The sequence below is a fragment of the Rhodobacter sp. TJ_12 genome, from assembly GCF_020023995.1.
Lineage (GTDB): Bacteria > Pseudomonadota > Alphaproteobacteria > Rhodobacterales > Rhodobacteraceae > Rhodobacter.
Window position 1 is genome coordinate 54703 of record NZ_NRRD01000002.1, and the last position, 114178, is coordinate 168880.

The 114178-nt window shown below is 62.8% G+C and carries 107 protein-coding genes (2 of these 107 running past the window's edge); 64 read left to right on the forward strand and 43 right to left on the reverse strand.

The window, feature by feature from the left end; translation table 11 throughout:
- On the reverse strand, nt 1-607 hold the 5' portion of the coding sequence (locus tag CKO11_RS02450) for an anti-sigma factor domain-containing protein (RefSeq protein ID WP_223632484.1). The gene continues 71 nt to the left of window position 1, outside the view; 607 of the gene's 678 nt are visible here — the first part of the coding sequence; the start codon lies at nt 605-607; its stop codon lies off the left edge, out of view.
- The gene (locus CKO11_RS02455; RefSeq protein WP_223632486.1) at nt 600-1148 is read right to left on the reverse strand and encodes a sigma-70 family RNA polymerase sigma factor; all 549 of its coding nucleotides are present in this window, start codon (nt 1146-1148) and stop codon (nt 600-602) included. Before CKO11_RS02455 ends, CKO11_RS02450 begins: the two co-directional genes overlap by 8 nt.
- A gap of 124 nt (nt 1149-1272) precedes the next feature.
- Here CKO11_RS02455 and CKO11_RS02460 point away from each other — a divergent pair, with 124 nt between their 5' ends.
- From CKO11_RS02460 to CKO11_RS02480, 5 genes are read left to right on the forward strand one after another with little or no spacing between them, the layout of a single operon-like run.
- Nucleotides 1273-2568, forward strand: coding sequence for an NAD(P)/FAD-dependent oxidoreductase (locus CKO11_RS02460; RefSeq protein WP_223632488.1), 1296 nt, complete (start codon nt 1273-1275; stop codon nt 2566-2568).
- On the forward strand, nt 2565-3269 hold the full coding sequence (locus CKO11_RS02465; RefSeq protein ID WP_223632490.1) for a hypothetical protein: 705 nt from the start codon (nt 2565-2567) through the stop codon (nt 3267-3269). Before CKO11_RS02460 ends, CKO11_RS02465 begins: the two co-directional genes overlap by 4 nt.
- Nucleotides 3266-3817, forward strand: a complete 552-nt coding sequence (locus tag CKO11_RS02470) for a glutathione peroxidase (RefSeq protein ID WP_223632492.1) — start codon at nt 3266-3268, stop codon at nt 3815-3817. Before CKO11_RS02465 ends, CKO11_RS02470 begins: the two co-directional genes overlap by 4 nt.
- Nucleotides 3818-3829: 12 nt before the next feature.
- On the forward strand, nt 3830-3970 hold the full coding sequence (locus CKO11_RS02475) for a DUF2256 domain-containing protein (protein ID WP_263298380.1): 141 nt from the start codon (nt 3830-3832) through the stop codon (nt 3968-3970).
- Nucleotides 3967-5538, forward strand: a complete 1572-nt coding sequence (locus CKO11_RS02480; protein WP_223632496.1) for a cryptochrome/photolyase family protein — start codon at nt 3967-3969, stop codon at nt 5536-5538. Before CKO11_RS02475 ends, CKO11_RS02480 begins: the two co-directional genes overlap by 4 nt.
- Before the next feature lie 3 nt (nt 5539-5541).
- Here the strand turns inward: CKO11_RS02480 and CKO11_RS02485 are convergent, their stop codons facing one another.
- The 5 genes from CKO11_RS02485 to CKO11_RS02505 all read right to left on the reverse strand — a co-directional run bounded on the left by CKO11_RS02485 (nt 5542) and on the right by CKO11_RS02505 (nt 11384).
- Entirely contained in the window at nt 5542-6447 is a 906-nt protein-coding gene (locus CKO11_RS02485) for an ABC transporter permease (RefSeq protein WP_223632498.1), read from the reverse strand.
- Nucleotides 6440-7447 carry an ABC transporter permease gene (locus CKO11_RS02490; RefSeq protein WP_223632501.1) on the reverse strand — a complete coding sequence of 336 codons (1008 nt, stop codon included), beginning with the start codon at nt 7445-7447 and terminating at the stop codon, nt 6440-6442. The genes CKO11_RS02485 and CKO11_RS02490 overlap by 8 nt, the downstream gene beginning before the upstream one ends.
- Before the next feature lie 119 nt (nt 7448-7566).
- Entirely contained in the window at nt 7567-9270 is a 1704-nt protein-coding gene (locus tag CKO11_RS02495; protein ID WP_223632504.1) for a peptide ABC transporter substrate-binding protein, read from the reverse strand.
- Nucleotide 9271: 1 nt separating this feature from the next.
- Nucleotides 9272-10351 (reverse strand): ABC transporter ATP-binding protein, encoded by a 1080-nt coding sequence (locus tag CKO11_RS02500; RefSeq protein WP_223632506.1) that lies wholly within the window; start codon nt 10349-10351, stop codon nt 9272-9274.
- Complete coding sequence (locus CKO11_RS02505) at nt 10344-11384, reverse strand: ABC transporter ATP-binding protein (RefSeq protein WP_223632509.1); 1041 nt, start codon at nt 11382-11384, stop codon at nt 10344-10346. The genes CKO11_RS02500 and CKO11_RS02505 overlap by 8 nt, the downstream gene beginning before the upstream one ends.
- A gap of 247 nt (nt 11385-11631) precedes the next feature.
- Here CKO11_RS02505 and CKO11_RS02510 point away from each other — a divergent pair, with 247 nt between their 5' ends.
- Together CKO11_RS02510 and CKO11_RS02515 are read left to right on the forward strand one after the other, a co-directional pair.
- Nucleotides 11632-12972, forward strand: a complete 1341-nt coding sequence (locus CKO11_RS02510; protein ID WP_223632510.1) for an NAD(P)/FAD-dependent oxidoreductase — start codon at nt 11632-11634, stop codon at nt 12970-12972.
- A 79-nt stretch (nt 12973-13051) separates the two neighbouring features.
- Nucleotides 13052-14218 carry a M20 aminoacylase family protein gene (locus tag CKO11_RS02515; protein ID WP_223632511.1) on the forward strand — a complete coding sequence of 389 codons (1167 nt, stop codon included), beginning with the start codon at nt 13052-13054 and terminating at the stop codon, nt 14216-14218.
- 58 nt (nt 14219-14276) lie between these two features.
- Here CKO11_RS02515 and CKO11_RS02520 read toward each other — a convergent pair whose 3' ends face one another.
- From CKO11_RS02520 to kynU, 3 genes are all read right to left on the reverse strand, one after another.
- Nucleotides 14277-14684, reverse strand: a complete 408-nt coding sequence (locus tag CKO11_RS02520) for a universal stress protein (RefSeq protein ID WP_223632512.1) — start codon at nt 14682-14684, stop codon at nt 14277-14279.
- A gap of 97 nt (nt 14685-14781) precedes the next feature.
- Complete coding sequence (gene moaA, locus CKO11_RS02525) at nt 14782-15789, reverse strand: GTP 3',8-cyclase MoaA (protein ID WP_223632513.1); 1008 nt, start codon at nt 15787-15789, stop codon at nt 14782-14784.
- 96 nt (nt 15790-15885) lie between these two features.
- Entirely contained in the window at nt 15886-17082 is a 1197-nt protein-coding gene (gene kynU / locus CKO11_RS02530) for a kynureninase (protein ID WP_223632514.1), read from the reverse strand.
- Nucleotides 17083-17213: 131 nt separating this feature from the next.
- Here kynU and CKO11_RS02535 point away from each other — a divergent pair, with 131 nt between their 5' ends.
- The 3 genes from CKO11_RS02535 (at nt 17214) to CKO11_RS02545 (ending at nt 21000) form a co-directional block, all read left to right on the forward strand.
- Entirely contained in the window at nt 17214-17681 is a 468-nt protein-coding gene (locus CKO11_RS02535) for a methyltransferase family protein (RefSeq protein ID WP_223632517.1), read from the forward strand.
- A gap of 292 nt (nt 17682-17973) precedes the next feature.
- Entirely contained in the window at nt 17974-19548 is a 1575-nt protein-coding gene (locus CKO11_RS02540; protein WP_223632521.1) for a Re/Si-specific NAD(P)(+) transhydrogenase subunit alpha, read from the forward strand.
- Nucleotides 19549-19563: 15 nt separating this feature from the next.
- Nucleotides 19564-21000 carry an NAD(P)(+) transhydrogenase (Re/Si-specific) subunit beta gene (locus tag CKO11_RS02545; RefSeq protein ID WP_223632524.1) on the forward strand — a complete coding sequence of 479 codons (1437 nt, stop codon included), beginning with the start codon at nt 19564-19566 and terminating at the stop codon, nt 20998-21000.
- Nucleotides 21001-21377: 377 nt separating this feature from the next.
- Here CKO11_RS02545 and CKO11_RS02550 read toward each other — a convergent pair whose 3' ends face one another.
- The 4 genes from CKO11_RS02550 to CKO11_RS02565 all read right to left on the reverse strand — a co-directional run bounded on the left by CKO11_RS02550 (nt 21378) and on the right by CKO11_RS02565 (nt 25109).
- Nucleotides 21378-22895, reverse strand: coding sequence for a tripartite tricarboxylate transporter permease (locus CKO11_RS02550; RefSeq protein WP_317851789.1), 1518 nt, complete (start codon nt 22893-22895; stop codon nt 21378-21380).
- Complete coding sequence (locus tag CKO11_RS02555) at nt 22895-23404, reverse strand: tripartite tricarboxylate transporter TctB family protein (RefSeq protein WP_223632529.1); 510 nt, start codon at nt 23402-23404, stop codon at nt 22895-22897. Before CKO11_RS02555 ends, CKO11_RS02550 begins: the two co-directional genes overlap by 1 nt.
- Nucleotides 23405-23471: 67 nt before the next feature.
- Entirely contained in the window at nt 23472-24470 is a 999-nt protein-coding gene (locus tag CKO11_RS02560; RefSeq protein ID WP_223632534.1) for a tripartite tricarboxylate transporter substrate binding protein, read from the reverse strand.
- Nucleotides 24471-24644: 174 nt separating this feature from the next.
- Nucleotides 24645-25109, reverse strand: coding sequence for an Lrp/AsnC family transcriptional regulator (locus CKO11_RS02565; protein ID WP_223632536.1), 465 nt, complete (start codon nt 25107-25109; stop codon nt 24645-24647).
- A 137-nt stretch (nt 25110-25246) separates the two neighbouring features.
- Between CKO11_RS02565 and putA the strand changes: the two genes are divergently transcribed.
- The 7 genes from putA (at nt 25247) to CKO11_RS02600 (ending at nt 33581) form a co-directional block, all read left to right on the forward strand.
- Complete coding sequence (putA, locus tag CKO11_RS02570) at nt 25247-28597, forward strand: bifunctional proline dehydrogenase/L-glutamate gamma-semialdehyde dehydrogenase PutA (RefSeq protein ID WP_223632538.1); 3351 nt, start codon at nt 25247-25249, stop codon at nt 28595-28597.
- A gap of 128 nt (nt 28598-28725) precedes the next feature.
- The gene (locus CKO11_RS02575; protein ID WP_223632540.1) at nt 28726-29874 is read left to right on the forward strand and encodes a CaiB/BaiF CoA transferase family protein; all 1149 of its coding nucleotides are present in this window, start codon (nt 28726-28728) and stop codon (nt 29872-29874) included.
- Between the two features lie 57 nt (nt 29875-29931).
- Nucleotides 29932-31065, forward strand: a complete 1134-nt coding sequence (locus CKO11_RS02580; RefSeq protein ID WP_223632542.1) for an aminodeoxychorismate synthase component I — start codon at nt 29932-29934, stop codon at nt 31063-31065.
- Nucleotides 31005-31655 carry an aminotransferase class IV family protein gene (locus tag CKO11_RS02585; protein ID WP_223632543.1) on the forward strand — a complete coding sequence of 217 codons (651 nt, stop codon included), beginning with the start codon at nt 31005-31007 and terminating at the stop codon, nt 31653-31655. The genes CKO11_RS02580 and CKO11_RS02585 overlap by 61 nt, the downstream gene beginning before the upstream one ends.
- A 60-nt stretch (nt 31656-31715) precedes the next feature.
- A complete protein-coding gene (locus tag CKO11_RS02590) occupies nt 31716-32762 on the forward strand; it encodes an aldo/keto reductase (protein WP_223632545.1) in 1047 nt (348 codons plus the stop codon).
- Nucleotides 32740-33087 carry a hypothetical protein gene (locus tag CKO11_RS02595; protein ID WP_223632549.1) on the forward strand — a complete coding sequence of 116 codons (348 nt, stop codon included), beginning with the start codon at nt 32740-32742 and terminating at the stop codon, nt 33085-33087. The genes CKO11_RS02590 and CKO11_RS02595 overlap by 23 nt, the downstream gene beginning before the upstream one ends.
- Nucleotides 33075-33581, forward strand: coding sequence for a lipocalin (locus CKO11_RS02600; protein WP_223632551.1), 507 nt, complete (start codon nt 33075-33077; stop codon nt 33579-33581). Before CKO11_RS02595 ends, CKO11_RS02600 begins: the two co-directional genes overlap by 13 nt.
- Before the next feature lie 4 nt (nt 33582-33585).
- Here the strand turns inward: CKO11_RS02600 and CKO11_RS02605 are convergent, their stop codons facing one another.
- Nucleotides 33586-34263: an NUDIX hydrolase gene (locus tag CKO11_RS02605; protein ID WP_223632553.1), complete on the reverse strand. Its 678-nt coding sequence runs from the start codon at nt 34261-34263 to the stop codon at nt 33586-33588.
- A gap of 161 nt (nt 34264-34424) precedes the next feature.
- On the opposite strand from CKO11_RS02605, the gene CKO11_RS02610 reads away from it, so the two are divergent.
- The 4 genes from CKO11_RS02610 (at nt 34425) to CKO11_RS02625 (ending at nt 36706) form a co-directional block, all read left to right on the forward strand.
- Nucleotides 34425-35042 (forward strand): EF-hand domain-containing protein, encoded by a 618-nt coding sequence (locus CKO11_RS02610; RefSeq protein WP_223632555.1) that lies wholly within the window; start codon nt 34425-34427, stop codon nt 35040-35042.
- An 82-nt stretch (nt 35043-35124) separates the two neighbouring features.
- Nucleotides 35125-35709, forward strand: a complete 585-nt coding sequence (locus CKO11_RS02615) for an RNA polymerase sigma factor (protein WP_223632557.1) — start codon at nt 35125-35127, stop codon at nt 35707-35709.
- Entirely contained in the window at nt 35696-36133 is a 438-nt protein-coding gene (locus tag CKO11_RS02620) for a hypothetical protein (RefSeq protein ID WP_223632559.1), read from the forward strand. The genes CKO11_RS02615 and CKO11_RS02620 overlap by 14 nt, the downstream gene beginning before the upstream one ends.
- Nucleotides 36134-36142: 9 nt before the next feature.
- Nucleotides 36143-36706: a periplasmic heavy metal sensor gene (locus CKO11_RS02625; protein WP_223632560.1), complete on the forward strand. Its 564-nt coding sequence runs from the start codon at nt 36143-36145 to the stop codon at nt 36704-36706.
- 100 nt (nt 36707-36806) lie between these two features.
- Here CKO11_RS02625 and CKO11_RS02630 read toward each other — a convergent pair whose 3' ends face one another.
- The gene (locus CKO11_RS02630; RefSeq protein ID WP_223632561.1) at nt 36807-38207 is read right to left on the reverse strand and encodes a diguanylate cyclase; all 1401 of its coding nucleotides are present in this window, start codon (nt 38205-38207) and stop codon (nt 36807-36809) included.
- Nucleotides 38208-38294: 87 nt separating this feature from the next.
- Between CKO11_RS02630 and CKO11_RS02635 the strand changes: the two genes are divergently transcribed.
- The 8 genes from CKO11_RS02635 (at nt 38295) to CKO11_RS02670 (ending at nt 45830) form a co-directional block, all read left to right on the forward strand.
- Nucleotides 38295-38579 carry a DUF3572 domain-containing protein gene (locus tag CKO11_RS02635; protein ID WP_223632563.1) on the forward strand — a complete coding sequence of 95 codons (285 nt, stop codon included), beginning with the start codon at nt 38295-38297 and terminating at the stop codon, nt 38577-38579.
- Nucleotides 38576-39307 (forward strand): HAD family hydrolase, encoded by a 732-nt coding sequence (locus CKO11_RS02640; RefSeq protein ID WP_223632566.1) that lies wholly within the window; start codon nt 38576-38578, stop codon nt 39305-39307. The genes CKO11_RS02635 and CKO11_RS02640 overlap by 4 nt, the downstream gene beginning before the upstream one ends.
- A gap of 65 nt (nt 39308-39372) precedes the next feature.
- The gene (locus tag CKO11_RS02645) at nt 39373-41145 is read left to right on the forward strand and encodes a DUF4153 domain-containing protein (protein ID WP_223632568.1); all 1773 of its coding nucleotides are present in this window, start codon (nt 39373-39375) and stop codon (nt 41143-41145) included.
- A gap of 107 nt (nt 41146-41252) precedes the next feature.
- On the forward strand, nt 41253-41855 hold the full coding sequence (locus CKO11_RS02650; protein WP_223632569.1) for a heme NO-binding domain-containing protein: 603 nt from the start codon (nt 41253-41255) through the stop codon (nt 41853-41855).
- Nucleotides 41856-41893: 38 nt separating this feature from the next.
- Nucleotides 41894-42904, forward strand: coding sequence for a GGDEF domain-containing protein (locus CKO11_RS02655; protein ID WP_223632571.1), 1011 nt, complete (start codon nt 41894-41896; stop codon nt 42902-42904).
- A 135-nt stretch (nt 42905-43039) separates the two neighbouring features.
- Entirely contained in the window at nt 43040-43657 is a 618-nt protein-coding gene (locus tag CKO11_RS02660; protein WP_223632573.1) for a nicotinate-nucleotide adenylyltransferase, read from the forward strand.
- Between the two features lie 38 nt (nt 43658-43695).
- Nucleotides 43696-45132: a D-alanyl-D-alanine carboxypeptidase/D-alanyl-D-alanine-endopeptidase gene (gene dacB, locus CKO11_RS02665; RefSeq protein ID WP_223632575.1), complete on the forward strand. Its 1437-nt coding sequence runs from the start codon at nt 43696-43698 to the stop codon at nt 45130-45132.
- Nucleotides 45133-45134: 2 nt separating this feature from the next.
- Complete coding sequence (locus CKO11_RS02670) at nt 45135-45830, forward strand: SOS response-associated peptidase (RefSeq protein ID WP_223632577.1); 696 nt, start codon at nt 45135-45137, stop codon at nt 45828-45830.
- Between the two features lie 2 nt (nt 45831-45832).
- Here CKO11_RS02670 and CKO11_RS02675 read toward each other — a convergent pair whose 3' ends face one another.
- The 14 genes from CKO11_RS02675 to bchF form a co-directional block, all read right to left on the reverse strand.
- Entirely contained in the window at nt 45833-47155 is a 1323-nt protein-coding gene (locus CKO11_RS02675; RefSeq protein WP_223633055.1) for an ABC1 kinase family protein, read from the reverse strand.
- Nucleotides 47156-47201: 46 nt separating this feature from the next.
- Nucleotides 47202-47705 carry a NifB/NifX family molybdenum-iron cluster-binding protein gene (locus CKO11_RS02680; RefSeq protein ID WP_223632579.1) on the reverse strand — a complete coding sequence of 168 codons (504 nt, stop codon included), beginning with the start codon at nt 47703-47705 and terminating at the stop codon, nt 47202-47204.
- A gap of 23 nt (nt 47706-47728) precedes the next feature.
- The gene (locus tag CKO11_RS02685) at nt 47729-48235 is read right to left on the reverse strand and encodes a hypothetical protein (RefSeq protein ID WP_223632582.1); all 507 of its coding nucleotides are present in this window, start codon (nt 48233-48235) and stop codon (nt 47729-47731) included.
- Nucleotides 48236-48485: 250 nt separating this feature from the next.
- Nucleotides 48486-49382: a putative photosynthetic complex assembly protein PuhE gene (gene puhE, locus CKO11_RS02690; protein ID WP_223632586.1), complete on the reverse strand. Its 897-nt coding sequence runs from the start codon at nt 49380-49382 to the stop codon at nt 48486-48488.
- 165 nt (nt 49383-49547) lie between these two features.
- Nucleotides 49548-50021 (reverse strand): photosynthetic complex assembly protein PuhC, encoded by a 474-nt coding sequence (gene puhC / locus CKO11_RS02695; RefSeq protein WP_223632589.1) that lies wholly within the window; start codon nt 50019-50021, stop codon nt 49548-49550.
- A gap of 12 nt (nt 50022-50033) precedes the next feature.
- On the reverse strand, nt 50034-50684 hold the full coding sequence (puhB, locus tag CKO11_RS02700) for a photosynthetic complex putative assembly protein PuhB (RefSeq protein WP_223632592.1): 651 nt from the start codon (nt 50682-50684) through the stop codon (nt 50034-50036).
- Nucleotides 50685-50752: 68 nt separating this feature from the next.
- Entirely contained in the window at nt 50753-51520 is a 768-nt protein-coding gene (puhA, locus tag CKO11_RS02705) for a photosynthetic reaction center subunit H (RefSeq protein ID WP_223632595.1), read from the reverse strand.
- Between the two features lie 15 nt (nt 51521-51535).
- A complete protein-coding gene (locus CKO11_RS02710) occupies nt 51536-52969 on the reverse strand; it encodes a PucC family protein (protein ID WP_223632598.1) in 1434 nt (477 codons plus the stop codon).
- Nucleotides 52966-53640, reverse strand: coding sequence for a magnesium protoporphyrin IX methyltransferase (bchM, locus tag CKO11_RS02715; protein WP_223632601.1), 675 nt, complete (start codon nt 53638-53640; stop codon nt 52966-52968). Before bchM ends, CKO11_RS02710 begins: the two co-directional genes overlap by 4 nt.
- Before the next feature lies 1 nt (nt 53641).
- A complete protein-coding gene (gene bchL, locus CKO11_RS02720; protein ID WP_223632603.1) occupies nt 53642-54544 on the reverse strand; it encodes a ferredoxin:protochlorophyllide reductase (ATP-dependent) iron-sulfur ATP-binding protein in 903 nt (300 codons plus the stop codon).
- Nucleotides 54545-54572: 28 nt separating this feature from the next.
- Entirely contained in the window at nt 54573-58142 is a 3570-nt protein-coding gene (locus tag CKO11_RS02725) for a magnesium chelatase subunit H (RefSeq protein WP_223632604.1), read from the reverse strand.
- Nucleotides 58143-58146: 4 nt separating this feature from the next.
- Nucleotides 58147-59712, reverse strand: a complete 1566-nt coding sequence (gene bchB / locus CKO11_RS02730) for a ferredoxin:protochlorophyllide reductase (ATP-dependent) subunit B (RefSeq protein WP_223632606.1) — start codon at nt 59710-59712, stop codon at nt 58147-58149.
- The gene (locus CKO11_RS02735) at nt 59709-60986 is read right to left on the reverse strand and encodes a ferredoxin:protochlorophyllide reductase (ATP-dependent) subunit N (RefSeq protein ID WP_223632608.1); all 1278 of its coding nucleotides are present in this window, start codon (nt 60984-60986) and stop codon (nt 59709-59711) included. Before CKO11_RS02735 ends, bchB begins: the two co-directional genes overlap by 4 nt.
- A complete protein-coding gene (gene bchF, locus CKO11_RS02740; RefSeq protein WP_223632610.1) occupies nt 60983-61510 on the reverse strand; it encodes a 2-vinyl bacteriochlorophyllide hydratase in 528 nt (175 codons plus the stop codon). Before bchF ends, CKO11_RS02735 begins: the two co-directional genes overlap by 4 nt.
- Before the next feature lie 428 nt (nt 61511-61938).
- On the opposite strand from bchF, the gene CKO11_RS02745 reads away from it, so the two are divergent.
- From CKO11_RS02745 to idi, 8 genes are all read left to right on the forward strand, one after another.
- Complete coding sequence (locus CKO11_RS02745; protein ID WP_223632611.1) at nt 61939-62691, forward strand: B12-binding domain-containing protein; 753 nt, start codon at nt 61939-61941, stop codon at nt 62689-62691.
- Nucleotides 62692-62764: 73 nt separating this feature from the next.
- Nucleotides 62765-64174 carry a transcriptional regulator PpsR gene (ppsR, locus tag CKO11_RS02750; protein ID WP_223632612.1) on the forward strand — a complete coding sequence of 470 codons (1410 nt, stop codon included), beginning with the start codon at nt 62765-62767 and terminating at the stop codon, nt 64172-64174.
- A gap of 375 nt (nt 64175-64549) precedes the next feature.
- Nucleotides 64550-66292, forward strand: a complete 1743-nt coding sequence (gene bchE / locus CKO11_RS02755) for a magnesium-protoporphyrin IX monomethyl ester anaerobic oxidative cyclase (protein ID WP_223632614.1) — start codon at nt 64550-64552, stop codon at nt 66290-66292.
- A gap of 12 nt (nt 66293-66304) precedes the next feature.
- On the forward strand, nt 66305-66943 hold the full coding sequence (gene bchJ / locus CKO11_RS02760) for a bacteriochlorophyll 4-vinyl reductase (protein WP_223632616.1): 639 nt from the start codon (nt 66305-66307) through the stop codon (nt 66941-66943).
- 36 nt (nt 66944-66979) lie between these two features.
- Entirely contained in the window at nt 66980-67894 is a 915-nt protein-coding gene (chlG, locus tag CKO11_RS02765) for a chlorophyll synthase ChlG (RefSeq protein ID WP_223632618.1), read from the forward strand.
- Nucleotides 67891-69177, forward strand: a complete 1287-nt coding sequence (locus CKO11_RS02770) for a BCD family MFS transporter (RefSeq protein ID WP_223632619.1) — start codon at nt 67891-67893, stop codon at nt 69175-69177. Before chlG ends, CKO11_RS02770 begins: the two co-directional genes overlap by 4 nt.
- Nucleotide 69178: 1 nt before the next feature.
- Nucleotides 69179-70354 (forward strand): geranylgeranyl diphosphate reductase, encoded by a 1176-nt coding sequence (locus CKO11_RS02775; protein WP_223632623.1) that lies wholly within the window; start codon nt 69179-69181, stop codon nt 70352-70354.
- Nucleotides 70355-70356: 2 nt separating this feature from the next.
- Nucleotides 70357-70887 carry an isopentenyl-diphosphate Delta-isomerase gene (idi, locus tag CKO11_RS02780; protein WP_223632625.1) on the forward strand — a complete coding sequence of 177 codons (531 nt, stop codon included), beginning with the start codon at nt 70357-70359 and terminating at the stop codon, nt 70885-70887.
- A gap of 80 nt (nt 70888-70967) precedes the next feature.
- Here the strand turns inward: idi and CKO11_RS02785 are convergent, their stop codons facing one another.
- Entirely contained in the window at nt 70968-71390 is a 423-nt protein-coding gene (locus CKO11_RS02785) for a tellurite resistance TerB family protein (RefSeq protein WP_223632627.1), read from the reverse strand.
- A gap of 103 nt (nt 71391-71493) precedes the next feature.
- Here CKO11_RS02785 and CKO11_RS02790 point away from each other — a divergent pair, with 103 nt between their 5' ends.
- A complete protein-coding gene (locus tag CKO11_RS02790) occupies nt 71494-73101 on the forward strand; it encodes a lysine--tRNA ligase (protein ID WP_223632629.1) in 1608 nt (535 codons plus the stop codon).
- A gap of 6 nt (nt 73102-73107) precedes the next feature.
- On the opposite strand, the gene CKO11_RS02795 is transcribed toward CKO11_RS02790, so the two are convergent.
- Nucleotides 73108-73986, reverse strand: a complete 879-nt coding sequence (locus CKO11_RS02795; protein ID WP_223632631.1) for a CHAD domain-containing protein — start codon at nt 73984-73986, stop codon at nt 73108-73110.
- 291 nt (nt 73987-74277) lie between these two features.
- Between CKO11_RS02795 and CKO11_RS02800 the strand changes: the two genes are divergently transcribed.
- The 10 genes from CKO11_RS02800 (at nt 74278) to CKO11_RS02845 (ending at nt 88363) form a co-directional block, all read left to right on the forward strand.
- A complete protein-coding gene (locus tag CKO11_RS02800) occupies nt 74278-76569 on the forward strand; it encodes a glycosyl hydrolase family 28-related protein (RefSeq protein WP_223632633.1) in 2292 nt (763 codons plus the stop codon).
- 95 nt (nt 76570-76664) lie between these two features.
- On the forward strand, nt 76665-78311 hold the full coding sequence (locus CKO11_RS02805; protein WP_223632634.1) for a SulP family inorganic anion transporter: 1647 nt from the start codon (nt 76665-76667) through the stop codon (nt 78309-78311).
- Nucleotides 78312-78676: 365 nt separating this feature from the next.
- Nucleotides 78677-80647 (forward strand): acetate--CoA ligase, encoded by a 1971-nt coding sequence (acs, locus tag CKO11_RS02810; protein WP_411741982.1) that lies wholly within the window; start codon nt 78677-78679, stop codon nt 80645-80647.
- Nucleotides 80648-80651: 4 nt separating this feature from the next.
- Nucleotides 80652-81335: an adenylate kinase gene (locus CKO11_RS02815; protein WP_223632635.1), complete on the forward strand. Its 684-nt coding sequence runs from the start codon at nt 80652-80654 to the stop codon at nt 81333-81335.
- A 60-nt stretch (nt 81336-81395) separates the two neighbouring features.
- Complete coding sequence (locus CKO11_RS02820; RefSeq protein ID WP_223632636.1) at nt 81396-81653, forward strand: DUF4212 domain-containing protein; 258 nt, start codon at nt 81396-81398, stop codon at nt 81651-81653.
- Between the two features lie 15 nt (nt 81654-81668).
- Nucleotides 81669-83426: a sodium:solute symporter family protein gene (locus tag CKO11_RS02825; RefSeq protein ID WP_223632637.1), complete on the forward strand. Its 1758-nt coding sequence runs from the start codon at nt 81669-81671 to the stop codon at nt 83424-83426.
- Between the two features lie 84 nt (nt 83427-83510).
- A complete protein-coding gene (locus CKO11_RS02830; RefSeq protein ID WP_223632638.1) occupies nt 83511-85337 on the forward strand; it encodes a DUF294 nucleotidyltransferase-like domain-containing protein in 1827 nt (608 codons plus the stop codon).
- A gap of 1 nt (nt 85338) precedes the next feature.
- On the forward strand, nt 85339-85866 hold the full coding sequence (locus tag CKO11_RS02835; RefSeq protein ID WP_223632639.1) for a hypothetical protein: 528 nt from the start codon (nt 85339-85341) through the stop codon (nt 85864-85866).
- Between the two features lies 1 nt (nt 85867).
- Nucleotides 85868-86260, forward strand: coding sequence for a response regulator transcription factor (locus CKO11_RS02840; RefSeq protein ID WP_223632640.1), 393 nt, complete (start codon nt 85868-85870; stop codon nt 86258-86260).
- Nucleotides 86261-88363, forward strand: coding sequence for an exonuclease domain-containing protein (locus tag CKO11_RS02845; protein WP_223632641.1), 2103 nt, complete (start codon nt 86261-86263; stop codon nt 88361-88363).
- A 25-nt stretch (nt 88364-88388) separates the two neighbouring features.
- Here CKO11_RS02845 and CKO11_RS02850 read toward each other — a convergent pair whose 3' ends face one another.
- Both CKO11_RS02850 and CKO11_RS02855 read right to left on the reverse strand, forming a co-directional pair.
- Nucleotides 88389-89447, reverse strand: coding sequence for a quinone-dependent dihydroorotate dehydrogenase (locus tag CKO11_RS02850; protein ID WP_223632642.1), 1059 nt, complete (start codon nt 89445-89447; stop codon nt 88389-88391).
- On the reverse strand, nt 89444-89782 hold the full coding sequence (locus tag CKO11_RS02855) for a DUF952 domain-containing protein (protein WP_223632643.1): 339 nt from the start codon (nt 89780-89782) through the stop codon (nt 89444-89446). Before CKO11_RS02855 ends, CKO11_RS02850 begins: the two co-directional genes overlap by 4 nt.
- 137 nt (nt 89783-89919) lie before the next feature.
- Between CKO11_RS02855 and CKO11_RS02860 the strand changes: the two genes are divergently transcribed.
- Both CKO11_RS02860 and CKO11_RS02865 read left to right on the forward strand, forming a co-directional pair.
- Nucleotides 89920-91488, forward strand: coding sequence for a bifunctional metallophosphatase/5'-nucleotidase (locus tag CKO11_RS02860; protein ID WP_223632645.1), 1569 nt, complete (start codon nt 89920-89922; stop codon nt 91486-91488).
- Nucleotides 91489-91582: 94 nt separating this feature from the next.
- Nucleotides 91583-92269 carry a D-lyxose/D-mannose family sugar isomerase gene (locus CKO11_RS02865; protein WP_223632648.1) on the forward strand — a complete coding sequence of 229 codons (687 nt, stop codon included), beginning with the start codon at nt 91583-91585 and terminating at the stop codon, nt 92267-92269.
- A 39-nt stretch (nt 92270-92308) separates the two neighbouring features.
- Here the strand turns inward: CKO11_RS02865 and CKO11_RS02870 are convergent, their stop codons facing one another.
- Both CKO11_RS02870 and puuE read right to left on the reverse strand, forming a co-directional pair.
- Nucleotides 92309-93139 (reverse strand): bifunctional allantoicase/(S)-ureidoglycine aminohydrolase, encoded by an 831-nt coding sequence (locus CKO11_RS02870; RefSeq protein WP_223632651.1) that lies wholly within the window; start codon nt 93137-93139, stop codon nt 92309-92311.
- The gene (puuE, locus tag CKO11_RS02875; RefSeq protein WP_223632654.1) at nt 93136-94551 is read right to left on the reverse strand and encodes an allantoinase PuuE; all 1416 of its coding nucleotides are present in this window, start codon (nt 94549-94551) and stop codon (nt 93136-93138) included. Before puuE ends, CKO11_RS02870 begins: the two co-directional genes overlap by 4 nt.
- 101 nt (nt 94552-94652) lie before the next feature.
- Between puuE and uraH the strand changes: the two genes are divergently transcribed.
- Nucleotides 94653-95009 (forward strand): hydroxyisourate hydrolase, encoded by a 357-nt coding sequence (uraH, locus tag CKO11_RS02880; protein WP_223632657.1) that lies wholly within the window; start codon nt 94653-94655, stop codon nt 95007-95009.
- A gap of 6 nt (nt 95010-95015) precedes the next feature.
- On the opposite strand, the gene CKO11_RS02885 is transcribed toward uraH, so the two are convergent.
- Together CKO11_RS02885 and CKO11_RS02890 are read right to left on the reverse strand one after the other, a co-directional pair.
- Nucleotides 95016-97655 carry a methyl-accepting chemotaxis protein gene (locus CKO11_RS02885; RefSeq protein WP_223632660.1) on the reverse strand — a complete coding sequence of 880 codons (2640 nt, stop codon included), beginning with the start codon at nt 97653-97655 and terminating at the stop codon, nt 95016-95018.
- A 19-nt stretch (nt 97656-97674) separates the two neighbouring features.
- Nucleotides 97675-98244, reverse strand: a complete 570-nt coding sequence (locus CKO11_RS02890) for a hypothetical protein (RefSeq protein ID WP_223632663.1) — start codon at nt 98242-98244, stop codon at nt 97675-97677.
- Nucleotides 98245-98462: 218 nt separating this feature from the next.
- On the opposite strand from CKO11_RS02890, the gene CKO11_RS02895 reads away from it, so the two are divergent.
- From CKO11_RS02895 to CKO11_RS02915, 5 genes are all read left to right on the forward strand, one after another.
- Entirely contained in the window at nt 98463-99092 is a 630-nt protein-coding gene (locus CKO11_RS02895) for an ATP-dependent Clp protease proteolytic subunit (protein ID WP_223632665.1), read from the forward strand.
- Nucleotides 99093-99227: 135 nt separating this feature from the next.
- Complete coding sequence (clpX, locus tag CKO11_RS02900) at nt 99228-100499, forward strand: ATP-dependent Clp protease ATP-binding subunit ClpX (RefSeq protein WP_223632667.1); 1272 nt, start codon at nt 99228-99230, stop codon at nt 100497-100499.
- 118 nt (nt 100500-100617) lie between these two features.
- A complete protein-coding gene (locus CKO11_RS02905) occupies nt 100618-100992 on the forward strand; it encodes an NADH:ubiquinone oxidoreductase subunit NDUFA12 (RefSeq protein ID WP_223632671.1) in 375 nt (124 codons plus the stop codon).
- 21 nt (nt 100993-101013) lie between these two features.
- Nucleotides 101014-101469 (forward strand): outer membrane lipid asymmetry maintenance protein MlaD, encoded by a 456-nt coding sequence (locus CKO11_RS02910; protein WP_223632675.1) that lies wholly within the window; start codon nt 101014-101016, stop codon nt 101467-101469.
- Nucleotides 101466-101834, forward strand: a complete 369-nt coding sequence (locus tag CKO11_RS02915; protein WP_223632678.1) for a DUF2155 domain-containing protein — start codon at nt 101466-101468, stop codon at nt 101832-101834. Before CKO11_RS02910 ends, CKO11_RS02915 begins: the two co-directional genes overlap by 4 nt.
- On the opposite strand, the gene aat is transcribed toward CKO11_RS02915, so the two are convergent.
- The gene (aat, locus tag CKO11_RS02920; protein ID WP_223633061.1) at nt 101798-102436 is read right to left on the reverse strand and encodes a leucyl/phenylalanyl-tRNA--protein transferase; all 639 of its coding nucleotides are present in this window, start codon (nt 102434-102436) and stop codon (nt 101798-101800) included. The genes CKO11_RS02915 and aat overlap by 37 nt on opposite strands.
- A gap of 64 nt (nt 102437-102500) precedes the next feature.
- On the opposite strand from aat, the gene CKO11_RS02925 reads away from it, so the two are divergent.
- Nucleotides 102501-103208, forward strand: a complete 708-nt coding sequence (locus tag CKO11_RS02925) for a class I SAM-dependent methyltransferase (protein ID WP_223632680.1) — start codon at nt 102501-102503, stop codon at nt 103206-103208.
- Nucleotides 103209-103251: 43 nt separating this feature from the next.
- Here CKO11_RS02925 and accC read toward each other — a convergent pair whose 3' ends face one another.
- The 4 genes from accC to CKO11_RS02945 all read right to left on the reverse strand — a co-directional run bounded on the left by accC (nt 103252) and on the right by CKO11_RS02945 (nt 107020).
- Entirely contained in the window at nt 103252-104598 is a 1347-nt protein-coding gene (gene accC, locus CKO11_RS02930; protein ID WP_223632682.1) for an acetyl-CoA carboxylase biotin carboxylase subunit, read from the reverse strand.
- A gap of 7 nt (nt 104599-104605) precedes the next feature.
- The gene (gene accB, locus CKO11_RS02935; RefSeq protein ID WP_223632683.1) at nt 104606-105103 is read right to left on the reverse strand and encodes an acetyl-CoA carboxylase biotin carboxyl carrier protein; all 498 of its coding nucleotides are present in this window, start codon (nt 105101-105103) and stop codon (nt 104606-104608) included.
- Between the two features lie 314 nt (nt 105104-105417).
- Entirely contained in the window at nt 105418-105963 is a 546-nt protein-coding gene (locus tag CKO11_RS02940; RefSeq protein WP_223632686.1) for a hypothetical protein, read from the reverse strand.
- Between the two features lie 217 nt (nt 105964-106180).
- Nucleotides 106181-107020 (reverse strand): universal stress protein, encoded by an 840-nt coding sequence (locus tag CKO11_RS02945; protein ID WP_223632689.1) that lies wholly within the window; start codon nt 107018-107020, stop codon nt 106181-106183.
- Nucleotides 107021-107280: 260 nt separating this feature from the next.
- On the opposite strand from CKO11_RS02945, the gene ccoN reads away from it, so the two are divergent.
- From ccoN to CKO11_RS02980, 7 genes are all read left to right on the forward strand, one after another.
- The gene (ccoN, locus tag CKO11_RS02950; RefSeq protein ID WP_223632692.1) at nt 107281-108879 is read left to right on the forward strand and encodes a cytochrome-c oxidase, cbb3-type subunit I; all 1599 of its coding nucleotides are present in this window, start codon (nt 107281-107283) and stop codon (nt 108877-108879) included.
- Nucleotides 108880-108891: 12 nt separating this feature from the next.
- Nucleotides 108892-109620, forward strand: coding sequence for a cytochrome-c oxidase, cbb3-type subunit II (gene ccoO / locus CKO11_RS02955; protein WP_223632694.1), 729 nt, complete (start codon nt 108892-108894; stop codon nt 109618-109620).
- Between the two features lie 11 nt (nt 109621-109631).
- Nucleotides 109632-109841 (forward strand): cbb3-type cytochrome c oxidase subunit 3, encoded by a 210-nt coding sequence (locus CKO11_RS02960; protein WP_223632696.1) that lies wholly within the window; start codon nt 109632-109634, stop codon nt 109839-109841.
- 12 nt (nt 109842-109853) lie between these two features.
- Nucleotides 109854-110747 (forward strand): cytochrome-c oxidase, cbb3-type subunit III, encoded by an 894-nt coding sequence (ccoP, locus tag CKO11_RS02965; RefSeq protein ID WP_223632698.1) that lies wholly within the window; start codon nt 109854-109856, stop codon nt 110745-110747.
- A gap of 296 nt (nt 110748-111043) precedes the next feature.
- Nucleotides 111044-112495, forward strand: coding sequence for a cytochrome c oxidase accessory protein CcoG (gene ccoG, locus CKO11_RS02970; protein ID WP_223632699.1), 1452 nt, complete (start codon nt 111044-111046; stop codon nt 112493-112495).
- 4 nt (nt 112496-112499) lie between these two features.
- Entirely contained in the window at nt 112500-112955 is a 456-nt protein-coding gene (locus CKO11_RS02975; RefSeq protein WP_223632700.1) for a FixH family protein, read from the forward strand.
- A 123-nt stretch (nt 112956-113078) separates the two neighbouring features.
- Nucleotides 113079-114178 carry the 5' portion of a cation-translocating P-type ATPase gene (locus tag CKO11_RS02980; RefSeq protein WP_223633064.1) on the forward strand. The gene runs 1021 nt beyond the window's last position, so the window shows 1100 of its 2121 coding nt (coding positions 1-1100); its start codon is at nt 113079-113081; its stop codon lies beyond the right edge, outside the window.

The following is a 114178-nucleotide window of genomic DNA, read 5'->3' on the forward strand; positions in this document are numbered from 1 at the left end:
GTTCTTCGGTGATGGCAAGGGTCGCATTGGCGATCACGTCGCGCAGATCCGCCGGGATCGGCATCGCCGCCTGACCACGCCGGGGCATCACGCCCAGCGACACGGGCGGGTCTTCCCCGGCAATCAGCCACAATTCGAAATCGCGGCCCTGCGCGGGGGCCTTGCCGCCCATCGAGACGCGCATTTCTCCGGTCTTTTCGTTGTAAAGCGCGGCCAGCCGCACCGCGCCATCATCGGACACCATGTCAGAGACCCACATCTGCCCCTGTGCAGGCATCAAGGGCTCGCCCAGCCACAAGATCGCGCCCAAAAACACCGCCGACACCGCCGAGGCACCGGCGAGCCAACGCCACAGCCCAGACGCCGCGCGCGCGGGGGGGGCGCCGTAAGCGCGGGTTTCGATCCCCTCCCAGACCCGGCGCGGCGGCGAGACCGGCGTCACCTCTGCCGCAAGCGGGTCGAGATGCGCTTCCCAACGCGCCACCTCGCGCGCGAAATCGGCATCGATGGCGATGCGCCGCGCCGCCGCTTGTCGTTCGTTCAGTGGCAGCGTGCCCAGCACATATTCGCCCGCCAGCGCGATATCATCAGGGGGAAGATCACGCATCGCCCAAACACTCCCGCAGCGAGATCAGCGACCGGCGCAGCCAAGACCGCATCGTATTCAGTGGCACCTCGAACCGTTCGGCCAGTTCCAGATAGCTTTCGCCCTCGACATAGGCGCGCCGCACCGCCTCGGCGCGCACGCCCTCAAGCTTGCCCATGCAATCGTCGATCCGTCGCCCTTCCGAGGCCCGGATCGCCTCGGCCTCGGGGGTGGGCTCAAGGCTGGGCAGCGCCTCCAGCACCTCGGCCTCCACCCCGCCGCCTTTGCGCGCGCGCAGCCGGTCGATGCACAGATTGCGCGCCACGGTATTCAGCCAAGCGGCGGGGCTCGCCACTTCGGGCACATAACGGTCGGCATTCATCCAGATCTTCACGAAAACATCCTGCAAAGCGTCTTCCGCCTCGGTGCGGTCTTGCAAGAGACGCAGACAGATGCCGAAAAGTTTCGCCCCATGCGCAGAATAAAGCGCAGAAAACGCCGCGCGCTCTTTCAGCGCGACGCGCGCAAGCAATGCGCCCAGATCTTCGCCCTGTGCCGACATGCCCTCCGGCCCCTTTGCGGGAAAATTTCCATCAAACGATGCAACCTTTAGGCTCCCTCGCGCGTATTGCAAGTATGGACAGGTCTAGACCGGCGTGGTCAGGTTGTGACGAAAAGGGCGAAACATGCGGATTGCGGTCATCGGTGCGGGCATTTCGGGGCTGGGTGCGGCTTGGCTTTTGCGCGGCCATGAGGTGGTGATCTTTGAGGCGGGCAAGCGCATCGGCGGCCATGCCCGCACGATCGAGGTGCAAGGCACGCGGGTCGATACCGGCTTTTTGGTGTGCAACCGCAAGACCTACCCCCTTTTTACCGGGCTGATGGATACGCTGGGCGTGGCGCTGCAACCCGCGCCGATGAGCTTTTCGGCCAGTTTCGGCAAGGGGGCTTATGAATATGGCACCGGGCGCCTGACCGATCTTTTTGGCCAGCGGCAGCGGCTTTGGGATCGTTCGCATTGGCGGATGATCCGCGACATCCGCCGCTTCATGACCGAGGCGCCGGCGATGATGGGCCAAGGCGGCGTGATCGGGGAAGTGATTGCCGAGCTTGGCCTTGGGCGCGAATTCCGCGACCGGTTCTTGATGCCGATGTCTGGTGCGATCTGGTCGACCCCGCCCCGCTTCATGCTGGATTTTCCGGCGGATCGGTTCTTGCGGTTTTTCGAAAGCCACGGGCTGATGGGGGCAGGCCCGCGCCCCGAATGGCTGACGGTGAAGGGCGGCGCCTCGATCTATGTCGCGGCTTTGGCGCGCGCGACCATGGCCGAATTGCGCAAATCCTGCCCGGTCAAGTCCGTGCGCCGTGTGCCGGGCGGCGTGATGGTCACCAGCAGCGCGGGCGAAGAACGTTTCGATCAGGTGATCATGGCCGCCCATGCGCCGCAAACGCTGGATATGCTGGCCGCGCCCGACGCGGATGAAGCCGATATTCTGGGCGCGTTCCAAGTGGAGCCGAACCGGATGGTGCTGCATTCGGATGAAAGCTTCATGCCGCGCAGGCGCAACCTTTGGGCGTCGTGGAACCATGTCACGGCGGCCCCGCCCGGCGGGTTGCGCAACCGCCCGATTTCGATGAGCTATTGGATCAACCGGCTGCAAGGCGTGCGAAGCGATCAGCCCTTGATCATGACGCTGAACCCGGAATGGGAGCCGCATTCCGCGCATCACGAGGTGACCTTCTCGCATCCGCAATTTGACACGGCGGCGCTGGCAGCGCTTGATCGTCTGGGCGAAATTCAGGGGCGCGGCGGCATCTGGTATGCAGGCGCTTGGACGCGCTACGGCTTTCATGAAGATGGGCTTTTGTCGGCTTTGCGTGTGGCGCAGGCCTTGGGCCGCGATTGGCCCCTAGGGGAAGACCCATGGGCCGCAGAGCGCCCCGATTGGGCGCACCCGCGAGCCGAGGGGTTGGCGGCATGACCTTTCTTCTCGCCCCCATGACGCTGGTTCTGGCGCTGGCCTTTGCCGCCGCGCCGATCCTGACCGAAGGCTTTCGTGGGTTCACGCCGGGGCAATTTCCGGTGCCTGCGGACCGCTGGCCGGTGGCGCCGGTGGGCTGGGCCTTTTCGATCTGGGGGGTGATCTATCTTTGGTTGGTGGCCGGGGCCACCTGGGGGTTGGTGTGCGCCCGCACCGCCCCCGCCTGGCAGGCGATGCGCGGCCCGCTCGCGCTGAGCCTTGCCATTGGCGTGCCCTGGATCTGGGTGGCGAACTGGCAACCCGCTGCGGCCGCCGTGATGCTGGTCTTCATGGCCGCCACGGCTTTGGCCGCGCTTTTGCGGGCGCCGCGCGGGCCATGGTCGGCGGGTCCCGTGGGGCTTTATGCGGGCTGGCTTTGTGCGGCGACGGCGGTGGCCTTTGGCATCGTCTTGGCGGGGCAGGGGGTGTTGGCTGCGCAGACCGCGTCTTTGCTGGCGCTGGCGGGGCTGTTGGCGGTGGGGCTTGGCGTCGTGTGGCGCCGCCCCGATGTGCCAAGCTACGCCTTTGCGGTGGGCTGGGCGCTGATGGGCGTCATCGTCGCCAATCTTAAAGCAGAGAATATGCCCGTGGTGGCGCTGTGCGCGGCGGGGCTTGCCGCGCTGGCGGGCCTGTGGCGACTACGGATAAGGGAGATAAGATGAAACTGAAAACCATGGCTTTGGCGCTTTTCACCGGGTTTGGCACCTTGGGCGCGGCGGGCAATGCGACCGCCCAGGCCGAGGCGCCCAGCTTCACCTTTGCCTCGATCGAAGGCGATACAATTGACACCGCCGCCTTTCGGGGGCAGCCGGTCTTGGTGGTCAACACCGCCTCGCTTTGCGGCTTTGCCCCGCAGTTAGAGGGGCTGCAAAAGCTGCATGAAGACTATGGCCCCAAAGGGCTGGTGGTGCTCGCGGTGCCCTCTGATGATTTCGCGCAGGAACTCGACAGCGCCAAGGAAGTCTCTGAGTTCTGCACCCTGACCTATGGGATCACCCTGCCGATGACCGATATCACCCCGGTGACGGGCGAGAACGCGCATCCGTTTTACAAATGGGTGAAGGAGCAGACGGGCTTTGCCCCGCGCTGGAACTTCAACAAGGTGCTGATCGACGGCGCGGGCAATGTGGTCGAGACTTGGGGCAGCTTCACCAAACCCGGGTCCGGGGCGATCCGCCGCGCGTTCGAGCCGCTTTTGCCGGGCGCGTGATCGGTGGCGAAGATGCGCCGCAAGGGGGATCTGCCGCAAAAGATCTGTGCCGCTTGCGGGCGCCCTTTCGCGTGGCGCAAGAAATGGGCGCGGGATTGGGACGCGGTGCGCTTTTGCTCTGAGCGGTGCCGGGGCGGGACGAAGCGCGCATGACCGGGCGTTTGATCTTTGTGCTGGGCGATCAGCTTTCGCGCGGTCTGTCGGCGCTGGCCGATATCGACCCCAGCCAAGATGTGGTGCTGATGGTGGAGGTGCGCGAAGAGGGCACTTATGTCCCCCATCACAAGCAAAAGATCGCGTTCCTCCTGTCCGCGATGCGCCACTTTGCCGATGATCTGCGCGCCGAGGGGCTGCGGGTCGATTATGTGCGCCTGGATGACCCCGATAACACCCATAGCTTTACCGGGGAACTGGCGCGCGCTGTGGCCCGCCATAAGCCGCAATCGGTTATTGTGACCAGACCGGGCGAATGGCGCGTGGGTGTGATGGTTGCAACCTGGTCAGAGCTGTTGGGCGTGTCGGTCGCGATGCGCGAAGACACCCGTTTCTTCTGTTCGGTGGAGGATTTCGCGGCGCTGACCGCGCGCGGCAAAACCAAGCGGATGGAAAATTTCTACCGCGAAATGCGCAGGCGCACGGGCTTTTTGATGGCGGCGGGCAAGCCCATCGGCGGCAAATGGAATTACGATGCAGAGAACCGCAAGGCGCTGCCCAAAGGGCATAAATTGCCCAAGCGCAAGCGGTTTGCCCCCGATGCCATCACGCGCGACGTGATGGCCTTGGTCGAGGCGCAATTTCCCGATCATTTTGGCGATCTGGCCCGTTTCGGCTGGCCCGTCACCCGGGCCGAGGCGCTGCAAGCGCTTGACGATTTCATCACCCATGCCCTGCCGCAGTTTGGCGATTGGCAAGATGCGATGAAAACCGGCGAAAATTTTCTTTACCACGCGCTGTTGTCGCCCGCCTTGAACGTGGGGCTTTTAACGGCCGCCGAGGTTTGCGAGGCGGCAGAGGCGGCCTATGAGGCAGGCCATGTCCCGCTCAACGCGGCCGAAGGGTTCATTCGTCAAATCCTTGGTTGGCGCGAATTCGTGCGCGGGCTTTATTGGACCGAAATGCCCGCCTATGGGCAAACCAATGCGCTGAAGGCCACGCGGCCCTTGCCGGAGTTTTACTGGAGCGGCCAAACCAAGATGCACTGCATCGCCGAGGTGGTGCGGGGCACGCGCCAAAACGCCTATGCCCACCATATTCAGCGGCTGATGGTGACGGGCAATTTCGCGCTTTTGGCAGGTATTGCGCCCGCCGAGATCGAGGCTTGGTATCTGGCGGTTTATGCCGATGCCTTTGACTGGGTCGAATTGCCCAACACGCATGGCATGGTCGCCCATGCCGATGGCGGTCGGCTTGGCTCCAAACCCTATGCGGCCTCGGCCGCCTATATCGGGCGCATGTCGGATTATTGCCGGGGCTGCCGCTATGATGCCAAGGCCCGCACGGGCGCCAATGCCTGCCCGTTCAACTATCTTTATTGGAATTTCCTTATCGCGCACCGCGACACTTTCGGGGCAAACCCGCGCATGGCGCTGCCCTATAAGGCGCTCGACCGGTTCGATAAGGCCGAGCAAGCCGCGATCCGCGCCGCTGCCGAAGACTTCCTTGCCAAAATGCACACGCCGGAGGGCGTGCCTCCGGCGCAGATGTCTTTGGGCGATTGGTAGGCCTTAGCGGCCCCGGATCCGCGGGTCGAGCGCGTCGCGCAGACCATCGCCAATATAATTGACCGACAGCACCGTGAGCGAGATCGCGATGCCCGGCAGCACCACCCGCATCGGGTAAAGCTGGATCTGGTCCACCGCATCAAACAACAGCCGCCCCCAGGTTGGGAAATCCGGCGGGAAGCCAAGACCAAGGAACGACAGCGCCGATTCCGTGATGATTGCCGTGGCGATGCCAAGCGTCGCTGACACCATGATGGGCGACATCACATTGGGCAGGATGTGGCGCAGCACCATGCGCCGCGCGGGCGTGCCGATGGAGCGCGCCGCCAGAACGAATTCCCGTTCTTTCAGCGCCAGCACCTCGCCGCGCACGATCCGGGCGGTTTGCATCCATGAGGTTGCGCCAATCGCGGTGACGATCAGCAAGAAAATCCCGCCCTCGGGGCCAAACCGCTGCGACAGCGGCTCGCGAAACAGCGTCACCATCAGCAAAAGCAGCGGCAACAGCGGCAGTGCCAGAAACAGGTCGGTCAGCCGCATCAACGGCCCTTCCAGCCGTTTGAAATAGCCTGCCAGAACCCCGATCGTGGTGCCCAATGACACGGCCAGAGCCATCGCCGTCAGCCCCACCGACAACGACACCTTGCCCCCTGCCATCATCCGCGCCAACAGATCGCGGCCCAATTGGTCTGTGCCCAGTGGATGGGCAAGCGAGAACCCCTGATTGCGCGCGCGCAAATCCACATAGGTCGGCGCCAGATCCCACAGGAACGGGCCAATGGTGATGCCCAGCAAGATGGTTAGGAAGATCGTCAGCCCGACCAGCGCGCCCTTGTGGGTTTTGAACTGGTCCCAGACATCCCACCATTGGTTGCGGGGCGGGCGGATGGCGGTTGTGGTCTCAGTCATAGCGGATCCGCGGGTCAAGGATGCCGTAAAGCAGATCGGCAATCAGGTTGAAGGTCACGATCAGCGTGGCAAAGATGAAGGTCAGCGTCATCACCATCGGCAGGTCATTGGCATGGATCGACAAGATCAGCTGTTGGCCGAGCCCGTTCACCTTGAACACCTGTTCGGTAATGATCGCCCCGCCAAAGATTTGCGGCACACCCAGCGCGATGACCGTGATGACGGGGATCAGCGAGTTGCGCAGCACATGCACCAGCACCACGACCTTTTCGGTCAGCCCCTTGGCGCGGGCGGTGCGCACGTAATCTTGCCCAAGGTTATCGAGCATAGACGAGCGCATGAACCGCGAGATTTGCGCGGCATTGTAAAGTGCAAGCACCGTGACCGGCATCACCATCTGGCGGATTTGTTCCTTGAAGCTGGCCCAATCGGTCACCTGAAGCGTGGTGTCATAGACCGAGGGGAACCATTTCAATTGCACGGCAAAGATGATGATCAGCGCGACCCCGGTGAAAAACGTCGGCACCGAGAACCCCACCATCGAGATAAAGGTGCCCAGATTGTCGAACCACGAATATTGCCGATAGGCCGATATAATGCCGATTGGCACCGCGATCAGCACGCCGACCACATAGGCCGAGCCCACAACGGTCAGCGTCTGCGGCAGACGTTCGGCGATGATATCCATCACCGGCTGACGCGATTGGAAGGAAATCACCCGCTGCGCGCCCTCGGCCATGTGCGTGCCAAACAGCGTGTCGATCAGATGCATGGGCTCGACCACGAACATCTGTTTGAGCCATAGGAAATAGCGCACATACCACGCCGCATCGAGCCCAAGCGCGGTGCGCATCTTGGCTTTTACCTCGGGGGGCACGGTCAGCGGCACTTGGCCCAGCGGGTCGCCGGGCGCGGCCTCCAGCAGCAAAAAGATCACCAAAGAGATGATCAGAAGCGTCGGGATCGCGATCAGCAATCGTCGCAGGGTATACTGGAACATCGGCGCCTCGGGGCTTCTCTCTTGATCGGGGGGTGGCGGGGGCGCCGGGCCAACGGCCCGGCGCCCCCGCCCGGGTCGGACCGGCCTTGCCGGTCCGACGCCGCTTTCAGCGGTGGCTCTTACTTGATGCGATACCAGTCAGAGGCGTTCCAAAGCTCGCTGTCCCACGTGTTCAGGATCACCCCGCCCAGCGTGTTGGAATGCGCCGACAGACGGCCACGGTCGACGATCGGCACGATCACATAGCTGTCTTTGGTCAGCATGTCGTTGAGCCGTTTGGCGAGCGCCGCGCGCGCCTCCATATCGCCCGTCGCGCTCAGTTCCTTGATCAGCGCGTCATATTCCGGATCGCAGAAGCGGTTGATGTTTTCGCCCTGCCATTGGCTTTCCGGGGTCGGGGCTTTGTCGCAGGTATATTGCGCCAGATAGGGCTCCGGATCGGTGCCATCGAAGTTGTTGGCATACATTTCGACATCGGCATAGAATTTCTGGAACGTGTCGGGCGAGCCCGCATCGCCGCCAAAGAACACCGACGGATCGACCGTTTTCAGCTCAACCTCGACGCCGATTTCGTTCCACCATTGCTTGATGATGGCTTGGAAATCCTGCCGGATCGCATTGACCGAGGTTTGGTAAAGCAGGCTCAGCTTTTCACCATCCTTGTCGCGGATGCCGTCGCCATCGGTGTCGGTCCAGCCGGCCTCTTCCAAAAGCGCTTTCGCGCCTTCCATATCTTGCACCAGACAATCGGTGTTGTCAGAGGCATACATCTCGGGCGCGGGCACGAGGTTGCAGGTCGGGCGGCCCGCTTCACCATAGCCAATATCGACAAGGATCTGCCGGTCGATCGCCATCGACAGCGCCTTGCGCACGCGCATATCCGACAGGATCGGGTGCGGGTGTTTGGGGGTGGAACGCTCGCCCTCGGGCAGGCTCGGCGAGGGATCGGTCATATTCATCTCGATCCGCTCGACCAGCGTGCCGAAAGCGTTGACGAATTGGCCCTTGCCCGCGCTGGCCAGTTCGGCTTGCAACTCGGGCGAGATTTGCGTGTTCCAAGCATAGTCGAATTCGCCGGTTTCCATCACCGCGCGCGCCGCCGCCGTGGCATCGCCGCCGCCTTTGACCAGCGCAGTGGCAAAGGCCGGTTTCGCCGGGTCGCGATAATAAGGGTTGGCTTCCAGCATCACCGTGTCATTGGTGCGGAATTCGGTGACGCGGAACGGGCCGGTGCCGATCGGCTTGAAGTTCTGATCGGTGCAGCTGGAGGCATTGGCGCCCAAGCAACCGGCGAATTGCGCGGCTTGCAAGATCGGCGATTGCGATCCGACAAAGGCCATGAACGGGTTGGGCTTGGGCTCATGGAAGGTGATCTTCACCGTCAGATCATCCAAAGCCTCGACCTTGTCGATGCCTTCGTAACGGGCAAGCTGCGCGCAGCCGCCAGCCGGGTCCATGCAATATTGTGCGGTGAACACCGCGTCATGCGCGGTGAAATCGGTGCCATCGGACCATTTCAGCCCCGGTTTGATCTTCCAGGTGATGGAGGTCATGTCTTCGGTGAGCCCGCCGTTTTCAAGGCTCGGGATCTCGGTCACTAGGCGCGGGATGACCTCGCCCTTCTCGTTGAAGCCCGCCAGCGGTTCCAGCACAAGGCTGCCCACTTCAACGTCTTTCGTGCCCGACGACAGATAGGCGTTCATCGTCGAAACGGCTTGCGAATAGAGAATGCGCACTTCGCCATCGCTGCCGCGTTCGGCAAAGGCGGCGGGCGCGACCATCAGACAGGCGGCGGCGCCGAGAAGGGCGGTTTTCAACTTCATGTCAAGTTTCTCCTTGTTGGAAGTTGGGATCTTGCGGGCTCGCAGATTGCTCCGGGTTGGCCCCGGAGGGTGCCGCGCCGACGGCGGCTTCTTGATACAGGTGGCAGGCCAGAAAATGTCCGGGCGTGACCTCTTCGAAACGCGGTTCCACCTTGCGGCAGATATCCATCACTTTCGGGCAGCGGGTGCAAAAGTTGCAGCCTTGCGGCGGGTTCGCGGGCGAGGGCACATCGCCCTTCAAAATGATCCGGTTGCGATCGATTTCGGCATTCGGATCGGGTTCGGGCACCGCCGACAAAAGCGCTTGCGTATAGGGGTGCATCGGCGCGTCATAAAGCGCGTCGCGGCTGGCCAGTTCGACGATCCGGCCCAGATACATCACCGCCACCCGGTCCGCGATATGGCGCACCATGGACAAATCGTGGCTGATGAACAGATAGGTCAGCCCGAGGCTGTCTTGCAATTCTTCAAGCAGGTTCACGACCTGCGCCTGAATCGAAACATCCAGCGCGGCAATCGGCTCGTCACAGACGATGAATTTCGGGTTCAGCGCCAGCGCGCGGGCAATGCCGATCCGCTGGCGCTGCCCGCCCGAAAATTCATGCGGGTAGCGGTTGGCAAAGTCGCGGTTCAGCCCGACCTTGTCCATCAACTCGTAAATGCGGGCCAGTTTTTGCGCACGGGTGAGCGTGGTATGTTCGTCCAAGGGCTCGCCAATGATCCCCGCCACCGTCATGCGCGGGTTCAGGCTGGCTTGCGGGTCTTGAAACACCATCTGCATGCGCGGGCGCATGGCGCGCAATTCGCTTGGCGGTGCGGCCAGAACATCTTCGCCCGCCAGCACCACGCGCCCCGCGGTGGGTTCGTAAAGGCGCAAGATCGCGCGGCCACAGGTGGATTTCCCGCAGCCCGATTCCCCCACAAGGCCCAGCGTCTCACCCTCGTAGATCGTGAAAGACACGTCATCGACCGCCTTCACATCGCCGACTTTCTTGCGAAACAGCCCCGCAGTGATCGGGAAATACATTTTGAGCCCATCCACCTCGAGCAGTGGCAGGCGGGTCTGGGGGCCGTCAGCCATGCGCGGCCTCCTTCACTGGTGTCTCCGCTGCATCCGCACGCGCGGCATTGGTGTCGAAATCCCAAAAACAGGCCGCATCATGGCCGGGGCCCACCGCATGGCGGGCGGGGTTGGCCGCATCGCAGGGGCCAAACCGATGCGGGCAACGATCACGGAAAGAACAGGCGCTGGGGGCGGCGCGCAGGATCGGCGGCTGGCCTTCGATCACATTGAGCTTTTCGGCCCGTTCGCCGCGCACCGAAGGCACGGTTTGCAACAGCGCGCGGGTGTAGGGATGGCGCGGATGGGCGAAGACCTCTTTCACCGGACCCTGTTCGGCGATCTGGCCGCCATACATCACCATCACCCGATCTGCGATGCCCGCAATCACGCCAAGGTCATGGGTGATCCAGATGATCGCCATGCCCAGCTTCTGGCGCAGGTCTTTGACAAGTTCGAGGATTTGCGCCTGAATTGTCACATCCAAGGCGGTGGTCGGCTCATCCGCGATCAGCACTTTCGGATCGCAGGCAAGCGCAATAGCAATCATCACGCGCTGCCGCATCCCGCCCGAAAACTGGTGCGGATAGTCCTTTAACCGCCGCGCGGCATCGGGAATGCCCACCAGTTCCAGCAGTTCCTTGGCACGCACATTCGCTTGCGCCTTGGTCATGCCCATATGTTTCAAAAGCGGCTCGCGCAATTGATAGCCCACGGTGAACACCGGGTTGAGAGAGGTCATCGGGTCTTGAAAGATGAACCCCACGCCGGGCCCGCGCACGGCGCGCAATTGATCGGGCGTGCATTTGAGCAGATCAAGCCCATCAAACATCACCGAGCCGTCACGCACCTCGGCGGGCGGGCTGGGCAAAAGGCCAATCAGCGACATCATGGTGACCGATTTTCCCGACCCCGATTCGCCGACCACGCCCAGCAACTCTCCGGGCTTGAGATCAAAGGAAACCGCATTGACGGCATGCACCTCGCCGCCGCGGGTGCGAAAGATCGTCTTGAGGTTATTCACCTCTAGAACAGGCTGCGCCCCTTCGCGCATCGCGATCCCCCAGTCTTTTGTTTTTACACCGTTTTTCGGAGATTTTTCTAGCGTGTCATCACCGAAAGGTGAGTATATTTGACCGATTGTTAGAGATTTTTCGGCATCGTGCAAGCGCTAACGGCGGGGCAGCTTTGCATTGGCTGCATGGCGCCTGCCCACCGTTCTTGGGTTGACCGCGCCTTTCGCGGGCGCAAGCCTGTGGCCATTCGCGCAGCACTCTGCACCCCTTCCGAAAGATAGCCCGATGCGCTTCCCGATCCAGGCCGATGATCCCATCCGCTTTTCTGGCCCATTGCCAAAGGCTTGCGATGTCGTGGTCATCGGGGCGGGCATCGCCGGGGTGATGGCCGCCTATTACCTTGCGAAAGCGGGGCGACAGGTCGTGTTGCTTGAAAAGGGGCGTGTGGGCGGCGAACAATCAAGCCGCAACTGGGGCTGGATTCGCCAACAGGGGCGCGACCCTGATGAACTGCCGATCATGGTCGAATCGATGCGCCTGTGGGAAGGGCTGGCCGGGCGCCTTGGCCCCGAACTGGGCTTCAAACGCTGCGGCATCGCCTATGTCAGCGACAAGCCCGCCGCGATGGAGAATTACGCCCAATGGGTTGATCTGGCCCGCGCGCACGGGGTGGACAGCCACCTTTTGGACCGAGCGCAGCTTGCCGCCTTGGTGCCGCATCGCGCGCGTTGGATCGGTGGGGTCGTCACGCCCTCAGATGCGCGGGCCGAGCCGTTTGTTGCCGTGTCGATGCTGGCGGGGCTCGCCGCGCAGGCCGGGGTGACGATCTTGGAAAATTGTGCCGTGCGCAGCCTTGATCTGGCGGCGGGGCAGGTGGCGGGCGTGATCACCGAACAAGGGCGGGTGCGCGCGGCGCAGGTGCTGGTTGCGGCGGGCGCGTGGTCATCGCTTTTCTTGCGTCATCACGGACTGGGGCTGCCGCAACTTGCGGTGCGGGCCTCGGTCGCGCAGACCTTGCCCATGCCCGATATGCCGCAAACCTCGGGCGTCGATGATGTCTTTGCATGGCGGCGTCGGGCGGATGGCGGCTTTACCCTTGCCCCCGGTGCCACGCATGATTTCTTTTGCGGCCCCGATGCGTTGCGCCATTTTGCCAAATACATCCCGCAGATGCGCCGCGACTTGTCGCAAACGAATATTCATGCGCGTGCGCCCACGCCCGGTTTTCCCGATGGTTGGATGACCCAGCGCCGTTGGGCGGCGGATCAAGAAACCCCGTTCGAGCGGATGCGCATCCTTGACCCCGCGCCGAACCGTGTGCTGCTGCGCCGGGTGCAAATGGCCTTTGAGCGGGCCTTCCCAGACCTTGGGGCGACGCGTATCCTGCGCGCTTGGGCGGGGATGATCGATGTCATGCCCGATACCGTGCCGGTGCTGGATGCCGCTCCGATCGCGGGGCTTTATGTGGCCACGGGGCTTTCGGGCCATGGCTTTGGCATTGGCCCCGGGGTGGGCCGGGTGATGGCCGCGCTGATCTGTGGTGACGCGCCGGGCCATGATTTGACGCGGTTTCGCTGGTCGCGTTTTACCGATGGATCAAAAATTATCGTCGGCCCCACCTTCTAAGCTTGCGAGGAACAGGGGAATGAGGAAACCTGTTCCTGAAACGTATCTTTGACGTTCCTCACCAGAAAGAAGAGACCCCATGCCCGTTAAGAACCGCTTTGCCGAACTGCTGCCCGAGATCACCGAATGGCGACGCGATTTCCACGAAAACCCCGAACTGCTGTTCGATCTGCCGCGCACCTCGGCCAAGGTGGCGGCGCTGTTGCGCGATTTCGGCTGTGACGAGGTGGTGGAGGGCATCGCCAAAACCGGTGTTGTGGGCGTGATAAGGGGCAAGACCGACACGTCTGGCCGGGTGATCGGCCTGCGTGCCGATATGGATGCGCTGCCGATCTATGAGGCCACGGGGCTTGACTATGCCTCTAAAACGCCGGGCAAAATGCATGCTTGCGGGCATGACGGGCATACCGCGATGCTGTTGGGGGCAGCAAAATATCTGGCGGAGACCCGCAATTTCGACGGCACTGCCGTGGTGCTGTTCCAGCCCGCCGAAGAGGGCGGCGGCGGTGGCCGGGTGATGGTCGATGAAGGGGTAATGGAACGGTTCGGCATCCAAGAAGTCTATGGCATGCACAATACGCCCGGTGTTCCGCTGGGCACCTTTGCCATTCGTCCGGGGCCGATCATGGCCGCCGCCGATCAGTTCGAAGTGGTTGTGACTGGGCAGGGGGGCCATGCGGCCAAACCGCATGAGGGCATCGATACCACGCTGGTTGCGTCGCATATTGTGGTGGCCTTGCAGCAGATTTCGTCGCGCAATGTCGATCCGCTCAAACAGGTGGTGGTCTCGGTCTGCACTTTCCGCACCGAAAGCGAGGCCCATAACGTGATCCCGCAAACGGTGCTGTTGCGCGGCACCGTGCGCACGCTGGAACCCGAGGTGCGCGATTATGTCGAGGGCCGCTTCAAGGCGGTGGTGGATGGCATCGCCGCCGCGCATGGCGCCAGCGCCCAGATCAAATATGAACGCGGCTATCCGGTGACGATGAACGCGCCGGAAAATACCGATTACGCGGTGGCGGTGGCCGAAGCAGTTTCGGGTTCGGTCGATACGACCGTGGCGCCGCTGATGGGCGGCGAGGATTTTTCCTACATGCTCAACGCGCGCCCGGGGGCCTATATCTTCTTGGGCAATGGCGACACGGCCGCGCTGCACCACCCGGCCTATAATTTCGACGATAACGCGATCCCGTTCGGGTCAAGCTGGTATGCAGGCATGATCGAAAGCAGGATGCCGGCGGCCTAAGCCGGCCCGCACCAACCGCCTTGGGAAAAGGGGGCCTTGCGGCCCCCTTTTTCAGATCTTAGCGCAGCACCATCACCGAGCAGGGCGCATGGCGCACCACCCGCGCGGCGGTGGAGCCGATCAGGTAATCGCCAAAGCCGGGGCGGTGGCCCGCGATCACGATGCAATCCGCCCCGATCTCGTCGGCCAGATCCAGAATTTCGTTCGCGGCATGGCCTTGGCGGATCACGCCTGCGCCGTTCTCAAAACTGTTGCCCAGTTGGTCGAGCTGGTTTTGCAGCGTGTTGCGCAATTCGGTGTCATAGCCGTCGGGCATGTAGGAAATGGCATAGCCGGGCACATCGGCCATCACATGCACCAGCGTGACGCGGGCCCCGGGCGCGGCCAGCGCGCGGGCAATGTCGATGGCGGCATCGGGGTTGTGGCTTTCATCGAAAGCCACGGGAACGATGATATTGGAATACATGACGAACTCCTCCCTCTGGAGACCGGTTTCAGGATTAATTTCTCTTGTTCGGGGGGCGCGCGCCTTGATGCAAATCACGTCCATGTGCTTGCATCGCTTAGCCCCCTGTGCGGTTCATTTGCCGCGCCACCTGCCCCGAAACGCCGGTTTCGCTATAAAGGAAATCATGCGCTTGCGGTTTGTGGGCAAGCCCGTGACGGATCGCGGCGATCAGTGGGGCATCGGTTTCGCTGGCGCGCAGCGGTTGGCGCAGATCGATCTTTCCGGCTTGGCCAAGGCAGGGGTAAAGCGTGCCCGTCGCGCTGACCCGCACCCGGTTACAGCTTGCACAGAAGTTATGGCTCAGCGGTGTGATGAAGCCAATTTTCTGGCCGGTCTCGCGCAGCCGCGTATAGCGCGCGGGCCCGCCCGTTGTCTCGGCCAGGTCTTCAAGCGTGAACCGTGCGGCAAGCCGGGCGCGCAGATCGGACAACGCCCAAAATTGGCCCAGCCGGTCAGGGCCAAGCGCTTCGCCCAACGGCATCACCTCGATAAAGCTCAGGTCATGGCCCTCATCGCCCGCCCAGCCGATAAGGTCGAAAAGCTCATCCTCATTCCCGCCCTTCAGCGCGACGGTGTTGATCTTGACCTGCAGCCCGGCGGCTTTGGCCGCCTTGATCCCGGCCAGAACCTGCCCCAGATCGCCGCGCCGGGTGATCGCGGCAAACCGATCCGCGCGCAGACTATCGAGCGAAACATTGACCCGCGCCACCCCGCAATCGGCCAGTTCGGTGGCAAAACGCGCCAGTTGCGCGCCATTGGTGGTCAGCGTCAAATCGTGCAACGCGCCCGAGATGCGGTGGCGCGCCAAGGACCGAAACAGGGTCATCACATCGCGCCGCACCAAAGGCTCGCCCCCGGTGAGGCGCAGCTTCGTCACCCCAAGCCCGATGAAGGCGCTGGCAAGACGGTCCAACTCTTCCAGACTCAGCACATCGCGGCGCGGCAGAAATTGTGTGTCTTCCGCCATGCAATAGGTGCAGCGGAAATCGCACCGATCTGTCACCGAAACCCGCAGGTAGGTGATCTTGCGCGCAAAAGCATCTGTGAGGGGCGGGCCTGTCATAACGAAAGGCTAGAGCGCGGCCCCGGCAACGGCAAGGGGGATCGCGCCGGGGTGCGCGCCGGTTGCGGCACCCCAAGCGCCGCCTAAGTGACCCGCCTAAGTGACCCGGGCCCGCGCGTGATATTCGGGGCGGTCCCAAGCGCGGGTGGCCATGATCTCGGCCAAGATTGCGGCGGCTTGGTCCACCTCGGCCGGGCCGATGTAAAGCGGCGTCAGGCCAAAGCGCAAAATATCGGGGGCGCGGAAGTCGCCAATGACGCCGCGCGCGATCAGCGCTTGCATGATCGCATAGCCTTCGGGATGGGCGAAGCTTGCCTGACTGCCCCGGCTGGCGTGGTCGCGCGGGGTGACAAGGCGCAGATCGGGGCAGGCCGCCTCGACCGCCGCGATAAAGCGATCTGTCAGCGCCAGGGATTGTGCGCGCAGATCGGCCATATCGACGCCCTGCCAGACATCAAGCGCGGCCTCAAGCGCAGCCAGTTGCAAAACCGGCGGCGTGCCCACCCGCATCCGCGCGGTGCCCGGCGCGGGGCGATAGTCGGGGTCAAAGGCAAAGGGCGCCTCGTGGCCCAGCCAGCCCGCCAGCGCGGGCCGCACGGTGTCGGCATGGCGTGGCGCCACATAAATAAAGGCGGGCGCGCCCGGCCCGGCATTGAGGTATTTATAGGTGCAGCCCGCCGCGAAATCGGCGCCGCATCCGGCCAGATCGACCGGCACCGCGCCCGCCGAATGCGCCAGATCCCAAAAGGCCAACGCGCCTGCCGCATGCGCCTTGGCGGTCAGCCGTTTCATGTCATGCTTGCGGCCCGTGCGATAATCCACCTCGGTCAGCAGGGTGACGGCCACGGTGTCATCGATTGCGGCCTCGACCTCTTCAGGGGCGAGCACGCGCAGTTCATGCCCGGCGGCCAGCAGATCGGCGAGCCCTTGGGCGATGTAAAGATCGGTCGGGAAATTGCCGCTGTCGGACAAGATCACCTTGCGCGCGGGGCGGGCCTGCAAGGCGGCGGAAAGCGCCTGAAACACCTTGATGGACAGCGTATCACCCAAGGTCACCGTGCCCGGTTCGGCCCCGATCAACTGCCCCACCCGGTCGCCCAGCCGTTCGGGCAGGCCCATCCAACCCGCCTTATTCCACGCGGTGATGAGCATCTGCCCCCATTCGTCGGTCATCGCTTGGGCGACGCGCGCGGGCACGGCGCGCGGCAGCGGGCCGAGCGAATTGCCATCAAGGTAGATCACGCCTTCGGGCAGATCGAACAGGGCGCGGGTAGCGGTGAAATCGGTTTGCATCGGGGCCTCCAGTCGCGCGGAGACTGCGCCGATCATCGGCTGCGCGCAAGTGCCCCGGCACCGGGGGGTTGCCACCTCACGCCGCAGACCCAAAATTGAGACAAGGTCAATTGGTTGCGGGTGAGGGGTGGATGAATCTGGGCACGAAACTGAGGCTGGCCCTCAAGGAAATTGAACTGCCGCCGATGTGGCTGGCGCTGTTTGCCGCTGTGGGCTGGGGCGTGGGGCAGGTGGTCCCGCTGCCGATCCCCTATGCACATTGGGTCGGCTACGGGCTTGTGGCGCTTGGGCTGGTCATTTCGGGGCTGGCGGCGGCACAGATGGTGCTGGCGCGCACCACCTTTATTCCGCGCCGTCAGCCGCAGCGGTTGGTGACCTCGGGCGTTTTTGCGCTGAGCCGGAACCCGATCTATCTGGCCGATGCGCTGATCCTGTCGGGTTTGCTGCTGATCTGGAACGCGATTCTGGCCGCGCCCCTGGTGCCGGCCTTCATGGTCTGGATCACGCGGCGCTACATTCGCGGCGAAGAGGCATGGATCGCCAGTGCACATGCCGAGGAATATGCCGCCTATCGCGCCCGCACCCGCCGCTGGCTGTAACGCACTTGCTGCGGTGCAGAAAAATCGTCGCACCCCGGTTTGGACCGGCTGTTCAAGCAAACCGGGCCAAGTATTGAAAACGAAAGCCAAACCCTTGAAACCCCGCGGCAAATGGGATCGCTAACATCGCTGGTGACGGTATGCGGATGTATACCCGCGACCTTCGGTCCGATTTCCAACTCTTTCCAATGATCATTGGCTTGTGAAACTTTCTTACGCGGTGTTAAAGGGCTGTCGCCACGTTATGTCCCACGGCTGAAATCGTCCGTGGGCAGCAATGGGAGAGATAGAAGTGAAAATCGGCGCTCCGAAGGAGATTTTCGAGGGGGAAGCGCGTGTCGCCCTGACCCCCGACTCTGCGGTCCAGCTGCAAAAGCTCGGCCATGAATGCTATGTCGAGGCCGGGGCCGGCCACGCGGCGGGCTTTGCCGACAGCGCCTATGAGGCGGTTGGCGTGACCGTTGTTCAAGGCGCGGCCGCGCTTTATGACGCGGTCGATTTCATCGCCAAGGTGCGTCCGCCGGTGGATGCCGAAGTGGCGATGCTTAAACCGGGCAAAACCCTGATTTCCTTCTTCTATCCGGCGCAAAACGAAGCGCTGCTGGAAGCCGCGAAAGACACCGGCGCAAATGTCATCGCGATGGATATGGTTCCGCGGATTTCGCGCGCGCAGAAAATGGATGCTTTGTCGTCCATGGCCAATATCGCGGGCTATCGCGCGGTGATCGAGGCGGGCAACAACTTTGGCCGGTTCTTCACCGGTCAGGTGACCGCCGCCGGCAAAGTGCCCCCGGCGAAAGTGCTGGTTGTGGGCGCGGGTGTGGCCGGTCTGGCGGCGATTGGCGCCTCCACCTCGCTTGGGGCGATCACCTATGCCTTCGACGTGCGTCCCGAAGTGGCCGAACAGATCGAATCGATGGGCGCGGAATTCGTCTATCTCGATTTCGAAGAACAAGCGCAGGATGGCGCGGCCACGGGGGGCTATGCCGCCCCGTCGAGCCCCGAATTCCGTGAAGCGCAGCTGAAGAAATTCCGCGAATTGGCGCCCGATGTCGATATCGTCATCACCACCGCGCTGATCCCGGGCCGCGATGCGCCGGTCCTGTGGACCAAAGACATGGTCGAGGCGATGAAGCGCGGCTCGGTGATCGTGGACTTGGCCGCGGAACGTGGCGGCAACTGCGAACTGACCAAGAAAGACGAGAAGGTTGTCACCGAAAACGGTGTGACGATCGTCGGCTATACCGACTTCCCGAGCCGGATGGCGCAGCAGTCGAGCCAGCTTTATTCGACCAACATCCGCCATATGATGGCCGACCTCACGCCGGGCAAAGACGGTGTGGTTGTCCACAATATGGAAGATGACGTGATCCGCGGCGCGACCGTGGCGCATCAGGGCGAGATCACCTTCCCGCCGCCGCCGCCGAAAGTGGCCGCGATTGCGGCGCAAAAGCCCAAGGAAAAGGTCAAGGAACCGACGCCCGAAGAACGCAAGGCCGCCGAGGCCGCCGCGTTCCGCAAGCAGACCCGCGATCAGATCCTGATGCTGGGCATCGGGGGCGCGATTTTGCTGGCGGTGGGGCTTGTTGCCCCGGCCAGCTTCATGTCGCACTTCATCGTCTTCGCGCTAAGCTGCTTTGTCGGCTTCCAAGTGATCTGGAACGTGTCGCATTCGCTGCACACGCCCTTGATGGCGGTCACCAACGCGATCTCGTCGATCATCATTCTGGGCGCGCTGATGCAGGTGGGCTCCACCTCGTATCTGGTCGTGCTGCTTTCGGCGGTGTCGGTCTTTATGGCGGGCATCAACATCTTCGGCGGCTTCATGGTCACCCGGCGCATGCTGGCGATGTTCCAGAAATCGTAAGCGGAGGGAAACACAATGGATTTCGGTTTCACTACGGCCGCTTACGTCGTTGCAGCGGTTTTGTTCATCCTCTCGCTGGGGGGCCTTTCGGGGCAGGAAAGCGCGAAACGTGCCGTGTGGTATGGCATTGTCGGCATGGCGCTGGCGGTGGTCGCCACGCTCTTTGGCCCGGGCCAAGGCTACTGGCTCTTGTCGATCATCTTGCTCGCTTGGGGCGGTTTCTATGGCATGAAAGTCGCCAAGAAGGTGCAGATGACCGAGATGCCGCAGCTTGTGGCGGCGATGCACTCGCTTGTTGGTCTGGCTGCCGTTTTGGTGGGCTACAACGCCTATATCGAGTCGGTCCGCGTCCCGGCGATGGATTCGGTCGATCTTGAATCTCTGCGCGGCTTTGCGGCGATTGTGGCGCACAAGACCGCGACCGAACTGACGATCTTGCGCGTCGAGCTGTTCTTGGGCGTGTTCATCGGGGCGGTGACCTTTACCGGTTCGATCATCGCCTTTGGCAAGCTGGCGGGCAAAGTCGACAGCAAGGCGAAGAAACTGCCGGGCGGTCACATCCTGAATGCGGCGGCGGCTTTGGCCTCGCTGGTTATGCTGGTGCTGTTCATGATGGGCTATGGCACGCTGCCGCTGATCGTCATGACGCTTTTGGCCTTCTTCATCGGCTATCACCTGATCATGGGCATCGGCGGCGCCGATATGCCGGTGGTGGTGTCGATGCTGAACTCCTATTCGGGCTGGGCTGCGGCGGCGATTGGTTTCTCGCTTGGCAACGACCTTCTGATCGTGACCGGCGCGCTGGTCGGCTCTTCGGGGGCGATCCTGTCCTACATCATGTGCAAGGCGATGAACCGCTCGTTCATTTCCGTGATCTTGGGCGGCTTTGGCAACACCGCGGGCCCGGCGCAGGAAGTCGAAGGCGAGATGATCGCGATTGATGCGCAAGGCGTGGCGGATGCGATTTCGGATGCCGAAAGCATCATCATCGTGCCGGGCTATGGCATGGCGGTGGCGCAAGCACAGATGGCGGTTTCGGAACTGACCTCGCTTCTGCGTGGCAAGGGCAAGAACGTGCGTTTCGCCATCCACCCGGTGGCGGGCCGTCTGCCGGGGCATATGAACGTGCTCTTGGCTGAGGCGAAAGTGCCCTATGACATCGTTCTGGAGATGGACGAGATCAACGAGGACTTCCCCGAAACCGACGTTGTGATCGTGATCGGCTCGAACGATATCGTGAACCCGGCGGCGCAAGACGATCCGAATTCGCCGATTGCCGGGATGCCGGTTCTGGAAGTGTGGAAGGCCAAACAGGTGTTTGTCTCGAAACGGGGCCAAGGCACCGGCTATTCGGGCATCGAAAACCCGCTCTTCTACAAGGAAAACACCCGCATGTTCTACGGCGATGCGAAAAAGTCGCTCGAAGAACTGCTGCATCTCATCCGGCACTAAGCCCGATCAGAAACACCCTAAAGCCCCGCCGATCCGGCGGGGCTTTTTTTATCTGTGCGGTGCAGACCGCACAGAGGCCTATGGGGGGCCTCTGACACGGTTGTGGCGCGAGACCGGGCCACTCTGATGGGGCGTGCCCCGAACGCGCTGCGCGCGCGTCCGTGACTGCGGGGCAACCGTTGGGGGCAGGCATGCCAAATGGCCCTGCCCCTTGTCTTCGACTTTGAAAAATACCCCGGGGCGCGCGGGGGGCAGCGCCCCCCGCCGGGTCGCCTCGGCCCTGCCGAGGCGAAATTGCACGCAGATGGGACAGGCAAATGGAAAGCCGGTGGGGCAAAGCAAAACGCCCGCCAGAGGCGGGCGTTTTTCGGAAAAGATCAGGCTTTCGGCGCGGGATCGGCCTTGCGCCGCAAGCGTTTCTTCAGCATCGGCCAAAGCGGGGTCGAGGTGAAGAAGATCATCACCACCGCCATGAACAGCACCAGCGACAGCGGCGAAGTGAAGATCCCATGGAACAGCCGCCCAAGGTCTTCGCGTTCCGAAATGATCGCGCGGCGCCAGTTGTCATCGATCAACCGCGACAAGATCACCCCCAAAATCACCGGGCCAAGCTGGTAGCCATAAAGCTTCATGAAATAGCCCAGCACGCCAAAGCCTAACATCCAATAGACATCGGTCAGCGAATTGTTCACGGCAAAGGCCCCGATGATCGACAAAAGCAAGATCAGCGGGAACAGCATCGCCCGTGGCAGCTCGACCACCTTCACAAACAGCCGAATGCCGGTCAGCCCGAAAAACAGCATGAAGCCGGTGGCCAGCACCAGCGCGCCCAAGATGAACCAGAACATCTCGGGCCGTTCGATCATCAGCATCGGGCCGGGGTTCAGCCCGTGGATGAACATCGCACCAATGATGATCGCGGTGACGGAATCGCCCGGAATGCCCAAGGTCAGCATCGGGATGAAGGCCCCGCCCACCGCCGCGTTATTGGCGGTCTCAGGCGCCACAAGCCCCGCGCGCGCGCCTTTGCCAAAGGGCACCTCGGGGTCTTTGGTGACGCGTTTGGCATGGTCATAGGCCATCAGCGCCGCAATATCGCCGCCGGTGCCCGGCAACGCGCCGATGATCACCCCGATCGAAGAGCTTTGTATCGACAGCGGCAGAAATTTCACCACCGATTTCCATGACGGGATCACCCGCGAGATTTTCTGTTTCACGGCCGGGGTGTTGATGTGTTGAAGCTGCATCAGCGCCTCAGACACGCCAAAGAGCCCAATCATCACCGCCACAAAGGAAATCCCGCCCCACAATTCGATATGGCCGAAGGTGAAGCGTTCCTGCGCGGTCAGCGGGTCCAGCCCCACACAGCCGATGGTCAGCCCCAACGCGCCCGCGAAAACCCCCTTGATCAGGCTCTCGCCCGACAGCGAGCCAACAAGCAAAATGCCCAAGATTGCGAGCAGCATGTAATCGCGCGGCTGAAACCGGATCGCAAATTCCGAAACCGCGGGGGCCGCAAAGCCCAAAACGGCAATGCCGATCAGCCCGCCCAGCGCCGACATCGTGGTTGACAGGCCGATTGCCTCGCCCGCTTGGCCCTTTTTCGCCAAGGGATACCCGTCCAGCGCCGTCGCAATCGCCGAAGGCGCGCCGGGGATATTCAGCAAGATCGCCGTGCGCGAGCCGCCGTAAACGCCGCCCATATAGATGCCGATCATCAGCGCCAGCGCGTCATACATCTCCCACGAGAAGGTGAAGGAAATCAGGATCGACACCGCCATGGTGACCGACAGCCCCGGGATCGCGCCGATATAAATGCCCGCCGCCGTGCCCGCGCCCACCAGCGCCATCAGGCGCAGGTCCAAGAAGGTCATGAAGAAGCTCTGGAAATCCATCATTCCCCCGCGGCGAAAATCGACGAAATATAGGCGATGATCTCACGCTCGGGCACCACGCCCTCTGGCATCAGCACCGAAAAGACGATCCGGAACACCACATAGACCAGCACCAGCGACAGCGCCGAGACCGCCAGCGCATGCAACAAGCTTCCGCGCGACATCACCCATGTAGAGATCGTCAAAAACACGAAAGAGGTCGGCAGGAACCCCACGGGTTTCAGCGCCAGCGCATAAAAGCCCATCAAGATCGCGGTAAAGATTACGAATCCGGGAAAGACCGCCTTCCAGCCATGCGCATCGCTATGTGGCAGCCGGAAGGTCTTGAGCGTGATGATCACCGAGGTGATCACCATCATGCCGGTCGCGAACATCGGGAAACTGCCCGGTTCGGCCAGGCCGCTAAAGCCGGAAATCTTTGTCGCGGTGTGGAACAGGAACAGGCTGACCGCCACCATCAGGACGGAAAAGAGCCGTTCCCCCGGGAGCCTGCGGCTGGGGTCGTGCATGAGGGCCTCCTCGAAAGAGAACACCGCCCCCTTTAGCGGAGGGCGGTGTCTTTGGTCTAGCTAACTATCAGGGGCGCGGAATACCGAATTCTTCGGGCGAGCGCTTGGCGATGCCGGCATCTTGCACCAACCAAGAGGTGACCGACTGCCATTTGGCCATGTAATCCTTGGCGTCTTGGCCGCTCAGGTTGATCGGCAGGTAGGCGCGGTTTTCCAGCAGTTCGACGAAATCGGTGGCCTGCGCGCCTTCCAGATAGGCGGTGGACAATTTCGCCACCACATCCTCGGGCGTGCCCGCTTTCACGAAGACGCCGAAGAACGGCCCCCACGGCAGGTATTTGCCATAGCCCGGAAAATCTTCGGTGATCGGCGCCACGCCCGGCAGGGCCTCGTTGGGCGTGTTGTCAACCAGCGCGATGACCTTGATCCGCTCGGCCTTGATCGCTTCGAGCGCGGCGCCCAAAACGGCGGGCATCACGTCGATGGCGCCGCCTTGCAGCGCGGTCAGCGCCGGGCCATCGCCGTCATAGGGCACGAAAGTGGCCGAAACATCGACCTCGGCATCCAGCATCGCGGTCACAACCGAGGGCAGGCCACCCGGCCCGGTCGAGCCGAATTTCACCTCTTCGGGGTGGGCGGCCATATAATCGACCAGCTCGGCAAAGGTGTTATAGGGCGCATCGGGGTTCGCGACGAGAATCGGCACGCCACGCGCGAGCAGGGCCACCGGCTCAAAGGCGCTGTTATAGTCAAAGTCGCCAAGGCCCATGACCTTGTAAAGCATCGGGTTTTCCGCACCCATCAGCAGCGTGTAGCCATCGGCGGGCTGCGTCATGGTGAATTTCGCGGCAATCGCACCAACGCCACCGGTCATGTTTTGCATCACGACCTTGCCGCCCAGCACCTCTTCGGCATGGGGGGTCACAGCGCGCATCACCGCATCGGTCGAGCCACCGGCGCCCCATTGGATGATGCCTTGGATTTCTTTTTCCGGATATTCGGCCATAGCCGCGCCGGCAAAGACCAACGCCGCAGCGGAAACGGCTCCAAACAGTTTCTTTTTCATGAGTTCTCCTCCCAGAGTCGCCTCGGCCCACCTTTGCGGCGGGAACGGGGCGAGACTTCACGATCCTGAGAGGGGCGTCAAATGCTAAGTTGGTCGCTAACGTGAACCTGATGTTAATTTTTTGACCGCCCCTGACCAATTGGTTAGGTCATGGGCAGGTTGAGCTTGGCCGTGTCAGAGAATGGGCGCGTTTTGTTCGACCACGGCTTCCATCGCAACGTAACTCGATGTCGCAGCCACATGCGGCAGGGTGGACAGCGCCTCGCCCATGATGCGGCGGTATTCGGCCATGTCGCGCGCGCGGACTTTTAGCAGATAATCGAAGCCCCCCGCGATCATGTAACATTCTTCCACTTCCGGGATCGCGCGCACCGCCGCGTTAAATTGCGCCAAGGCCTTTTCGCGCGTGTCGGTCAGGCGCACTTCGACAAAGGTGACATGGCTCAGCCCCATTTTGAGCGGCGACAGGATCGCGCGATATCCGGTGATCAGCCCCATGTCTTCCATCGCCTTGATCCGGGCCGCGACCGGGGTTTTTGACAGCCCGACCTTGCGGCCTAATTCGGTAATGGCGATGCGTGCATTGTCCACCAGCGCGTTCAGGATCTTACGGTCGGTCGAATCGATCTGGTCGGTCATATCTGAATCCAAGGCGATAAATGGTCTAATCGCCTTCGATACTGTCCATGAATGGGCGCATCGTCCAGAGAATATTGTCTAAACTTGGAGAACTGCCCAAACACCCAAGGCCAAATCACCCAAGGAGTGCGCGCCCGATGATCCACCCCGTCCTGTCCCCGCTTGGCCCCGAAGCCAAATTCGCCCCCGAAGATCAGGTGTTGGCGCGGTTGATCGCGGATTGGGGCCCCGACGCGGGGCAGCGCGCCGCGACCGTGGCGCGGGCCACTGATCTGGTCACCCGCTTGCGTGCGGCGGGGCGACCGGGGTTGATGGAACAGGTGCTTGCGCAGTATTCGCTGTCCAGTGACGAAGGCGTGGCGCTGATGTGCCTGGCCGAGGCGCTTTTGCGCGTGCCCGATGCCGATACGATTGATGCGCTGATCGAAGACAAGATCGCGGCCTCGGATTGGTCGCACCATTTGGGCACGGCGGCCTCGCCTTTGGTCAATGCCTCCACTTGGGCGCTGATGCTGACGGGGCGGGTGCTGGAACCCTCCGAAGGTGTGGCGGGCACTTTGCGCGGGCTGGTGCGGCGGCTCGGCGAGCCGGTGATCCGTGTCGCTGTCGGCCAAGCGATGCGCGAAATGGGCCGCCAGTTTGTTTTGGGCGAAACCATTGAAAAGGCGCTTGATCGCGCCCGCACGCGCGAGGCGCAGGGCTATACGCTCAGCTATGACATGTTGGGCGAGGCGGCGCTGACCGCCGCTGATGCCGCGCGCTACCGGGCCTCTTACGCGCAGGCGATCACGGCGATTGGCAAGGCGGCCAAGGGGGGCTCGGTCCACGACAAACCGGGCATTTCGATCAAGCTGTCGGCGCTGCATCCACGCTATGAGGTGGCGCAAGAGGCGCGTGTGATGGCCGAACTTGTGCCGGTGGTGCAGGGGCTGGCGCGGCAAGCAGCCGCGGCCGGGATCGCGCTGCATATCGATGCCGAGGAACAAGACCGGCTCGCGCTGTCGCTTAAGGTGATGGAGGCGGTGATGGCCGATCCCGCCACCGCCGGCTGGGCGGGTTTTGGCGCGGTGGTGCAGGCCTATGGCAAGCGTGCGGGCGCGGCCATCGATGCGCTTTATGAAGCCGCGCGCCGCCATGATCGGCAGCTCAATATCCGGCTGGTGAAGGGCGCTTATTGGGATGCGGAAATGAAACGCGCCCAAGTCGAAGGCCATCCGGGCTTTCCGCTGTTCACCACCAAAGTGGGAACGGATGTGGCCTATATCTGCTTGGCATCGAAGCTTTTTGCCCTGTCAGATCGGTTGTTCCCGCAATTTGCAACGCATAATGCGCATAGCGTCGCGGCGGTGCTGGAATTGGCACAGGGGCGGCCCTTCGAGTTTCAGCGCCTGCATGGGATGGGCGCGCAATTGCATGATATGGTGCTGGCCGAGACGGGCGGGCGGTGCCGGATTTATGCGCCCGTGGGCGCGCATCGCGACCTGCTGGCCTATCTGGTGCGCCGCCTTTTGGAAAACGGGGCCAATGCCTCTTTCGTGCATCAAATCACCGATCCGGCGGTGCCGCCTGCGGTGATTGCGGCCTGCCCCTTTGCACGGTTGCCCAAGGCAGAACCGCCGCGCGGGCTTGTCGCGCCACAAGATCTGTTCGGCGCACGCGCCAATTCGCAAGGCTTTGACCTCAGCGATCCCGCCGTGTTGGCGGCGCTGGATGCGGCCCGCGCAGGCACGGTGCCCGATGCCGCGCCGCTGATCGCGGGGCCCGCCAGCGGCCCGCAGCGTGTGGTGACCAACCCGGCCACCGGCGCAGCGGTGGCGCAGGTGACAGAGGCCGATACACACACCGTTTCTGCCGCGCTGGACGCTGCGCAGGTGTGGGATGCGCCCGCCGCGACGCGTGCCGCGGTACTGCGCCGCGCCGCCGATCTTTATGAAGAAAACCACGGTCCGCTTTTCGCGGCCTTGGCGCGCGAGGCGGGCAAGGCTCTGCCCGATGCGGTGGCCGAATTGCGCGAAGCGGTGGATTTTCTGCGCTATTATGCCAGCGCGGGCGAAGGCGAAACCCGCGCCCCGCGCGGCCGTGTCGTGGCGATCAGCCCGTGGAACTTTCCGCTGGCGATCTTCACCGGGCAAATCGCGGCGGCGCTGATGGCGGGCAATGCGGTGCTGGCCAAACCCGCCGAGCAAACCCCGCTGGTCGCGGCAATGGCGGTGCGGCTGTTGCACCGCGCGGGGGTGCCGCGCGCCGCGCTGCAACTGTTGCCCGGTGAGGGCGCGACGGTCGGCGCCGCGCTGACCCGCGATCCGCGCGTGGCAGGGGTGGTGTTCACCGGCTCGACCGAAACCGCGCGGGTGATTGCGCGCACCATGGCCGATCACATGGCCCCCGGCACGCCGCTGATTGCCGAAACAGGCGGGCTGAATGCGATGGTGGTGGACAGCACGGCGCTGCCCGAACAGGCGGTGCGCGATATCGTTCTGTCGGCCTTCCGCTCGGCGGGGCAGCGCTGTTCGGCGCTGCGTTGCCTTTATGTGCAAGAAGATATCACCCCGCGCCTGACAGACATGCTCAAAGGCGCAATGGATCAACTGACCTTGGGGGACCCTTGGACGATTTCGACCGATATCGGCCCGGTGATCGACACCGCCGCACAGGCGGAAATTGCAGATTGGATCGCCGCGCATAAAGGGGCGGTGCTGCATCAGGTGGCGGCCCCGTCGGGCGGCCATTTCATCGCCCCGACCCTGATCAAAGTGACCGGGATCAACGATCTGGAGCGCGAGATTTTCGGCCCCGTGCTGCATTTGGCAACCTATGCCGCCGAAGACCTGCCGCAGGTGATTGCCGATATCAATGCGCGCGGTTACGGGCTGACCTTCGGGCTGCATTCGCGCATTGATGGCCGGGTCGAAAAGATCGCCGCGCAGGTGCAGGCGGGCAATATCTATGTCAACCGCAACCAGATCGGCGCGGTGGTGGGCAGCCAACCCTTTGGCGGTGAAGGGCTTTCTGGCACCGGGCCAAAAGCGGGCGGGCCGCTTTATCTGGGCCGGTTCTTTGCGCCCCTCGACCCGCAGGCGAGGGGCAAGGGGCCGACTGCGCCGCCAGATGTGCAGGTGATGCCCGGCCCGACGGGGGAATTGAACCGGCTTAGCCTGCATCCGCGCGCCCCGGTTTTGTGCCTTGGCCCCGGGAAGGCGGCGATGGCCGCGCAAGCGGCCGCCGTGGCGCGCTTGGGCGGTCAGGCCGTGCAGCCCGATACCCTGCCCAGTGCGGCCACGTTGGCCCAGATGCCGCAGATTTCGGCGGTGCTGTGGTGGGGCGATGCGGCGCAGGGGCGGGCCTTGGCGCAAGCCCTTGCCCGGCGCGAGGGGCCGCTTGTGCCGCTGATCACCGCGCAGCCCGATGCCGCCCATGTGCTGCATGAACGGCATCTTTGCGTCGATACCACTGCCGCGGGGGGCAATGCCGCGCTTTTGGCCAGCTGATCCCCACCGATCCCGGCCTATCGCTGCGCATCAATGCCCAAAACACATGGGTCGCGGTGCAATCCTCGGTCGATTTTGGTCCCCGGTCGCGGTAGCAAAGCCTCAGGCCGCGCGTGGGAGGAAGAGGCATGACAGAGGCACCGCTGAAGGGGGTGAAAGTGGTCGAACTGGCCCGGATTCTGGCCGGGCCATGGATCGGCCAGACCCTCGCTGATCTGGGGGCCGAAGTTGTAAAAGTGGAATCGCCCGAGGGCGACGACACCCGCCGCTGGGGCCCGCCCTTCATCGAACGCCTTCGCCCCGATGGCACTTATGAAACCGTGGCTGCCTATTTTCATGCGGCAAACCGGGGGAAAACCTCGGTCACCTGTGACTTTTCCAACATCGATGATTTGACTCGGCTGAAAAAGCTGATCGCCGAGGCCGATGTGGTGATCGAGAATTTCAAACACGGTGGGTTGAAAAAGTTCGGTCTCGATTACGAAAGCCTGTCGGCCAGCAACCCGGGGCTGATCTATGTTTCGGTCACCGGCTTTGGGCAAACCGGGCCGCGCGCCGCGCAGCCGGGCTATGATTTCCTGATCCAAGGCATGTGCGGGATTATGGATTTGACCGGCGACCCCGGCGGCGAGCCGCAAAAGGTCGCCGTCGCCTGGATCGATGTCTTTACCGGGCTGTATGGCGTGATCGGGGTGCAGGCCGCTTTGGCCGAGCGCGCGCGCTCGGGCCTGGGACAGCAGGTCGACATGAGCTTGCTCGATTGCGGGGTGGGGGTGCTGGCCAATCAGGCGATGAACCATCTGCTGGGCGGGCAGGTGCCGCATCGCTTGGGCAATGCCCATCCCAATATCGTGCCCTATCAGGTTTTCCCGGCGGCGGATGGGCATCTGATCATCGCTTGCGGCAATGATCGGCAATTTTTGGCGCTGTGCGATGTGCTGAACCTGCCCGATCTGGCGCTAAGCCCCGATTATGTGTCCAATGCGGGCCGGGTGGCGCAGCGCGCGCCCCTGTGCGCCCGCATCGCCGAAGCCACCGCCAACCGCCCGAAAGCCGATCTGATCGCCGCGCTGGAAGCTGCGGGCGTGCCCGGCGGGCCCATCAATAACGTGGCCGAAGCTTTGGCCGAGCCGCAGGTGGTGGCCCGCGGGCTGCGCATCGCGCCCGAAGGGATCGCGGGTCTGCGCACGCCGATTGCCTTTTCCCGGTCTGATCTGGCACTCGATAAGGCAAGCCCCGCGCTGGGTGACGGGGAATGGCATTTTTCCGTCGGTTGAGGCGTTGCCATCGCGCCCCCGCGCCGCATATCACGGCGCGAGACGCGCGGGGATCATGTGGACAACAGCCTGACATTCGAGTTTGACCGGGGCCCAGAGGGCACGGGGCTGCACCTGACGCGGCCGGTTTCGGTGATCCGCGCCGATAGCCCCGCCGATGTAGACCGTGCCTTTGCCGAAATCGCCGCCGCGCAGGCGGCGGGCAAATGGCTGGCCGGGATGCTTAGCTACGAATTGGGCTATCTGTTCTCGCCCAAACTTGCCCCGCTGGTGCCCGAAACGCGCGATCTGCCCCTGATGCTGTTTGGCGTCTATGACGCGCCCGCGCCCCCCAAAGCCCCGGTTTCGCCCAGTGTCGCGGCGCCGCAGTTTACCCCGGCGATTTCGCAAGCGGAGTATTTGGCCGCTTTTGATCGGGTGCAGGCCTATATCGCGGCGGGCGACACCTATCAGATCAACCTGACCTTCCCGCAAACCGCGCCCTGCAGCGCCGATCCGCGCGCGCTTTACGCGCGGCTGAAAGCGGTGCAGCCGGTGGGGCATGGCGTGCTGGTCGAGGCGGGGGATTTCGCGCTGCTGTCGCGCTCGCCCGAGTTGTTCTTTGCCATCGATGCGGCGCGCCAAGCCACGGTGCGCCCGATGAAGGGCACGGTGCCGCGCGGCGCCGACCCATTGGCCGACGAAGCCGCCGCCGCATGGTTGCACGGGTCGGAAAAGAACCGGGCGGAAAACCTGATGATCGTCGATCTTTTGCGCAACGATCTGAGCCGGATTTCCGAAATCGGGTCGGTCAGGGTGCCCGCGCTTTATGACATTGAAAGCTATCGGACCGTGCATCAGATGACCTCGACCGTCATCGCACGCCTGCGCGACGGGGTGGATTTCCGGGCCATCTGTGCGGCCCTTTTCCCTTGCGGCTCGGTCACCGGGGCCCCGAAAATCCGTGCGATGCAGATCATCCACGAATTGGAAACCGCGCCGCGCGGCGCCTATTGCGGCGGGATCGGCTGGATCGCCCCCGATGGGGCGATGGAATTCAACGTCGCCATTCGCACGCTGTGCTTGCGCGATGGGGTGGCCACGCTCAATGTGGGGGGCGGCGTGGTGCATGATAGCGAAGGGGCGGCAGAATGGGCGGAAGCATTGAGCAAGGCAGCCTTCGTGCGCGCGCCCCTGCCGGATTGCACCTGATCGAAACCATGCGGTGGGAGCCGGGGCAGGGCGTGGCGCTGCTTTTGGGGCATATGGCGCGGCTGGCCGAAGGCTGCGCGGCGCTGGGGATCAACTGTGACATGTGGCGGGTCGAGCAAATGATCGATGCGGTGACGGGGGCGGAGCCGCTGCGGTTGCGGCTTACCGTCGGGCTGGATGGATCGGCCGATCTGACGCAAGCGCCCTTGCCCGCGCCCAAGCCGATGTGGCGCGTGGGGCTGGCGCGCGAACGTGTGGCCTCAGATGATCCGTTCCGGCGCATCAAATCCAGCGAACGCGGGCTCTATGACCGCGCCCGCGCCGATCTGCCAAAGGGGCTGGATGAATTGGTGTTTCTCAATGAACGGGATGACATCGTCGAGGGCACGATCACCAACCTGTTTTTGTGGCAAGACAATGCGCTCTTAACACCGCCGGTTTCTGCGGGCGCGTTGCCCGGTGTGCTGCGGGCGGATTTGCTGCGCACGGGCCGCGCGCGTGAAGCGCGGCTGACATGGGATGACATCATGGATGGGCGCATTTACATGGGCAATGCCTTGCGCGGCCTGCTGCCCGCCTTGGTCGTCTGAGGGGCATTTCAAACCGCGCCCGACTGTGGCACGGTTTGCGCGCTAACGGAAAGGAAGAACATGCGGAAAGTGGAACTGGGCCGGACCGGCGTGATGGTGAGCGAGATTTGCCTTGGCTCGATGACCTGGGGCACCCAGAACACCGAGGCCGAGGGCCATGCGCAGATCGATTGCGCCTTGGATCGCGGCGTGAATTTTATCGACACCGCCGAGGTATATCCGGTCAACCCGATCAGTGCCGAAACCGTGGGCCGGACCGAGGAAATCATCGGCACATGGTTTGCCAAGACCGGGCGGCGCAAGGATGTGGTGCTGGCCTCCAAGATCGCGGGCAACGGCATGAAGGCGGTGCGCGATGGCGGGCCGATCACCCCCGCCTCGATCCGGGTGGCGGTGGAAGGTTCGCTCAAGCGGCTGCAAACAGAACATATCGATCTTTATCAATTCCACTGGCCGAACCGGGGCGGTTATCACTTCCGCCAAAACTGGAAGTTCGATCCCTCCAAACAGCCCGGCAAGGCCGAGATCGAAGACAATATGATCGCCTGTCTGGAAACGCTGGCCAGCCTGCGCGGCGAGGGCAAGATCGGCCATTTCGGGCTGTCGAATGACAGCGCTTGGGGCACGATGGAATTTATCCGTTTGGCCGAAGCCGGGCATGGGCCGCGCGTCGCCACGATTCAAAACGAATATTCGCTGATGTATCGGCTTTACGACACCGATCTGGCCGAATTGGGCGTGCATGAAGGGGTGACGCTTCTGGCGTATTCGCCGCTCGCCGTGGGGATGCTGAGCGGTAAATATTCCGGCGGCGCGGTGCCCGAAGGCTCGCGCCGGTCGATTGTGCGCGATCTGGGCGGGCGGTCCAACCCGCGCGCCTTTGAGGTGGCCGATCTTTATGTGGGGCTGGCCCGCGACGCGGGGCTTGATCCGGTGACGATGGCGGTTGCTTGGACGCTGGGCCGCCCCTTCCCGATCGTGCCGATCATCGGGGCGACCTCGCTGGCGCAGCTTGAAAAGTCGCTGGATGCGGCGGGGATGGCGCTCGACAAGACGCTGCTGGCCGAGATTGACCGGGTGCATCATGCCCATCCGATGCCGTTTTAAACTGGCCCTTATTGCGGTGGCGGTGCTGGTCGCCGCCTGCAAGCCGGGCGGCGATGCGCCGCCCGAGCTGCCGCCCGTGGGCGCGGCGGCGGTCGCGCGCGACAAGGCGCTGTGTGAAGCCGATGGCGGCCAATGGGCCAGCCTTGGCGCGGCGCAATTTTGTGTTCGGCGCACCAAGGATGGCGGCCAATCTTGCCGCGCCAGTGGCGATTGCGAGGGGGCCTGTCTGGCGCGGTCGATGACCTGCGCGCCCGCCAAGCCGCTTTTGGGCTGCAACGAGGTTTTCTCGGAAACCGGCATTAGGGTCACCGAATGTATCGAGTAGCGGGCGCGCTGGCGCTGGTTGCAACGCTTGCGGGTTGTGCCGCGCCAAAGGCGCCGGAGCAAAGCCTGCGGGCGCCGGGGGCGATGATTTCCTCTGCCGCGCTGTTTGATCCGGCGCGTTTCGCGGGCGATTGGGTGGTGGCACAATCGGCCACGCCGGGCTGCGCGGGCGCAAAGCAACACTGGCAAGCCCAGCCGAAGGGTGGTTTCTCCCTTTCGGGGATCGATTGCACGGGGGCGGTGCCCGCAGTGCTGGCGGGCCGCGCGACGCTGACCGGCCCGGGCGGGCGTCTGGAGCCCACGCAGGGTTATGGGCGCGCGCCGATCTTCGTGCTTTGGGTCGATCAAGATTATCGCGTCGCGGCGCTCGGCACGCCTTCGGGGGCGTGGGGGGTGATTTTGGCGCGCCCCGGCATGGGCCGGGACGATCTGATCGCGGCGGCGCGCGAAGTGCTGGATTTCAACGGCTATGATCTTCGCCGCATCGGCCCATGAGCCCTTAGCCCAAACGGGCAAAAGTCGCGCCCGGCCCGCGATTGTCGAAAAACGGGATCGTGTCGGGCGGACCGCTGGTCAATTGCGCCTGCACCTCGGCCAGAACCACCTCGGTGATGAAGGGCAGGTTGAGCGCGCGCGCCTCGGGAAGCGGCACCCAGTGCAAATGGCTTAGCTCGTCGCAGGCGCCGCTGAAATCATCGGGGTCAGAGGCGAGTTTTTCCGCCTCGACCAAAAAGAACCGCGCATCAAAGCGCCTTGGCCGCCCCGGCGGCGTGATCGCGCGAAAGCAAAACCGCAGCCCCGCTGCGCAGGGGCGGTGCCCGGTCGCGGCAAAACCGGCCCAATCTTCGGGCACGGGCCCCGTCCACGCGCCCGGCGTGCCAAGGATTTGCCCGGTTTCTTCCCACAATTCGCGGATCGCGGCCACGGCAAGGGCGGGGCCAAGCCCGGGCGGGGCCTCTTGCGCAAGCCTTTGCGCGCAAGGCGCAGGCAGCGGCGCGGCCAGCGCGATTTTGGCATCGCCCGCATCCACCGCGCCGCCCGGAAACACGTATTTCGAGGGCATGAACGCAGCCTGCGCGCCGCGCATCCCCATCAAGACAGCCGGGCCGCTGGGCAGATCACGGCGCAAAACCACCAAAGTGGCGGCATCGCGCAGGGCGGATTTGTCAAGGATCATGGGGCCTCGCATCGGTTGGGTGGCCCAGCCTAGCCGCGGGCGGGGCGCGCACAAAGCAAAACACCGCGTCACGGCTGCGTGAGCCGCGACGGAAGCGCGCGGCAGGGCCGTTTGACCTGCATCAGACGGCAAAAGAGCCGTGCGCGAACAGGAGACGAATGATGAAAATGGCGCTGAAGAAAACGATGATCGCGGTGCTGGCGACCAGCGTGGCGATGGGCGCGTTGCCGGTGATGGCGCAAGATGCCCCGCCGCCGGCCCCGGGGGCCGATGTCGCGCAAGCGGCGCCGCCCGCGCCCCCCAAGCCGGGCCCCGGCCCGATGGATATGGTGGCCGGGCCGTTCCCGCGCTTTGATCTAAAAAGCTTTGACAGTGATGGCGATGGCAAGGTGACGATGGCCGAGATCGAGGCGAAACGTGCCGCCACCGCCAAATCGATGGACACCGATGGCGACGGGCTTTTAAGCGCCGAGGAACTGGTGGCCGCCGAGATGGTGCAGATCGAAGACCGCCTTGCCGCCCGGGTGAAAGACCGGATCGCCGCGCAAGACAGCGATGGCGATGGCAAGTTGTCGGCGGCGGAAATGGCCAGCCCGCCCTTGCCGACCCGCATCTTTGACCGGCTTGACCGCGATGACGACGGGGCCATCAGCACCGAGGAACTGCGCATGGCCGAAGCGCGGATGAAAGATCGCTTCGATCGGCGTGGCGATGACCGGCGTGACTGGCGCGGGGATCGCGACCACGATGACCGCCGCTGGTTCAATTTCGGGCAATAAGCCCGATGCGGGCGCGGCTTCCTCCGCAGGGCTGCGCCCGCGCATTGCGACACGGCACGATCCGCGCTAGGCCAATAGGACGATGGATATGGCATTCGACGCGCAAAACGAGCTGACCGACGAGGCCCTGCTGGTGCTTTACGGCAATGGCGACGGGGCGGCGGCGCGTGCGCTGGTGGCGCGGCTGGGGCCGGTGGCCTATCGCGTGGCCTTTCGGATGCTGGGTGATCGGACCGAGGCCGAGGATCTGGCGCAAGAGGCGATGCTGCGGCTGTGGAAGATTGCGCCCGAATGGCGCACCGGCGAGGCCAAGGTTTCGACCTGGATCTATCGCGTCACCACCAATCTGGCGACCGATCGTTTGCGGCGGCGGCGCGGTGTGGGGCTGGATGAAGCGCCCGAAATCGCCGATGGCGCGGCCTCGGCGCTAGAGGGGCTGATCGAGAATGACCGGGCAGCGGCGCTGGAAATGGCGCTGGCGCAATTGCCTGCCCGGCAGCGGCAGGCGGTGGTGTTACGCCATCTGGAAGGGCTGTCGAACCCCGAAATCGCCGAGGCGATGGAGGTCGGGGTCGAGGCGGTGGAAAGCCTGACGGCACGGGGCAAGCGGACGCTGGCCGCGCTTTTGGCGGGACGGCGGGAGGAATTGGGCTATGGGCATGGATAAGATGCACAACGACAACGAGCGGGATTTCGAAGGGCTAGAGGCCTTTTTTACGGCGGCGCGCGACGCTGCGCCCGAGCCCACGCCCGCCCTTTTGACCCAGATGGCGCTGCAGGCCGAGGTGATCGTGACCGAACGCCAAGAGGCCGAGGCCGCCGCGCTGGCCGCCCTTGCCGCGCGCCGACAGGCTGCGCAAAAGCGCAGTCTGGGGGGCACGCTGGCAGCCGCCTTGGGGGGCTGGGGCGCGCTGGGCGGGATGGCTGGTGGCATGGCGACGGCCACGGTGGCCGGTCTGTGGATCGGGCTCGCCCAAGCGCCGACGCTGATGCAATCGGTGGGGCTTGCCACGGTGGTCAGCACCGCCAGCGCTGAAGATGGAACTTACCTCAACGACGCCGATATTCTGGCGCTCGCCATGACGCAATAAGGGGCTGGCATGAGCAACGAGACGACGAAGACGCCCGCCCCCGGCGGGGCCGAGGCACCGGGGCGGCTGCGGGGCTGGGTGAAGCTGGTTTTCATCCTGTCTTTGGTGCTGAATTTCCTTGTGATCGGGGTCGTGGTGGGCGGCACGATTGGCCATTTGCGGGGCGAGCCGCCGCCGCGCGTGTTGGACCGGGACCGTGACCGGCCCGATGCGTTGAGCTTTGGCCCCCTTGGGGGGGCATTCACCCGCGAAGATCGGATCGAGATGCGCAGCGCGGCCGAGGGGCAGGGGCGTGATCTGGGCGCCTTGCGCGCGCAGATGCAATCCGATTTTGCCCGGCTCGATGCGGCTTTGCGCGCCCAGCCCTATGATGAGGCCGCGCTGCATGCGGTGCTGACGGAAATGCGCACCCGCACGTTGGAGCGCATCGAGATGGGCGAACAGGTGATGCTGGCGCGGATCGCAGCGATGAGCGATGCCGAACGCGCGGCATTTGCGGATCGGATGCGGCGCGGGGTGGAACGATTCCAGCGCCGGCTGGATGAGCATCGGGACCGGCGGCGCGGCGAATAAGCGCGCTCCCCGGTTCGGCGCCCGGTCCCCGCAAAAAACAAAACCCGGCCATGGCCGGGTTTTTTACGTTAGGGTGCGGGGGCATGCGGCGCCAGGCGGGTCAGGCGGCGCCAAGCTGATAGATTTTCACTTGGTTGCGCCCTTCGGCCTTGGAACCCATAAGCGCGTGATCGGCCTGATGAATGACTTGATCGATCGTGGTGGTGGCCGCCGGACCTCCGCCCAAAGCCAGCCCGATTGAAACCGTGAGCGCAATCGTTGTGCCATCGGGCAGTTCAAACGGGCGTTCTTCCATCACGCGGCACAAACGCTCGGCCACGATACGCGCGCCTTCCAGCGTGCATTCGGGCATGGCGACCAGAAATTCTTCGCCGCCCACGCGCGCGACCAGATCGACTTGGCGCAGGTTCGCGCTGAGCCTGCGCGCCACTTCGACCAAGACGGCATCGCCCGCGCCATGGCCATACGTGTCGTTGACCATCTTGAACCGGTCGAGATCAAGCACCATCACCGCGAAATTGCGCCCCGACAGCCGCGAGCGTTCCGCCAGCCGCGCGACATGGGGCATTGCATAGCGGCGGTTATAAAGCCCGGTCAGCGGATCGACGAGCGCCAGCCTCAGCCCGTCGGCCACACGCTCGCGCTGCCGGTCGTGGCGGCGTTTGCGCGCGATATGCGCGGTCAGACGCAGCGCGGCCTCTTCGGCAAAGGCGGGGTCGGCCAGCCGCACCGGGGTCAGATCAGAGGCCCCCAGATCCAGCGCCACCGCCGAGGTTTCGCGTGCCGCTTCGCGCACGCCGATGCAGATCACCGCATGACGCGAGCCCGCGCGCGAGCGCAGTTCCGACATCAGCCGCAACCCCTCGCCGGGGCGGGCCAAATCGGCAGCGATCACATAGGCATCGGGCGGCGGGTCTTCCGCTGCCGCCGAAAGCGCGGTCTGGTAATCCAGCACGCGTAGGAAATCATTGGGCAAAAACCGCAACATCGCGTTTTTCCACGCAACGCAGGTTTCGCGATCAGGCGCGACAAGCCCGATCCGCGCAGGCGGTGCAACCGGCGGCGCGGCGGGTTCGGCAAAGCCAAGCTCGTGGCAGGTGTTTTCGCGCAGGCGCAACTCTTCATCGGTTTCGCGCATCCGCATCAACGAGCGCAGCCGCGCCAAAAGCGTCAATTCCTCAAACGGTTTGAGGATGAAATCATCGGCCCCGCAGCGCAGCGCTTCGAGCCGGGTTTCCGGCGAGGGAAACGCGGTGACGACGATCACGGGCAGATGCGCGGTGGCCGGATCGGCCTTCAGGCGGCGACAAACCTCGATCCCGCTCATGTCGGGGAGTTGCACATCGAGCAAAACAAGGTCCGGGCATTCCTGCGCCACCAAGCGCAGGGCCTGTGCCCCGGTGCCGGCCTGAACCGTTTCATATCGCGCCCCTGAAAGCTTCACTTTCAGCACGATTCGGTTCGTTGCGACATCGTCCACGATCAGGACTTTTCCTGCCATGAACCTTACTGCTCCTTTCACCTTCCCTACCAGAACCTTATCATGCATTGAGAAGGGTTAACAAATTCTTTCACAACGTGGGGGCGAGTGGCATTGGAACAAAATTCGGCACAAATTTTAGCGATTCGCGCTTTGGGCTGGATGGCCGGCGAAGATACGGTCTGGCAGGCCTTTTTGGCGATCAGCGGGGCCGATGCGGCACAGGTGCGCGCCGAGGCGCAGCAGCCCGCGATGCAGCGCGCCGCCCTTGCCCATGTGATGCGCGACGATGATTGGGTGCGGGCCTGCGCGCAGGCGCTGGCCGTGCCGCCCGAGGATCTGGTGACCGCCGCGGCGGTTCTGGAAGGGCACGGGGGGGCGCATTGGACATGAGCAGAACCGGGCCAAACCCCCCGATTGCTGCGGTGCTTTTTGACAAAGATGGCACGCTTTTCGATTTCGATGCAACTTGGGGGGCTTGGGCGCAGGGGCTTTTGATGCGGCTGGCCAAGGGGGAGGCTGCGCGCACCGTGCCCTTGGCCGAGGCGCTGGGCTATGATCTTGAGGCGCGCCGCTTCCACCGCCATTCCAAGGTGATTGCTGGCACGGTCGCAGAGGCGGCGGCGCTGATGTTGCCGCATCTGCCGGGGCGTGAGGCGGCGGATCTGGTTGCGGAACTGGAAGCCGAGGCGGCGCTGGCGCCACAGGTGCCCGCAGTCGATCTGGCGCGCTGTTTGGGCGGGCTGCGCGCGGCGGGGTTGCGGCTGGGCGTGTGCACCAATGACAGCGAGGCGTCGGCCCGGCTGCAACTTTCTCGTGAAAAGGCCGAGGGTTTCTTTGAGTTTATCGCGGGCTATGACAGCGGTTTCGGCGCCAAGCCAGAGCCCGGCCCGCTTTTGGCCTTTGCCGCGCATGTGGGCGTGGCGCCGGCGCAAGTCGCGATGGTGGGCGACAGTCTGCATGACCTTACGGCGGCGCGGGCGGCGGGGATGCAGGCGGTCGGGGTGCTGACCGGCCCAGCCCCGCGTGCGGTGCTGCAAGAGGCGGCCGATATCGTTTTGGACACGATCGACGGGCTTGCCCCGTGGATCGCGGCGGGGCAGCGCGGCGCGCGGGGCTAAGCCGCGCGCGTGCTGGTCAAACCTATGCGCGGGCGCTAGCCTGCGCCAAAACAAGGACACAGCCGATGACGCAGCGCCTCACCTTCATCTTGATCGGTCTTCTGGGCGGGCTTGCCTTTTGGGGCCTGTTCGATGCGCCCTTGGCGTTTCAGGGCTCATGGGCCTTTTTGCCCACGGTCGTTGTTGCGGCAAGCTTCTTTTTTGGTGCCTTCGCGATGCTGGCCGATCTGGGCACGCGCCGGGCGCTGGCCTTCGCGGCGGCGATCGCCGTGCCGGTGGGCGGGCTGGCGCTTTTGGAGGGGCTTTCGTTCACAGATGCCGATCAGATGTTTAGCAGCGGTCATGCCTTGGTGGCGCTGACCGTTGTGGCAAGCTTGCCCGTGCCTTTTGCCATGGCTGTGGGGCTGGAGGGGCGCAAAGGTCTGACCGATTACCGCGTCCTTTTCATCGAAAGCTGGAATATCGTCGTGCGCTACCTTGCGGCTTGGGTGTTCGTTGGGGTGGTCTGCGTCGTGCTGTGGCTGATGGGGGCGCTTCTTGACCTTGTTGGCGTGCATCTGCTGAGCGATTTGCTGCGCGCGGATCTTGCGCTTTGGCTGATTGTGGGCGCGACGCTGGGGCTTGGCTTTTCGGTGGTGGCGGAAATGCCCGATATGGTCTCGCCCTATCTGCTGTTGCGCCTGTTGCGGCTGCTGACACCGCTGGTTCTGGTGGTCGTGGTGATTTTTGTCGTGGCGTTGCCGCTGCGCGGCTTGGGGCATCTTTTCGGGGACCTTTCGGCGGCTTCGGCCTTGCTGGCCACGGCCTTGGCGGCGATCGGGCTGGTGTCGGTCGTGGTCGATCAAGACGAGATCGAGGAAACCCATGCGCCCATTTTGGCGTGGTCGGCGCGCGGGCTTGCGCTGGCCTTGCCGGTGCTGGCCGGGCTGGCGATCTGGGCGCTTGCCTTGCGGGTGCGCCAATACGGCTGGACGCCCGACCGGGTGGCGGCCTTCGCGCTGGCCGGGATCGTGGCGGGCTATGGGCTGGGCTATCTGGGGGCGCTGCTATCCGGGCGGCGCTGGATGGAGAAACTGCGCCAAGCCAATGTGGCGATGGCCTTTGTGATGATCGGGCTTGCGGGTCTGTGGCTAACGCCGCTGATCTCGCCCGAGGCGCTGGCGGCGCGCGCGCAATTGGCCCGGTTTGACAAGGATCGCGCGACGGTGGCGCAACTGCCGGTTTGGGAAATGGCGCATGATTGGGGGCGTCCGGGGGCGGCGGCGCTGGCCGAATTGCGTCTTCGGGCGGAAACGGCCCCGCTTTTGGCGCGGCGGTTGGCGCAGTTGGATGCCGCCCCCAATCGCTGGAGCTTTGGGCGCACCCTGCCGCCGCTTGAGCCAGAGGGGCTGGCGCTGCCCGCTGGGCTTGCCATTTGGCCCGACGGCGCAGAACTGCCGCAAGGATTAGAAGCGGCCTTCTTGTCGGCGCTCACCGCGCGAGAGCGTGCCGAATGTGATGTGCCCCCCGAGGCGAGCCCTCCCGAGGCAGGCCGCGCCGAGGCAGGCCCACCCGAGCCGGGCGCGCCGCCCTGCGCCTTGGTTCTGGCAGATTTGACACCGGCGCGCCCGGGGCCCGAGGCGGTGTTTTTGCGCGCGCGCGAATGGGGCGAGCCGCGCATTTTCTTGCGTGGCCCGAACGAATGGGAAACCGGCCTGCGCCCGCTGATTCTGGGCGCTGATCGGGTGCCGCAGGGGGCCGATTTGATCGCCGGTTTGCTGGCGGGCTCGATGGCGCCGGTGCCGGTTGATTTGCAGGCTTTGCAGGCGGGCGATTGGCAGATCACCGTCCTGCCCTAGGCGCATGCAAAAAAACGGCCAAGGTTGCGCCCCGCAAATGAGAAACATTCCAAATCGTTCGGGCTTTTTTAAGGTCCACCGCTCTAATTTGAGCGCGTGGAGGATCTATGCTCGGCGTTGTCAACAAATCAGTCCAGGCTTTTCTCAGCAACCATCACGGCCAGCACGTCTGGCGTGAGGTGGCGGAGCGTATCGGAATCGGCCCCGAAGGGTTCGAAGCGATGCTGCCCTATGAAGAGCGCATGACTGACACGCTTTTGGGCGCGGCAGAGGCCGTGCTGGATGTTTCGCGCGAAGCATTGCTGGAAGATATCGGCGCTTGGCTGGCGATGACCGAGCCGATGCGGCGGCTGTTGCGTTTCGGCGGGGCCGATTATTGGGAATTCTTGCTTTCTCTGGATGACCTGCAGGGCCGTGGCATGATGGCGCTGCCCGATCTGGGCTTGCCCGAACTCACCTTGCAATCCGAGGCGCAGGGCCATTTCACCTTGATCGTGACCGGGGGCATACGCGGCTGGGGCGCGGTGATGGCGGGGTTGATGCGCGCGATGGCCGATGATTACGGCGCGCTGGTCTTGATCGAGCCGGTCACCGACCGCGATTTGCCCGCCGGAGAGGAACGCTTGACCGTCACGTTGCTGGATATGGCCCATGCCGAGGGGCGCCGGTTCGACCTTGCCTTGCCCGAAGCGGGGAGGGTCGCCGTATGACCATGGTGGATCGCGGTATTGGTCCCGGGGCGGCCCCGATGTCCTTGAGCTTGACGCCCGATCTGCTTGGTCGGCTGATGCCGATGTTTCTGTGGCTGGATTGCCGCGGCCGGATTCGCGCGATGGGGCCGACGCTGGCGAAAATCATCGGGGCCGACGCGATTGGCGCCGCATTCGTGCAGCATTTCACCTTGCGCCGCGCGCGCGGTCAGGGGGGATACCCCGAAGCCTTGGGCTGCAGCGGGCGCCGCTTGGGGCTGGGGCTGGCGGACCATCCTGCTTTCAACCTGCGCGGCACGGCGATTGAATTGCCCGGCGCCGAGGGGGACCCGGGCAGCGATATGCTGGTGAACCTGTCTTTCGGGATTCATCTGTCCGAAGCGGTGCGGTTCTTTGGCCTGACCGAGGCGGATTTTGCCGCCACCGATCTTGCGATTGAACTGCTTTTTCTGGCCGAAGCGAAATCGGCCGTTTTGGGGGAATTGCAGGCGCTAACCCGGCGGCTCGAAGAGGCGCGGCGCGAAGCCGAAAGCGAAGCGCTGAGCGATCCGCTGACCGGGCTTGCCAACCGGCGCGCCTTTGATGCGGCGCTTGATCGCGCGCTAAAGGTTTGGTCGCGCGGCGGGCGCAGTTTTGCGCTGCTGCATCTTGATCTTGATTTCTTCAAACAGGTCAATGACACCCGTGGCCATGCGGCGGGGGATGCGGTTTTGGCCGCCGCCGCCCAACGGCTGTCAGAGGAAACGCGGCGCAGCGATCTGGTGGCCCGGGTCGGCGGCGATGAATTCATGATTATCTTGCGCGGTCCGGTCTCGGTCGAGCGGGTCAGAGGGTTGTGCGAAAGGTTGATCGACCGGCTGCAAGCACCGATCCCGTTCGAGGGCGCGGAATGTCATGTCTCGGCCTCCATCGGTGCGGTGATCGCCAATGACGGTTTTGCGGCGGAAACCGGCGGGCTGGATGCCAACCGGCTGCGTGCCGTCGCCGATTCGGCGCTTTATGCCTCCAAACATGCGGGGCGCGGGCGCTGCACCATCGCCAGCCCCTAGCCTCCACCGTTTGAGCGTTGGGGCGCCGCGCGGCCCTTGCGCAACCTCGGCCAATACGCGCGCCTGTTTTGGGGCGCGTCACCCCCATGTTACATGCCAGTGGCGCGCCGCGCCGCGATCGGATAGGGCAAAGGCATGAAACAGGGGTTTCCAGTTGCAATGCCGGGCCAGCGGATCGGCCTTTTGGGCGGGTCTTTCGATCCGGCCCATGAAGGCCATGCCCATATCACCCGCGAGGCCTTGCGCCGTTTCGGGCTGGACCGGGTCTGGTGGCTGGTGAGCCCGGGCAACCCGCTCAAACCGCGCGGCCCCGCGCCGCTGGCAAACCGGATTGAGCGCGCGCGCCGGGTGATGACCGATCCCAAGGTGGTGGTCACCGGGCTCGAAGCGCAACTGGGCACCCGTTACACCGCGCAGACGCTGGCAAAACTGACCGCGCTTTACCCCGGTGTGCGCTTTGTCTGGCTGATGGGGGCCGACAATCTGGCGCAATTCGACCGGTGGGAGGACTGGCGCAGCATCCTCGCGCGGGTGCCGGTGGGCGTATTGGCCCGGCCCGGGCACCGGATGGTGGCGGGGCAGGCGCGCGCGGCGCGGATCTATGCCAGCGCCCGGCTGGATGCCGAACAGGCGCGGCTCTTGCCTTTCGCGCCACGTCCGGCATGGTGTTTCGTGCAGATGCCAATGTCGGACCTGTCTTCCTCGGCGATCCGGGCGGGGGGCGGCTGGCGCGCGCGGCATCAGCAAGGCTGAGACAAGGCTGAGACTGGGCAAGGGAAGGGGCGCCGGGCATGAAGCTGACGCGGCGGAGCATTCTGGGCGGTGCTTTGGGGCTTGGCGCGGGCCTTGCGGTTCCGGGGCTGGTGCGGGGCGAGGCCTTGGCGCTGCGTCCGCTTTCGGGCAAGGAATTGATCGCTGCGGCGCAACTGGGCGGCGATGTCGCCTATGTGGTGGCCGATGCGCGCAGCGGGCTGGTGCTGGAAGCCCATAATGCTAATACGGCGATGGCCCCGGCTTCCACGGCGAAAACGATCACCACGCTTTATGCACTGGAAACGTTGGGGTCCGCGTATCGCTTTACCACCCGGCTGCTGGGCACCGGGCCGGTGGCGGGCGGCGCGCTGCAAGGTGATCTGATCTTGGCCGGGGGCGGTGATCCGACGCTGGATACCGATGGCTTGGCCGATCTGGCGGCGGCATTGGTGCGCGCTGGGGTGCAAGGCATCACCGGAAAATTCTACACATGGGGCGGCGCACTGCCCTATGCCGCCGAAATCTCGGACGATCAGCCGGTGCATGTGGGCTATAACCCCGCCATTTCCGGGCTGATCCTGAATTACAACCGGGTGCATTTCGAGTGGCGGCGCGGCTCGGGCGGCTACAGTCTGGCCTTTGATGCGCGCGCCGCCACACATCGCCCCAAGGCCTATACGATTGACGCGTCCTTGGCACCGCGCAAATCGCCCGCTTTTCGCTACAGCCAGTCTGGGGGCAAGGAACATTGGTCGGTCGCGACCGGGGCGCTGAACAGCCGGGGCAGCTTGTGGCTTCCGGTGCGCCAACCCGATGCCTATGCGGGCGATGTGTTTCAGACCTTGGCGCGTGCGCAGGGCTGCCCGCTGCCCAGCCCAGAGCCGTTGCGCCGCTTGCCCAATGGCGCGCAGGTGCTGGCTGCGCATCAATCGGCGGAACTGCCGCGTATCTTGCGCGATATGATGCGCTATTCGACCAATATCACCGCCGAGGCGGTGGGGATGACTGCCACGGTCGCGCGGGGGGCAAATGCGGCGCGCGGGGCCTCGGGCGCGGCGATGAGCCAATGGCTGTCACAGCGCTTGGGCGGCGGGCGATCGCGCTTTGTCGATCATTCGGGGCTGGGCGCGAGTGACCGCATCTCGACGCTGGAGATGGTGCGCGCGGTCACGCTTTTGGGGCCGCGCGTGGGCTTGCGCGGGCTGATGAAACCCTTCGCCCTGCGCGATGATAATGGCCGCAAACGACAAAGTCAGGCTTTTGCCGTGGATGCCAAGACCGGCACGCTCAATTTCGTGTCCACGCTGGCGGGCTATATGACCGCGCCCGATGGCACCGAACTGACCTTTGCCATTTTCACCGGCGATCTGGCCCGGCGCCAGCGCGCGGGCAGCGATGGATCGGCGGCTTGGGTGCGCCGCTCCAAAGTGCTGCAAAGCCGCTTGTTGGAGCGCTGGGCCGCGCTTTACGGCTGAGCATGTGCGGGCGGGGCAATCACGCGGGGCTGACTTGGGCCGAACTGGTCGGCTGGATGCGCGGGCTGACCCCCGCCCAGGTTGAGATCGGGCAATATTACAACGTGCCCCCCACCGCGCAGGTGCCGATCATCGGGCGCGGGCGCGCGCCTTTGGGCGGCGCGTTTGCGCGCTGGGGGCTGGTGCCGCGTTGGCATCAAGGCCCGCTGGCCGATTGGAAGGCTGCCACCTTCAACGCCCGGATCGAAACCATGGCCCGCGCGCCCAGCTTTCGGGAGGCGGTGACAAACGGGCGCTGCGTTGTGCCCTTTGCGGGCTATTACGAATGGTCGGGGGCGGAGGGCTTGGCAAAGACCGGGGCCGCGACCGGGGGCAGGGGCCCAAAGCAGCCCTATTATATCCATCCAGCGGGCAATGCGCCCGCCTTATTGATGGCGGGGCTTTACACCACGGTGCGGCTGCCCGATTTCACCGGCCCGACCTGTGCGGTCATCACCGAACCGGCGCGCGCCCCCTTTGACGCGATCCATCACCGCATGCCAGTGCTTTTGGACCCTGAGGCCGCCACGGATTGGCTGGATGGCCGCGCGCCCGAGGATTTGCCACGCCTGCCGATGCAAAAGCTGGCCTGGCACAAGGTCGGCCCGGCGGTGGGCGCGGTCACGAACGAGGGGCCCGAGTTGATCGCGCCCCTCTAGCTTCAGATGTGTTTTTCGATCAGCGCGCGCAGATCGATCCGGGCGCGCATCTTGGTCGCCAACAGGTAGACCCCGCCGAATTTGCGCTGCAAAAACAGCGTATCCATCGGCGGAATGCGCATATGTTCGCGTTGTTCCGACATTGCCATGCCCGCATCGCGCATCCGCAGCGCCAGATCATTGGCGCCAAAGTCGAACTTACCTTCATAGCGCAGCGGTTCGAGCGACATCAGGAACATCGATAGCATCTGATCTTCCATCTCGGCGGGCATGTCTTCCGACAAGAAGCCGATCTCGCGCGCGGCGGCGCGGATGCCATCATGGTCATCGGCCAGACCCGCGCGCAACAGCGTGCGGTAGCGTTCCGCAAAGTCTTCGCCGAAGGCGCGCGTCGCCCCGAAATCAAGCAAGATGATCCGGCCCGTTTCCGGGGTGTAGCGGAAATTGGCAAAGTTCGGATCGGTTTGCATCAGCCGGAACACGAACAATTCGTCAAAGATCAACTCGATGATGAGCTGCATGACCCGGTCGCGTTCCTCTTGCGGGGCGTCTTCCAGCACCTCGATCGGCTTGCCGTCGATGAAGCTCATCGCCAGCACTTCGCGGGTGGTGAAATCGGCATGCAGTTCGGGCACCTGAAACTCGGGCCGATCCGCCAAAAGCTTGCCGAAAAGGTCAAGATATTCGCCCTCGCGCTCGTAATCGGCTTCTTCGTGAAGCTGACGTTTCGCCTCAAGCATCATCGGTGTGATATCAAGCCCTTTGGGCACCAGCCCGGCAAACCGCATCAGCCCGGCCACATTGTCCACATCGCTGTCGATCGAGCGGCGCACGCCGGGATATTGCACCTTGATCGCCAGATCGCGCCCGTCGCGGGTTTGCGCGCGGTGCACCTGCCCGATTGACGCGGCGGCCAGCGGGCGCACCTCGAATTTCTTGAAGCGTTTGAGCCAATCGGGCCCCCAAGCGCTGGTCAGCACCTTTTTCAATTGCGGGCCGGGCATGTGATGCGCCTCGGCGCGCAGCCGCGCCATGATGTCGGCCAATTCGGGCGGCAGCATGTCGCCCGCATCCATCGACATCAACTGGCCGACCTTCATCGCCGCGCCGCGCATCTGCGCCAGCTTATCGGCGACCTTGCGCGCATTGGCTGGCGTCATCAGCAATTCGCCCATATTCGGGCGTTGCCCGCGCGCCAGATGCTTGGCGCCTTCGGTGGCGACGCTGCCGGCCAAAGTGGCCCCAAGACCGCTTAGCTTGGCAAAACGCGACAAGCGCGAAGAGGGCACGGCAAGAGCCTTGGTTTCGAACTTGCGCTCGGTCATCGGGGTTCCTTCGGAGATTGCTGCTTGGCTCAGATAGGTTTGGGGTTCACTCACTGCAAGAGCACCCGCCATGGCCGTGACCATGCCCATGGTCGTGGTGATGGTCGTCGTCATGGTCGTGACCGCAGCCACATCCCCCCGCGCCATGATCGTGCCCATGCGCATGGCCGTGCCCGTGATGATGGCCGGGCGCCTGCGCATGCAGATCGGGCATCGGCGGATTGGCGCGCGCCTGTGCCAGCCCATCGATCAGCGCAGCCACCGCGGTGACGGGATCGGTTTCCTCGGTCGTCACCGCAAGCACCCCATGCGACGCAAGCCGCCGTTGGAACCCCGCACCGGCCGAGCCCGCAATCACCGCCTTAACGGTGAACAGCGGATGCGGCCCCTCGCCATGGAATTCATGCATCGACATATCCTTGGGCAGGTCGAAGCGCTCCACCTCTTTGATATCCTGCCCCGGCGCGGCCTCATAAACAAGAAAGCGGCGGGTTTTTCCGGCGTGGCCGGTGATGGTGCGGAAGTTTTGCGAAGCAACGGCAATACGCATGGGGAAGGTCCTTGGAAAGCGGCTCAGCGCGCCGCAGAGGTTTCAAGCAAGATCGCCTGTTTGGCGGTTTCGGTCAGGTGGCATTCCTGCGCATGCAGCATCCGGCGCGGGGAAGACCGGTAGAACATCGATTCAAAGTTGCAGCGCATCTGTTCCCATTTGTTCCAAGACGCCATCATCAGATCCAGATCATCGGTCATCTTGGCCGCGCCTTCGGCAATTTGCCGGGCATAGGGTTTGTCGCGTTCCTCTGCGCGAATGCGCATCGCCTCTTCGGCATCGGCGAGCTTGGCGCGCCACCAGCTGATTTCCTTGTTCATGCACATCGCCAGATCGGTGACTTGCGGGTTGCGCTTGCGTTTGCGGCAATCGGTCGAGGTCAGCCCGATGCAGGCCAGCTTTTCGGCCTCGGTGGTGGCCTCGGCATAGCAGGTCGCGGTCAGATCGCGGCGTTCGGCCAGGGCCGGGGTGGCGGTGGCGGCAGGCACCACAATCAGGAGCGCAAGGAGCAGGTTTTTCGCGTGCATCATCGGTTCCTCAAGACAGGGTTGTAAAAAGGATCGGTCCGGGCACCGCCTGCGGTGCGGGCCCGGGACCGAGTTGGGGGAGTCTGATTTCGGACGACTCATTCGGGGGAAGCCAGCCGGTCAGACGCTGCGACCATGCCCCGTGGGGGCGCCAAGCGTCTGTGATCTTATCACGTAACAGATGCGACGTTTCGGACCGATCCGTTCACGTTCCCGTGCCCGTCAGACAAGCCCCTAGACGGCAGAGAAAGGCTTACTTCGCGCCGCGTCCGCGCGGCAGCATCGGCACCGTCGTCGCGCTGGCAATGGTGCTCGGCAGCGGGTCCGATTTCGACCGTTCGGCCCGGCGTGCTGCCCGGGCGCGGGCGCGATTCCGCTCGGTCACGGCGGTGGGCAGCATCCAAGTCCACAGCTTTTGATCGGGCAGCGGCAGCACCATGAACCAATGCTCCAAAAGCGCCAGCAGTGTCAGCACCGCCATCAGCACATGGCCAATGAAAGCGCCATCACTTTCCGCCGTGATCGCACGTTCCATGAAGCAGCCCGACGCAAAGGTCAGCACCGTGACCGATGCGGGAAACAGAAAGTTCATCCGCGCGATCTTGAAATGGCTGGCCAGATGGGCCAGCGGCGAGGGCAGGAACTGCACATTGATCCGCGGCACGCCCAAAAACAGGTTCAGCTTGGCCGAAATCCGCGCCACATACAGGATGGCAAAGGTCATCAAACCGATGCGATTGGCGCTGTCGGCCACGATCAGGGTGCAAGCGATCATCGCCGCCAGCAAGGCCAGCTCGTGCCACAAGATCGTGCCGGTGGCGCGCAAGAACCGCTCATACATCGTGGCGGTGGGCGGGCAATGCGTGCGGTTGGGGCCCGCGACCACGCCCGACAGGAAGGCCAGTTCAAACCAGCCCCAGATCGACAGCGCCGAAAGAAAGGCGATATGCGCGCCTTGCACCGTGGTATCGCCCGCAGAGCGGTGCAGATAAACAAAGCCAAGCGCCAAAAGCGGCAGCCCCAGCACGACGGATACCTGATGCGCGCCGCGCCCGGCCAGATCGGCCCGGCGCACGCGCCACAGAATCGCGCCGGTGGAAAACCACCAGATGAACACCGTCGAAAGCGTCACAAGCCACGGATTAGTCATGCGCGGCACCCCCGTGAAGGGGGCGCCGCGCGGGACCGGGGGACGCGCCCATCACCCCGATCCAAACCGCCTCGGGGGCGGTACCCTTTTGCCCGCGCGCGGCCAAGGCGGCGGCGCGGCAGGCGGAAAGCCGAGAGGAACCTGCATTGGCCATCTCGGCCCCCTTCATTTCATGTCAAGCAAGCGCTCGAACGCGGCCTTGCTGTCTACGCCAAAGGCATAAAGCTCCGCCGACCAATCGGTTGTCGGGTCTTCAAGGGTGAGGCGGCCATTGTCATAGCGCACGATATTCACCGGCGGATTGCCGGCGATCCGATGCACTTCGCGGGTCCGCGCCAAGGCGGCGCCCACCACGTTGACAAAGCCGCCATCGGGCAGGTCAACCAACACCGACCCATCGGCATTGCGCACGATCACATGCTGGGCGTCGACATTTTCCAAGATCACCGCGCGTTCGGCTAAGACGGTGCCCGTTTCGGGCACGCCCACATGGGGCCGGTCCGTCAGCACCGAATAGGCCACGATCGCCAGCGACAGAAGCGCGACACCGATCATCGCGCGCACCATGGCAAGCGGGATCAGTTCCTTCTCCGGCGCTTTCTTGGGCGCACGCGGGGCGGCAGCGGGATGTTGCGGCATGCTCGGTCCCCCTTATTGCGCGGGCACAAGACCAGAGGCACCGGCCTCGGGCTTGGCGGAAAATTCCGGCTCGTTCAGTTTCGCCTGCGCGGCCTCGGCCAGAATGCGGGCGACCTTTTCGGCCTCGGGAATGCAGCGGAAGGCGGGCTGGGGCTTGCGAATATGCCACGGCCGGGCCGAGGGCCACAGCACGGTATAGGACAGACGCATATCTTCGGGCACTTGCAGTGCCAGCGTGCCGATGCCCTTTTTCGAGCGTTTGTTCAGCCCCAGCGCGGCCACTTCGATGACCTTGTAGGGCACAGTAAACGTCACCTGCAACGCAGCGCCGACGCGCAAGATCGCGCGTGCGGAGGTGAGCGTGTAAATCGTCGCGCGGCTTTGCACATAGGCCAGCAAAAGCAGCAGCAAATAGGTTCCGAGCGCGAAGATGAGGTAAAGCACCAGCGTGGGCAGCGCCATCGCCAGCCCGCTTTCCGACCAGATCACATAGCCCCGCCAAAAGGCGAGCAACACCATATAGCCGGTGAGCCAGCGAATCTTGAACGCCTCCCGGGCCAGCGCCCACATATCTGGGCTGCCCTGCCACAGGATTTCCTCGCCCTCGGGCAGAGGGGCAGGGATCCCCGGCTGGGGTTCAAAGTCGAAATCATGGTCTGACATCTCAGACCCTCCGTCTCAGTAGTCTGGCGGAACGGCGCGGGCGCGCGCCGTTCCCGTAGTCACGCCTTTTAGATCGCGAAGGGTTTGCGGCCCGTCGCATACATGTAGCCACCGGCCACATAGGCGCAGATCTTCTCTTCTTCGAGCTTGGTCACCTGATCGAACGATTTCACGTCCGGGATGTCGTCGAAGAGGTCCGAAGTGATCGCATTGACGCGGACACGGTCCGACCAGATGCGCAGCAGCGTCATCGGGATCAGCTTTTTCTTGCCCGAGTTCAGTTCGATCTCCAGGTAACGACCCAGTTGTTCCGGCACGTCCACCCACATGTCGACCACCTTGCCGACCACCTCGGTATCGCCCGCTTGCACCGGCATGCCGCGCGGGTCGCGACCGGCCGAAACGACCATGGCCTCGACATTGCGCATCGGCTTGATTTTCGGCTCGCCATGCGCGTCCATTTCCGGCTCGTCACGACGCGGAACCCACGAAGCCGGGCCAACGCCGTCTTTCATCGGGTCGCCGGTCGGGCGGAACGGATAGCCTTCGTTGGCCGAGGTGCGTTCCAGCGCCAGATCGGTGCGACGGTGGAATTCTTCGTTCTCCACCGACGGCACGGTCACGCTGGTGCCATCCGCGAGCAGGAAGGTTTTCGGCGACGGAACCGGGAACGGCCCTTGGTTCACAGACACACCGCCGTCGTCATTTTCAAGCGGGTAGCCTTCGCGCATGTTTTCGGTCTGGAGGTAGTAGATCAGATAGGCGAGGAACGCCCAGAACGACCAGATCGCGAGACTGGCGAGATCGAAATCTCCGAAGAAATTGTGACCGACCATGATGGTCCTCCTTTGTCAGGTTGGAAATTCGGAAAGGCCGATCCGTGCCTTGCCGGTCTCCGGTTTCTTGGGGAACAGGCTGCCGGGGCGGGCCAACGGCCCGAGCACGGCAAGAGTAGTGAAGAGAAGTCCGATTTCGGTGACATAGACCACCGAATAGCCGAGCGCGGGGTCCGACAGGGCCCCGAGGCTGCCCGTTTCGACGGCGTGCGCCACGAGGTCGCGCAGCGCCCCGCCAAAAAACACCGCAAGCCCCGCCGCCGTGGCCTGCGCTGCGCCCCAGGCGCCGAGCGCGATGCCCGAAGCACCCCGCACGATCACCATCATCGCCACGGTCAACGTGGCAATGCCAAATGTGCCGCTGCCAAGGCCGATGCCAAGGGCGGCGACGAAGAACAGGATTTTGCTGTCAAACAACGCCGAAAGCAGCACCGCGGTAAAGGCCACGATGCCGATCAAAATGCCACGCGCGGCCAGCCGGTGCGCCGTAGCGCCCTGCGCGAGCCGCCGCGCGGCCCAGATAAAGCCGACGAGCGCACCGAAGCTCCAGCTTGCGGTGAGCAAAGTCGTCATGCTCACGGGCAGTTTCAACACCTGTCCACCATAGGGTTCGAGCAGCACATCTTGCATATTGAACCCAAGTGTCCCGATCATCACCACGGCAAGAAGCCGCATCGCCCCCGGTTCGGCGGCCAAAAGGCCCCATGCTTCGCGGAAAGTTTGGCGCGGCGCCTCCCTTTCGGCCTTTGTCATAGGGCGTATGACCTCTTGTTTCCAAAGTGCGACCACGTTCAGCACCAGCGTCATTGCGCCGCAGGCCTGCACCACACGAATAAGCGTGATCTGGTCGAAATCGCGCAAAAAGAACCCCACGACGAGCGCAGAGATTCCCATGCCGACAAGGAACATGACGTAAAGCAGCGCCACGACGCGGGGCCGGGTTTCCTCGGTCGCGCGGTCGGCGGCCAAGGCAAGCCCCGCCGTTTGGGTCATATGCATGCCCAGACCGGCCATCAAGAAGGCGATCCCGGCAAACACTTCACCGGCCCAATCGGGGCCCATGATCTGATCGCCCGACAAAAGAATCAGCGCAAATGGCATCAGCGCCAAGCCGCCCATCTGCCACAGCGAGCCAAACCACAGGTAGGGGATCCGTTTCCAGCCGATGGCGGAGCGGTAGGTGTCCGATCGGTGCCCCAGCACCGCCCGGAAAGGGGCCACCAGAACCGGGATCGAGATCATCGCCGCAACGACAAGCGCCGGAACGCTCATCTCGACGATCATCACCCGGTTCAGCGTGCCCAAAAGCAGAACCTGCGCCATCCCGACCGAAATCTGAAACAGCGACAGCCGCATGAGTTGGCGCAGCGGCAATTCCTTAGATGCGGCCTCGGCAAAGGGCATCCAAGTATGCGCCAGCGACGCCAACATGCGGCGAGACAGGATCATGGCCGATACTCCAGACATTCGGAGATGTAAAAGCCCACCGCCACGCGATCGATGCGCAGCAGCCAGCCCCCCACATGTTTTTGCAGCTTTTCAAGTGCATGCGGGATCATCACCGGCGAACGGTTGGACCGCGGGAACAGCTTGCCCACCCCCCAGAACGCCATCAGGAACGGCGTTTTCGGGGCCACGGTAAAAACGATCGCGCTATGGGTGCGCGCGCCCAGATTGGTCAGGATCTTGCCGATGTCATCGGCGCGGTAATAGATCAGGCTGTCCATCGCGATGACATAATCGAACTGGCCAAGCGCCGGATCGGTCATGTCGCCCGCCATGAAGGTGACCTTTTCGCGTAGCGCCGGATCAAGCCGATCTTGCGCGACCGAAATGAGCTGCGGCGAGATATCCACCGCCAGAACCTCGGCCCCGCGTTTGGCAAGCTCTGCCGTCATCAGCCCGGTGCCGCAGCCCGCATCCAGCACACGGCACCCCGTCAGGTCTTCAGGCAGACGCGACAGCATGATCGCGCGCATCTGGTCGCGGCCCTCGCGAACCGTTTGGCGGACCTTAGAGATTTTCGCATCCGATTGGGTCAGCCGTTCCCAGGCGCGGGTCGCGGTGCGGTCGAAATAGTGTTCGACGCGGTCGCGAATGGCTACATAGTCATTGGCCATATCAATCAAACCCCAGCAGTTCGAAGATGTGCCGATCCGAAAGCGGCTCGGGCGTCAGGCCCGGCTCATCGACCGAGCGCAAAAGCGTTTCCGCAAGGCGGATATATTCGGCGCGGGCCTGCACCACGTCTTCGGCGTCATCCATCTCGAAAAGCGTGCGCTTTTTCAGACGCGAGCGGCGGATGCTGTCGAGATCGGGCATATGCGCGATGCGTTTGAAGTTCGCCGCCTCGCAGTAGCGGTCCACCTCGTTCGTTTCGCGCGAGCGGTTGGCCACACAGCCCGCAAGCCGCACCTTGTAGTTGACCGATTTCGCCTGCACGGCGGCGATGATGCGGTTCATCGCATAGATGCTGTCAAAGTCGTTGGCGGTCACGATCAGCGCGCGGTCGGCGTGTTGCAAAGGCGCGGCAAAGCCGCCGCACACCACATCGCCCAACACGTCGAACACGACCACGTCAGTGTCTTCCAGCATGTGGTGTTGGCGCAGCAATTTCACTGTCTGGCCAACAACATAGCCGCCACAGCCGGTGCCTGCGGGCGGGCCGCCCGCCTCGACGCACATCACGCCGTTGAAGCCCTCGGTCACGAAGTCTTCGGGGCGCAATTCCTCGGGGTGGAAGTTCACCGATTTGAGGATGTCGATCACCGTTTCTTGCAACCGGCCGGTCAGGGTGAAGGTGCTGTCATGCTTCGGGTCGCAGCCGATTTGCAGCACCCGCTTGCCCAAAAGCGAGAAGGCGGCGGAAAGGTTCGAAGAGGTCGTCGATTTGCCGATCCCCCCCTTGCCATAGACCGAAAAGACCTTCGCGCCGCCAACATCGAGGTTTTCGTTTTCATGCACCTGCACGGAGCCTTCGCCATCAAGGCCTTGCAGGTCGGGAATGTCGTCGCGCGGGCTCATGCGGCCCTCCTTTTCGTAGTCTTCCATGTCACTCGGCCGCCACGCCTTCCATCCGGTCTTCCAACTCGTCGGCGGCAGCTTGCAGCGCGGCGAGGGTTTCGGGATCGGGTTGCCAGTAGTTGCGGTCCGAGGCCTCCAAGAGCCGCTGCGCCATCCGGCTTGAGGCGGCAGAGTTCAGATCGGCGAGGCGCTTGCGCATTTCCTCGTCCAGAACAAAGGTTTCCGAAAGCCGTTGATAGACCCACGGATCGACCTGACCGGTGGTGGCCGACCAGCCAAGCGTGTTGGTCACCTGCGCCTCGATCTGGCGCACGCCCTCGGCCCCGTGCTTGAGCAGGCCTTCGTAGAACTTCGGGTTCAGGGAGCGGGCGCGGGTTTCCAAGGCCACTTGGTCTTGCAGCGTGCGCACCGTGCCCGCACCGCGGGTTTGGTCGCCGATGTAAACCGCCGTATCCTTGCCGCCCTGCGCGCGTTTGGTGGCGCGGGCAATGCCGCCCAACGTGTCGAAATAGTGGTCGACGGTGGTCACCCCCAGTTCCACGGATTCGAGGTTCTGATAGGCCAGATCGACCTTGCCCAGCACGTTTTGCAACAGGTTCACCTGTTTGGTGGACTTGCCATCGCGGCCATAGGCAAAGGATTTGCGCGACTCGTAGGCATCGGCCAGCTCGTCCTCGTCGCCAAAGCCCGCCGAGCCGACCATCGTGTTGACGTTCGACCCATAGGCGCCTTCGGCATTCGAAAAGACGCGCAGCGCCGCCGTTTCGAAATCCATCCCCGTGTCTTCCATCGTGGCCAACACATGTGCGCGGATGAAGTTCTGCGCGAGCGGTTCGTCTTCGGCGCTGGCGCACAGATAGGCGGCTTCGGCCAGAAGCTTGGTTTGCAACGGCAGCAGGTCGCGGAAGATGCCCGAAAGGGTCATCACCACGTCGATGCGCGGCCGCCCCAGTTCCGACAGCGGAATAAGCTCGGCACCGGCCAGACGGCCATAGGTGTCGAACCGGGGCCGTGCCCCCATCAGCGCGAGCGCTTGCGAGATCGGGCCCCCATCGGATTTGATATTGTCCGAGCCCCACAGCACCAGCGCAATCGAACGCGGCAGGGTGGGGTGGGTGGCCAGAAGCCGCGCCGCTTGCGCCGCCCCATCGCGCAGGGCAAAGGCCGTGGGCATGCGGAACGGGTCAAAGGCATGGATGTTGCGCCCCGTCGGCAGGATTTCGGGCGCGCGCACAAGATCGCCGCCCGGCACAGGTGCGATGTAACGCCCGCCAAGCGCGCGCAAAAGCGCCTTGATCTCATGCTCTTCTTGCAAAAGCTTGTCGGCCCGGTCGCGGTCAGCGGTTTCGGGCATCAGCTCCAGCATATCGGCACGGGCTTCGGCTGTCATCGGTTTGCCCAGAACGTGCAAACCTTCGGTGATCAGCGCGCCTTCGGTCTCAAGCAGCTTTTCCCAAAGCGTGGACAGGTCCGAGGCATCCATATCGACGCCCTTGGCCTGTTCGCGCACCAATTCGGCCAGATCTTCCGCATCGGGCGAGTCGGGCGGCAGGGCGCGCAGACGGCCAAGGCTTTCCTTAAGTTCGCTCAGACCCTTGTAAAGGCCCGATTGTGCCAACGGCGGCGTCAGGTGGGACACGATCACCGCATTGGAACGGCGCTTCGCCAAGGTCGCTTCCGAGGGGTTGTTGGCTGCGTAAAGGTAGACGTTCGGCAGGTTGCCGATCATCCGGTCGGGCCAGCATTCCTCACACATACCGGCTTGTTTGCCCGGCATGAATTCAAGCGCGCCATGCATGCCGAAATGCAACAGCGTATCGGCTTCGAAATCTTCGCGCAGCCAGCGGTAGAAGGCGGCAAAGGCATGGGTCGGCGCAAAGCCCTTTTCAAAGAGCAGCCGCATCGGGTCGCCTTCATAGCCGAAGACCGGCTGAAGCCCGACAAAGACATTGCCGAACTGGCGCCCCAAAACGAACAGATCGCGCCCATCGGTTTGGTGTTTGCCCGGCGCGGCGCCCCAAACGGCTTCGATATCCTTTAGCCATTTGGTGCGTGCGACCACTTCGGCAGCGGGCAGACGCGCAGCGATTTGCGCGGGTTGGCCATGCGTGGCCTCGGGGCCGCACAGAACGGCGGCACGCAGATCATCGACCGAGGCGGGCAGTTCGCCCATCTCATAGCCTTCGGCCTTCATCGCATGCAGCATGTTGAAAAGGCTTTCAAACACGCTCAGGTAAGCGGCTGTCCCGGCGGCCCCTGCATTCGGCGGGAAGCCGTAAAGCACGATGCCAACCTTGCGCTTGGCCACTTCGGACCGGCGCAGTTTCGCCAGACGCAGGATCTTGTCGACCAGCGTTTCCACCCGTTCGGGGCAGGCGGCCATGGCATGGCTTTCGGCCTCCGGATCGGGTTTGCACGCACGCGGGCAGGTCACGCAGCCTGCCGGGTCATGGCGACCGCCGAACACGGTCGGGTTGGTGGCCCCGTCGATTTCGGGCAGGGCGATCAGCATGGTGGTTTCCACCGGGCCAAGCCCGCCACCCGAGGCCCGCCATTGGCCCAATGTCTGGAATTCGAGCGGTTGCGCCGTGACATAGGGCACATCAAGCGCGCTGAGCGTTTCGACGGCGGCATCGCTGTCATTATAGGCCGGGCCGCCCACAAGCGAGAAGCCCGACAGCGACAGAAGCGTATCGACCTTGCCCTTGAGGAATTCGTCAATCGCCGGGCGCCCGTCAAGGCCGCCGGCAAAGGCAGGCAGCACCGCCAGCCCCTTGGCTTGCAGGCCGCGAATGACGGCATCGTAATGCGCGGTGTCCTTAGCCAGAATGTAGCTGCGCAGCATCAGCACGCCAACGGTGGCGACCGGGTTTTCCGGCTGCGGCAGCTTGGCGGGATCGGTGGTGATGCGCCCTTCCATATCGGGGTGATAAAGACCGACCTCTGGGTAATCGACCGGGGCCGGGGCCTTCACACCGCGCCAATCCACATTGTCAGAATAGCGGCTGACAAGGTAGCGCACCATGGATTCGATGTTGTCTTCCGAACCGCCCAGCCAATACTGCATGCACAAGAACCAGGCGCGCAGGTCTTGCGCCTTGCCTGGGATGAACTTCAGCATCTTCGGGATGCGGCGCAGCATCGACATCTGCTTTTCGGCAGAGCCGCCATTCGCCTCGGATTTGCCGCGCAGCTTTTTCAAAAGCGCCATCGGCCCCGAGGTGGGCTTGGTCATATCCAGATCGCCCATCTTCGTCAGGCGCACGATCTGCGGATCGGCAACCATGCCGACAAAGGCATCCAGACGATCGCGCACAGCGGTCATCTCGGGCAGGATCGACTGCAGATGCTCGTCGATGAAAAGCAGGTTCGCCACGACGATATTGGCTTCCAGCACCGCCGCCTTGGCGGCCGCCAGCTTGGCCGGGTTTTCCGCCCATTCGGCAGCGGCGTGGACGGTGATGTGAAGATCGGGGAAATCGTGGCGCAGACGCGGCAGCGCGCGCGCGGCGGGACCCGCAGCATGCGCATCCAGCGTGACGATAACGACATTATAGCCGCCCGGACGGTGCGGCGGCAGCGGCATGGTTCCGCTCATCGACTCATCGTGCATAGTGGGCCTTGGCCTCGTAGAGAGTTTCGACGGTGATGTCGCGCACACCTTTATGCGCGGCAAAAAGTTCTGTGTTGCGCTTCGCTTTGCCCCGCACGAAGAACGGGATCTTTTTCAGCTCGCGCTCGGCCTCGGGCATCCAGCGGATTTCGCCCGAGGGTTCGACCACCGGCACGGCCGGGGTGTCGACTTGCGTTTGAGGGGCCGCAGCGGCGGCCGGTTCGGGCGTTTCTGCCCGCTCGACGTGCTGGCCGCCATGATGGCTGGCCCCGGCAGCGTCGTGGAATTCAAAGTCTTCGCGGAACATCGTCAGCAGGTGCTCTTCAAGCCCCATCACCAGCGGATGGATCCAGCTATCAAAGAGCACGTTCGCGCCCTCAAAGCCCATCACGGGGGCATAGCGAGCCGGGAAGTCTTGGACGTGGACCGGGGCCGAGATCACCGCGCAGGGGATGCCCAGCTTCTTGCCGATATTGCGTTCCATCTGGGTGCCAAGGATCAGTTCCGGCGCTGCCGCTTCGATCGCTTTTTCGACTTCCAGATAGTCATCGGTGATCAGCGGCTCGACGCCAAATTCCGCGGCAGCGGCGCGCAGCGCGCGGGCTTGTTCGCGGTTATAGCAGCCCATGCCGACAACCTCGAAACCCACTTCCTTTGCGGCGATCCGTGCGGCGGCGATCACATGGGTGCCGTCGCCAAACAGGAAAACCCGCTTGCCGGTGAGGTAAGTAGAGTCGACCGAGGCGCTCCACCACGGTTGGCGCAGGGTGCTTTCATCGGCTTTGACCGGAAGCCCGGTGATCTTGCTGACCTCGGCCAGAAAATCGCGGGTCGCGCCCACACCCATCGGCACAACCTTGGTGTAGGGCTGTTTGCAGGTGCGTTCGAGATGCCGCGCGGCGCTTTCCCCGGTTTCGGGATAAAGCAGCACGTTGAAATGGGCTTGGCCCAGCTTGCGCAGATCATCGGGCGTTGCGTTCAGCGGCGCGATCACATTGACCTTCACGCCCATGCCTTCCAGAAGCTTTGTCACCTCGACCACGTCATCGCGGTGGCGGAAGCCAAGCGCAGTGGCGCCAAGGATGTTGCAGCTAATCTCAGGCGTGCGCTCCATCGGTTTGGCAAGCGCGCGCACCAGCGCCCGGAACGTCTCATCCGCGCCGAAGTTTTCTTTGCGCGAATAGGAGGGCAGTTCCAGTGGCACCACCGGGATGGGTAGGTTAAGCGCGCGCGAAATCCCTTCGGGGTCGTCTTGCAGCAACTCTGCCGTGCAGGTCAGCGCAACGGCCATCGCCTGTGGCTGGAACCGCTCATGCGTTTTCTGGATCGTTTCCTTGAGCAACAGCCCTGTATCGGCGCCCATATCCGCCGCTTGGAAGGTGGAAAAGGCCACCGGCGGGCGGGCATTGCGCCGTTCGATCATGGTGAAAAGCAGATCGGCATAGGTGTCGCCCTGCGGCCCGTGCAGGACAAGATGCATGTCCTTCATCGAGGTGGCAACGCGCATCGCGCCGACATGCGGCGGGCCTTCATATGTCCACAGCGTCAGTTTCATGCGGTGGTCTCCCCGGCCAGCAGCGCGCGACGGCGCAGCGGGCGCGAGAACAGTCCGGCCAGATCGCCGGCCTGTTCGTAGAAATGGATCGGCGTGAAGACGAGTTCGATCGCCCACTTGGTGGTGTGGCCCTTCGCCTCCAGCGGGTTGGCAAGGCCCAGCCCGCAAACGGTGATGTCGGGGTTGATCGCCGCGTGCCGGTCAAGCTGGGCTTCGAGGTCTTGGCCTTCGCTCAACTGCGCTGAAGACGGCAGCATCTCAAGCTCGGGCGCCATGATCGCACGGTGCAAGAAGGGCGTGCCCACCTCGGTCGGGACCATGCCGCATTCACGCGCCAAGAAGCGCGCGAGCGGAATTTCCAACTGGCTATCCGGAAACAGGAAAAGCGATTTTCCCTCCAGCGTGCCTTGATGCGCAGCAAGTGCTTTCTTGGCACGGGCACGCGGCGCAGCGGTCACGTCCTCAAACTTCTCGGCGCTTACACCGTAAGTATCGGCCACGGCCTTCAGCCACGCGGTCGTGCCTTCTTCGCCAAAGGGGAAGGGGGCGACGATGCGTTTGGCGCCGCGGCGTTCCAGTGCCGCTGCCGTGTCGCCCAAGAACGGCTGGGCGAGAATAAAGCGCGTGTTCGGCCCCACGGTGGGCGCCGCATCTTTGCGCCGCGCGGGCAGCATGCGCACCGGGCCGACGCCCAGTTGAGACAGAAGCGAGGCGCATTGATCCTCGACCACATCGGGCAGCGCGCCGACGACGATCAGCTCTTCTTCATCCGAAGCGGCAAGCGTCGGCACCATCGCGGCAAGGCAGGTGTCTTCGCCCTGGGTGAAGGTCGTATCAAGGCCCGAGCCGGAATAGGAGTAAACCCGCACATGCGGCGCGTGGCGGGTGTTCAGCCGCTCTGCCGCGCGTTCAAGGTCGAGCTTGATCACTTCCGAAGGGCAAGAGCCCACAAGGAACAATTGGCGAATATCCGGGCGGCGTTCCAAAAGACGCGCCACTTCACGGTCCAGCTCGGCATTGGCATCGGCAAGGCCCGCCAGATCCTGTTCTTCCAAGATGGCGGTGCCAAAGCGCGGTTCGGCAAAGATCATCACGCCCGCAGCCGCTTGCAATAAGTGCGCGCAGGTGCGCGAGCCCACCACCAAGAAGAACGCGTCTTGCATTTTGCGGTGCAGCCAGACGATCCCGGTCAAGCCACAGAAAACGGCCTTTTGGCCACGTTCATGCAGCACCGGGGCGTCGGTGCAGCCCATCGTCGGCGAATCGAGGCTCATGGCGTCCCCCGTTCCATTGCGAGGTCGGAAGCAGAGCCAGAGGCCGACTCACTTGCCGATTGAAGACGCGCCTGACGCAGTTTCCACAGGAACTGTCCGGCGTTGATGACATAGGTGCCGTAAGCGGCCAGCGCGATATACATCTGCAAGGCATCGCTTTGGTTCGTAAACAGCGCCCACAAATAGGCGGTGTGCAACGCGATCACGCCAAAGGAAAAGACATCTTCCCAAAAGAACGCGGGGGCGAAGAGGTATTGGCCGAAGACGACCTTTTCCCAAATCGCGCCGGTCACCATGATCGTGTAAAGCAACAGAGTTTTGACGAGGATCGAGATCGTCGCTGCCTCGTATCCGTCCCCGGTCAGCAAGAATCGCACCACCAAAACCAGCGAAACCGCGAAGGCAAAGAATTGCAGCGGCGCAAGGATTCCTTGCACGATGGTCCAGGGCGAAGCGTCTCTTCGTGCACGTTCTTCGGGCGTATACAAAGACTTCGACGACGATTGTCGGGGGGCGTGTGGCATAGTGGCAGCCAGCCTTTCTTCGTGGGCGCGCAGTGGCTGTCAGGTTAGGCAGTGGCGTCGAAGTGTCAACGAAAACTTACACTCTTGCGCCGCGCCGAAACGCCGCTGCCGCGCCGGGGCGGGCAGCCTAGCGGGGGTCTGTGACGCCTGGGTGACGGGGCCATTCCGTCTGTCGCGGGGTGTGCGGCCAAGTGTCGCAATCGCTTATGTAAAAGGGGTTTTCGCGGGGGGGGGGTGATGTGGCGTTTTCTGAGGCCTGTCTGGCCGTAGTTCTTGCCACTGTGCCCGTTGTCGCACCTTGTCAATTTGGGTGGACATGCGTGGCTTGGTGGTGTCGAATAGATGGAATGGGGGGAAGCCCCCTAAATTATGTTCCGCTCGCGGGGGTGGGGAAGACCTTCCGCGAACGTTGGGTTTCGGGGACTCTGATGCGGGATATCCGGTTTGAAGTTGAGCAGGGCAACAGCCTTGACGGGTTTGTTGGTCTTGCGATCGAGGCGATGGGGCGGCTTGCCGCGCGTCGCCGAAATGGAGTGGGAGAGCTGCGGACCGCGCTTGTAAACAGGTTGGTCGAGCTTGCTACGGGTCCAGAGCTTGGTGCGATGGATCTGTGTCTCGATGATTTCCGGGCGGCCTTCGTGGCCCCTGAAGACATTGCCTCCCAATATGTTCCCGCGGCGGCCCGGAATATCGGGGTGGCGTGGGAAGCCGACCAGATCAGCTTCGCGCAGGTCACGGTCGGCATTGCCCGTTTGCAGGAACTTTTGCATGCGGTGCAGGCAGATTACACAGCGGATTCGTCGGACCCGACGAATACCTCGACGGTGCTCCTGATCGTGCCGCCCGGTGAGCAACATACGCTTGGCTCGCTGATTGTCGCGATGGGGCTTCGCCGCAGAGGCATATCGGTGCGGATGCTTTTCGCCCCGGGCTTAAGCGATCTGTCCCGGCTGATGGCCACAAACCGCTTCGATGCGGCGTTGATCACAGTTGGCAGCATGGAGAGGGTTGAAATCTCCGCCAAACTGGTGAAAACCCTTTCTAGCCTGACTAAGGGGCGGATGCGGGTTGCAATTGGTGGCGCTATCGTCGCGCAGCGCGCGGAGGCACTCGCCAAGACCGGTGCAGACCTTGTGACGAATGACTTGTCGGTCGTCATATCGGAATTTGCTCTGGCGTAACTGAGAACGGTTCTGGGTCGAGAACGACGGAGGAAGGCTGAAAGACGAGGCACGGGTTAGGAAAGGTTTCGCCGTGACATCCGATGGAAGCTTCTTGATCCGGCGGGAGGCCTTGCTGAGGGTCCCACCCGCCTTGCTGGCCGACATCGTGACCTCGGCTTGCGATATTGCGCTTGTCGTCACGCAAGATGGCGTTGTCGATCTTGTCCTGACCAATCCGCAGCTTGGCCCGTCGGACCGTTTCGCCCAATGGCAAGGCCGGGCGCTTTCGGCCTTGTTCAGCCCCGAAAGCTATCAAAAACTGCAAACCCGGCTTGAGACAGAGCTGGACCCGCACCGGCCGATGGTGCTGGAACTGACGCATCTGTGCGAGACGATCCAATTCCCCATCCGCTACACGCTAACGCGCACCGATGATGATGGTCGGGTGCTGATGATTGGGCGCGATATGCGTCCGATTGCCGAGGTGCAGCAGCAGCTTGTGAAGGCGCAATTGGCGCTGGAACGCGATTACGAAGCGCAGCGCGAGCTGGAAACCCGCTATCGCGTGCTGATGGAAGCCAATCCCGCGCCTTTGGTGATGGTGTCCATGTCCACCGCGCGGATTGTCGATCTGAATGCCTCTGCCGCGACCTTGATCGGGGCGACGCGGGCGGAATTGATCGATGCGCCGGTCGCAAATGAGCTGGAGGGGCGCCGCAAAGGCGAATTCCTTGAGGCGCTGGCAAAGGTGGCGGCGGATGATCCGCTGGCGTCGCTTGATCTGACGATCCGGCGTTCAAAGCGCAAGGTCGCGGTTTCGGCCACGCTGTTTCGGGCTGCGGGCGACCGGTTGCTGTTGTGCCGCCTTGGCCAAAGCGAGGCCGCGCGTCCGCGCAATGACGATGTGGGCGAATTGGCCGAACGGCTGTTTCACAAGGGCATCGATGCAATGGTGTTCCTGGAGGCCGATGGCACGATCCGCGCCGCCAATGACGCCTTTCTTTACCTGACCGATGCGGGCTCCACCTCGATGGTGCAGGGGCGGTCTTTTGCCGATTTCCTGTCGCGCGGCACGATCGACCTCAATGTGATGCTGGATAACGTCAAACGCATTGGTCATTTGCGCCATTACGTGACGCGGCTGAATACCGATTTCTCTGGGCAGGTGTCGGTCGAATTGTCCGCCACGCTATTTTCCGAACGCGCCACGCCGACAATTGCGCTGGTGATCCGCGATTCCAACCTTGCCGATGCGACCCGGATCTTGCCGGGGGTGACCAGCAACGAGGGGCTGCGCAATGTGATGCAGATGGTCGGCTATGCGACCTTGCGCGACATCGTGGCCGAGACGACCGAGATCATCGAAAAGATGTGTATCGAAACGGCGCTGGAATTGACCGGCAACAACCGCGTGGCCGCGGCGGAGCTTTTGAGCCTGTCGCGCCAGTCGCTTTATGTGAAGCTGCGCAAGTTCGGTCTGTTGAGCAAGGAAGTCGACTGAGTCTTGCGCGGCCGCTGCGCGATGCGACTCGCCTTGTCTGCGCGATGTGGCGGGGCAGGGGTGCGAAATCGCGTTTGCGTGATTCATCATTTGCCAATTGCGGTAGACGGAATGCCGCAGTTTGCCCCCCTTGAAAGCGCGCGCGCCATGACGGGCAAGCTGTCTAGCGGCTGGCACAAAGGCTGCGCCACCCCGTCGCAGGCGGGCGTTCCGCCGCGCAGGGTATTTTGAAAGCTTTGTTATAACAATGGGTTGGGGGCTCGCGCAGGGCCGCAATTCACGGGTGCGGCAATTTTCTGCATTTGACCTGTGCCAATTAATGTGGTTGGGATTGTTGTCAACTGAGGTTTACACCTACGCCCTGGAGGGTCAGCCATGCGTATCCTTTTCGTCCACCCCAATTACCACTCCGGCGGGGCCGAGATCGCGGGGAACTGGCCCCCGGCTTGGGTCGCCTATCTTGCCGGTCACCTGAAGAAGAATGGCTTCGACGACATTCATTTCATCGATGCGATGACGATGGATGTGTCGGATGACGAATTGCGGCGCCGGATCGCCGAGTTGCAACCCGATCTGGTGGGTGTGACGGCGATTACTCCCTCCATCTATCAAGCGGAAGAAACGCTGAAGATCGCCAAGGAAGCCGCGCCGCATGCGGTTGGCCTGCTGGGCGGCGTCCATGCGACCTTCATGTTCCGTCAGGTGCTGTCGGAAGCGCCGTGGATCGATGCGATCGTGCGTGGGGAAGGCGAAGAAATTCTGGTCGAAGTCGCGCAATGCGTGGCCGAGGGCCGCTGGCCGGAAGATCGCAAAGCGATCAAGGGTCTGGCCTTCCATGAAGGCGAAGAGATCGTCTCGACCCAAGCCGCGCCGACGGTGAAGGATATCGACAGCCTGAAACCCGACTGGTCGCTGATTGAGTGGGAACATTACATCTATATCCCGCTGAACGTGAAAGTCGCGATCCCGAACATGGCGCGCGGCTGCCCGTTCACGTGCTCGTTCTGCTCGCAATGGAAATTCTGGCGCGATTATCGCGTCCGCTCGCCCAAAGCGGTGGTCGATGAGATCGAAGATCTGGTCGAAAACCATGGCGTGGGCTTCTTCATCCTTGCCGACGAAGAACCGACGATCAACAAGAAGAAATTCGTCGAATTCTGCCAAGAGATGATCGACCGTGGTCTGAACCACAAGATCAAATGGGGCATCAACACCCGCGTGACCGATATCTATCGCGACCGCGATCTGCTGAAGTTCTACCGCGAAGCCGGTCTGGTGCACATCTCGCTGGGCACCGAGGCTGCGGCGCAGCTCAGCCTTGATATCTTCAACAAAGAAACCACCGTCGCCGAAAACAAAGAGGCGATCCGGTTGCTGCGCGAAGCCGATATCTTCACCGAGGCGCAGTTCATCGTTGGCATGGACAACGAGACCAAGGAAACGCTGGAAGAAACCTACCAGATGGTGTGGGACTGGCAGCCGGACCTTGCGAACTGGTCGATGTATACGCCGTGGCCGTTCACGCCGCTGTTCCAAGAACTGCGCGATCAGGTCGAGGTCTTCGACTTCTCGAAATACAACTTCGTGACGCCGATCATGAAACCCAAGGCGCTGACGCGCGGCGAGCTTCTGGACGGTGTGATGAACAACTACCGCCGCTTCTACATCAAGAAGGCGCTGTTCCACTATCCGTGGCGCGGCACCGGCTTCCGCCGCCGCTACTTGCTGGGCTGCCTCAAGGCATTCCTCAAGGCCGGTGTGGGTCGCACCTTCTATGACCTTGGCAAAGCTGGCTATTGGGGCCCGCAGTCGAAAGACAAGGTGGACTGGAAATTCGACGAAACGCGCAAGATTGCCGATGCGCAGGTCGCCGACTGGGAAGCCGCTGCCGAGCGTTCGCGCAAGCACAAGGAACGTCAGGAAGCGGTGCGCGCCCAGATGAAAGAGCGTGCGGGCGAGCGCAATAACGCCAACTTCGTCTTGGCCTCGGATGCCGAGGACGAGTTCGATCTGTCGCCCGAAACGCACGAGGCCCGTTCGGCCGAGCATGCCGGGGAAACCACCGCGCCGATGGCGTGTGGCGGTGGCAAGGCCCAGATGGTCGACGCCGCGGAATAAGGGGGTAAGACCATGAGCGCGGCGCCGCTTGACGCGCAAGACGAGCCCCGTATCGGGCCGAATGCGATCTTGCAGACCATCGCCGTGCTCGACCGCCACCTTGGTCGTGCCGCGCGCGACCGGGTGATGGCTTTGGCCGGGGTGCCCGTCCCCCCGGCCGACAGCGGGATGCTGCCCGAAAGCCAATGCCATGCCGTGCATCAGGCTTTGCGGGTGGATCAAGGCGAGAAATCCGAGGGCCTGTTGTGGCTCTCGGGGCTTGCCACGGGCGATTACATCCTCGCCAATCGTATTCCCGGCTTTGCCCAGACCATCATCAAGGCATTGCCCGCCGCGCTTGGCGCGCGGGTTTTGGCCAAGGCGATCACGAAACACGCCTGGACCTTCGTGGGGTCCGGGCAGTTTCAGGTCGAGGGGTTCAAGCCGCTGACTTTCCGGATCGATGGAAACCCGCTGCGCGCCGAGCGCGCCGAGCGCCCCGCTTGCCATTGGCATGCGGCGGTGTTCCAGCGGCTGTTTTCCACGCTGGTCTGGCCCGATTGCAAGGTCGAGGAAATCTCTTGCGCCTCGGTCGGCTCCGGGCCCTGCCGCTTCGTTTTGCACCCGCAGGGCGGCCAAGCGCCGCACTCTGCGCCTGTCCACTCGGGCTGAGCCTCGCGCCCGCCCGCCAAACCGGTTCGATCGACCATGAGCGCCCCAGACAGTCTGACGACCCAACGCACCCTTCCCGAGCCGCGCGCGATGCTGCGGCTGATCAAACCCGTGACATGGTTCCCGCCGATGTGGGCCTATCTGTGCGGCGCGGTTTCGTCGGGGGTGTCGATGTGGGCCAATCTCGGCATGGTGATCTTGGGGATCATCCTTGCCGGGCCGATTGTTTGCGGCATGTCGCAAGCCGCAAATGATTGGTGTGACCGGCATGTGGATGCGATCAATGAACCTGATCGTCCGATCCCCTCGGGGCGTATTCCGGGCTATTGGGGGCTTTACATCGCGCTGGCGATGTCGGCGCTGTCTTTGGTGGTGGGCTGGCAGTTGGGCACTTGGGGCTTTGGTGCCACCGTGCTGGGCGTGCTGGCGGCTTGGGCCTATTCGGTTGAACCCGTGCGGCTGAAGCGTTCGGGCTGGTGGGGGCCGGGCCTTGTGGGCATCGCCTATGAGGGCCTGCCGTGGATCACCGGGGCTGCCGTGCTTTTGGCGACAACGGGCGCCGCGCCGACCTTCCCCATCGTGGTGATGGCCACGCTTTACGCACTGGGCGCGCATGGCATCATGACGATCAATGATTTCAAGGCGATCGAGGGTGACCGCAAGCTGGGCATCAAATCGTTGCCTGCTGTTTATGGCCCCGAAGTCGCGGCCAAGATCGCCTGCACCGTGATGGGCCTTGCGCAGGCGCTGGTGATCTCGATGCTGTTCTTGTTTGGCAAACCCTATCACGCGGGCGCCGTGCTGTTGCTGCTGTTTGGCCAGTTTTGGGCGATGGGCGTGTGGATGCGCGACCCCGAGGGCAAGGCGCCGTGGTATAACGGCACCGGCGTGGTGATGTATGTTTCGGGCATGATGATCACCGCCTTTGCGATCCGGGGCATGGTGATATGACCCTTGGCTGGCTCCAGATCTTCCGGCTGGGGCTGGTGCAGCTGTGCATCGGCGCGGTGGTGGTGCTGACGACCTCGACCTTCAACCGGTTGATGGTGGTGGAGCTGGCGCTGCCCGCGATTTTGCCGGGCCTTTTGGTGGGGCTGCATTACGCTTTGCAAATCACCCGCCCCGCTTGGGGGCTGCGCTCCGATACCAAGGGCAACCGGACCTTTTTCATCATCGGCGGAATGGCCGTTTTGGGGCTGGGCGCATTTCTGGGTGCATTGGCGATTGCCGTTTTGGCCGCAAGCTTCTGGGCCGGTCTGGCGTTGGCGATCTTTGCCTATACCTTGATCGGTTTTGGCGTTGGCGCCTCGGGCACCTCGCTTTTGGCGCTTCTGGCCTCGGCGACCGAGCCGCGCCGCCGCGCCGCCGCCGCCACGATCACATGGCTGATGATGATCTTTGGCATCGCTGCCACGGCGGGCACGGTTGGCCATATGCTGGACCCCTACTCGGTCGAGCGGCTGTTGTGGATTGTCGGCGCGGTGACCACGGGCGCGGTTGTGGTGACGATGCTGGCGGTTTGGGGCGTTGAGGCGCGGGTGAAACATCCCGCACCCGAGGACCGCCCGACCGCGCTGCGCGAAGGCCTACGCGAGGTCTGGTCCGAACCGCAGGCGCGCTACTTCACCTTTTTCCTGTTCCTGTCGATGACCGCCTATTTCTTGCAGGAACTGATCTTGGAACCCTATGCGGGGCTCGTCTTCGATTACACCGCCGGGCAAACCACGAAACTGTCGGGGCTGCAAAACGGCGGCGTTTTCGTGGGCATGTTGACGGTGGGGATCGCGCTTTCGGGGCTGAAGATCGGCACCTTGCGCGGCTGGGTCGTGGGGGGCTGTGTGGGCTCTGCCGCGGCGCTGGTCGCGGTGGCGGGCGTGGGGCAGGTGCCCGGCGCACCAATTGCCCCCGCCGTGGTCGGGCTTGGCTTTTTCAACGGAATTTTTGCTGTCGCCGCGATTGGCGCGATGATGTCGCTGGCGGGCGAGGGGCGCGAGGCGCGTGAAGGCACGCGGATGGGCCTTTGGGGCGCGGCGCAGGCGATTGCGGCGGGCTTTGGCGGTCTTTTGGGCGCCGGTGCCGCCGATGTGATGCGCCTTTTTCTGCCCGATGCCTCGGCGTTCGGGATCGTTTTCGGGGCCGAAGCGCTCCTCTTCCTTGTCGCGGCCGTGATGGCGACCGGTGTGGTCGCTGCGCGGGGCGCGGCGCATGTGCCCACTGTGATTGCGGGAGAATAAAATGGAATACGATGCTTTCGTGGTCGGTGGCGGCCCTTCGGGATCGACGGCGGCTTGGGATTTGGCCCGCGCGGGTCATAAGGTGGCGCTGCTTGACCGGGCTGGTCGGATCAAACCCTGTGGCGGTGCGATCCCGCCGCGTCTGATCCGTGATTTTGATATTCCCGATCACCTGCTGGTAGCGAAAATCACCTCGGCGCGGATGGTCGCCCCCTCGGCCCGTTTTGTCGATATTCCGATTGAGAACGGCTTTGTCGGCATGGTCGACCGCGAGGATTATGACGAATGGCTGCGCGAACGCGCGCGGCAAGCGGGCGCTGATCGGCTGACCGGGACTTGGCTGCGCATTGAACGCGAAACCGGCAAGACCGTTGTGGTTTACCGCGACAAGGAAAGCGGCGAAGAGAAAAAGGTCACGGCCCGCATCGTGATCGGCGCCGATGGCGCGAATTCGCAGGTGCGCAACGAAGTGCCCGCGACCAAAATCCCGCTGGTTTTTGCTTATCACGAGATCATCGCGGCACCGACGAATGTGGCGAATTATGACCCGACGCGTTGCGACGTTTATTATGATGGCCGCATCAGCCCCGATTTTTATGGCTGGGTGTTCCCGCATGGGAAAACCGCCTCAATCGGGATGGGCACCGAACTGGATGACGTCGATCTGAAGAAATGCACCGCGCTTTTGCGCGAGATGTCCGGCCTTGATAAGGAAGAGACGATCCGCAAAGAGGGCGCGCCGATCCCGCTGCAACCGCTTGATTGCTGGGACAACGGCAAAGACGTTGTGCTGGCGGGCGATGCGGCGGGCGTTGTGGCCCCGTCTTCGGGCGAGGGGATCTATTACGCCCATGCAGGTGGGCGCGTTGCGGCCGAGGCCGCGATGGCGTTTTTGAAAACCGGCAAGGCGAAAGAGCTGCAACAGGCGCGGGCGAAGTTCATGAAAGAACATGGCACCGTCTTTAAAGTGCTGCGTTCGATGCAAGATGCCTATTATCATTCGGACGAGCGGCGCGAGCGGTTCGTGTCGCTGTGCCATGATGTCGACGTGCAGCGCATGACCTTTGAAAGCTACATGAACAAGAAGCTCACCTCGTTCCGTCCGCTGGCGCATATCAAGATCGGCTTCAAGAACCTGGCCCACCTGTCGGGGCTGGTGTCGCCGAAATGGGTGTAACCATGGATGAGACCATGATCCCGACCTGGGTCGATGGTGTTCTGACCCCGGTGGAAAAGATGGAGGCGCATCGCAAGGGGCTGCGGCACTTGGCGATTTCCGCCTTTGTCACGCGCGGCGACAAGGTGCTGTTGCAGCAACGCGCGCTGAGCAAATATCACACGCCGGGTCTTTGGGCGAACACTTGCTGCACCCATCCCTATTGGGGCGAAGATGCCGCCACCTGCACCGCGCGGCGGCTCGATCAAGAGCTGGGGCTGCGCGGGCTCGATCTGCGCCATGTCGGGCAGGTGGAATATCGCGCCGATGTGGCCAATGACATGATCGAGCATGAGGTGGTGGAGATTTTCACCGCCGAAGCGCCCGAAGGGGTGGAGCCGCTGCCGAACCCCGATGAGGTGGAAACCACCGAATGGGTGCCGATTGACGAGATCGCAGCGCGGATTGCAGCAAACCCGGAGCGCTATACGCCCTGGCTGCGGATTTATATCGAAAAGCACCGCGAAATGATCTTCGCGCCCGCCGAGGCTTGAGCCTGTTTCGCCCCGCTGGCGCGGGGCGACCCGCCGGGGGCTGCACCCCCGGACCCCCGGTTTGAATGCGACCGGACCGCCTAGAGCGTCATATGGCGCACCCGCGCGCCCCATTCGATTGCCACGGCATGCAACCGGTCGAGCGCAAGCTCGGCACGGATTTCTTCGAGCATGCGCAACTCGGGCTGGTGCAAAATCCCGTCCGCCGCCGCCACGTCACAGGCCAGCGCATAGGCGGTTTCAAAATACTTTTCGGGCAAGCCATCGCGCACGAGGCCAAAGAGCGCCTCTAGTCCTTCTTCTTCTTCAAACAGCGCATAGACCGTTTGCGCCACGATGCGGATACGATCAATGTCGTAATCGGCAAAGATCGGCATGTGGTTCACCATCCGCTCGATGGCGACCAGTTCCGAGGTGCGGATCGCGGAGTCGGAGACCGAAACCGCCACCATCACGGCGACGAGCGCATCTTGGGGTGAAAGCGAGGGAAGAGTGTCGGTCACGGGTGTTGATCCTTATGCTGTGTCCCCAAGGATTATTGACCTTCGCGCGCCCGTTCAATAGTGCAAGCGCGAGGCGCATGGGGCGCCTGTGTGAGGATTGACCATGACCACCCTGCGCGATGCTGCGATGAACTCCAAAGCCTGGCCTTTTGAGGAAGCGCGCCGGGTGCTTAAACGCTATGAAAAGGAACCGCCCAAGAAGGGCTTTGTTCTGTTTGAAACGGGTTATGGCCCGTCGGGGCTGCCGCATATTGGCACCTTTGGCGAGGTGCAGCGCACCACGATGATCCGCCGCGCGTTTGAGATGATCTCGGATATTCCGACCAAACTTTTGTGCTTTTCCGACGATATGGACGGGATGCGCAAAGTGCCGGAAAACGTGCCGCAGCAGGATTTGCTGAAAGCCAATATCCAAAAGCCGCTGACGGCTGTGCCGGACCCGTTTGGCGAGTTTGACAGCTTTGGCAACCACAACAATGCGATGCTGCGCCGGTTTTTGGATACCTTCGGGTTCGACTATGAATTCGCAAGCGCGACCGATTACTACAAATCGGGCAAGTTCGATGAGATGCTGATGCTGTGCGCGGAGCGTTATGAGCAGATCATGGCGATCATGCTTAAAAGCTTGCGCGAAGAACGCCAGCAGACTTATTCGTGCTTCTTGCCGATCCACCCGGAAACGGGGCGCGTTCTGTACGTGCCGATGAAGAACGTCGATGCGAAAAACGGCGAGATCACCTTTGACGATGAAGAGGGGCGCGAATGGACGCTGCCCGTCACCGGCGGCAATGTGAAGCTGCAATGGAAGCCCGATTTCGGCATGCGCTGGGCCGCGCTTGATGTCGATTTTGAGATGTATGGCAAAGATCACTCGACCAACACGCCGATTTACGATGGCATTTGCCGCGTGCTTGGGGGCCGTGCGCCGGAGCATTTCACCTATGAGCTGTTCCTTGACGACCAAGGCCAGAAGATTTCCAAGTCGAAAGGCAATGGGCTGACGATCGACGAATGGCTGACCTATGCGGCGACGGAAAGCCTTGGCTATTTCATGTATCAAAAGCCGAAAACGGCGAAGCGGCTGTGGTGGGATGTGATCCCGAAAGCGGTGGATGAATACCACCAGCAACTCCGCGCCTTCCCGACGCAAGAGGTGGCCAAGCAAATCGACAACCCGGTTTGGCACATTCACAACGGCCAGCCGCCGGAGTCGAATATGGTGGTGCCCTTTGCGATGCTGCTTAACCTTGCCTCGGTGGCGGGGGCGACGGATAAGGCGGGGCTGTGGGGCTTTATCAAGCGCTATGCGCCCGAAGCCAGCCCCGAAACCCACCCCGATCTGGATGCCGCCGCAGGCTATGCGGTGCGCTATTTCCAAGATTTTGTCGCGCCGACGCTGACCTTCCGGCTGCCCAATGACCAAGAACGCGCCGCGATGGAAGACCTGCTTGCACGGCTTGAGGCGCTGCCCGCGACCGATCTGCATGAGCAGTTCGAAGACCCGGCCGATGCGCTGCAGACCATGGTTTTTGCCGTGGGCAAAGACCATGCGTTTGAGCCGCTGCGCAATTGGTTCACCGCGCTTTACGAGGTGTTGTTGGGCCAATCGCAAGGGCCGCGTTTTGGCGGTTTCATCGCGCTTTACGGGGTAAGCGAAACCATCGCGCTGATGCGCCGTGCCTTGGCCGGAGAGCTTGCGACCAAGGGCTGATCAGCCCTAGGCCCCCGGCGCGGCGGTTTCGGCGCGCCACAAATCAAACCACTTGCCCCAACGCGCGGCCACGGCCTCGGGCGGTTCGGCAAAGAGCCGCGCGCCCAAGGCGAACGCCTGCGTTTCCAGCATTTGCTTGCGCGCGGTGATGGCCGCGCCCAAGGCGGCAGCCTCTTTCTGAGAGAGCGGGCCGGGCAGGGTGGCCTCCAGCGCGCATAGGTCGTGATGTTGGCCGAGCGCTTCGCCAAGCGCGTCGGCGGCACTGGCGCGGGCAAGCATCATTTCGGGCCAAATCTCGCGCAAAAGCCGTGCGTGATACCAATGGAGCTTCACCCGCGACCGCCAAGCATGCAGGTTTTCCGCGGTGGGCTTTTTGCGTGCGGCTTTCATACGTTTTTGCGCCTGATGCAGGCTGCATGCCAGCCCCGGCCCCAAAAGATCCCAGTCTTCAGCTGCGAATTGCCACTGCGGGACGCGGGCATGCACCGCTTCGATCTGTGCGCCAAAGTGGGCGACGGCCTGCGGGTCGGGCTGGGTGATCGGGGCCGGCAGCGCCGCGCCCAATTTGCGCGCGGCCTGACCGGCTGGGCCTTCCCCCAGAAAAAAGGCCAGCGTCACATGCAGCACCTCGGCATCGCGCAGGCCAGAGATGCCCGCCGCCGCATCGCGCAGGGCTTTGTTTTCAAGATCAAAATCGTCAAAGGCCGGGGCCGTCAGCCGCAAAAGGCCCCGGGTTTTCTTGACGTGTTTGCGCAGCCGATGCAGCGGCGAAGCGGCAGGGTTGGTGGTGCGCGCGCGCTTGGCCGCCATCGTCAGTTCGGTGCAAGCGATGTGTCGGATCGTTTCTGACACGGGGCGGGGCGCGGGTTTGAAAACGAAGGCCATGAACCAGTCCTGATGTGTTTGGCGCGAAACCATCATGGTTTTGTGACGCATGGGTGACAGGGGGCGGGCCGGGCGCAATCGCCGCAGGCGGTGGGGCGCGGGCAGATTGGGCGGCGCACGCTGGGCTTAGGCCTTGTTCAACCCGGCGCGCTAATCCTGTTCGGGCCGGGGCATGCGGTCGCGGCAAAATCCCGAAACAGATCTGGCCTCGGGGTCAGCGCGTGGCGTTGTGCGGCACGCGCCGGGGGGGCGTCTGCGTCGGTTTGGGCGGTCGAATGAGAGGACAGGCGGATGAATATCGCGATTACCGATGGGGTGGCGCTTACCCCGGCCCCTTTTGAAGACGGGCTTGACCAATGGTCGCGCGAGGATGGCACGGCCGGATCGGCCACCTATGATGGCGCGGCCAATGCGGCGCTGGTGCCTGCGGATGCCGATTTTGGCGCCTGCCTTGAGATGACCAAGACCCAAAGCACGCAAAAGCTGCGCTACATGGGGCAGACACCGATCCTGCCCGGGGTCTATTTGCGGGTCACGGCGCGGGTGAAGGCGGTGTCGGGGAACCTGTGTTCCGTACGGATTGCAGGCCATGCGATGAGTGGGGCCGATACCCATGTCAGCGGGCTGGTTGAGGTGGGGCCGAGCGTCGATCTGACCGAATATGGGCGGATCGAGACAGTGCGCGCGATCATCGGTTCCGGCGCGCGCGGCGGGGTGGATATGGGCTGGGGCACTGCGCCCGCTTATGGACATTTCGGACTGGACCTGACCGGGCAGAATGGCGGCGTGGTGCGGATCGAGGATCTGGTGATCGAGGATGTCACCGATGCTTTCTTGCGAGAGATGATGGATTGGGTCGATGTGCGCGATTTCGGCGCCGTGGGCGATGGGCTCACCAATGACCGGGCGGCCTTTGCCGCGGCGGATGCGGCGGCGCAGGGGCGCGCGATCTTGGTGCCGGAGGGGCGCTATTACATCGGCTCTTCGATCCTGATCAACGCCCCGGTGCGCTTTACGGGCACGCTTGTAATGCCGGTGGCGGCGCGGCTGGCGCTGGCGGGCAGTTTCGATTTTCCTACCTATGCGCAGGCCTTTGGGGATGAAGAGCTGGCTTTGAAAAAGGGCCTTCAGGCGCTTTTGGGCTATACCGATCACAACAGTTTCGACTTGTGCGGGCGGCGCATCGAGTTGAGCGCGCCGATTGATGTGGCGGCGATTTGCCCCGATGTCAGCAGTTTTGCCAACCGCCGCGTGCTGACCAATGGTCAGATCAATGTGATTGATGGCCCCGCGTGGAACGACACGGTCGTGACCGCGCAGGCCAGCTATAATGCCGGGCAACCCTATGTGCTGAGCGGGGTCGGCAATATCGCCAATGTGCCGGTGGGGGCGCTGATCTCCGGCAGCGGGGTGGGGCGCGAGGTCTATGTGCGCGCCAAGAATGTGGGGGCGGGCACGATCACCCTGTCGCAGCCGCTTTACGGGGGTTCGGGCACGCGGATGCTGACCTTCCGGCGGTTTCGCTATATTTTCGATTTTTCGGGGCTGGCGTCACTGTCGCGCTTTACGCTCGATAACATCGAGTTTTTGTGCAACGGCGCGGCGAGCGTGGTCAACCTTGCGCCGAGCGGCGAAAATTTTCACATGCATGATTGCTGGGTGATGCGGCCCAAGGACCGGGTCATCACCTCGACCGGGCGGGGGTGTCAGAACCTGACGGTGGATCGGTGCAACTTCCTGTCGAATGAAATGACGACCCCGGCGCAGGACCGCAGCAGCGTATGCCTGAACGTCAACGCGAATGATGCGAAAATCCGCGAAACGGTTTGCGTGCGCTTTGGTCTGACGATGATCTTCAATGGCTCGGGCCATCTGATCGTGGGCAATCACTGGTTTCAGGGCGATGACGAAAGCCATGCCACGCGGCTGCCGGGGCTCGTTTTTGCGCAGACCAATGTGCAATCGGCGGTGACGGGCAATTACATCGACGACAATATCATCGAATGGACCAATGAATACGACCCGACCCCGGATTTTGGCACCGGTTATTCTTTTGGCGGGCTGACGGTGACGGGCAACACCTTCGTGCATATCAACTGCGCCAATTGGGTGACGTGGTTTTCGGTCAAACCCTATGGGGCGGGGCATTTCGTGCATGGGATGAGTGTGACGGGCAATGTGTTCAAATCGCTGAATGGGGCGATTGATCGGATCGAAAAGGTCGATACGACCTTTGCCACGCTCAACTACGGGCGGATGCGCAACATCGTCTTTGAAAACAACATGTTCAATGCGGTGAACCAGATCACGGTGAATCCGGTTTTCGTGCAGACCACAGCGGCCAGTGCGCAAGCGGTCTGGACGGTGAATGCGGCGGCGTTTTTGCCCTTTGGCGGCTGGGCGCGCAATGTGGAAAGCTTGGTGGCGGTGGGGCCGGTGACCAATGCATCGGGCGCGCGGGTGACGGCGATGCCCTATGTGCATATTGAACAGGGGGCGAACCGCGATCGGGTCACCGTGCACTGGCCCGAAGCCGCCAAGGGGCGGATCAATACGGTGATCCGCATGGATACGCCGAACTAGGCGAAGCGTGGCTCGCGCAAGCGTGAGCCACACCGCGCTTGACAAGGGCCGGGGCAGGGCGTTTCGTCGCGCCATCCTGAACGAAAGCCAGTGCCATGCCGCTCACCCGTCTGCCTGAAAAGGCCGGGGTCGAACCCCTGTTGCCGATGTCGATCACCGCCTTCGCAGAGGGCTACGGGCCGGACGCGCTGCGCAAGGATATCGTCGCGGGGTTGACTGTGGCGATTGTGGCGCTGCCGCTTTCAATGGCAATTGCCATCGCCTCGGGCGTGGGGCCCGAGCGGGGGCTGTTCACGGCGATTGTTGGCGGCGCGCTGATCTCGGCGCTGGGTGGGTCGCGGTTTCAGATCGGCGGTCCGGCGGGGGCGTTTATCGTTTTGGTGTTGGCCTGCGTGACACAAACCGGTGTGGCGGGGCTGGTGCTGGCCACCTTCCTTTCTGGGATCATGCTGGCCGTGCTTGGGCTTTTGCGGCTGGGGCAAACGATCCGTTACATGCCTTATCCGGTGACCGTGGGCTTTACCGCGGGCATTGGGGTGATCATCTTTGCCAGCCAGATCAAAGACATGATGGGTTTGACGCTGGCAGGCGGCGAACCCGGCCCGATCTTGGAGAAACTGGCTGCGCTGTGGGCGGCGCGTGACACGGTGACCCCGGCGGCGATTGGCGTGGCTTTGGCCACCGTGGTGGTGATTGAGGCACTGAAGCGTTTCGCGCCGCGCCTGCCCAGCCTGCTGTTGGGCATCGCGCTGGTGACCACAGTGGCCGCGCTGCTGCATTTGCCGGTGGAGACCATCGGTTCGCGCTTTGGCGCCTTGCCCCGGTTTTTGCCCGCGCCCAGCTTGCCCGCGTTCGATCTTTCCGCAGTGCAGGCCGCTTTGCCTTGGGCGCTAAGCTTCACGCTTTTGGGTGCGATTGAATCTTTGCTGTCGGCGATTGTGGCCGATGGCATGTCGGGCACGCAGCATCGGTCCAACACCGAATTGGTGGCGCAGGGTGTCGCCAATATGGGCGCGGCGCTGTTTGGCGGTTTTTGTGTGACCGGCACGATTGCGCGCACCGCCACCAATGTGCGCGCGGGCGCGCACGGGCCGGCAGCGGGGATTTTTCATGCGCTGTTCATTCTGGTCTTCATGCTGATTGCCGCGCCCTTGGCGGGGTATATTCCGCTGGCGGCCTTGGCGGGGCTGTTGGGGATTGTCGCGTGGAACATGATCGAGCGCCATGAGATGGCCGCCTTGATGCGAGCTTCGCGCGGGGATGCGCTTGTCTTGATCGTGACTTTTCTGGTGGTGACCTTCCGTGATCTGGCCGAGGGCATCGTGATCGGGTTCGCGCTGGGCGGGCTGGTGTTTATCCGCCGCATGGCCGAACAGACCCGTCTGGCCGAGGGGGCGACCCATGCCCGAGACCCCGACAGCCAGCGCCCCGACGTGGTCACCTATCACCTGCGCGGGGCGGTGTTCTTTGGCTCGGTCGCGCGGCTTGGCTCGGTGCTTGATCACATCGTCAATCACCCGCGCGCGATCTTGTTGGACATGTCCGAGGTTGGCTTTGTCGACAGCACCGGGGCGCGGATGATCTTGCAACTGGCGCAGAAGATGACGCGCAAGGGCGGGCGGCTGATCGTTGTCGGCGCGGCGCCGGGGCTGGAAGAGACGATGCGCGCGCAAGGGCTGGAAGAGCCCGCTTTAGGCTATTGTGCCGATGCCGCTGCGGCCTTGGCCACCCTAGGCGATTAGGCCCGAATCACCCCCGAATCTTTGAAAAACTTGGCCCCCTGTCGGCTTTGGCGCGGCGGGGGCTGTGACGTGCTGTCTGGCAGGCCCGGAATGCCGCAATGCAGCGGTTGCGCTATCGGGTTGGGGCCTCGGCGCCGGGCCCTATGGCAAAGGGTTGAAAGACAATGCCAAATCCCGGCGCGTTTTCAGGAAATTTACAAAATTAGCGCAGCGACAGTCAATTAATTTACAGAAAAGTTCAATGCAAATATGGGGTTACTTCGATGCTGACAATTGGTTTACAGTGTCTTTGGGGTAGAACGCCGCAGGCAACGTCTTGCGGCAGACGGCGGCCGCAGGCCGCAGACTTCTTGGGAGGATAGGCCATGAACACTCAGACGCAGCCCGTTGCCGCGCCCGAAATGCGCGAAGTTCCGGCGGGCTTCGAAAACGCCCATGCGGACCAGCAAAAATATCTGGAGATGTATCGGGAATCGATCGAGAACCCGGATGCCTTCTGGGGCCGCGAAGGTAAGCGTCTGGATTGGATGACGCCTTATACCACGGTCAAGAACACCGATTTCACCTTTGGCAAAGTGTCGATCAAGTGGTTCGAAGATGGTGTGCTGAACGCCTCGGTGAACTGTGTCGACCGCCACTTGAAAGATCGCTCGCTGCAAACCGCGATCATCTTTGAACCCGACGATCCGAATGAGCCCGCCCAGCACATCACCTATAAAGAGCTGTCCGAGAAGGTGAACCGGATGGCCAACGTGCTGTTGTCGCAAGGCATCATGCGCGGCGACCGGGTGGTGATCTACCTGCCGATGATCCCCGAAGCGGCTTACGCAATGCTGGCCTGTGCGCGGATCGGCGCGATCCATTCGATCGTTTTCGCGGGCTTCTCGCCCGATGCGCTGGCGAACCGGATCAACGATTGTAACGCCAAACTGGTGATTACCGCCGACACCGCCCCGCGTGGCGGGCGCCGCACGCCGCTGAAGGCCAATACCGATGCCGCGCTTCTGCACTGCTCGGATAAAGTGCGCTGCTTGGTGGTGAAACGCACCAATGACCAAATTTCGTGGGTGCATGGCCGCGATGTGGATCTGCTTTATCTGATGGATCACGTTTCGCCCGAATGCCCGCCGCGCCCGATGAACGCCGAAGACCCGCTGTTCATCCTTTATACCTCGGGCTCGACCGGCAAGCCGAAGGGCGTGGTGCACACGACCGGCGGTTACCTTGTCTATGCCGCGATGACCCACCAATACACCTTCGATTATCATGATGGGGACGTGTTCTGGTGCACCGCCGATGTGGGCTGGGTGACCGGGCACAGCTATATCATCTACGGCCCGCTGGCCAACGGCGCGACCACGGTGATGTTCGAAGGCGTGCCGACCTATCCTGACCCGGGCCGGTTCTGGGCCGTGTGTGAAAAGCACAAGGTCAACCAGTTCTACACCGCGCCGACCGCGATCCGCGCGCTGATGGGCCAAGGCCCGGAATGGGTTGAGAAATATGACCTTTCCAGCATCAAGGTGCTGGGCTCGGTGGGCGAACCGATCAACCCCGAGGCTTGGGCGTGGTATGATACCTATGTCGGCAAGGGCAAATGCCCGATCGTTGACACGTTCTGGCAGACCGAAACCGGCGGCCATATGATCACCCCGCTGCCGGGCGCGACGCCGACCAAGCCGGGCTCTGCCTCGAACCCGTTCTTCGGTGTGAAGCCGGTGGTTTTGGACCCGCAAACCGCCGTTCGCATTGGCGAAGTGGAATGCGAAGGCGTGCTGTGCATCTCGGACAGCTGGCCGGGGCAGATGCGCACCGTTTGGGGCGACCATGACCGGTTCCAAGAAACCTACTTCGGGCAATATCGCGGCTATTACTTCACCGGCGACGGCTGCCGCCGCGACAAAGACGGCTACTACTGGATCACTGGCCGCGTCGATGACGTGATCAACGTTTCGGGCCACCGGATGGGCACTGCCGAGGTCGAAAGCGCGCTGGTGGCGCACCAGAAAGTGGCCGAGGCCGCCGTGGTGGGCTATCCGCATGACATCAAGGGGCAGGGCATCTATGCCTATGTCACGCTGATGAACGGCGTCGAGCCGAGCGATGAGCTGCGCAAAGATCTGGTGAAATGGGTCCGCACCGAAATCGGCCCGATTGCCAGCCCCGACCTGATCCAATGGGCCCCGGGCCTGCCGAAGACCCGTTCGGGCAAGATCATGCGCCGCATCCTGCGCAAGATCGCCGAGAACGACTATGGCTCGCTTGGCGATATTTCCACCTTGGCCGAGCCGGGCGTGGTGCAAGAGCTGATCGACAACCGCATGAACCGGGGCTGAGCCGGTGGACGCGCAAGCGACCACCAAGCCCGCCGTGCTGATCTTGCTCGGGCCTCCGGGCGCGGGCAAGGGCACGCAGGCGCGGATGCTGGAACAGCGCTTTGGCCTGATCCAGCTGTCCACCGGGGATCTGTTGCGCGCAGCAGTGGCTGCGGGCACGCCTGCGGGCCTTGCCGCGAAAGCGGTGATGGAAGCGGGCGGTTTGGTCTCTGATGAGATTGTGCTGGCGATCCTGAAGGACCGCATGGCCCAGCCCGATGTGAAGGCGGGTGTGATCTTGGATGGCTTTCCCCGCACCGCGGGGCAGGCTGCCGCGCTGGACGGTCTTTTGGCCGAGGCCGGGCAAGGCGTCACTGCCGCCATCAGCCTAGAGGTCGATGACGCGGCTATGATCGCGCGCGTCGCGGGCCGCTTCACCTGCGCCGATTGCGGCGAAGGCTATCATGATGAATTCAAGCTGCCTGTGGAGGCGGGCACTTGTGACAAATGCGGCGGCACGGCGTTCAAACGCCGCGCTGACGATACTGCCGAGACGGCGCGTGCCAGGTTGGAGGCCTACCACGCGCAGACGGCGCCGCTGATCGCCCATTATCGGGGGCTTGGCGTTTTGGAGACGGTCGATGCGATGGACAGTATCGCGGCGGTTGCCTCCGAGCTTGGGTCGATCGTGACACGCGTCTCGGCCTGATGGGGAGGGACGGGCTCCGGGAGGGGGCCCGTCTGGAGATAAAAACAGGGAGTAACGCTCATGGCGGACAATTCTTCGTCCAATGCCTATTGGAAAGCGAACATCCAGACGATCCTGGTCTTTCTGGTGATCTGGTTCGTCTGCTCGTTCGGCTTTGGCATCTTGCTGCGCCCGATGCTGGCTGGCATCGGCGTCGGTGGCACAGACCTTGGTTTCTGGTTCGCCCAGCAAGGCTCGATCATCGTGTTTCTCGTGCTGATCTTCGCTTACGCGTTCCGCATGAACAAACTCGACCGTGAACACGGCGTCGATGAGTAAGGGAGGCAGTCAATAATGGATCAATTCGTTCTCAACATCATCGTTGTGGGCGCGACCTTCGCGCTTTACATCGGGATCGCGATTTGGGCCCGCGCGGGCTCGACCGCGGAATTTTATGCCGCCGGCCAAGGGGTTCACCCGGTGCTGAACGGTATGGCCACCGGCGCGGACTGGATGTCGGCCGCCTCTTTCATCTCGATGGCCGGTCTGATCGCCTTTGGCGGCTATGACACCTCGGTCTATCTGATGGGCTGGACCGGCGGCTATGTGCTGCTGGCGATGCTGCTTGCGCCTTATCTGCGCAAATTCGGCAAGTTCACCGTTCCGGAATTCATCGGCGACCGCTTCTATAGCAACGTCGCGCGGACCGTGGCCGTGATCTGCCTGATCACCGCGTCGCTGACCTATGTGATCGGTCAGATGACCGGTGTGGGCGTGGCCTTTTCGCGCTTCTTGGAAGTGTCGAACACGGCGGGTCTGTTCATCGGTGCGGCGATCGTCTTCATGTATGCCGTTTTGGGCGGCATGAAGGGCATCACCTACACGCAGGTGGCGCAATATGTCGTGCTGATCATCGCCTATACGATCCCGGCGGTGTTCATCTCGCTCAACCTCACCGGCAATCCGATCCCGGCGCTGGGTCTGTTCTCGAACGACGTTTCGACCGGTGCGCCGATCCTGTCGACGCTTGAGGGCCTTGTCACCGATCTGGGCTTCAAATCCTATCTTGAACAGTCCGATACCACGTTGAACATGTTCCTGTTCACCGTCTCGCTGATGATCGGGACCGCGGGTCTGCCCCACGTGATCGTGCGCTTCTTCACCGTGCCGAAAGTGGCCGATGCGCGCACCTCGGCGGGTTGGGCGCTGGTCTTCATCGCGCTGCTTTACCTGACGGCTCCGGCTGTGGGCGCGATGGCGCGCATGAACCTGATCAACACCTTCTACCCGAACGGGATCGAAGGTCAGGCGCTGTCGATGGCGGAAATCGAAGCGGGCGAAGATGCCTCGGGTGCGGATCTTGAATGGGTCAACAACTGGGCGAAAACCGGCCTGCTGGCGTTTGACGACAAAAACGGCGACGGCTTGATCACCTATGTCGGCGATGCCGAAGCCAACGAGTTGACCGTGAACCGCGACATCATCGTGCTGGCCAACCCGGAAATCGCCCGTCTGCCGGGCTGGGTGATCGCGCTGGTGGCCGCCGGTGGTCTTGCCGCCGCTCTGTCGACCGCTGCGGGTCTGTTGATGGCCATTTCCTCGGCCGTGTCGCACGACCTCATCAAAGGGCAGATCAACCCGAACATCTCCGAAAAGGGCGAACTCATGGCCGCCCGGATCGCGATGGCGGTGGCGATCGCTGTGGCCACCTATCTTGGCCTCAACCCTCCGGGCTTCGCGGCGCAGACCGTGGCTTTGGCCTTCGGCCTTGCCGCTGCCTCGATCTTCCCGGCGCTGATGATGGGCATCTTCTCGAAGACGGTGAACAACACCGGGGCCGTGGCGGGGATGCTCGCCGGTCTGATCACGACCGTGCTCTACATCTTCTTGCACAAAGGCTGGTTCTTCATCGCGGGCACCAACACCTTCACCGATGCGGACCCGATGATCCTGTCGATCAAATCGACCTCGTTCGGCGCGATTGGCGCGGCGATCAACTTCGCGGTGGCCTTCATGGTCTCGTCGATCACCAAGCCGGTTCCGGCCAATGTGGTCGAACTGGTGGAATCGATCCGCGTGCCGAAAGGTGCGGGCGCGGCCACCGGTCACTAACACCCAAGGCGGGCGGGGGCTTCCCCGCCCGCATCCCCGCCCGCGACGCGGTGCGGCACGATCATTCTCACAAGAGGAGCTGTCATGGAAACCGATCGTCAGGCCATCATCGCCTTTCTTGAAACGGTCCATCCCTATGACACCCTGCCGCGTGACGAGCTGGTTGACGTGGCCAGTTCCTTCCGCCGCATGGAATTCCGCCCCGAGGCGCTGATCTACGTCTACCAAACGCCGATTGGCGGGCTTTACCTGATCAAGCAAGGCGCGGTCGAAATCACCGATGGCAATGGCGGGCTGGTTTCGCTGCTTGGTCCGCGCAATTCCTTTGGCGAGCGCGGCATCATGCGCGACGGTCTGGCCGCGACGCAGGCCAAGGCGACCGAGCCGACGGTGTGCCTTGTGCTCCCCACCCCGACCTTCTTGCGGCTGATCGAGACCTATCCCTCGTTCGAGCGGTTCTTCAACCGCAAGCGCGGCGAAAAGGTCTCTAATGACATTGCCACGCAAAAGGTGGCCGATCTGATTGCCCGCAAGCCTTTGTCTTGCCCGCCCGACACAACGGTTGTGAGCGCGGCACAGATGATGCGTGATGCGCATGTCTCTTCGCTTGGTGTTGTGGGCGCGGGCGACAAGCTGCACGGGATCATCACCGTGCGGGACCTTGCCAACAAGGTTCTGGCCGAGGAAATGCCGGGGACGACCCCGGTCGATCAGGTGATGACGCCCGATCCGGTCAGTCTGCCGCCCACGGCTTTGGGCTCTGACATCCTGCATATCATGCTGGAACGCCGGATCGGCCATTTGCCGATCACCGAAGACGGGCGCTTTGTCGGCATGATCACGCAAACCGATCTGACGCGGTTCCAAGCGGTGTCGTCGGCGGTGCTGATCCGCGATGTGGTCAGCGCAGATACTGTGGCGGAAATGGCCGCCGTCACCGCGCGCATTCCGCAATTGCTGACCCAATTGGTCGGCGGCCATCACAGCCATGAGGTCGTTACCCGGCTGATTACAGATATTGCCGATGCGGTCACCCGCCGCCTTTTGGTGATGGCTGAACGCGAATTGGGCGCACCGCCGGTGCCCTATCTGTGGCTTGCCTGCGGCAGCCAAGGGCGGCAGGAACAAACCGGCGTGTCGGACCAAGACAATTGCCTGATCGTCGATGATGCCGCCACAGAAGAGGATATGGAATATTTCCGTGCGCTGGCGAAGATCGTCTGCGATGGGTTGAACGCCTGCGGCTATGTTTATTGCCCGGGCGATATGATGGCGACGAACCCGCGCTGGTGCCAGCCCGCGCGCGTCTGGCGCGACTATTTCGCGGGCTGGGTCAACACCCCCAACCCCGAAGCGCAAATGCTGGCCTCGGTGATGTTTGACCTGCGCCCCATCGGCGGCGGCGGCATTGCCATGTTCGAAGCGATTCACGCCGAAACGCTCAATATGGCTGCGAAGAATTCGATCTTCGTGGCGCATATGATTTCCAACTCGCTCAAGCATACGCCGCCCTTGGGGCTTATTCGCGGCTTTGCCACGATCCGCTCGGGCGAGCATCGCAACCACATCGATCTGAAGATGAATGGCGTTGTGCCGGTGGCCGATCTGGCGCGGATCTATGCGCTGCAAGGCAAGTTGCCCGAGGCGAACACCCGCGCCCGGCTGAAAGCGGCGGAAGAGCGGGGGGTGATTTCGGCCTCGGGGGCGCGCGATCTGATCGAGGCCTATGATCTGATTGCGACGATGCGGCTGGAAAACCAAGCCACGCTGATCAAATCGGGCCGCGCGCCCGACAATTTCCTTGCCCCGTCGGATCTGAGCGATTTCGAGCGCGCGCATTTGCGCGATGCCTTTGTCGTGGTGCGCACGATGCAATCGGCGGCGGGCCACAACAAGGCGGTGGTAAGCTAAGATGACCAACGATTTCATCATCATGATCGCCGCGGGCGCGTTTGCGGGGCTCGTGGCCTTTTTGCTGCGCCACTCGGCCCGCAAGCTTTTGCGGCTTGATCTGCCGAAATGGCTGATGCCTGCGGCGGCGGGTCTTGCCATGCTCGGCGTCACGATCTGGGGCGAATACCACTGGTTCACACAGGCACGCGGCGGTCTGCCGGCGGGGGCGGTGGTGTTGCAAAGCAATGCCGAAGCCACGCCTTGGCGCCCGTGGAGCTATCTCTGGCCGGTGACGAACCGCTTTGTGGCGCTTGATACTGCCAATCGCGCCCAGCCCGCCGAAGGCGTGGTGGTGGCGAACCTGTATTTGGTGGCGCGCTGGCAGCCGGTCCAGCCTGTCACCGTTGCGTATGATTGCACCGGCCATCGCCAAGCCATTCTGGGAGGAGAGGCGGCGGTGAACGCGGATGGGTCTTTGACGGCGGGCAAATGGCTGCCCGCGCCGATGCCCGACGCGGGGTTGAATGCCGCCTGCACGGGAGGATGAGATGGCAGACGGGGGGAGAAAACGGCGCGTTTTGATTGTCGAGGATGAAGACAATATCGCGATCGCGCTGGACTATCTGATGAGCCGCGAAGGGTTTGAGCACGACCGGATCGCATCGGGTCGGGGCGCGCTGGAACGCATTCGCACCGAACAGCCCGATCTGGTGCTTTTGGATGTGATGCTGCCCGAGGTGTCGGGCTATGAAATCTGCCAAGAGGTGCGCGCCGATACCGGCCTGTCGGATGTGAAAATCCTGATGATGACGGCGCGCGGCTCAGCGATGGAGCGGCGCAAGGGGCTTGCCCTGGGCGCCGATGGCTTCATTGCCAAACCTTTTGAACTCAAGGAATTGCGCGACGAGGTGCACAGGCTTTTGGACGCCGAGGGGGCCTAGATGAACCTTGCCCGCCTTAGCCTGCGTTTGCGCATTTTCCTGTTCTTCGCGGCACTGGCGCTGGGCAATATCGCGGCGTTGGTGGCGGGGCTGGTATTTGGCTTTGAAAAGCTGGGCGCGCCCGAGGCATTGGATGGTTTCGTGATCGGTGGTGTGGTGGCCGGGTTCGCCATCACCGGATTGATCACTGGCGTGTGGTTTTTGTTCGATGAAAACGTGGCCAAACCGATCGAGCGGTTGGCGGGCGGCATTCGGGCGCGCACCCATGCGCAGGTGGACACCGATCTGGATTTGTTCGCGGGGCGCTACTTGGGCGATCTGGCCCCGGCGGCGGCGGCGATCACCCAGCATCTGAATGCAACGCGTTCCGCGCTGACCGAATCCGTGCAGCGCGAAACCACCCGGCTGGCGCAGGAAAAAGAACGGCTGGAAACTTTGCTTAGCGATGTGCCGGTGGGGGTGCTTTTGTGCACAGCGGACCATCAGCTTGTGTTCTATAACGGGCAGGCGACCGATCTTTTGGGCGGCGCGCATGCCCCGGGGCTGGACCGGCGGGTGTTCGACTATTTGCATCGTGCGCCGATCCGCCATGCCTATGAACGGCTTTTGGAAACCGATGACCCGGATGCGGCCTCGGATCTTTTGTGCGCCACCGTGGCCGATGGCAAAACGCTGGCCGCGCGGATGCGGCTGATTTCCGAAGGCGAAGATCACCATGTCACGCGCCGCGCGGGCTATGTGCTGACCTTGCGCGATGTCTCGGCCGATATGCGCGCCCATGCCAGCCGTGAAGCACTGATGGACGAGCTTTTCGACCGTATTCGGCGCCCGGCGGCGGCGCTGCAATCGCTGACCGGGGTGTTGATCGCCGATGATGGGCCGGCTGAACCCGAAGCGCGGGCGCAATTGCGCAACGCGGCACGGGCCGAGGCGGCGAACCTTGGCGCGGCGATCCACACGTTGTTTGAACGCCACGAGACGATGCGCGCCGATTGGTGGCCGCTGGCGATGATCCGCGCTTCTGATCTGGGCGAGGCGGTGCGTGCGCGCGTCGCGGCGCAGGGCGGGGAAGATGTGATGGCGGTGACCGCGCCCTTGATGCTGCGGCTTGAAGGGTTCGAGATGGTCTCGCTTTGGGCGATGCTGGTGGCGCGTTTGGGGCCGGAGCGGCGCGACAAACGCCTTGAGATCATCGAAGAAGGCGCGGGCGCGCTGATCGCGCTTGAATGGCGCGGGGCGCAGGTGCCGATTTCCGATCTGGAAAGCTGGCTGGATGATCCGCTGGAAGTGGGCATGGATGACGTGACCGGGCGGCGGGTGATTGCCGCCCATGCCTCTGAAATCTGGCCAGAAAATCTGGGCGAGGGGCGCGGGCGCATCTGTCTGCCGCTGCGCGAGGCGCGGCGCGTGTCCAAGCGCCCGCCGCCGGTGCCGCGCGCGGTGGTTTATGATTTCGACCTGCTCGGCCGCGCGCGCGACGGCGAAATAGCCCAGACCCCGTTGGAAAACATCAATTTCGTGGTCTTCGACACCGAAACCACCGGGCTTTTGCCAAGCGAAGGCGATGAGATCGTGCAAATCGCGGCGGTGCGGATCGTCAACGGCCGCCGGGTCGAGACCGAGGTATTTGATACGCTGGTCAATCCGGGCCGGCGTATCCCCGAAATGTCGACCGCCGTGCATGGGATTTCGGATGCAATGGTGGCCGAGGCGCCCGACATTATCGAAGTGGGGCGGCGGTTTCACAAATTCGCCGAAGGCGCGGTGCTGATCGCGCATAACGCGCCCTTCGACATGGAATTTCTGCGCCGCAAGGAAGCCGCGATTGGGCTGCGTTTTGACAATCCGGTGTTGGATACGGTCTTGCTGTCCGCCGTCGTTTTTGGACAATCCGAGGTGCATAGTCTGGATGCGTTAACGCATCGGCTGGGCATCACCATCCCCGAAGAGGCGCGCCATACCGCGATTGGCGATACCGTCGCCACGGCGGATGCGTTTTTGAAGCTGCTGCCCGCGCTGAAATCGCGGGGGCTTGTCACCTTTGGCGATGTGGTGGCCGAGGTGCGCAAACACGGCCGCCTGCTCAAGGATCTGAACGGCTAAGATCTGAACGGCTGGGGCGTTTGGCTTACAGCCAGCGGCCGCGGCCCGTGCCCACGGCCTCTGACAGGGTCGCAAAACCGTCTTGCGCCAAAAGCTGATCCAGCCCGCGCGCAATTTCGGCGGCAAGGCTGAGCCCCTGATAGACCATCGCGGAATAGATCTGCACAGCACAGGCGCCCGCGCGGATCTTTTCATAGGCGTCTGCGGCAGAGGAAATCCCGCCCACGCCCACCAGCGGCAGTTTTCCGGCGGTCAACCGGGACAGCTGCGCCAACACGCGGGTAGACTTTTCGAACAACGGTGCGCCCGAAAGCCCGCCTTGCTGGCCGGAATTTGCACTTTTCAAACCTTCGCGCGACAGCGTGGTGTTTGTGGCAATGATCCCGTCGATCCCGGTGGACAAGGCCACCTCGGCCACGTCTTCCAACTCTGCCGGGCTCAGATCGGGGGCGATTTTCAAAAACACCGGGATCGGTTTGGCCAGCCCCGCGCGGGCGTCCAAAACGCCTGACAAAAGCGCCGCCAGCGCCGCCTTGCCCTGAAGGTCGCGCAGCTTTTCGGTGTTGGGGGAGCTGACATTGACCGTGGCAAAATCGATCTGCGGCCCGGCTTGGCTGAGCACGGTGGCGAAATCGGCGGCCCGGTCGGCGCTGTCTTTGTTCGCGCCAAGGTTCAGCCCAACGGGAATACCGGCGGGCCGTTTGGCCAGCCGCGCGGTGATCGGGTGCATGCCTTCATTGTTGAAGCCAAAGCGGTTGATGACGCCGCGATCTTCGGGCAAGCGCCACAGGCGCGGACGCGGGTTGCCCTCTTGCGGGCGCGGGGTGGCGGCACCCACTTCTAAAAAACCAAAGCCCGCGCGCATCAGCGCGGGCAGCGCGACGGCATTCTTGTCAAAGCCAGCGGCCAGCCCCACCGGGTTGGGCAGATCCAGTCCCGCAAGATTGGTGGCAAGGCGCGCGCTGCTGACCGGGCCGGGCAGGGGCACCACCCCCAGGCGCAACGCCCCCAGCGCCAGCCCATGCGCGGTTTCGGGGTCAATGCGGTGCAGAAGCTTCAGCCCCAGCGTTTCGGTGATGTTCATACCAGTGCCTCGGGGAAGATATGGCCCGAGACACCCAGCGGAAGCGCGGTGTCCCACACCACGTCATCCCGGCGCAAGGTCCTGTAAAGATGGGGGAAAAGCGCACCGCCGCGCGACACTTCCCATTTCAGCGCCGCGCCCAAAGGTTCGGCCGCCGCCGCGACCAACACCAGATCGCTTTCCTCGGCGAAATGTTTGGCGGCGGTTTCCACCACCTGCGCGGCGGTCGAAAAATGGATGAACCCATCGGCCAAATCAATCGGCGCGCCGGCGGTCTCTCCGGTGCGGCACAGCGCATCCCATTCGGGGCGGCGGAAGATCTTATAGATCAGCATGCGCATTTCATGGACCCTGCCTTGAAAATCGTCAATCCCGCCCGCGCATCGACGGCCAAAGATGTCCGCCGCAATCGGTTTTTGACAGGCGTGCGGCTTCGCGCCACAGTTGAGCCGTTCAAACCCCGGAGGATTGCATGACCGCCCGACTGTTGATGAGCGCGGCCGCGCTGGCGCTGCTGGCTGGCACTGCGCAGGCCGATTACACGCTGCATGTGTTGCACACCAATGACCTGCACAGCCGTATTGAGTCGATCAACAAATATGACAGCACCTGTTCGGCGGAAGATGAGACCGCGGGCAAATGCTTTGGCGGTATTGCGCGGGTCGCGGCGAAGGTGGCCGAGATGCGGGCAGACCTTGCGGGTGAGAATGTGATCGTGCTGGATGCGGGCGATCAGTTCCAAGGCTCGATGTTCTACACGACCTATAAGGGCAAGGACACGGCCGAGTTCATGAGCGCAATCGGCTATGATGCGATGGCGGTGGGCAACCACGAATTTGACGATGGGCCAGAGGTTTTGGCGGCCTTTGTCGATGCGGTCCCGTTCCCGCTGGTCTCGGGCAATCTGGATCTGAGCCAATCGGATCTGTTGAAAGAGCGCATCCACGGCACGGTGGTGCTGGAGGTCGGCGGCGAGAAGATCGGCATCATCTCGGCGCTCGCGACCGATACGGTGGAAACCTCTTCGCCGGGGCCGAATGTGCTTTTTCAAGATGAGATCGAAAGCCTGCGCGCCGATGTGGCTGCGCTTGAGGCCGAGGGGGTGACGAAAATCATCGCCATCCCGCATACGGGCTTTGTGAAAGACCAAGAGATTGCCGCCGCCGTGCCGGGGCTTGATGCGGTGATCGGCGGGCATAGCCATACGCTGTTTGGCGAGGGCGGCGAAGCCTACCCGACGATGGTGGGCGATGTGCCGGTGGTGTCGGCCTATGCCTATTCGAAATACCTTGGCCATTTGGTGCTGACCTTTGACGATGCAGGCCATCTGAAATCGGCCACGGGCGCACCGATTTTGCTTGATGCGTCGGTGACGCCGGACCCGGTTTTGGCGGCGCGGGTGGCCGAACTGGCCGTGCCGATTGCCGAGGTGCGCGAGGAAGTGGTGGCCGAGGCTGCCGCCGCGATTGAGGGCGCGCGCGAGGTCTGCCGTGCGGGCGAATGCGCGATGGGCAATCTTGCGGCCGATGCGATGCTTGACCGGGTGAAGGATCAAGGCATTTCGATTGCGGTGCAAAATGGCGGCGGGCTGCGCGCCTCGATCGACGCGGGGCCGGTGACGATGGGCGAGGTTTATAGCGTTTTGCCGTTCCAAAACACGCTTTCGACCTTTGAGGCGAAGGGATCGGTGATTTTGGCCGCGCTGGAAAACGGCGTGAGCGAGATTGAAGAGGGAGGCGGGCGTTTCCCGCAAGTGGCCGGGCTGAAATACAGCTTTGACCCCGCCGCCCCCGCAGGCAGCCGCGTCAGCGATGTGAGGGTGGGCGCGGGCGAGGCTTGGGCGCCGCTTGACCCCGCGGCCACCTATGGCGTGGTGACCAACAACTTCCTGCGCGGCGGTGGCGACGGCTACAAAATGTTCGCGACCGAGGGGATGAACGCCTATGACTTTGGCCCGGATTTGGCCGATGTCACCGCCGACTATTTGGCCGCCCATGCGCCCTATACGCCCTATACCGATGGGCGCATCACCCAGAAATGAGCTTTGCCAAAGGCTTGAAGCGCGGGGGCCTCGGCCCCCGTTTTTTGTTGCGGGGCGGGGCGCTTTCGTCAAGGCTGGTGCCAAGGAGGCCCCCATGAAACGTTCCGAGATTAACGAGATCATCCGCGACGCGGATCGCTTCATCCAATCCTTTGGCTATATTTTGCCGCCCTTTGCCTATTGGTCCCCGGCGGAAATGCAGGCCCGGCGCGATGAGATTGAGGGGATCGTTTCGGCTCGGCTGGGCTGGGATATCACCGATTACGGGCAGGGGGATTTTGCCAATCTGGGGCTGTTCCTATTCACCACCCGCAACGGGCGGGCGGAAGATTTGGCGCGTGGCTCGGGCATGTGTTACGCCGAAAAGATCATGATTTCGCGGCACAATCAGATTTCGCCCATGCATCGGCATGTGGTGAAGGCGGAAGATATTATCAACCGCGGCGGGGCTACACTGGCGATTGAGATGTTTTCATCGGATGCCGCGGGGCGGATTGATCCGGAGGCCGAGGTTGTGGTGGCCTGCGATGGGCTTACCAAACGGTTGGGCCCGGGCGAGGTGCTGTATCTATCGCCCGGCGAAAGTGTGACCTTGATGCCCGGCAATTGGCACAAGTTTTGGGGCGAGGGCGGCGATGTGCTGATTGGCGAGGTCTCGACCGTCAATGACGACCGCACCGACAATATCTTCCAAGAGCAGATCGGGCGCTTTGCCGAGATCGAGGAAGATGAAGACCCGCTTTACTTGCTGGTGTCGGATTACGAGGCTTGGTTGGGGTAAAGTGCGGTCGGCCCGGGCTGGTCGCCCGGGCCAATAGGTTTACCGCCCCAAAACCCCGCCCAAACGGGCGTGGCGGTTGACGTCTTTGTAAAGCAGGTAGCGGAACGGGCCGGGCCCGGCGGCGTAACACGCCTGCGGGCAATAGGCGCGGAGCCACATGAAATCGCCTGCCTCCACCTCGACCCAATCGCGGTTGAGTTTGTAGACCGCCTTGCCTTCAAGCACGTAAAGCCCGTGCTCCATCACATGGGTTTCTTCAAACGGAATGAGCCCACCGGGTTGGAAAGTGACGATATTCACATGCATGTCGTGGCGCAGATCGGTCGGGTCGACAAAGCGCGTGGTGGCCCAGCGGCCTTGGGTGTCGGGCATCGCCACCGGGGTGATTTCGCGTTCATTCGTCACGAAAGCCTCGGGCGCATCCATCCCCGCAACCGGTTCATAACGCTTGCGAATCCAGTGAAAACGCAAGGGATGATCGGCCCCATTTTTCACCGCCCAGTCACAGCCCGGCGGAATATAGGCATAGCCGCCTGCCGAGAGTTCATGTTCCTGCCCATCCAGTGACAGCCACATTTCCCCGCCGGTGATGAACAGCACATGCTCCACGCCCGCTTCGGTTTCGGGGCTGTCCGAACCGCCATCGGCGCCCACTTCCATCACATATTGGCTGAAGGTTTCCGAAAAACCGGTCATCGGGCGGGCGATGAGCCACATTTTCGTTTCGCTCCAACCGGGTAGGAAGCTGGTCACAATGTCCGAAAAGCAGCCCTTCGGGATCACCGCATAGGCCTCGGTAAAGACCGCGCGGCCCGTCATCAGCGCGGTTTGCGGCGGCAGCCCGCCGGGGGGGGTGTAATAATCGCTCATGCGAAAACCTCTTTCAGGCGATGCCAGGCGATGCGCTCCACTTGCGCGCAGGCCTCGGCAAATTCGGTGGCGCGGTCGTTTTCGATCCGGCGTTGGAAGGCGGCGAGGATTGTGGCCTTGGTGTTGTCTTTCACAGCGATGATGAAGGGAAAGCCGAATTTCGCGGTATACGCGGCATTCAACTCCTCAAAGGTCGTGCGTTCGTCATCCGTCAGCGCATCCAGCCCGGCAGAGGCTTGCTCGGCGGTGCTTTCTGCGGTCAGCCGTTTGGCTTGGGCAAGCTTGCCCGCAAGGTCCGGGTGGGCTTGCAACACGGCCAAGCGCTTGTCTTCGGGCGCGGCGCGAAAGGCCCGGGCCAGCGCGCTCGCCACACCTTCGTGGCAATCGTGCGCGGGGCCAAGCTCCAACCCATGCGCGACCTCGGCCACCCAAGGGGAATGTTCGTAAATGCCGCCAAAGGCTTGGACAAAATCCGCTTGGCTCATTTCGCTGGGGCGGTTGAGCGCTTTGGGCGGATGGGTTGCGGCCCAATGGGCGGCAATCTCGCCGCGCGTGGCAAACCAAACGCCTTCATGGCTGCGCGCATAGTCCAAGAACCGCTTCAGGCCAGCCACTTTGCCGGGGCGGCCAATCAGCCGACAATGCAGCCCGATCGAGAACATCTTCGCCGCGCCCGCTTCGCCCTCGGCATAAAGCGTATCAAAGGCGTCGCGCAGATAGGTGAAGAACTGCTCACCCTCAATATAGCCCGGCGCCGTGGCAAAGCGCATATCATTGGCTTCCAGCGTATAGGGGATGATCAGTTGATCGCGGTCACCGACGCGCTTCCAATAGGGAAGATCATCGTCATACGTGTCTGAAATCCAGTCAAACCCGCCTTCTTCGGCGGTGAGCCGCACGGTGTTGAAGGAACAGCGCCCCGTATACCAGCCGCGCGGGCGCTCGCCCACCACTTCGGTATGCAGCCGGATCGCCTCGGCAATCTGGCGGCGCTCTTCGTCTTCGGGCATGTCGCGGTGCTCGACCCATTTCAGCCCATGGCTGGCAATCTCCCAGCCTGCGGCTTTCATCGCGGCCACCTGTTCGGGGCTGCGGGCAAGCGCGGTCGCCACACCGTAAATGGTGATCGGCAGGCCCATCGCGGTGAACAGGCGATGCAGCCGCCAAAAGCCCGCGCGCGCGCCGTATTCGTAAATCGATTCCATATTCCAATGGCGCTGGTCGGGCCATTGCGCGGCGCCTGCGATATCGCTCAGAAACGCTTCAGAGGCCGCATCGCCATGCGCCACGCAGTTTTCGCCGCCCTCTTCATAGTTCAGAACCAGTGAAATCGCGACTTTTGCGCCCCCCGGCCATTGCGCATTGGGGGGATTGGCGCCGTAGCCGCGCATGTCTCTGTCATATCGGGTCATTCTTATCTCCACGGCAACCGCTTGCCGTGGCAAGAATTTCAGGTTTTTCTCGGAAAGGAAATCGGCAGTTGCGCGGGCGGCGCAACAAGAGGGAGACGACAATGGCGGGATATCTGACAACGCATGCGCTTGATACCGCACGGGGCTGCCCGGCGGCAGGGCTGCGGATCGTGCTGCGCCGGATCACCGAGGCGGGGGCGGAGGTTCTGGCCGAAGCGGTAACCAATGCCGATGGGCGCACAGATGCACCGATCCTGCCCGAGGGGCAATTTGCCTGCGGCACGTATGAGTTGATGTTTCACGCGGGCGATTATCTGCGCGAAAGCTGGCAAGGCGGGGCGGAGCCGATGTTTTTAGACGTGGTGCCCATTCGCTTTGGGATCAATGACGCAGGGGCACATTATCATGTGCCCCTGCTTTTGTCGCCTTACGGCTATTCGACCTATCGCGGCAGCTGACGCGGCTTAGAAATCTTCCCAGTTGTCTTCGGCGGGCGTGGATTTCACCGCCACAGCGGTCAGGCCACCGCCTCCGGCACGCCGTGCCGGCGCAGGCGGCGGCGGAGCGGGGGCTTTGTTCGCCGGGGCTTTGTTTGCCGGTGCGGCGGCTTTGGCGGGCTCTGCCTTCGAAGCCGCAGGCGCTGGGGCTTTGGCGGCAACAGGGGCCGCAGATATGGTTTTGGGCGTGCTCAGATGCGTGCCCAGCTTGAACCGGCCCATCGTCGTTGACAGCCCATCGGCCTCGCGCACAAGCGATTGGCTTGCGGCCGAGGTTTCCTCGAACATCGCGGCATTGTGCTGGGTCACCTGATCCAGCTGGGTGATCGCGGTGTTGACCTCGCTCAGGCCGGTCGATTGTTCGGTGGTCGAGGCAGTGATGTCGGACATGAAGGTAACGATCTTGCCGACCGAGCCTTGGATGCCCTCAAGCGCATTGCCCGCTTGCCCCACCAGATCCACGCCGCGTTTGACCTGCGCCGAGCTATCGGAGATGAGCGCAGCGATCTCGCGCGCGGCTTCCGACGAACGCTGCGCCAGCGCGCGCACTTCCGAGGCAACCACGGCAAAACCGCGCCCGGCCTCGCCCGCGCGGGCGGCCTCGACCCCGGCGTTCAGCGCCAGAAGGTTGGTCTGGAACGAGATTTCTTCGATCACCGAGGTGATTTTCGAAATCTTGTTGGAGCTTTCGGCGATTTCGCCCATCGCCTGCACCGCTTCGCGCACCACTTGGCCGCTTTCTTCGGTGTTGCGGCGCGCATTATCGACCATGTCATTGGCTTTGAGCGTGCGTTCCGCCGCCGATTTGACCGAGGCGGTCAGTTCGTTCAGTGCGGCGGCCGTTTCTTCCAGCGTCGCGGCCTGTTGTTCGGTACGGCGCGACAAATCCTCTGCGGCGCGCGAAATCCCGCCCGTTTCGGTGTGGATCGTTTCGGAATTTTCCAGCACCATCTGCATCGCATCGCGCAGCTTGCCGGTGGCTTCGTTGAAATCGAGCCGCAGGGTTTCGTAATCGCCCGGGAAGGCCTCGGTGATTTTGTGCGTCAGATCGCCGTCCGACAGCGCGCTGAGCGCGGCGCGCAGCTTTTCGACCACTTGGCGCTGTTCGGCCACGATGCGTTCGCGTTCGGCTTGGTTGCGGGCTTCGCGCGCTTCGATTTCGGTGACATCGGCGCCGATACCGATCACGCGCTGAATTTTACCATTGCGGTCGCGCACCGGGGTCATCGCGCCGTTCAGCATCACCTCGCCCGTCGGCATCGCGACCTTGATCCGGCCGATCACGTTTTCGCCGCGCGCGAGCACCTCAAACGCCGGCTCCCCGGTCGAGGCAACCCAGATCGCCTGCGCGAAATCCTGCCCGATCAACTCGGATTCTTCCATCTGCGTCATCATGCACATGGCGACATTGGCGGCGGTCAATTCACCATTGGGGGTGAATTCCACGCGCAATTGGGTCGCGTCGATCGCCTCGGTCGTGGCGGCGTTGCGTTTTTCTTCGGTGACGTTTTTCCATTCCACCGCATAGCCGAGGATCGTGCCATCGGCATCCGGGATCACTGCCATCGACAGCGCATAGAACCCCCGACCGATCTGAAACTCGCCCGACATCGGCATGTTGTCGGGGGTGAGCGCCATATGTTGCTTCGAGCCTTCGCGGTGGAAATAGGTGAAGGGGCGCCCAACCAGCGTTTCGGGGGCGAAATCCGGTTTGACCGCGCGGAAATCGGTAATGTTTTCTTCGAACATCTGCAAAAGCGCCGGGTTCGTAGCTTTCACCTTGCCGTCGCCATCCAGCAGCATCATCGCCGCCGAAGAATAGTTGTAGGCGGCGCCACGGAACAGACCTTCGCGGCTTTCTTCCTCGGAGCGGGCCAGCTTATTGCGGAAGGATTCGAGCGATTGCGCGATTTTGCCGATTTCATCCTTGCCCTTGGTTTCGGGCACCTGCGTTTGCAGCGCACCATTGGCAATCGAGGCCATGGCCGAAGTGATTCGCGCCAGCCGGGTGGCGATCATCGCGCGGAACACCAAAGAGGTGGCCACAAGCGCCACGACCAGAATCGAAATCGCCACGATCAGGCTGTGGCGCGTCGAGGCCGAAATTGCCGCCACCGTCGGGTCATCGGACCAGGTCGAGGCAAAATAGCCAACCACGCTGCCATTGGGCAGTTTCACCGGATGGATCAGCGTCAGCATGTCGTCGGAATAGGCTTCCGCGCCCGAGGCGATCGATTCTTGGATCAGCGCATGCATCGGTGCCAGATCGGACTCATTGATCACATAGCTGGCCAATTCGTTGCCTGCGGCATCGGTGGCGATCATGCCATTCGACGGGTTCGAGGGATCATCGATCACCGAGGTGAAGATTTGCCCGATCCGTTCGCCATCGCCAAAGCGGATCGGCGCCACGAGTTGCTTGCCGATGATCTCGCTGGAGCCATGCGCCTGATCGCGCAATTGTTCCATTGCGATATCGGTGGTGGCGCGCAGGTTGAAAAGCGTCATCGCAACCACGATGGTCGAAGCCGATAACAGCACCACAAGGGCGGCGCGGAAGAAACTGGAGTTCAAGAACGGGACGGATCCGGTCGATTTGGCGCTCATCGCGGGCCTCATATACTGGTTATTCGATCATTTCGGCGTTGAGGCCGACGGTCATGGCGCCAATCGGCGCGCCGGTTTCGGGGTCGGTGACGGTGAAAGAGGCCTGCACCTGATAGGTTTGCGAGGATTCGTCGAATTCGACCGCGCTGACATGCACGGCATCGGCGCCCACGAGATAGGTTTCTTGGAATTTCGCCTCGTCGCCCTGCCAGAAGTCCGAGGTGGGACGGGCTTGCGCAACGTTCAGGCCTTGGTGGTCGGTGACAAAAATCTCGGAGAACCGCCCGCGCGAGCTATCGACCTTGTCGCGTAGCCAAAGCGATACCGGCAGCGCCAGAATCGCATCAACCATCGGTTGCTCTGCATTGTCGATCTCTGCCCGCCAGGTTTGGTCCAGCGCGTCGATCTCTTCTTGGGGAAGCATGCCGCGTTCGGCATTGGCGGACTGCACCGCATCGATCAGCGCGGGGTCATCGCCCCAAGCACGCAGTTCTTTTTCGACTGTGGCCGTCACCTGCGCCGAAAAATCTTCGGCCAGTGCGGGCGCCGCCACGAGGATCAGCGCAAGGGAGAAGAGACGGGTCTTCATGCAGTTGCTCCGCTAGGGGGAGCGCACTCCCCATGTAGATTTGCCGCACAATTTACGGGCCAACCCTTTACGCCGCGTGAATCATCAAGAATCATTCCAAATCGCGCCGGGCATGCGGTTTTGGCTGTGCCGCCCTTGCAGGGGGTGCGTGGCAACACTAAGACTCAAGTAAGCATCTCGCGCTAAGGCTGTGCGGGTAACACGAGGAGAGGCAGCAGATGAAAGATCCGGTCGACCTTTATATGAACACGCTCGTGCCAATGGTGGTCGAGCAAACCTCGCGCGGCGAGCGGGCCTATGACATCTTCTCGCGCCTGCTTAAGGAGCGGATCATCTTCTTGGCGGGCCCGTTTCACGACGGCATGTCGAGCCTGATCTGCGCGCAGCTTCTGTTCCTTGAAGCGGAAAACCCGTCGAAAGAGATTTCGATGTATATCAACAGCCCCGGCGGTGTCGTGACCTCGGGGCTGGCGATCTATGACACGATGCAATACATTCGCCCGAAGGTCTCGACCTTGGTCATTGGCCAAGCCGCCTCGATGGGGTCGGTGATTTCTTGCGCGGGCGAGAAGGGGATGCGCTTTTCGCTGCCCAATTCGCGGATCATGGTGCACCAGCCCTCGGGCGGGTTCCAAGGTCAGGCGACCGATATCATAATCCACGCGCGCGAAACCGAAAAGATTCGCAAACGCCTTTATGAAATCTATGTGAAGCATACTGGCCGCACGATGGAAGAAGTCGGCGAGGCGCTGGAGCGCGACCGTTTCATGTCGCCCGAAGAGGCGCTGGAATGGGGCCATATCGATGAAATCTTGGCCGCGCGCCCGGGCCTTGAAGGTGAAAAGTGAGACGCGACCCCCGGTCCGTGACGGTATGGCCTTAACCGGGCCGGGGAATTTGCGATTGAGAACAGCGCGGGGCTGTCCTAGACTTTGCGAAAGGACAGTCCACCACAGCCCGTTTGGGGCATTTTGAGGATGACGATGGCGAACAATCAAGGCTCCGACAGCAAGAACACGCTCTACTGTTCGTTCTGCGGCAAGAGCCAGCATGAGGTGCGCAAACTCATCGCCGGCCCGACGGTGTTCATCTGCGACGAATGTGTCGAGCTGTGCATGGACATCATCCGCGAGGAAACCAAGACCACCGGTCTGAAATCCACCGATGGTGTGCCCACCCCGCGCGATATTGCCAAAGTGCTTGATGACTATGTGATCGGGCAGATGCATGCCAAGCGCGTGCTCGCCGTTGCGGTGCACAACCACTATAAGCGGCTCAACCACGCCTCGAAACAGGATGTGGAACTGGCGAAGTCGAACATCTTGCTGATCGGTCCGACCGGTTGCGGGAAAACGCTGCTGGCGCAGACGCTGGCGCGGATTCTGGATGTGCCTTTCACCATGGCCGATGCGACCACGTTGACCGAGGCGGGCTATGTGGGCGAGGATGTCGAGAATATCATTCTCAAGCTGTTGCAGGCCTCGGAATATAACGTCGAACGCGCGCAGCGCGGCATCGTCTATATCGACGAGGTCGACAAGATCACCCGCAAGTCGGACAATCCTTCGATCACCCGCGATGTGTCGGGCGAGGGCGTGCAGCAGGCGCTGCTCAAGATCATGGAGGGCACGGTCGCTTCGGTGCCGCCGCAAGGCGGGCGTAAGCATCCGCAGCAGGAATTCCTGCAAGTGGATACGACCAACATCCTGTTCATCTGTGGCGGCGCGTTTGCGGGCTTGGATCGAATCATCGCACAACGCGGCAAAGGCTCCGCGATGGGCTTTGGCGCCGATGTGAAAGACCCCGATGCACGCGGTGCAGGCGATCTGTTCAAAGAGCTTGAGCCGGAAGATCTGCTGAAATTCGGTCTGATCCCGGAATTCGTGGGCCGTCTGCCGGTCATCGCCACGCTCGAGGATCTCGATGAGGCGGCGCTGGTCACCATTTTGACCGAGCCGAAAAACGCGCTGGTGAAGCAATATCAGCGTCTCTTCGAGATTGAAGACGTGAAGCTGACCTTCACCCCCGATGCGCTGCATGCGATCGCCACCCGCGCGATCCAGCGCAAGACCGGGGCGCGGGGTCTGCGCTCGATTCTAGAAGACATCTTGCTTGATACGATGTTTGAACTGCCGGGCATGGAAAACGTCCAAGAGGTGGTGGTCAACGAAGAGGCGGTGGAAGCAGGGGCCGCGGCCAAACCGCTTCTGATCTATGCCGATGAGGCGCAAAAAGAGCCGAAATCGGCCGGTTGATCCGCGCAAGATGGGCTAAGGGGCGGGGAAACCCGCCCTTTGTTTTTGCCACCCGCGCGAAGGGCTGGACGTAAATGTCGCACCCGCTATAAGGGGGGCAACTGCTGGGAGAGAGATCATGAAATTCCTGCTGCGCCTGCTGACCTGGTGGAACGACCAGACGCTTGGCACCCAGATCTACACCGCCCGCAATGGCGTGAAGGTCGGTGAAGATGCCGAGGGCAACCGCTATTATCAAAGCAAAGACGGCAAGCGCCGCTGGGTGATTTACAATGGCGAATGCCAAGCCAGCCGTATTCCGCCCGATTGGCATGGCTGGATGCACCACACTTGGGACGAACCGCCGACCGACAAGCCGCTGGTGCACAAGGATTGGGAATTGCCGCATCAGGAAAACCAGACCGGGTTGGCCTCGGCCTATATCCCGCCGGGGTCGCTGCGCCGTGCTGCGCCGGTCGAGCGGCGTGACTATGAGGCATGGCAGCCGGAATGATCCGGCGACAGGATCTGTAACATGAGCGAAAATCGCGTCGAAGTACTGACCGGGGCGGCTGTTTTGGCCGTGGCGGTCGGCTTTTTTGTTTGGGCCGGGCAGGGCCACGGGCTGAGCACCGGGGGGGGCAGCTATCCGCTGACCGCCTCATTCCGTTCGGTCGAGGGGATCAGCCTTGGCACTGATGTGCGGATGGCCGGGGTCAAGATCGGCTCGGTCACCGATATCGCGCTGAACACGCAGACCTTTTTCGCCGATACGACCTTTACCGTGAAAGACGGTGTCGAGATCCCCGAGGATTCGCAAATCCTTGTCGCCTCTGAGGGGCTGCTGGGCGGGGCCTTTGTCGAGATTTTGCCCGGGGGAAGCCTTGTGAACCTTGGCCCCGGCGAAGAGATCATCGACACGCAAGGCGCGGTTTCGACGCTGGGTCTGTTGATGAAATTCGCAGGCGGCGGGTCGGAGGGCGGTGAATGATCCGCAAGGCCCTGACGGCAGTGCTGCTTTCGGCCTCGGCTGTCTGCGCGCAAGAGGCGCCAGACGGGTTGGCCGATGCGCCGGGGGCGTTTCTGCGGGGGCTGGACAAGGTGGCGGGTGCCGCCTCTGACATTACGCTTTCGGTGGGGCAGGTGGCGCCATATGGCTCGCTTGCGGTGCGGCTGGAGGCGTGCCGCTACCCGGCCGAAGACCCGGCTTCCAACGCCTATGCCTTTTTGCATATCACCGACACGATGATTGGCGAGGTCGTGTTTGAAGGCTGGATGATCGCCCAGAACCCCGCGCTTTCGGCGCTGGACCATCAGCGCTACGATGTCTGGGTTTTGCGCTGCAACACCGACTGAACGGTTGGAATTTCGGGCACGGTGAAATCGGCGCGAAGCTGTAGCGCCTCGGCCAGCCGCTGCCGGTAGATCGCACGGGGAATTTCCACGCCCCCCATGCTTTTGAGATGCGGTGTCAGATATTGCGTGTCAAACAGCACAAAGCCAGCCCGCAGCAGCCGGTCCACCGTGTAGGCAAGCGCGATCTTGGAGGCATTGCGGCGGCGCGAAAACATGCTTTCGCCAAAGAAGGCCCCGCCCAGTGTCAGCCCAAAGATTCCGCCCACCAGCGTCTCGCCTTCCCAGACCTCTAGCGCATGCGCGACCCCCAGCGCGTGCAGCGCGTCGTAGAGCTCAAACAGGGTGTCATTGATCCATGTCTCGTCGCGGTCTGCGCAGCCCTCGACCACGGCGCGAAACGCGGTATTTGTGCGAATTGTATAAGGCATGCGGCGCATTTCGCGCGCAAGCGAGCGTGAAATGTGGAGATTGTGCAAGGGGATGATGCCGCGCAGGCGTGGTTCGAACCAGTGCAGCTCTTCGGAATCGCGCGCACTGGCCATCGGAAAGATGCCCTGCGCATAGGCCGAGATCAAAAGGTCCGGGCTGAGCTTCACCGCCATTTGTTGCCAATTGTCACCGTTGCCCCTAGTCTTCCCGGAATAGACAGGAAAAAGCGGCAATGCCATGGGATTTTTCGATTTTCTGCAAGGTCTCGACCGTTATGCCGAGGATAAATCGGGCATCAAGCGGCTCAATTTGCGCCATGAGTATTTGATCGAGCCGATCCGGAAGGACTTGCAGGGCGCGCGGGTTTTGGACCTTGCGGCGCATGATGGGCGTTGGTCCTATGCCTTTGCCGCGGCGGGCGCGCGCGAAGTGGTGGGGATCGAGGGGCGCCCGCATCTGGTGGAGCGGTTTCAGCAATTCCCCGAGGGGCTGGCGAAAGATCGGGTCAAGCTGCGCGTCGGCGATATTTTCGACGGGATGGAAGCCGATCTGAAAGCCGGCGAGCAGTATGACGTGATCGGGGTGCTGGGCATCTTCTATCACATCATGGATCATTTTCGGCTGCTGCAATTGGCGACGCGGTTTCGGCCCAAGCTGATTGTCATCGATAGCGAATTCGCGTTGCGCCCCGGTCAGGTGATCATGCTGGTGCGCGAAGATCCGGCCAAGGATCTCAATGCGCTGCCGCAGGCCGAAGGGCAGGAAAAGGCGCTGATCGGCATTCCAAGCGCCACGGCGCTGGAGGCGATGGCCGATGTGTTGGGCTACAGTCTGAACTGGGCGGATTGGCAAAAGGTGCCCCAAGGCAAGCGCGGGCCGGTGTTCGATTATTTCCGACCCGAAACGAAACGCCGCGATACCGCCTATTTGCGCCCGAAAGCTTAAGATGAAACGCTCAGAAAAACGCCCCCTTGCGGGGGCGTTTTCGTTATCCGTAGGTGCGGTCGAGCCATTTCTCGAGCCAGTGGATCGAGTAATCGCCGCCCAGAATATCGGGCTCTTCGAGCAATTGCCGAAACAGCGGGATCGTGGTGTCCACGCCATCGACGATCAATTCCCCCAGCGCCCGGTTGAGCCGCGCCAGCGCCTCTTGCCGGTTTTGGCCATGCACGATCAGCTTACCAATCAAGCTGTCGTAATAAGGCGGGATGCGATAGCCGTCATAAAGCGCGGAATCGATCCGCACGCCAAGCCCGCCGGGGGCATGGTATTGCGTGATCTTGCCGGGGCAGGGCGCGAAATTCGGCAGCCGCTCGGCATTGATGCGCACTTCGATCGCATGACCGCGCAATTGCAGGTCTTCTTGACGGAATTCCATTTCCTCGCCGGCGGCGACGCGGATTTGTTCACGCACCAGATCGACGCCGAAAATCCCTTCGGTCACCGGGTGTTCCACCTGCAGGCGGGTGTTCATCTCGATGAAGTAGAATTCGCCATCTTCGAACAGGAATTCGATCGTGCCCGCGCCCGAATAGCCCAGTTCGCCCATTGCATTGGCGCAGATCATGCCGATCCGGTCGCGTTGCTCGGGGGTGATGCAGGGGCCGGGGGCTTCTTCGAAGACTTTTTGGTGGCGGCGTTGGAGCGAGCAATCGCGTTCGCCCAAATGGACGGCGCGGCCCCGGCCATCGCCAAACACCTGCACTTCGATGTGACGCGGCTTTTGGAGATATTTCTCCATATAGACTTCGTCATTGCCGAAAGCGGCCTTGGCTTCAGACCGCGCGGTGCGGAATGCCATTTCGATTTCATCGGCATTCAGCGCGACTTTCATGCCGCGCCCACCGCCGCCCGCGGTGGCCTTGATGATCACCGGATAGCCAATCTCGGCGGCGATTTTCTTGGCCGCTTCCACATCGGGCACGCCGCCATCCGAGCCGGGCACCACCGGGATGCCCAGCTTCTTGGCCGTTTCCTTGGCGGTGATCTTATCGCCCATGATGCGGATATGTTCCGCTTTGGGGCCGATGAAGGCGATCCCGTGATCTTCGAGCACCTGCACAAAGGTGGCGTTCTCCGACAGGAAGCCATAGCCGGGGTGAATCGCTTGCGCGCCGGTGATTTCACAGGCGGCGACGATTGCCGGGATCGACAGATAGCTTTCCGACGAGGGGTTGGGCCCGATGCAGACGCTTTCATCGGCCATGCGGACATGCATCGCATCGGCATCGGCGACCGAATGCACCGCGACCGAGGCGATCCCCATCTCACGGGCGGCCCGGATCACGCGCAGCGCAATCTCGCCCCGGTTGGCGATCAGGATCTTGTCGAACATCTGGGCCTCACTCGACGATCATCAGGGGCGCGCCGAATTCGACGGGCGCGCCATCGTCGACGAGAATGCGTTTCACCGTGCCCGATTTCGGGGCGGGGATGTGGTTCATCGTCTTCATGGCTTCGACGATCAGCAGGGTTTGGCCTTCTTTGACCGCATCGCCCACCTTCACAAAGGCCGAGGCGCCCGGTTCTGGGGCCAGATAAGCGGTGCCGACCATGGGCGAGGTGACGGCGCCGGGATGGCTGGCCGGATCATCGCTTGCGGGGGCGGCCGCTGCGGGCGCAGCCGTCGGGGCCGACGCGGGGGCGGCGGCGGCCGGTGCGGGCGCATAGGCGGGGGCCGGCGCCGCAACGACGGTGGCCTGCTTCATCACGCGCACCTCAAGGCTGTCGTCTTCGCCATATTCCCGCACCACCGAGATTTCGGTGAGTTCGTTCTGGTTCAGAAGCTCCGCCAGCGCCTGAATGAAGGCGACGTCGTTCTCGTGCGATTGTTTGGTCATGCGGTCCTCGAGGTCTCTCGGTATGCCGCGGATCGGGCCAGCGGCGCATCTTCACTGGCTGCTTATACGCGAGCCATGCGAGGGAGGAAAGCGCGAACGGATGACGCAGGGGAACTGAGCTGATCGGGCGCGGCCCGATGCCCTAGCGGGACGCGACGGGCACAGATACGACCAGACAAACGCCACCGGCCGCACGATCAGGCGATCGGCGGCACAAACGGCTGGGGCCGGGCGGTTGGGCCCGGAGGTGCACGGCAGGCACCGCGCCACGGGTGGGCGGTGGTGGGGTGAGGGGCGCGGCGGCTGGCGCCGCGCTATCGGGTCACATCAAGATGCGGCTCGGTGGTCTGCGCACTGGCTTGCCAGCCTTTCGCGGTGTCCGGCGTCGCCGGCGCTTCCGGCGCGGCGGACTCGTCCGGCAGGCGGGCATCGGTGCTGTCCTCGGTCTGTGCCGCTTCGGCTTCGGCAGGCGCATCTGCCGCGTCCGTTTCCGGCGTGACGTCTGGCGCTTCGGTGTCCGATTTGGCGCGCGGCGGCGCGTGCAGTTCGGCCGCTTTTGCTTCAAGCGGTGTCACGTCGAAGGTCGGCGGAGGGCCAGTCGGCGCGTCCGGGTCGGGCGCAGCCGCGGTGCGGCTTTGCGCAAGCACGGCGGTTTCCATCGCAACGTCGCGGCTGCGGGCTTGCAGTTCAACGATCCGTTGCGCTTGCGAGCCGCTGTCGACATTTGCGCCAAGCCCCGAATTCGTGTTCGCGGCATTCGCGGATGGCTCTACCGTCGTGGCAGGTGCCTTTTTCGGTGGCGCCACGGCAAGCAGCGGCGTCCATCCTGTTTGAGGCATAAGCCCCGATATGCGGTCCATTCCCCACTCTCCTCATTACTGAACCCCCAACATGAAGGATGCGCCTGCCAGGTTACCCAAATGTTACTTTTTTGCGGTTTCCTGTGGCAGGGTTAATGGTCGACCCCGTCCGGCGCGGCTTTCTTTTCAAGGGGTTGGCGCTGCCGCAGGTCCAAATGAAAACGGCGCCCGCGGGGCGCCGTTTGCCATTTTTGCGTTTCGTGCTGGACGGCACGGATCAATGCGACATCAGGATCGGCACTTCGGCCTGTTCCAGCATGTTGCGCGTTGCGCCCCCCAGAATCGCTTCGCGGAAGCGCGAATGGCCGTAGGCGCCCATCACCACCATCTGCGCAGAGGTATCGCGCACATGGCGGTTGATCACATCGGAAATGCGCGGCAGCGTCTTGGCCAGCACCGAAACCTCGACCTTGACGCCATGCCGGGCCAACCATTGGCTAAGCTGCCCGCCGGGGTCGGACCGTTCAGGCCCATGCGCGGGCGGGTCGATCACGGTGATATCGACCAGTTGCGCGGTTTGCAGCAGCGGCAGCGCCTTGCGGATCGCGTTTATCGCTTCGTTCGACTGATTCCATGCCACCACCACACGGCGCGGCGTCAGCGAGATCACCTGACCATCGGGCACGATCAGCGCGGGCGCTTGCCCTTCGAACAGTGCGGCTTCGACCGCCGCCTCCAGTTCCTGCCCGCGCCCGGTGCCATAAGGGTGGCCCATCACCACCAGATCGGCAAAGCGCGCGCGCAGCCCCACAACGGTCGCAATCGCGCCGATCTGGGCCACGACGGCCTCGGTGCTCCAGCGGATATCCTCTTTGCACAGGCGGTCATTGACGGCTTTTTCCGTCTCGCGCGCTTCTTCTTGCGCCCGATCGAGAACTTCTTGCTGCACGAAGGCCGTTGCTCCGGCATAATAATAGCCAGTTTGGGTGCGATCGACGCCCAGACACAGCACCTCAAGGTGCGCATCCTCGGCGCGGGCGACCGCCACGGCCGAGTCAATTTGTCCGTGCGCCTGTGAGACGTCCGTCACAATCGTCAAAACCGTTTTATAGGCCATATACTGCCCCCTGAATGCGGTAATTTTGGTAATCTGTAGCGATTCGAATGGCTTTGCGCATTGACGAGGATCAAGGCGCCGCTTTACAGCCGCTGGGCATGCTGTCATCGTGCGACGAAAGAACGCACCAGCCTGTCAAGAAATTGATCGAAATCAAAGCGGGTGTCATACCCTAAAATCACAAGAGAAAAGTCGAGAACCTTACGCCCCGACCGACTCGGCGCGGGACGGAAGAACAAAAAGACGAAGGGACGCATAATATGTGGGATTACATCAAGCTGATCGCGCTTGGTCTCGCGGCGGCTGTAGCTGCATACGCAGCCAGTCAGGCGCGGGACCTGCCGTATATGGTGAACATGATCCAGGCCATGCTGGCCGCGGTCATCGCGTTCATCTGGATACTGCGCACAATGGGGGACCCCAAGCCCTCGAACACCGAATATTGCGACGGCGTGATCCGCGCCGGCGTCATCGCAACGACCTTCTGGGGCGTGGTCGGCTTCCTTGTGGCCGTGATCATCGCTTTCCAGCTCGCCTTCCCGCAACTCAACCTAGAGTTCGGCAATGGCATGCTCAATTTCGGGCGTCTGCGTCCGCTGCACACCTCGGCGGTGATTTTCGCCTTTGGGGGCAACGCGCTGATCGCCTCGGCCTTCTATGTTGTGCAACGCACCTCGGCGGCGCGTCTGTTCGGCGGCAATTCGCTGGGCTGGTTCGTGTTCTGGGGTTGGCAGCTCATCATCGTGATGGCGGCGTCTTCCTACCTGCTCGGCGGCTCGCAAGGTAAAGAATATGCCGAGATGAACTGGCACATCGACCTGTGGATCACCGTGGTCTGGGTAGCCTATCTGATCGCCTTCCTCGGCACGATCTTCAAGCGCAAGGAACCCCACATCTATGTGGCGAACTGGTTCTATCTGTCCTTCATCGTGACCATCGCGATGCTGCACCTGATCAACAACCTCGCCATTCCGGTGTCGATCTTCGGCTCCAAATCGGTGTCGGTGATGTCGGGTGTGCAAGATGCGATGACGCAATGGTGGTATGGCCACAACGCCGTGGGCTTCTTCCTGACCGCGGGCTTCTTGGGCATGATGTATTACTTCGTGCCGAAACAAGCCGAGCGTCCCGTCTATTCCTACAAGTTGTCGATCGTGCACTTCTGGGCGCTGATCTTCCTCTACATCTGGGCCGGTCCGCACCACCTGCACTATACCGCGCTGCCTGACTGGGCCTCGACGCTGGGCATGGTGATGTCGGTGATCCTGTGGATGCCGTCTTGGGGCGGTATGATCAACGGCCTGATGACGCTTTCGGGCGCGTGGGACAAGCTGCGCACCGATCCGGTGATCCGGATGATGGTTGTGTCCATCGGCTTTTACGGCATGTCGACCTTTGAAGGTCCGATGATGTCGATCAAGGCCGTGAACTCGCTCAGCCACTACACCGACTGGACCATTGGCCACGTGCACTCTGGTGCGCTCGGCTGGAACGGCATGATCACCTTCGGCATGCTGTACTTCCTGACGCCGCGCCTGTGGGGCCGTTCGGGGCTTTATTCGCTCAAGCTGGTCAGCTGGCATTTCTGGCTCGCCACCATCGGGATCGTTCTTTACGCGTCCTCAATGTGGGTGACCGGGATCATGGAAGGCCTGATGTGGCGTGAAGTCGACAGCCAAGGCTTCCTTGTGAACGCCTTTGCCGACACCGTGGCCGCGAAACTGCCCATGTATGTCGTGCGCGGCAGCGGCGGGGTGCTTTACCTGCTGGGCGGCATCATCATGGCCTACAACCTCTGGGCCACCGTGGCCAAACAACCGAAAACGACCGAAGCTTCGGTCGCGGTCCCGGCGGAATAAGGAGAAACGCAGATGGCAATTCTGGACAAACACCACGTTCTGGAAAAGAACGCGACGCTGCTGCTGATCTTCTCGTTCCTCGTCGTGACCATTGGCGGGATCGTCGAGATCGCGCCGCTGTTCTACCTCGAAAACACGATCGAGAAGGTGGAGGGCATTCGTCCCTACACCCCGCTCGAACTCACCGGGCGCGATATCTACATCCGCGAGGGCTGCTATGTCTGCCACTCGCAGATGATCCGTCCGATGCGCGACGAGGTGGAGCGTTACGGTCACTATTCGCTTGCGGCGGAATCGATGTATGACCACCCGTTCCAGTGGGGCTCGAAGCGGACGGGGCCCGACCTCGCCCGCGTCGGTGGCCGTTACTCGGACAAGTGGCATGTCGATCACCTGACCGATCCGCAATCGGTGGTGCCCGAGTCGGTGATGCCGAGCTACAGCTACCTGTCGCATGTGCCGCTGGACAGCACCTACATCGAAGACCGTCTTGCGACGGATGCGATGGTGGGTGTGCCCTATACCTCGGAAATGATCGCAACGGCGAAAGCAGACTTCGTGTCTCAGGCGAACCCTGACGAAGACTACGATTCGCTGCTGGAGCATTACGGCGACAACGTCAACATCCGTAACTTTGATGGCCAGCCCGGCCTGACAGAGATGGATGCGCTGATCGCTTATCTGCAGGTGTTGGGGACGATGGTCGATTTCTCGACCTTCCAGCCCGTGGCCAGTCGCTAAGGAGAGTGGGGATGGACTATCATATCCTGCGTGAATTCGCCGATAGCTGGGCCGCTCTTGCGATGCTGCTCATGTTTCTCGGTGCCGTGTTCTGGGCGTTTCGTCCCGGTTCGCGCAGCACGCATGCCGATACGGCAAACATCCCTTTCCGGCATGAAGACAAACCCGCCGATCCCGATGCAGGCGACAGCCTGCGTCCGGACGACGGCGCCACGCGGTAAGGAGGCGTGGAAATGAGCAAAAAACCGACGACCAAGAAAGAGGTGCAAACCACGGGCCATTCGTGGGACGGCATCGAGGAACTGAACACCCCACTGCCGCGCTGGTGGCTGTGGACCTTCTACGCCTGTATCGTGTGGGGCATCGCCTATTCGATCGCCATGCCGGCGTGGCCGATCTTTGCTTCTGGGGCGACCCCGGGCCTGCTCGGGTCTTCGACCCGCGCCAATGTCGAAAAAGAGATCGAACGCTTTTCCGCAATGAACAAGGCGGTGGAAGACAAGCTGGTGGCCACGGAGCTGACCGAAATCGGCAATGATCCCGAACTGGTGGCCTATACCACCAATGCCGGGGGCGCGGTGTTCCGCACCTGGTGTGCGCAATGCCACGGTTCGGGCGCAGGCGGCAACAAGGGCTTCCCGAGTCTGATCGACGATGATTGGCTGTTCGGCGGCACGATCGAGCAAATTTATCTCGATGTGCAGCACGGCATTCGCGATCCGCTGGACCCGGATACCAACTATGCCGCTGGCATGCCTGCGCATCTGGATGACGGCTTGCTGGAATCGGCGCAGATCGACGAGGTCGTGCAATATGTGCGCCAGATCTCGGGTCAGGACGCCGATGCCGAAATGGCGGCGGCTGGTTCGGAAATCTTTGCCGAATGGTGCGTGGCGTGCCACGGCGAGGATGCCAAGGGCATGCAGGATTTGGGCGCGCCCAACCTGACGGATGCGATCTGGCTTTATGGTGGCGATGTTGAAACGCTGACCACCACGATCCGGCATGGTCGCGCTGGCGTGATGCCCTCGTGGAGCTACGGCACCACCGAAGGCACGTCGCGTCTGAGCGAAGTGCAGATCCGGGCCGTTTCGGCCTATGTGCACAGCCTCGGCGGCGGCGAATAAGCCTGCATTGACATTCGGGGCGGTCTTTACCGCCCCGAAGAGCACCGGTGCCCCGTCCTGTTCGCGCGTTTCCTGGGGTGCCGGTGTCTTTTTGCATTAAAGAATGCGCCATTTTGTCCTTGCGACACTAAGTCCCATCGGGCATCACGCGCTTAACAATGACAGTCTCGATTATATCGTGTATCGCAAATCTGTCTTTGCATGCACATATGGCGATCTGCGCATCGAGGCATCCCCGTTCGGACCGCGGGGCAAGGCGGCCCGGACGCAAGCCACATGCCAACGGAGATGAACCCGTGAGCTCCACCGAACCCACCGACGACGCGCCGCTTTACGAGGCGCGCGAACCCATTTTTCCCAAACGTATTTCCGGTAAGTTTCGCAATCTGAAATGGATCCTGATGGCGCTGATGCTGGGCATCTATTACATCACGCCCTGGATCCGTTGGGACCGCGGCCCGGCGCTGCCCGATCAGGCGGTTTTGCTTGATCTTGCGAATCGTCGCTTCTTTTTCTTTGGGCTCGAAATTTGGCCGCATGAATTCTACTTCGTGGCGGGCCTGTTGATCATGGCGGGGCTGGGGCTATTCTTGTTCACCTCGGCGCTGGGGCGCGTGTGGTGCGGCTATGCCTGCCCGCAAACCGTCTGGACCGACCTTTTCATTTTGGTGGAACGCTGGGTCGAGGGGGACCGCAACAATCGTATCCGTCTGCACCGGCAGAAATGGAACGCTGAGAAGATCCGCAAAAACCTTACGAAATGGACCCTTTGGCTGCTGATCGGGCTCGCCACCGGCGGGGCCTGGGTGTTCTATTTCACCGATGCGCCGACGCTTCTGGGCGATCTTTTCACCGGTGACGCCTCTCCCATCGCCTATACAACCATTGCCGTGGCGACCGCGACGACCTTCGCCTTTGGCGGCTTCGCGCGCGAGCAGATGTGCATCTATGCCTGCCCGTGGCCGCGCATTCAGGCGGCGATGATGGATGAAGACACGATCACCATCGCTTACCGCGAATGGCGCGGCGAACCGCGCGGCAAGCTGCACAAGGGGCAGGTGCCCGAAGGGCAGGGCGATTGCATCGATTGTCAGGCCTGTTTCAACGTTTGCCCGATGGGGATCGATATCCGCAACGGCCAGCAGCTGGAATGCATCACCTGCGGTCTGTGCATCGACGCCTGTGACGAGATCATGGACCGGATCGGCAAACCGCGCGGCCTTGTGGGCTATATGGCGCTTAAGGACGAGGCCAGCGAACGCGCGGGCAACAAGGTTGTGAATATCTGGAAACACGTGCTGCGTCCGCGCACGCTTGTTTATTTCACGCTGTGGGCCGGCTTTGGCATTGCGCTTGTGGTCGCGCTGTTCCTGCGCTCGCCGCTCGATTTCAATGTCACCCCGAACCGCGATCCGCTTTACGTGATGCAGGGCGATGGCACGATCCGCAACATCTACACGATGCGGATTCGCAACAAGCATGGTGAAGAGGTGACCTATCGGATCAGCGCAACCACACCCGATGGTGAAGCCGATCCCAGTTTGACCCTCTCGCTCGAGGGGCAAGAGGGTGATACGGTGACCGTGCCGGCCGACCAGCTTTACAACCAGCGGCTTTACCTTGAGGCGGCGCCGCAGTCCGATCTGGCGACCACCAAGCGCACCGATATCGACATCTGGGTCGAGCAGGTGGGCGGCGAGGTGCCGGTGCGGGATTCCGTCGGCACCGTGTTCAACGGCAAGGAGTGACAAGATGGCCAAACCTCTGACCGGACGTAAGGTGCTGATGATGTTCTTGGCCTTCTTCGGGCTGATCATCGTGGTCAATATGACGATGGCCTATAACGCCATTCGCACCTTTCCGGGGCTTGAGGTCGACAATTCCTATGTCGCGTCGCAAACCTTTGACGCCGACCGGGAAGCGCAGGAGCGGCTGGGCTGGACCATCGCGCCTTCCTACGATGGCACATCGCTGATCCTTGATATCCGCGATCCGGAGGGCAAGCCCGCCCGGGTTGCGGATCTGGATGTGCTTGTCGGCCGTAAAACCATGTCGGCCGATGACCAACGCCCCGAAATGACGCCCGCGCGGGGCGTCTTTTCCGCCCCCGTGGCGCTCGCCCCCGGCGAGTGGCTGCTCCATATCACCGCGAAGTCGTCCGACGGCACCTTGTTCCGCCAAAGGCTCGATTTCTCTGTCGACGGCTGATCTGCCATGACCGTTGCCCCCCTTGCGCCCGAACGGGCCGACCGTGTCGAAGCGCGTGACGAAGAAGACCATGTTTCGGCCTCGGCCTGCCCGGCCTGCCTTGCGGCCCCTTCGGCAGAACAAATGGCGAAATCGGGCGATATCAAGGGCGCACGGATCATGTTGTCGCTGCCCACAGCGCATTGTGCGGTCTGTATCACCGATGTCGAACGCGAAATGGAAGCCACGCCCGGTGTGCGTTCGGCCCGCGTGAACTTGACACTCAAGCGTGTCTCGGTCGATGCCGAGTCGGGGGTCGAGGCGGGGGATCTGATCGCGCGGCTTGGCCGTATCGGCTATGAGGCGCATGAGCTTGATCCGGGGATGCTCAGCGCGACCGAAACCGACAAGCGCGGGCGCGATCTGCTGATGCGGATCGGTGTGGCCGGGTTTGCGATGATGAACATCATGCTCTTGTCCATCGCGGTCTGGTCGGGGGCCGAAAGCGCCACGCGCGATTTGTTCCATTGGATATCGGCGGCGATTGCCCTGCCCACTGTGGTCTTTGCGGGCAAGCCGTTCTTTGTGTCCGCCTTTGGGGCGCTGCGCCATGCGCGGCTCAACATGGATGTGCCGATCTCGCTGGCGCTGGTGCTGGCCTCGGGGATTTCTATCTTTGAGACGATGCAGCACGGCCATCATGCCTATTTCGATGCGGCGGTGATGCTGGCCTTTTTCCTTTTGGTGGGGCGCTATCTCGATTATCGCACCCGCGCCGTGGCGCGCTCTGCCGCCGAAGAATTGGCCGCGCTGGAGGTGCCGCGCGCCACGCTTTTGCGCGACGGGCTGGAAAGCATCGTGGCCGTGTCGGATTTGCAACCGGGCGATCTGATCCGGGTGCGACCGGGCGGCCGTATTCCCGCCGATGGCACGGTGACCGATGGCACATCGGAAACCGACCGCTCGCTGCTGACCGGGGAGACGCTTCCGGTCTATGTGGGCCCCGGCACGGTGCTGAGCGCAGGCGAGGTGAACCTGACAGGCCCGCTGACGCTTCAGGTCACGGCGGCGGGCAAGGACAGCTCTTTGCACCGGATGGCCGATCTGGTCGCCATGGCCGAAAGCGCCAAGACCCGCTACACCACGCTGGCCGAACGCGCGGCGCGGGCCTATTCGCCGCTGGTGCATTTGCTGTCTTTCTCGGCCTTTGGCTTTTGGCTGTGGTGGAGCGCGGGGGATTTGCG

Coding starts and splice junctions, on each gene's coding strand:
- CKO11_RS02455 (WP_223632486.1), bottom strand. CDS start 1,148: ATGTCGGCACAGGGCGAAGATCTGGGCGCATTGCTTGCGCGCGTCGCG.
- CKO11_RS02460 (WP_223632488.1), top strand. CDS start 1,273: ATGCGGATTGCGGTCATCGGTGCGGGCATTTCGGGGCTGGGTGCGGCT.
- CKO11_RS02465 (WP_223632490.1), top strand. CDS start 2,565: ATGACCTTTCTTCTCGCCCCCATGACGCTGGTTCTGGCGCTGGCCTTT.
- CKO11_RS02470 (WP_223632492.1), top strand. CDS start 3,266: ATGAAACTGAAAACCATGGCTTTGGCGCTTTTCACCGGGTTTGGCACC.
- CKO11_RS02475 (WP_263298380.1), top strand. CDS start 3,830: ATGCGCCGCAAGGGGGATCTGCCGCAAAAGATCTGTGCCGCTTGCGGG.
- CKO11_RS02480 (WP_223632496.1), top strand. CDS start 3,967: ATGACCGGGCGTTTGATCTTTGTGCTGGGCGATCAGCTTTCGCGCGGT.
- CKO11_RS02485 (WP_223632498.1), bottom strand. CDS start 6,447: ATGACTGAGACCACAACCGCCATCCGCCCGCCCCGCAACCAATGGTGG.
- CKO11_RS02490 (WP_223632501.1), bottom strand. CDS start 7,447: ATGTTCCAGTATACCCTGCGACGATTGCTGATCGCGATCCCGACGCTT.
- CKO11_RS02495 (WP_223632504.1), bottom strand. CDS start 9,270: ATGAAGTTGAAAACCGCCCTTCTCGGCGCCGCCGCCTGTCTGATGGTC.
- CKO11_RS02500 (WP_223632506.1), bottom strand. CDS start 10,351: ATGGCTGACGGCCCCCAGACCCGCCTGCCACTGCTCGAGGTGGATGGG.
- CKO11_RS02505 (WP_223632509.1), bottom strand. CDS start 11,384: ATGCGCGAAGGGGCGCAGCCTGTTCTAGAGGTGAATAACCTCAAGACG.
- CKO11_RS02510 (WP_223632510.1), top strand. CDS start 11,632: ATGCGCTTCCCGATCCAGGCCGATGATCCCATCCGCTTTTCTGGCCCA.
- CKO11_RS02515 (WP_223632511.1), top strand. CDS start 13,052: ATGCCCGTTAAGAACCGCTTTGCCGAACTGCTGCCCGAGATCACCGAA.
- CKO11_RS02520 (WP_223632512.1), bottom strand. CDS start 14,684: ATGTATTCCAATATCATCGTTCCCGTGGCTTTCGATGAAAGCCACAAC.
- moaA (WP_223632513.1), bottom strand. CDS start 15,789: ATGACAGGCCCGCCCCTCACAGATGCTTTTGCGCGCAAGATCACCTAC.
- kynU (WP_223632514.1), bottom strand. CDS start 17,082: ATGCAAACCGATTTCACCGCTACCCGCGCCCTGTTCGATCTGCCCGAA.
- CKO11_RS02535 (WP_223632517.1), top strand. CDS start 17,214: ATGAATCTGGGCACGAAACTGAGGCTGGCCCTCAAGGAAATTGAACTG.
- CKO11_RS02545 (WP_223632524.1), top strand. CDS start 19,564: ATGGATTTCGGTTTCACTACGGCCGCTTACGTCGTTGCAGCGGTTTTG.
- CKO11_RS02550 (WP_317851789.1), bottom strand. CDS start 22,895: ATGGATTTCCAGAGCTTCTTCATGACCTTCTTGGACCTGCGCCTGATG.
- CKO11_RS02555 (WP_223632529.1), bottom strand. CDS start 23,404: ATGCACGACCCCAGCCGCAGGCTCCCGGGGGAACGGCTCTTTTCCGTC.
- CKO11_RS02560 (WP_223632534.1), bottom strand. CDS start 24,470: ATGAAAAAGAAACTGTTTGGAGCCGTTTCCGCTGCGGCGTTGGTCTTT.
- CKO11_RS02565 (WP_223632536.1), bottom strand. CDS start 25,109: ATGACCGACCAGATCGATTCGACCGACCGTAAGATCCTGAACGCGCTG.
- putA (WP_223632538.1), top strand. CDS start 25,247: ATGATCCACCCCGTCCTGTCCCCGCTTGGCCCCGAAGCCAAATTCGCC.
- CKO11_RS02575 (WP_223632540.1), top strand. CDS start 28,726: ATGACAGAGGCACCGCTGAAGGGGGTGAAAGTGGTCGAACTGGCCCGG.
- CKO11_RS02585 (WP_223632543.1), top strand. CDS start 31,005: ATGGGCGGAAGCATTGAGCAAGGCAGCCTTCGTGCGCGCGCCCCTGCC.
- CKO11_RS02590 (WP_223632545.1), top strand. CDS start 31,716: ATGCGGAAAGTGGAACTGGGCCGGACCGGCGTGATGGTGAGCGAGATT.
- CKO11_RS02595 (WP_223632549.1), top strand. CDS start 32,740: ATGCCCATCCGATGCCGTTTTAAACTGGCCCTTATTGCGGTGGCGGTG.
- CKO11_RS02600 (WP_223632551.1), top strand. CDS start 33,075: ATGTATCGAGTAGCGGGCGCGCTGGCGCTGGTTGCAACGCTTGCGGGT.
- CKO11_RS02605 (WP_223632553.1), bottom strand. CDS start 34,263: ATGATCCTTGACAAATCCGCCCTGCGCGATGCCGCCACTTTGGTGGTT.
- CKO11_RS02610 (WP_223632555.1), top strand. CDS start 34,425: ATGAAAATGGCGCTGAAGAAAACGATGATCGCGGTGCTGGCGACCAGC.
- CKO11_RS02615 (WP_223632557.1), top strand. CDS start 35,125: ATGGATATGGCATTCGACGCGCAAAACGAGCTGACCGACGAGGCCCTG.
- CKO11_RS02620 (WP_223632559.1), top strand. CDS start 35,696: ATGGGCATGGATAAGATGCACAACGACAACGAGCGGGATTTCGAAGGG.
- CKO11_RS02625 (WP_223632560.1), top strand. CDS start 36,143: ATGAGCAACGAGACGACGAAGACGCCCGCCCCCGGCGGGGCCGAGGCA.
- CKO11_RS02630 (WP_223632561.1), bottom strand. CDS start 38,207: ATGGCAGGAAAAGTCCTGATCGTGGACGATGTCGCAACGAACCGAATC.
- CKO11_RS02640 (WP_223632566.1), top strand. CDS start 38,576: ATGAGCAGAACCGGGCCAAACCCCCCGATTGCTGCGGTGCTTTTTGAC.
- CKO11_RS02645 (WP_223632568.1), top strand. CDS start 39,373: ATGACGCAGCGCCTCACCTTCATCTTGATCGGTCTTCTGGGCGGGCTT.
- CKO11_RS02650 (WP_223632569.1), top strand. CDS start 41,253: ATGCTCGGCGTTGTCAACAAATCAGTCCAGGCTTTTCTCAGCAACCAT.
- CKO11_RS02655 (WP_223632571.1), top strand. CDS start 41,894: ATGTCCTTGAGCTTGACGCCCGATCTGCTTGGTCGGCTGATGCCGATG.
- CKO11_RS02660 (WP_223632573.1), top strand. CDS start 43,040: ATGAAACAGGGGTTTCCAGTTGCAATGCCGGGCCAGCGGATCGGCCTT.
- dacB (WP_223632575.1), top strand. CDS start 43,696: ATGAAGCTGACGCGGCGGAGCATTCTGGGCGGTGCTTTGGGGCTTGGC.
- CKO11_RS02670 (WP_223632577.1), top strand. CDS start 45,135: ATGTGCGGGCGGGGCAATCACGCGGGGCTGACTTGGGCCGAACTGGTC.
- CKO11_RS02675 (WP_223633055.1), bottom strand. CDS start 47,155: ATGACCGAGCGCAAGTTCGAAACCAAGGCTCTTGCCGTGCCCTCTTCG.
- CKO11_RS02680 (WP_223632579.1), bottom strand. CDS start 47,705: ATGCGTATTGCCGTTGCTTCGCAAAACTTCCGCACCATCACCGGCCAC.
- CKO11_RS02685 (WP_223632582.1), bottom strand. CDS start 48,235: ATGATGCACGCGAAAAACCTGCTCCTTGCGCTCCTGATTGTGGTGCCT.
- puhE (WP_223632586.1), bottom strand. CDS start 49,382: ATGACTAATCCGTGGCTTGTGACGCTTTCGACGGTGTTCATCTGGTGG.
- puhC (WP_223632589.1), bottom strand. CDS start 50,021: ATGCCGCAACATCCCGCTGCCGCCCCGCGTGCGCCCAAGAAAGCGCCG.
- puhB (WP_223632592.1), bottom strand. CDS start 50,684: ATGTCAGACCATGATTTCGACTTTGAACCCCAGCCGGGGATCCCTGCC.
- puhA (WP_223632595.1), bottom strand. CDS start 51,520: ATGGTCGGTCACAATTTCTTCGGAGATTTCGATCTCGCCAGTCTCGCG.
- CKO11_RS02710 (WP_223632598.1), bottom strand. CDS start 52,969: ATGATCCTGTCTCGCCGCATGTTGGCGTCGCTGGCGCATACTTGGATG.
- bchM (WP_223632601.1), bottom strand. CDS start 53,640: ATGGCCAATGACTATGTAGCCATTCGCGACCGCGTCGAACACTATTTC.
- bchL (WP_223632603.1), bottom strand. CDS start 54,544: ATGAGCCCGCGCGACGACATTCCCGACCTGCAAGGCCTTGATGGCGAA.
- CKO11_RS02725 (WP_223632604.1), bottom strand. CDS start 58,142: ATGAGCGGAACCATGCCGCTGCCGCCGCACCGTCCGGGCGGCTATAAT.
- bchB (WP_223632606.1), bottom strand. CDS start 59,712: ATGAAACTGACGCTGTGGACATATGAAGGCCCGCCGCATGTCGGCGCG.
- CKO11_RS02735 (WP_223632608.1), bottom strand. CDS start 60,986: ATGAGCCTCGATTCGCCGACGATGGGCTGCACCGACGCCCCGGTGCTG.
- bchF (WP_223632610.1), bottom strand. CDS start 61,510: ATGCCACACGCCCCCCGACAATCGTCGTCGAAGTCTTTGTATACGCCC.
- CKO11_RS02745 (WP_223632611.1), top strand. CDS start 61,939: ATGCGGGATATCCGGTTTGAAGTTGAGCAGGGCAACAGCCTTGACGGG.
- bchE (WP_223632614.1), top strand. CDS start 64,550: ATGCGTATCCTTTTCGTCCACCCCAATTACCACTCCGGCGGGGCCGAG.
- bchJ (WP_223632616.1), top strand. CDS start 66,305: ATGAGCGCGGCGCCGCTTGACGCGCAAGACGAGCCCCGTATCGGGCCG.
- chlG (WP_223632618.1), top strand. CDS start 66,980: ATGAGCGCCCCAGACAGTCTGACGACCCAACGCACCCTTCCCGAGCCG.
- CKO11_RS02770 (WP_223632619.1), top strand. CDS start 67,891: ATGACCCTTGGCTGGCTCCAGATCTTCCGGCTGGGGCTGGTGCAGCTG.
- CKO11_RS02775 (WP_223632623.1), top strand. CDS start 69,179: ATGGAATACGATGCTTTCGTGGTCGGTGGCGGCCCTTCGGGATCGACG.
- idi (WP_223632625.1), top strand. CDS start 70,357: ATGGATGAGACCATGATCCCGACCTGGGTCGATGGTGTTCTGACCCCG.
- CKO11_RS02790 (WP_223632629.1), top strand. CDS start 71,494: ATGACCACCCTGCGCGATGCTGCGATGAACTCCAAAGCCTGGCCTTTT.
- CKO11_RS02795 (WP_223632631.1), bottom strand. CDS start 73,986: ATGGCCTTCGTTTTCAAACCCGCGCCCCGCCCCGTGTCAGAAACGATC.
- CKO11_RS02800 (WP_223632633.1), top strand. CDS start 74,278: ATGAATATCGCGATTACCGATGGGGTGGCGCTTACCCCGGCCCCTTTT.
- CKO11_RS02805 (WP_223632634.1), top strand. CDS start 76,665: ATGCCGCTCACCCGTCTGCCTGAAAAGGCCGGGGTCGAACCCCTGTTG.
- acs (WP_411741982.1), top strand. CDS start 78,677: ATGAACACTCAGACGCAGCCCGTTGCCGCGCCCGAAATGCGCGAAGTT.
- CKO11_RS02820 (WP_223632636.1), top strand. CDS start 81,396: ATGGCGGACAATTCTTCGTCCAATGCCTATTGGAAAGCGAACATCCAG.
- CKO11_RS02825 (WP_223632637.1), top strand. CDS start 81,669: ATGGATCAATTCGTTCTCAACATCATCGTTGTGGGCGCGACCTTCGCG.
- CKO11_RS02830 (WP_223632638.1), top strand. CDS start 83,511: ATGGAAACCGATCGTCAGGCCATCATCGCCTTTCTTGAAACGGTCCAT.
- CKO11_RS02835 (WP_223632639.1), top strand. CDS start 85,339: ATGACCAACGATTTCATCATCATGATCGCCGCGGGCGCGTTTGCGGGG.
- CKO11_RS02840 (WP_223632640.1), top strand. CDS start 85,868: ATGGCAGACGGGGGGAGAAAACGGCGCGTTTTGATTGTCGAGGATGAA.
- CKO11_RS02845 (WP_223632641.1), top strand. CDS start 86,261: ATGAACCTTGCCCGCCTTAGCCTGCGTTTGCGCATTTTCCTGTTCTTC.
- CKO11_RS02850 (WP_223632642.1), bottom strand. CDS start 89,447: ATGAACATCACCGAAACGCTGGGGCTGAAGCTTCTGCACCGCATTGAC.
- CKO11_RS02855 (WP_223632643.1), bottom strand. CDS start 89,782: ATGCTGATCTATAAGATCTTCCGCCGCCCCGAATGGGATGCGCTGTGC.
- CKO11_RS02860 (WP_223632645.1), top strand. CDS start 89,920: ATGACCGCCCGACTGTTGATGAGCGCGGCCGCGCTGGCGCTGCTGGCT.
- CKO11_RS02865 (WP_223632648.1), top strand. CDS start 91,583: ATGAAACGTTCCGAGATTAACGAGATCATCCGCGACGCGGATCGCTTC.
- CKO11_RS02870 (WP_223632651.1), bottom strand. CDS start 93,139: ATGAGCGATTATTACACCCCCCCCGGCGGGCTGCCGCCGCAAACCGCG.
- puuE (WP_223632654.1), bottom strand. CDS start 94,551: ATGACCCGATATGACAGAGACATGCGCGGCTACGGCGCCAATCCCCCC.
- uraH (WP_223632657.1), top strand. CDS start 94,653: ATGGCGGGATATCTGACAACGCATGCGCTTGATACCGCACGGGGCTGC.
- CKO11_RS02885 (WP_223632660.1), bottom strand. CDS start 97,655: ATGAGCGCCAAATCGACCGGATCCGTCCCGTTCTTGAACTCCAGTTTC.
- CKO11_RS02890 (WP_223632663.1), bottom strand. CDS start 98,244: ATGAAGACCCGTCTCTTCTCCCTTGCGCTGATCCTCGTGGCGGCGCCC.
- CKO11_RS02895 (WP_223632665.1), top strand. CDS start 98,463: ATGAAAGATCCGGTCGACCTTTATATGAACACGCTCGTGCCAATGGTG.
- clpX (WP_223632667.1), top strand. CDS start 99,228: ATGGCGAACAATCAAGGCTCCGACAGCAAGAACACGCTCTACTGTTCG.
- CKO11_RS02905 (WP_223632671.1), top strand. CDS start 100,618: ATGAAATTCCTGCTGCGCCTGCTGACCTGGTGGAACGACCAGACGCTT.
- CKO11_RS02910 (WP_223632675.1), top strand. CDS start 101,014: ATGAGCGAAAATCGCGTCGAAGTACTGACCGGGGCGGCTGTTTTGGCC.
- CKO11_RS02915 (WP_223632678.1), top strand. CDS start 101,466: ATGATCCGCAAGGCCCTGACGGCAGTGCTGCTTTCGGCCTCGGCTGTC.
- aat (WP_223633061.1), bottom strand. CDS start 102,436: ATGGCGGTGAAGCTCAGCCCGGACCTTTTGATCTCGGCCTATGCGCAG.
- CKO11_RS02925 (WP_223632680.1), top strand. CDS start 102,501: ATGGGATTTTTCGATTTTCTGCAAGGTCTCGACCGTTATGCCGAGGAT.
- accC (WP_223632682.1), bottom strand. CDS start 104,598: ATGTTCGACAAGATCCTGATCGCCAACCGGGGCGAGATTGCGCTGCGC.
- accB (WP_223632683.1), bottom strand. CDS start 105,103: ATGACCAAACAATCGCACGAGAACGACGTCGCCTTCATTCAGGCGCTG.
- CKO11_RS02940 (WP_223632686.1), bottom strand. CDS start 105,963: ATGGACCGCATATCGGGGCTTATGCCTCAAACAGGATGGACGCCGCTG.
- CKO11_RS02945 (WP_223632689.1), bottom strand. CDS start 107,020: ATGGCCTATAAAACGGTTTTGACGATTGTGACGGACGTCTCACAGGCG.
- ccoN (WP_223632692.1), top strand. CDS start 107,281: ATGTGGGATTACATCAAGCTGATCGCGCTTGGTCTCGCGGCGGCTGTA.
- ccoO (WP_223632694.1), top strand. CDS start 108,892: ATGGCAATTCTGGACAAACACCACGTTCTGGAAAAGAACGCGACGCTG.
- CKO11_RS02960 (WP_223632696.1), top strand. CDS start 109,632: ATGGACTATCATATCCTGCGTGAATTCGCCGATAGCTGGGCCGCTCTT.
- ccoP (WP_223632698.1), top strand. CDS start 109,854: ATGAGCAAAAAACCGACGACCAAGAAAGAGGTGCAAACCACGGGCCAT.
- CKO11_RS02975 (WP_223632700.1), top strand. CDS start 112,500: ATGGCCAAACCTCTGACCGGACGTAAGGTGCTGATGATGTTCTTGGCC.